Raw genomic sequence first — 83,090 nt, 5'->3', positions numbered from 1 at the left:
CCCCCCCCCCCCCCCCCCCCCCCCCCCCCCCCCCCCCCCCCCCACTGGGGGCTGCACACGATCTCGTGTGCAGCAGCGAATCAGTTCGACTACCGCAAGCTGGCGACTACGCGCAGGCGGGCGACGTCAGCTGCGCGAGCTGAACGAATCCACACGCGTTGGCCTTGGACAGCTTCCAGACACCGTTCTCGGCGACGAAGACGAAGCTACCCGGATTGGCCTGACCGTTGATGGTCAATGTGGCGCCTGCGTTGAGGGTGCCGTCGCCGAGGTCGTCGACGCTGGTGATCTCGATTGTTGCACCGTTCTGGACGGCTGCGGCCGCGACCTGGTTGATGAGCTCCGGATCGGCCTCGGCGCCCTGGATCAGCTGCGCCTTCTCCTCGACCGGAACAGCCGGATCCAAACCGCGCGCCAGTTCGGCATTGAGCTCTTCGGGAGTGGGCACGGGCGGGTAGTCGCCTGCCGGCTCGGGGGCGGTGGACGCCGAGGAGGCGGCGGATGCCGACGTGGTCGTCGGCGTCTCTTCGTCTCCTCCGGAGCTGCACGCCGTCATCGTCAGCGCGGCAGCGATCGCGACGCCGGCAACTACGGCCTTTCGGGTGTTACGAAGCTTCAAGTGCTCTGTCCCTTCGGTCTTACTTCTCGCGGTCTTTACTTCTCGGTCACTTGCTGTTGCTGTTCTGAGCAACGTCGGCCTGAGTTCGTCCCGGCTGCTCCACTATGCCATCCGTCTACTTGGGCCGAAAGGAGCAAGGCTACTCACCGGTAGGAATCACTGTCATTCCAAGCTGTCGAGAGCATCCGCCACAACGAGCATGGCGTCGTCCTCTGCGAACGTTCGTGCTCGCCCCGGGCCGGTGGACCGGGTCTCGAAGCGAACTGTCACCACGGAATGTCCCGCCCCCTGAATCCATCCGTGCCCGTATTCAGGATGCCTTACATCCACGCCGGGATGCCACTTCGGCCCGTACTCGCGCGCTGTCGGCACCGGTTCGATCGCCGTCCCGGCGGCCGCGAGCAGGTCGTCCGAGTGGTAATCGAGCTCGGGAAACAACGAACCCTGTTGGACCGCGGACAGACCGGTGAACGAGACACCGACCAAGCGGATCGGCCCCAGTTCCACCGGATCGAGCACCTGCCGTTGTGCAGTGGCCACGAGGGTCTGCTTGTCCGCGGTCGCGTAGGGCAGCGTCACCGAACGTGTGACGATGCTCATGTCCGATTTACGAAGCTTGAGCACCACGGTGCGCGCACCGCGGCCGTCCTCGAGCAGACGCCGATGGGCCGCATCCGCACTTGCTTCCACTGCCGCTCGCAACTGCGCGAGAGTCACCAAGTCGTGCGCGAACGTCGTCTCCGCGCTGACTTGCTTGGCTTCTGCTCGTTCTGCCACGACGCGGTCGTCTATTCCCCGCGCCAGCTTGTGCAGACTGGGTCCGATCGTCGCGCCGAGGATGGACGCGACCTCGGATTCATCGGTCGCGACGAACTTCCCGATGGTGTCGATGCCGAGCCGACGAAGCCTTTCATCGGCGACAGGTCCGATCCCCCACAGCTTGCGGACCGGCAAGGCGGCCATCAACGCCGTCTGCTCGGCAGGCGTGACCACCTTGACTCCATCCGGCTTGGCCAGTCCGGAAGCGATCTTGGCGATCTGTTTTCCCGAGCCGGCTCCGAGCGAGGCAACGAGTCCGGTCTCGGCGAGGACCAGACCGCGCAGCATCTCGCAGAACTCGACCACCTCGGCGGCGGTCGCGCCCGCGAGTTCGGCGGGTTCACCGAATGCCTCGTCCATCGACAACTGTTCCAGCACCGGCATTCTCGCGCGCAATCCGTCGAACACGCGTTTGCTCAACGCCTGGTAGAGCGCACCACGAGGTGGCAGAACCACTGCTGAAGCACCCACGAGTCGACGCGCTTGATGCATCGGCATCGCCGATCGAGCTCCGAACGTGCGCGCCTCGTAGCTGCATCCGGCCACCACCCCGCGGCCTCCCGCACCGCCGACAAGCACTGGCCTGCCCCGCAACGTGGGCCTGGTGAGCTGCTCGACCGAGGCGAAGAACGCATCCATGTCGAGATGCAGCACCCAGCGCCGACTGCGAGAGTCGATCACGACCGAAAGATACCCGTACGCACTTTTCGCATCACATGCCTTCGAGCTCGAAGTCCAGAGCGGCAGCCGCACGACGCGGGGACGGCTCGGTCCAGCGCTCGGCATAGACGTCATTCGCTGCCAACGACCGAGTGATCGCCTTGTCGATGTACACGACGCCGTCGAGATGGTCGGTCTCGTGGGCGATGATCCTGGCGGGCCAGCCGTGGAACACCTCGTCCGTTTCGCTACCGTCGACGCCGGAGCACCGCAGCCGCACGGATTCAGCACGCGCTACCACCGCCTGATAGCCCGGCACACTCAGACAACCCTCGTAGAAAGCCACGCGCTTCTCGCCGACCGCTTGGTAGCTCGGATTCACCACCGCCCGAAACGGCAACGCTGATCGCCGACGGGTGCGGACGAGCTCCTCGCCGATGTCGTACATGTCCTCGATCACCGCGACACGCAACGGAATACCGATCTGCGGTGCAGCGAGACCGACACCCGGGGCGTCGTGCATGGTCGCGCGCATCACCTCGATCAACGCATCGAGGGTACGACGCTCGAGTTGGCCGGTCAGCGGCGCCGCGGGTGCCCGGAGAACCGGCTCACCGACAGTCACGATGGGTACGACGCCGTCGCGAGCTACCGACAGAAGCTCGCGAACGGCGTCCTCCACAGATGCCGGGGTGGTCATCGCGCGCGGCGGATCAAGGCACGCACGCCCTCCCCGAGCTCGACGGCGTCGGCGCCTGGGTCTCCGTCGACCAAGGACAGCGCCAGAACCTCTCCTGCGATCAGATCGCGGTGAGTATCGAGCCACTCCTGCCGTTCGTCCGGGACTCGGACGACGATGTCGATGCGATCCGACACGTTCAACCCCAGGTTGCGACGCGCTTCCTGGAACTCACGGATCCGGTCCTTCGCCCACCCCTCCGCCTCCAGCTCGGCAGTGACCTTGGAATCGAGGACCACCAGACCAGAGTTTCCAGGCAGGGCAGCCGTCGAATCAGGTTCGGCTGCAACCAATTTGCGGGTGAACTCGGCAGGCAGCAATTCGATACCGGCAGCGCTGACGACACCGGATTCGTCCTCGCTCCACTCCCCTGCCTTGACGGCCTTGATGACCTTCTGGACATCCTTACCGATGCGGGGGCCGGCTGCTCGCGCATTCACGACCAGCTCGAACTTGCCGTGCACTGCCACGTCGTCGGTCAGATCGACCTTCTTCACGTTGACCTCGTCGGCGATGATGTCGGCGTACGGGCGCAGCCGCTCGGCTCCCTCGGCTGCGACGGTGACCTCCGGCAGCGGCAACCGCACTCGCAAGTTCTGTGCTTTCCGCAGACCCAACACCGTCGAACACACACTACGCACTTCGTCCATCGCGCTGACCAACTCGGGATCCGACGGCAGATCCGAACGCGCTGGCCAATCCGTCAGGTGAACCGAGCGTCCACCGGTCAGACCGCGCCAGACGACCTCGCTGATGAGCGGAAGCAACGGCGCGGCGATCCGGGTCAACACCTCGAGCACCGTGTGCAGCGTGTCGATCGCGTCGGTGTCTTCGCTCCAGAAACGTGAACGTGACCGTCGGACATACCAGTTCGTCAGTGCGTCGCAGAAGGTTCTCAGCTCGTCGCACGTACCGGCGATGTCGTTGCCTTCGAGCGCATCGGTGATCGCATCCCGAGTCGCAGACAGCTTCGCCAGTACGTACCGGTCCAACACGTTCGGCGAATCGGTGCGCCATCGACCGGGCTTGCCTGCGTACAACTGCAGGAAGCTCCACGCGTTCCAGATCGGAAGCAGCGCCTGACGTACTCCCTCGCGGATGCCTTGTTCGGTGACGATCAGGTTGCCCCCGCGCAGGATCGGCGAGGACATGAGGAACCAGCGCATGGCATCGCTGCCGTCACGATCGAAGACTTCCTTGACGTCGGGATAGTTGCCCTTGGACTTGCTCATCTTCAGACCGTCGTCGCCGAGAACGATGCCGTGCGCAGCAACGGTCTTGAATGCCGGTCGGTCGAACAGAGCAGTCGCCAGCACGTGCAACGTATAGAACCAGCCGCGGGTCTGTCCGTTGTACTCGACGATGAAATCACCCGGATTGTGCCCAGCTGTCGTAGCTGTCCCGTTGAACCATTCTTCGTTCTCGAACGGAAAATGCACCTGTGCGTACGGCATCGACCCGGATTCGAACCAGCAGTCGAGTACCTCGGGCACCCGACGCATCATCGACCTGCCGGTCGGGTCGTCCGGGTTCGGACGCGTCAGATCATCGATGTACGGACGATGAAGATCGTCCGGTCGCACACCGAAGTCGCGTTCGAGCTCGTCGAGGCTGCCATAGACGTCGAGCCTCGGGTACTCCGGATCGTCCGACGTCCACACCGGGATCGGGCTGCCCCAGTAACGATTGCGGCTGATGTTCCAATCTCGCGCACCCTCGAGCCACTTACCGAACTGCCCGTCCTTGATGTGCTCCGGGACCCAGGTGATCTCCTGGTTGAGCTCCACCATCCGGTCACGGAACTTCGTCACCGCGACGAACCACGACGGAACTGCCATGTAGATCAATGGCTGACCGCTCCGCCAGCTGTGCGGGTAGGAGTGCTCGATCGTCTCGTGGCGCAGCAGACGCCCCGATGCCTTGAGGTCCTTGATGATGACCGGATTCGCGTCGAACACCATCAAGCCCTCGTACGGCGGAACGAGGGAGGTGAACTTTCCACCCGGATCGAGCGGTTGCACCACCTCGATGCCGTTCGCTGTCGCGACATCCATGTCCTCTTCACCGAAAGCCGGTGCAAGGTGCACGATTCCGGTTCCCGAGTCGGTGGTGACGTAGTCGGCCTGCAGTACCCGGTGCGCGTTCTCGTGACCGAGGAAGAAGTCGAACGGCGGCGCATAGGTGAGGCCGACGAGATCGGCCCCGGTGTGCTCGGACAGCAGTTCCGGTTCTTCGCCGAGTTCGCGCGAATAGTGCGCCAGACGTGCGGAGGCCAGTACGTACCGTTCACCGTCGGCGCCACGCACCTGCACGTAGTGAACCTCTGGGTTGACTGCGATCGCCAGATTCGACGGCAACGTCCACGGGGTCGTGGTCCAGATCAGCGCGTTCGCACCGTCCAGGGGTGAGCCGGGTGCCGCCAGCGGCATCGTGACGGTGACGGCAGGATCCTGACGCATCTTGTACGCGTCGTCGAGGCGCGTTTCCTGGTTGGACAGCGGGGTCTGCTCGTACCAGGAGTACGGCAGAACTCGATATCCCTGGTAGATGAGCCCCTTGTCGTACAAGGTCTTGAACGCCCACATGACCGACTCCATGAAGTCGAGGTCCAGCGTCTTGTAGTCGTTGTCGAAGTCGACCCACCGCGCCTGCCGGGTGACGTAGTCTCGCCACTCGCCGGTGTACTGCAGGACCGATTGCTTGCAGTACGCGTTGAACTTGGCCAGACCCATCTCGTCGATCTCGGACTTGTCCTTGATCCCGAGTTGCTTTTCGGCTTCCAGCTCAGCAGGCAGTCCGTGGCAGTCCCAGCCGAAGCGACGCTCGACCTTCTTGCCGCGCATGGTCTGGAACCGCGGGACGAGGTCCTTGACGTACCCGGTCAGCAAGTGACCGTAGTGCGGGAGACCGTTCGCAAAGGGTGGTCCGTCGTAGAAGACGAATTCCTCGGCGCCTTCGCGGTTCTCCACGCTGGCGCGGAAGGTTCCGTCGGCTTCCCACACGTCGAGAACCTTCTTCTCGAGTTCAGGGAAGGAGACGCTACCCGCCCCAGTTCCCGCGATGTCGACGAGTGGATACGCGTCGCGGGGGGCGGATGTGTTCGTGGAATCGGTACTCATGTGCGGCGCTCCTACCGTGCCGACCGCCTCGATGTGGATGAGACGGTGCTGGACAGACTCGGCACGGGGACGACAACCGGCATGTGGGACGCCGGCACCGCGGTACCACCCCGCTTGCGCCGACTCCTCTTTCGAGAAGCCGACGCCGCTCACACAGCTGTGACGGGCTTACCCGTTCGGTTCTACTGAGTGTCGGCGCGTCCGGTCGGACACGCGTGCACCGTTCTTCCGAAGGCTCCCCGGTGATATCCGGATCGGCACCTGTACTCGTATTCTCAGCCCATACTAACGAACGCGTCGACCTGCACTACTGCTCGGGCGGTGTCTTCCGCCCCATCAGAGCACCTGCCAGTAGCAGTACGGCCCCGACAACGCACACTGCGATGCATCCCCACGCCCACAGAACCGACCCGGTCATCAATGCGATGACCAGTAATGCGAACCCAACTGCTGCCGCACCCAACGTCAGGACAAGCACGCCACTCCTCGTTCCGGATACGCCTCGCGGCGATCGTCAGACCCAGGGTGCGCCGTCACGCGTTGCGCGCGGGGCAGATGAGTGTCAGTTGTTTCCCTTGGCATACGACTGGCTGTATCCGGAGGATTGGTCGTTCTGACCGAACTTGTCGGAACCATTGTCGACCGGCAGAGCGGACGACCGATTCTCGAGTTCTTCGAGCTGGGATTCCAGGTACGACTTGAGCCGCACGCGGTACTCGCGCTCGAACGTCTTGAGCTGCTCGATACGGCCCTCGAGCACCGAACGCTGCTCGTTGATGGTCGCCATGATCTCGGTGTGCTTGCGCTCGGCATCTGCCTGGAGTGCGTCGGCCTTCTCCTTGGCCTGACGCAGCTGGGTCTCGGATCGCGTCTGCGCGTCCGACAACAGCGACTCGGACTTCTGGCGGGCGTCGGACACCATTGCCTCGGACCGCGTACGTGCATCCGTCACCAAACGCTCGGCGTTGGTGCGGGCGTTTCCGAGTAGCTGCTCCGACTCGGTCTTCGCGTCGTTGGTGAGCCGGTCCGCCATTTCCTGGGCGAGACCGAGAATCTTCGCCGCCTGCATGTTGGAGTCGCCACTCTGCGATGGCGCTGCAGCGGCGACCGGGGCGGGCGCGACGACCGGCGCAGGCTTCGGTGGCTCGACAGGGCGCTGAGGCTCTGGAGCCTTCTGCTGTATCGGAGCTGCCTGCTGCGAGCCACCCTGGCGGGCGGAGCTCTTGGCATCGGCAAGTTCCTGGTCGAGCTCCCCGACCCGCTGACGCAGGTCGGCGTTCTCCTCGATCAGTCGCGACAGCTCTTGCTCGACGAGATCGAGGAATGCATCCACCTCGTCTTCGTTGTAGCCGCGCTTACCGATAGGCGGCTTGCTGAACGCGACATTGTGCACATCAGCTGGAGTCAGCGGCATGGAAGGATCCCTTCACGCATCTTAGGGCGGTAGAGCAAGCATTCAGTTATATCCCATTCCGCACGAGCCGGAACAATCAAACTGTAACTGGCGTCCATTCTGTCACATCGGTCGCGCTGGTCGCGCACGTCCGACGAGGTCTTTCGGCAAAGTCGCTATGTTCACGATCCCAAACCCCGCACCACCGTCATCAGGATGAATACCCCGAACAGCAGAACCATGATCGACAGATCGAGTCGAACCCCGCCGAGATTCACCGGCGGTATCAGCCGTCTCAGCAGCTTGACTGGCGGATCGGTCACCGTGAATATCGCTTCGAGCAATATCACTACAATTCCCGACGGTCGCCAATCTCGCGCGAACGTTCTGATGAATTCGACGATGATGCGGCCGATGAGCAGGAGCCAGAAAATGAACAGTATGAAGTAGATCACCGCGAACAAGGCCACAGGTCATACTCTGCCCGAAAAGATCGGCTCGATCAAAGCGACCAGGTCAGAGGCCTGCTCAGTTCGATCGAGCCGATGTGGGTCGACGCTTCGATCAATCGTCATTGCTGACTGTAGAAACCGGTCTCGGCGATCCGACGACGCTCCTGGGGAGACACATCGATATCGGCCGGAGAGAGAAGGAACACCTTCGTCGCAACCTTGTCGAACGATCCACGGAGTGCGAACGCCAATCCGGCGGCGAAATCGACGAGCCGCTTGGCATCGGCGTTGCTCATCTCGACCAGATCCATGATGACGGGTGTTCCGTCACGGAACCGCTCGCCGATGGTACGAGCTTCGCTGTAGTCACGCGGCCGCAGCGTCGTGATCTTCGACAACGGACCACCATCGTCGACCACAGGGCTCCTCCGAGTTTCCGCGCGTGCCAGTGAGTCGCTCCGCAGGCTCCGCTCCGGCCCATCCATTCGAGTATCGACGGCCAGGTTGCCCCGGGTCGACCCGCCACGGCTTGCCATCGACGGTGTGCGCGAGGCACGGCCGCCGATCGGCGCAAGCGTCGGTGCCGACCGCGGCGCCTCGTACTCGTCGTAGTCGTCGTCCATCTCGTCGAGTTCCGAGCGGGCAGGCCTACGGGACGAGAACGACGGCTTGGCGAACTCGCGATCACTGCGATCGTCGATGTCGCCGTACGGGTCACGCCCGCGTGAAGACCTGTGCGAGTCTGGCTCGTCGAGGTAATCGTCTTCGTAGTCCGCGAGCGGAACCATGCCGAAGTACGCCTTGAACTTGTGCAGGGTGCTCATCGATCTACCTTCCGTCAAAAGCTGGGTCGTTCCGTGTTCTGCGCTGCCGCTGTCCAGGTTCGCAATGTGTCAGTTGTGACTGATGTGATCCGTGGACTGTACTGGCGAGGTTATCGGCCGCGAACCGAGTATTGCGGTACCGACACGCACACACGTCGATCCATGTCGCACCGCGGCCTCCAGATCACCCGTCATGCCCGCCGAGAGCTCCGTCGCATCGGGATGTTGCCGCAGCAGACCCTGATGAATGTCCGCGAGATCGGCGAATGCGGCATCCGGGTCCACCCCGAGCGGTGGTACCGACATCAACCCTGCGAGCCTCAATCCATCCGAGTCGGCGACCCGCTCCGCCAGCGCCTCGAGATCCTCACGCTCGACTCCGCCTCGATGTACGTCTCCGTCGAGACTGACCTGGATGAGCACCTCGAGTTCGCTGGACCGCTCACCCACCTCGAATGCGTGCCCGACAGCCTTCTGGAGGGCCGAGACCAGACGCTCACTGTCCACCGAATGAATCGACGATGCCCAGCGTGCGACCGACTTCGCCTTGTTTCGCTGAAGATGGCCGATCATGTGCCACCGAACCGGCTCGGTTCCGAACGTCGCGCCGAGTTCGTCGACCTTTCTGGACGCCTCTTGTTCTCTCGATTCGCCGAAATCACGGCACCCGAGCTCGAACAGAATCTCGACATCTCCGGCCGGGAAGAACTTGGTGACCGGCAGCAACGCTACGTCGTCGGGATCGCGTCCGGCCGCGGCACACGCAGCGCTCAGGCGCTCACGGACCGATGCGAGCGCCGTTGCGATCTGCGCGGCTCTGTCAGGGGATGTCATGGCACTAGTCAAGCAGGCTCGGTGTCCATCCAGATCACGCTGGCCAACCTGCCGGTCGGCGCACCGCGTCGATGGCTGAACAGAGTCCGATCCTCGATGGTGCAACGCGGATCCGTCGCCACAGCCGACACACCGGCGTCGACCAGCTGCCTCCTGATTCCGGCACGAATGTCGAGACCCGGCGTCTTCCGGACCGTTGTGCTCGCACTGCCGGGCAGATGCCGTTCCACATCCGCCTGCATGTGCGCGGGAACCTCGTACTGTCGCCCGCTCGCAGCAGGCCCGAGGAATGCCCCGATCCGGCTCAGCACTGCACCCTGGGCCACCATCGCATCGAGCACACGCGGCACGATCCCGATGCGGGCACCGACACGGCCCGCATGCACGGCCGCTATGACACCGGCTTCGGAGTCGGACAGCAGAACGGGTACACAGTCGGCGGACAGAACTACGAGCGCCAGATCGCGCACCGTCGTCACCACCGCGTCGGTGACGGCAATCGGCTCGCGCACCGGGCCGTCGACGACGGTCACCGTGCGGCCGTGGACTTGCTCCATCCATACCAACCGGTCGACTCCGACACCGATCTCTCGACCGAGCCGTTCGCGATTCGCCGCGACCGCCGCCGGGTCGTCTCCGACATGATCACCGAGATTGAAAGTGTCGAACGGAGGCGCCGAGACGCCACCCGCCCTCGTCGTGGTAACTCGGCGAACCCTGAAGTTCGACGTTGTGTCGATCGAACGCATCAGTAATCAGCGGCGCATGAAAGATGGCACGTCGACGTCGTCGTCGCCATCGTCTTCGGTGACCGGGACCCGACGACCAGCGCTGCCTTGACTGCTCGACCCTCCATTCGATCCCGAGGACTGCAAGGGTGGAAGGCTGCTGCCACTTCCGGCGCCGACCGGATCACGGAATACTGCACCGGACTCGGACTTGTCGGACGACCGCGACGAAGATACTTCGCCGGACCGCGCAGAACCGATGGAAGCACGTGACGCACCCGGAGTGGCCTCGACCGGGCGACGCGTCGGAGTTCCGCCGTCGAAGCCCGCCGCGATCACCGTCACGCGCACCTCGTCACCGAGTGAGTCGTCGATCACGGTTCCGAAGATGATGTTCGCGTCGATATGCGCGGCTTCCTGCACGAGCGAGGCCGCCTCGTTGATTTCGAACAGTCCGAGATCGGAGCCACCTGCGATGGACAGCAGAACGCCGCGGGCGCCCTCCATGGAGGCTTCGAGAAGTGGCGAGTTGATCGCGGATTCGGCCGCTTTGATCGCTCGACCTTCGCCCCTCGACGACCCGATGCCCATGAGGGCGCTGCCTGCGCCGGACATGACGCCCTTGACGTCGGCGAAGTCGACGTTGATCAGCCCGGGGGTGGTGATCAGGTCGGTGATTCCCTGCACGCCGTTGAGGAGGACCTCGTCGGCGCTACGGAAAGCGTCCATGAGGCTGACTGCAGCGTCACCGAGTTGCAGCAAACGATCGTTGGGGATCACGATGAGCGTGTCGCAGGACTCGCGAAGCTGCTGGATGCCCGTATCGGCCTGTCCGCCGCGGCGCTTGCCCTCGAACGAGAACGGGCGCGTCACGACGCCGACCGTCAACGCTCCGAGCTTGCGCGCGATGTTGGCGACCACCGGAGCGCCACCGGTGCCGGTGCCACCGCCTTCGCCTGCGGTGACGAACACCATATCGGCGCCCTTGAGCACCTCTTCGATCTCGTCCTTGTGATCGTCGGCAGCTCTCCTGCCCACTTCCGGGTCGGCTCCTGCTCCGAGGCCACGGGTGAGCTCGCGACCGACGTCGAGCTTGACGTCGGCGTCACTCATCAGCAGTGCCTGGGCGTCGGTATTGACCGCGATGAACTCGACCCCTTTGAGTCCCTGTTCGATCATGCGGTTGACCGCGTTAACGCCGCCGCCGCCGATGCCGACGACCTTGATTACGGCGAGGTAGTTGTGCGGGGGCGTCATTGGCTCTCGCCTTCCGTGGTTGTGTTCTGGTCTGTCTGACTAGAGTTCGGCAAAACCCTCAACCTAAACCACAGGCTTAGAGTTATGTCAAGTACTCGATGCCGGGAACGCTATGCACCGGTGCGCCGATGCGCCATTAGGCGCGCCGACGACGCAAGAAACATTTTGCGACCGGGTCGGTGTTACTTGGTGGTGGGAAGTTCAGGACTCGACACATCCAGAATCTGTCCTGGCTGCGACAACAGCGCAAGCGCCACAGCCGATTTGCGCTCCGAATTGTCTCGGTCACCCCAGACGAGAATACGCCCGTCGAGAAGCGACAGCGACACGTCCGACGCCGAGCTCGCTCGTATCTCACCGACCTGGCCTCGCAGTGACGCCGGCATCGAATCGAGTACAGCGAGAGCACTTTCGGTGGCTGGATCGCCTGGCACCGACTTGTCCGCCACCAGTCGTACGACCCCTGGAGGCGGAGCTGCGACCGCGAAATCGACTGCGTCCGCGTCCAGGAGGTGAGTGCCATCGGGTTCGTCGACGAAGACGACGGGAACGCGCTCGGTGACAGTGACTCTGACCGTCGAGGGGTACATCCGCTGGACCCGAACGGACGCAAGCGCTGGAATGGCAGCAACACGCTGCGCTGCCGAGCCTGCATCGACGCGAACGAGCTTCTCCCCCAGTGGTACCCCGAGTTCGGCGACGATCTGCTCCTCGGACACCGACACGGCCCCGTTGACATCGATCTTGCGCACCGACAGCAGCGGAGTGAGGTACACGATCGCGAAGCTTGCGACTATCACCGCGACGACTGCTGCGGCAATCGCTGCAGCACGCCGACGCGAGCGGGACACGCGACGCCGCTCGTCCTCTCTGGCCTGACGCCTGACCTCACGCTCGGAGTGTCCTGCGTCACCGGAGGGATCGTCCACGGCCGAGCTTTTCGACCGACTCGGACGTGATGTCACGTCGATGCCCGGCGTTGCCCGATCCGAAAGTCCGTCTTGGAACGGAGAGCGTCGAGAATCGGGCCGGCAAGCATCGTCACGTCGCCCGCACCCATGGTGATCACCACGTCACCCGGACTGACGAGACTGGCGACCTGCTTCGCAACGAGCGACAGGTCCGGTTGGTAGATGACGGGTTTGGTGACCGACGACGCGACGAGCGCACCCGTCACGCCGGGTAGAGGCTCTTCTCTGGCGCCGTAGACATCGAGGACTACCACCTCGTCGGCGATACTGAGGGCCTCACCGAACTCTGCCGCGAACGTCTCCGTCCTCGAATACAGGTGAGGTTGGAACACCACGACGACGCGACCTCGTTCCTCGTCGCCTGCTGCACCTGCGACCAACTGCTGTGCTGCGCTGAGCACGGCCCTGACTTCGGTCGGATGGTGGGCGTAGTCGTCGAACACTCGAATGCCGTGCTCACGGCCGCGAATCTGGAATCTCCGGTGCACACCGCCGAAACCGGCAAGACCTTCGAGCAGGTCCGTCACGCCGGCACCGGCCTGCAACCCCGCAGTGAATGCCGCGAGTGCGTTCAGCGCGGTGTGTCGCCCCGGTACACCGAGACGCAACGTGCGGGGTGTTTCTTCGCCGTCGACGAGCAACTGCGCGACGCCGCCGACGTCCTCGGGTTCCCACTGCAGCAACCTCACCGCCATCTCGACGTCACCGGTCTCGGTGTCCGCGGAGCCATAACCGAGGACTCGAACCCCCGGAAGATCACGCGCTCGAATTCGCTGGGCAAGCGCTGCCGATCCGGGATCGTCCATGCATGCAACCAGCACACCGCCCGGCCCGAGCAACGCCGCGAAGTCGTCGAACACCTGGACGTATGCCGCTTCGGTACCGAAGTGGTCGAGGTGATCGGCCTCGATGTTGGTGACGACCACGACGTTCGGTAGGTACTGGAGCAGCGAGCCGTCGCTCTCGTCGGCTTCGGCGACGAACACGTCCCCACTTCCGTGGTGAGCATTGGTCCCAGCCTCGTTGAGCTCACCGCCGACCGCGAACGAAGGATCGAAGCCGCAGTGTTGCAGAGCAACGATCAACATCGACGTCGTCGACGTCTTGCCGTGCGTACCGGACACGAGCAGCGTGCGATAGCCCTGCATCAACGACGAGAGCACCGTCGGCCGAAGCACGATCGGAATACCGCGTCGTCGAGCCTCGACCAGTTCCGGATTGGTCTTGGGGATGGCTGCGTGAGTGGTGACGACAGCTGTCGGCCCGCCAGGAATGAGGTCGAGCGCGGAGGCATCGTGGCCGACCCGCACCTGCGCGCCGCGCGCTCGCAAAGCGAGAACACCCCGGCTGTCCTTGGCGTCGGATCCGGAGACCTGGCCACCGCGCGCGAGCAGAATGCGGGCGATGCCGGACATTCCAGCGCCGCCGATGCCCACCATGTGCACCCTCGCGAGCTCTGAGGGAAGCTCGGCCATGTCCGTCCTTTCACGCGTCACGTCGGTGAAGTCTCGTTTCACGTCGGTGCCTGTTCGTTCTGTTTCCTCGACGCGACGTCGAGGACGATCCGGGCCACGGCGGTAGCCGCGTCTCGATGACCTGCACCCGCGGCACCCGCGGACATCTGCTTCAGCCGGTCGACGTCGGTGATCAAGTCCACGACGTCTGTGCCGACATAGCGGGAAGTCAGGTTCGCATCCGCCACGAGTATGCCTCCCCCAGCGTCGACGACGGGTCTTGCGTTCAATTCTTGCTCTCCGTTGCCGTGCGGCAGCGGTACGTATACCGCGGGCAAGCCCGTAGCCGACACTTCGGCCACTGTCATCGCACCGGACCGGCAGATGGCCAGATCGGCTGCGGCGTAGGCCAGGTCCATCCGATTCAGGTACGGCACCGCGACATAGGGCGCATTCGGCTCGTCCGTGGACACATCGACGGAATTCTTCGGGCCGTGGGCGTGCAGCACCGACACGCCGGCTGCCGCGAGCGTGGCCGCTGCGCCGGACACTGCCTCGTTCAGCGATCGTGCACCCTGGGATCCGCCGAACACGAGCAGCACCGGCCCCTCGTCCGGAAGTCCGAAGTGCCGCCGTGCTTCGGCGCGCGAAGCGGCCCGGTCGAGACCGGTGATCGTCGGGCGAACCGGGATGCCGACGATCTCGGCGTCCTCGTGTCCGCGAGCTCTCACTCCGGAGCCGGACACCGCCGCCAGCACACGCGTCGCCAGCCTCGCACCCACCTTGTTCGCAATTCCCGCACTCGCGTTTGCTTCGTGCACCACGACGGGGATCGCGCGGGAGCGACCGAACACTCGCCGAGCGGCCAAATACGCCGGAAGTGCCACGTATCCCCCGAAACCGACGAGTACGTCGGCCTCGACGTCTGCGAACACAGCACGCGTCTCGCGCACCGACTTCAACACTTTCGCCGGCAGACGCACCAGGTCAAGCGTCGGCTTGCGCGGTAGCGGGACCGGGGGTATCAGAGCGAGGCGGTAGCCGCGGGCCGGCACCAACGTGGTCTCAAGCCCGCGCGCCGTTCCGAGTGCGGTGATTCGGACGGTGCCGTCGAGTTCACGCAGGGCGTCGGCCACCGCAAGCGCAGGCTCGATGTGACCGGCCGTGCCCCCGCCTGCGACGACGACGGACAGGGGTCTTGTTCGTGCATTCACCGTCGATATCCTCGCCCATCCGGATGGCGAGAGGTACTACTGGGTTGCCCGCGAGTGCGACGAGGAGGCTCGGCCGGTCGCTGAGCACCGCCCGAGCGGCGATCACGGTTGGATCTGGCGCCGACGTCCGCGTAATCACGGTCCGGACGTCGCCGCGCGGCCGCGTCGCGGGTTTCCAGACGACGTCTATCCTCACGATCGAGCGCGGGCCTGGTGGACTTGGACCTGGCAGCAGCAGCGCGGAGCGGTGAGAAGGACGCAGGCATCGGAAGCCGAAGAACCCGATCGATTCGGGAGTCCTGCCCCGCGTGCAGCGCCGCGATGGCCTCGGGTTCGTGACGAGCCGCGTTGGCGATGATGCCGAACATCAGCAGCGTGATCGCGGTCGACGAACCGCCATAGGACACGAGTGGCAGCTGGAGCCCGGTGACCGGAAGCAGACCGACTACGTACCCGATGTTGATCATGGCCTGCGCGAAGATCCACGTCGTGGATCCTGCAGCGAGGAGTCGAAGGAACGGATCGACCGAACGCATCGCGATGCGCAGGCCGGCGTAGACGAACAACGCGAACAGCCCGAGTACTGCGAGACACCCGATGAATCCGAGTTCTTCGCCGATGATGGCGAAAATGAAGTCGTTGTGCGCGTTGGGAAGATAGCTCCATTTGGCGCGGCTCTGGCCCAGCCCGACACCGAAGGGACCGCCGTCGGCGAGTGAGAACTTCGCCTGATTGGACTGGTATCCGAGGCCCTGGGGGTCGTCGCCGGGATTCAGCCAGGCCTTGATTCGGTTCGAGCGGTATCCGGCGGTGAACGCCAACACCGTCGCTGCCGCGACACCGCCGCCCACCAGAATCGCGAACAGACGAGCGTCGAGGCCAGCGAACCAGAGCAGGGCCACCAGAATGATGCCGATGGCGATGGCCGTGCTGAGGTTGGGCTGCAGGACGACCAATCCCGCCATCAACAGCGCAGCGGGAACCAGCGGAATCAACAAAGACTTCAGGCTAGCGTGCTCACTTCGTCTCGATGCCAGAAGATGAGCGCCCCACAGAACGAGGGTGACCTTGGCCAGTTCGGAGGGCTGGAACGACACCCCCGCGACGTTGAACCAGCGTCGCGCACCGTCCGCGCCTTCGGAGCCGACGCCCGGGATCAGGACCATCATGAGCATGATTACGGACAGCACGAACAGCGGAAACGACAGCTTCCGAAGTACCCGCACCGGCGTCCGCAACGCGACGTAGAACGCGATGATACCGAGCCCGACACCGATCAATTGCTGGGTGAAGAGCGAGTAGGCGGACCCGTCTGTCGCGTACGCTTCGGCGGCCGAGGACGACAACACCATCACGAGACCGAGGATCGTCAGCAGCGCGGCGACGGTCACGATGAGGTGGAACGACGCCAATGGCCGAGCAAGCCACATACCGATGCGAGTACGTGGAGACGATGGCGCGCCGTCGGTCTTGCTCATCAGGACTGCTCGTCCGGGTAGCCGATCTCGGCTTCGGTGAGTGACCGAACAGCGGCGGCGAAGCTGCGACCACGATGGCCGTAGTCGACGAACATGTCGAGGGAGGCGGCGGCAGGTGCGAGAAGCACGGCGTCACCAGGTTCGGCGCGTCGTGCAGCGTCTCGAACCGCTGCACGCATCACGACTTCAGCATCTTCCGCCACATGAGTCACACCAGTATCGTCTCCCGGCGGATACGTCACGACGGGAACATCCGGGGCGTGTCGCGACAAAGCCTGAGCGATCTGCGTCCCATCACGCCCGATCACGACCGCAGCAACGAGTCGTGGCGCAATTTCCGCCACCAGTCCGTCTACCGACGCACCTTTGAGCAGTCCGCCGGCGATCCATACGACCCGTTCGTACGCAAGCAGCGAGGATCGGGCAGCGTGCGGATTGGTCGCCTTCGAGTCGTCCACGAACGTCACCCCGTCGATCACCCGGACCACTGCCGCTCGATGTGGACCCACCTGATACGTCCGCAAGCCATCCGCCACCGCCTCAGCGGACACTCCGATCGATCGAGCGAGCGCAGCCGCCGCCAACGCGTCCATGCGCCCCGCGGGGCCGGACGGCACCACCTCGTCCGCACACACCAGGCGTTCGGCGTCGCCGAACGCGTGGTCGACCAGGTAGCCCTGCACGATTCCGAGTTCGCCCGTCGCGGGCTCGCCGAGGCGGAACCCCACAACGCGATCTGCGCCCGCGGTGGGTGCGAGGGCCGCCGCCCGCGCATCGTCCAGACCGACCACCGCGACTCCCCCGGTCAGCGCACGCGCCTTGGACTGCGTGTAACCGTCCATGCCGCCGTGCCAGTCGAGATGGTCCTCGGCGATGTTGAGTACGACGCCCGCCGCTGGCCGAACCGAAGGCGCCCAGAAGAGTTGGAACGACGACAGCTCGACCGCGAGCACCGCTGGGTGCGGATTCGACCGCAGTGCGTCGAGGATGGGCAGGCCGATGTTCCCGCACGCCGCGCCGACAAGACCGGCCGAATCGAGGATCGACGCCAACATCGACGTCGTGGTCGTCTTACCGTTGGTCCCGGTGACCACGAGCCACTGGGTGGGTGGACCGTACACGCCCGCGCAATCGACTCGCCACGACAACTCGACGTCACCCCAGATGGGCACGCCTCGGCTGGTTGCAGCAGCGAGAACCGGTGCATCCGGCCTCAATCCGGGGCTGGTGACTACCAGTGCGATGTCGTCGAATGCGACGTCGTCTGCCAACAGGTCGTCCTGCAGTATTCCTCCGACGCCCAGCGCCCGAGCCTTCTCTACGGCTCCGGCGTCGGAATCGGTGACCAGGACCTCGGCGCCGAGGTCGCGAAGCGGGCCGACCGTCGCGAGACCCGACACTCTGCCGCCGGCGACGAGGACAGTTCTGCCACTCAAGGATCGAAGGTCGTCGAACACGGTTGCCTACCCACCGACTGCGGCGAGGTACTCGCTGTAGAACAACGCCAGTCCCACCGCCGATGCGATCGCGGCGAGCAACCAGAACCGGATGATTACCGTGGTCTCTGCCCAACCTGCGAGTTCGAAGTGATGGTGGAAGGGTGCCATGCGGAACACCCGTCGTCGACTCGACCGGAACACCGCAACCTGGATGACCACCGATGCCGCTTCGGCGACGAACAGTGCTGCGATGACGACCATGATCAGCTCGGTACGCGTGACGATGGACAGTCCGGCGATCAATCCGCCGAGAGCAAGCGAACCCGTATCGCCCATGAATATCTTCGCCGGCGCGGCGTTCCACCACAGAAATCCGATGCAGGCTCCCGCTGCGGACGCGCAGATCAGGGCGAGATCGAGAGGATCTCGCACGTCGTAGCAACCGGGGCCAGGGTTCGTGGAGCAGGCCTGCCGATACTGCCAGAAGGTGATCACCGTGTACGCGCCCAGAACCAACGTCATCGAACCTGCTGCGAGACCGTCCAGTCCGTCGGTCAGGTTCACTGCGTTCGACCACGCCGTGACCAGGAAGTAGCACCACACGATGAACACGATGGGTCCGAGACTCACGGTCGCGATATCGCGAACGTAGGACAACTGCTGACTGGCGGGCGTCAACCCGTTCGGACCCTTGAACTGCAGCGCGAGGATTCCGAAGAGGACTGCGGCTACCAACTGACCGACCAACTTGGCAGTCTTGTTCAGACCGAGATTGCGCTGCTTGCGGATCTTGATGAAGTCGTCGAGAAATCCGACGAGACCGAGCACGGTCGTCAGACCCAGCACCAGCAGGGCGGATGCGGACGGTCCGTCCGCGTCGTATCCGATACCGATCAGATGCGAGCCCCAGTAGCCAGCCCACAGTCCCGCGAGAATGGCGACTCCACCCATCGTGGGTGTCCCTCGCTTGGACTGATGGCTCGCCGGTCCCTCGACCCTGATTTCCTGGCCGAACCCCTGCTTGGAAAACGTCTTGATCAACACAGGTGTCAACAGAATCGCCACTGCGAGCGCGATACCTCCCGCGAAGAGGATCTGTCTCACTGCGATTCCTCCGGTGTCATGATGTCCCTCTCCCCGTCCGTACCGTCCGACTGCTGTCCTTCGTCGGATCGCGACGACGCACCCTCGTCGAGAAGTGCATCGGCTACCGACCACAACGCCACCGACTGCGATGCCTTCACCAGGACGATGTCGCCCGACTCCACTTCGGCACGCAGCACTGCCACTGCTGCCTCGTGGTCGGGAACGAGCATCGATTCTTCGCCCCAGGAGCCTTCCATGACAGCACCCTGGTGAAGTGCTCTGGTCGGCCGACCGGAGTCGACGATGATCAATCGACTGACATCCAGCCGCACTGCAAGCCTTCCGATCGCGTCGTGTTCGACTACGGATTCCGGCCCAAGCTCCGCCATCTCCCCGAGCACCGCCCAGGTGCGGCGTGGAGGGCCGGTTCCCGACCTCGACATCGATACCAACGCTTTCAGGGCAGCACGCATGGAGTCGGGATTCGCGTTGTAGGAATCGTTGACGACCGTAACCCCGTCGGTCCTGGTGCGCACGTCCATCCTTCGCACCGACGCCGCGGCCGAACCGGCGAGCGCGACCGCGATCTGGTCCAGAGTGGCACCACATTCGAGTGCGACGGCGGCAGCGGCGAGCGAATTCCCAATCTGGTGCTCGCCGTGCACTGCCAACGCGATGTCGACTCGCCCGATCGGCGTCACCATCGTGAATCGGGCACGAGCATCGGCGTCGAGAGACACGTTCTCCGCACGGATATCCGCTTCCGGCGACATCCCGACGGTCACCACCCGCGCCGAAGTCCGCGACCGCATCTCCGTCACGAGTCGATCGTCGGCGTTCAGCACCGCAACTCCACCGTCCGCCGCGCTCGGCAGCGCTTCGACGAGTTCGCCCTTGGCCAGCGCGATTCGCTCGCGCGACCCGAATTCACCGAGGTGTGCGGTGCCCACGTTGAGGACGACGCCGATCCGAGGCGGCGCAGCCTGCGCCAGCGCAGCAACATGGCCCACGCCGCGCGCAGACAGTTCGAGGACCAGAAAATCGGACGATTCGTCAGCGCGCAGCACAGTCCACGGATGACCGAGTTCGTTGTTGAACGAACCGGGCGGTGCGATCACGGAACCGAGTGGCCGAAGCACCGACGCCAACAGATCCTTCGTCGAGGTCTTCCCCGAGGACCCGGTGACACCGACGACCGTCAGTCCGGTGTTCGCGGTGAGTTCCAGAGCCGACGCTCGCGCCAATGCACTGAGCGCAGCCAATACTGCCGCACCCGACCCGTCCGTATCGTGCTCGAGTGCCATCGCACGCCCGTCGTGCGGGGCCGGTTCGACCACTATGGCCGGTACGCCGACCGGTCGGGCCGCAAGCACCACAGCTGCCCCGGCATCGATTGCGGCACGCGCGTGTTCGTGCCCGTCGACGCGCGCACCGGGGAGGGCGAGAAACAGCCCGCCGGCACCGACCTTGCGTGAATCGAACTCGACCGAGCCGTCGACCAAGAGTGCTGGGTTGTCGACGTCGTGCAGTTCACCACCGACGATGTCGGCGATCTGCTGGATGGTCAGTGCTTTCACGAGCCGGCCCTTGCTTCTTCTGCGATCCTGCGATCGATGGCGTCGGCCAGTACGACCCTGTCGTCGAAGGGGTACTTCACTCCGCCGATGTCCTGTCCTGTCTCGTGGCCTTTGCCCGCCACGAGAACGACGTCTCCTTCGCGTGCCCACCGGACCGCCTCGGCAATTGCGGAACCTCGACCGGCAACGTTTCTGACCTCGGCTCGAATGTCCTCGGCGACCTCGAGAGCTCCAGCCTGCACTGCCTCACGGATGACGTCCGGGTCCTCGGAACGCGGATTGTCGTCGGTGATGACCAGCAGATCTGCTCCTCTGGCACCTGCTGCACCCATCAGCGGCCGCTTGGCCTTGTCACGATCACCGCCGGCTCCGAGGACAACCGCAATTCTTCCGTCGGCCTGTTCGCGGAGCGTTTCGATCACTGCCTCCACTGCGGCGGGCTTGTGCGCGTAGTCGACGACCGCCAAGAAATCTTGGCCTCGTGAAATTCGCTGAACGCGCCCAGGAACGTCCACTTCCGCCATCCCGTCGATCGCTCGCTGCACGTCGACTCCTGCGGCCGCGCAGATCGCCGCGGCCAAGACCGCGTTGGCGACGTTGTAGCGTCCGGGCAGACGAATCGATGCTGCATGACGACTACCCGATGGTTCGACGAGTGTGAAGGACTGATTGCCGGTCGGATCCTTCGACCAGTCCTTCACTGTCCAATCCGAGTTCGCGTTCACCGACACGGTGAGCACGGCCGATCCGGCAGAGTCGGCGATCTCCGCCATCCGCCTGCCCCAGACGTCGTCGACACACACCACAGCCGATCGCGTCCGTACCCGTGAACCGGCTGCGAACAGTCTGCTCTTGGCGAGGAAGTACTCCTCGAGCGTGTCGTGGAAGTCCAGGTGATCCTGCGACAGGTTGGTGAAGGCACCGACCGAGAACACAGTGCCGTCCACCCGGCCGAGCGAGAGCGCGTGACTGGAGACTTCCATCACGACGGTGTCGAGGCCGCGTTCGACCATCAATGCGAACAAGGCATGAAGATGCGGCGCTTCCGGGGTGGTGAGCGCACTCGGTACCCGCATGCCCGCGATCCTGGTTTCGATGGTGCCGATCAGCCCGGTGCGCCGGCCGGCGGCACTCAGGGCGGCTTCCAACAGGTACGCCGTCGTTGTCTTGCCCGACGTACCGGTGATTCCGATGACCGTCATCTTCTCCGACGGGTTGCCGTAGACAAGCGCGGAAACTCGACCGAGCACGGTTCGCGGATGCTCGTGTACCAGGACGGGCACCGGCAGCCGGTCGAACTGTTCTCGGACGATGCCGAGGCCGGCCCTGTCTGTGAAGATCGCGACGGCACCCCGCTCGATCGCGTCGGACGCAAACGATGCGCCATGCGCCGACGATCCGGGCAGCGCAGCGAACAGGTCCCCGGCAAGGATTCCCTGAGCACGAAGTTCGACGCCCGTGACGAGTCCTTGCACTCCGTCCGCTGCCGGTACGAATTCGGCCGCCGCGGCGGCGGCGATGTTCTCGACCGGGGTCTGTGGTGGCCTCGAGGGGCGAGACGACGACGGAGCAGGCTGCGGCTCTGCTGGCACGGACACTGTGCTCCTTTCTGCTCGACTACGAAAGTAGGCTGCGGCTCGCGCGCGGACGAGCCGAGCACGCCTTCACGCAACGGTTCGGCGCGCAAGGCCGACGTGTCAGGTTACCGGCGAGTGTTCGACGGTCGAACCCCCGACCCACGGCTGAGGGTGCCGGTGGGGTCAGTCAGCCTGCAGGACGAGTTTCGGACTCTCTGCTGACAATGGAACACTGTCGCGCTGAAGCATCCAGCTGGCGATGTTGTGGAACAGAGGCGCTGCCGACTGGCCACCGGACCCGTCGGCGCTCCGTGTGGGTGCGTCGAGCATGATTCCGATCACGTAGCGCGGATCGTCCGCCGGTGCGATACCGGCAAAGGTGATCCAGTAGTTCGAGTTGGAGTAGCACTTACATGCCGGGTCCACCTGCTGTGCGGTGCCGGTCTTGCCGCTGATCTGATAGCCGGGGATTCCTGCAGCGACGCCGGTACCGCGCTGATTTCCGTTGTCGTCCTGCGTGACCGCACGAAACATGTCGCGAACCGTCGATGCCGTTTGTGGGCTCACGACGTACACGCCCTCCGGCTGCTCCGTCTCGGTCCTGTTGCCCCCGGGATCCACGGTCGACTTGACGATTCGAGGAGGGATGCGCATCCCGTCGTTCGCGATCGCCTGATACATCGCGGTCATCTGCAGCAACGTCATCGACAGGCCCTGTCCGATGGGCAGGTTGGCGAACGTGCCACCGGACCATTGGTCGCGGCTGGGCACACTTCCGGCACTTTCACCGGGCAGTCCGACATCGCTTCGCTGACCCAGCCCGAATCGGGCAAGCATATCGGCGTACCGGTCCTCGCCTACTCGCTGAGCGAGCATCAGGGTGCCGACGTTCGAAGACTTCCCGAACACTCCGGTCGATGTGTACGGGGCTACGCCGTGGTCCCATGCGTCCTTGACCGAGACACCTGACATGAAGATGCTGCCGGGCACCTGGAGGACTTCGTCGGGAGTCGTCAGCCCGTACTCGATCGCGGCAGCAGCTGTGACGATCTTGTTGACCGAGCCAGGTTCGAACGGCGTGGAAACGGCGAGGTTGCCCATCTCCTTGTTCGCGTCGTTGTTGCCGACCCCGATGCCAGGATTGAACGTGTTGTCGTTGGACATGGCCAACACTTCGCCGGTGTGCGCGTCCTGCACGAATGCCGATGCATTCTTCGCACCGGACAGATCCTTGGCGAGTTGAACCTGCTGCTGGACGTAGTACTGCAGGTCTGCATCGATGGTCAATTCGACGCCGGATCCGTTGACTGCCGTTTGCTTGTCCCGCCAGCTGCCCGGGATGACAGCCCCGTCGGATCCCCGATCGTAGGTCTGCGAACCATCGGTTCCGGCCAGCGTCGAGTCGAGTGAATCTTCCAGCCCGAGCAGACCGTGCCCGTCCCACCCGGTGGCGCCGACGATGTTGGCGGCGAGCGATCCACCGGGGTATTCACGGATGTCCTGGCGTTCGAGGCCGACTTCGCCGAACTTCTCACTGATGTCGGTGGCGATCGTCGAGTCGACCCCGCGCACGAGGTACGTGAACGTGTCGTCGCTCTTCAACTTCGCGAGAATGTCCTTCTCGTTGGCGATGTCGCCCAATTCGTCGTGGATTCCCGCGGCGATTTCGGCAAGCCTGTCGTCGGTTGCAGGCTTGGTCGGATCCTTCGCGCGCGCCTCGTCCAGTTCTTTGCGCACTCGAACAGGTTGAAAAGTAAGCGCTTTCGCTTCCATCGTGAATGCGATCGGCTTGCCGTTTCGGTCCGTGATGGAACCGCGAGTGGCTGGGTCGACGAGTGTCGTCGTGCGCTGGGACGCCGCCTGGGCCGACAGACGGTGTCCGTCGACGCCCATGATCCACAGCAGCTGAAGAGCAACGACAGCGAGAACTCCGAACATGACGATTCGGCCGAAGCCATTTCGGAAGACAAAGGACGATGCATCGAATCGACTGCGCGGACGCGGACGAACGGGATGACTTCCCTGCCTGCGGGACGCCGCAGGGCGACGGCCCTGGGCCGTTGCGTTGCCACGCACCGAATTTCGCGGCAACGGCGTACGGCGAGGCGCCCCGGTGGTCGGCCTGGTCACTGCCGACTATCCGAAGGACTTGCCGACGGGATGCTCATGGGAACCAATTGTTCACCGAGGGCTGCGCTTGGCGCGTTATTCGATGCGTTCGGCGTGGCGGAAGTGACTGGTGGGATTACGGTCCCCGAGGAACCACTCGCAGACCGGGTCCCACCCGGTGCCGACGCGGATCGCGCCGGACTCGATGCCTGGTTTCTCGGCTGCAACGAATTTCGCGCCTCGGAGTTCGACGATTGCGAAGTCCCCTGCGACTCGACCGGATCCAACGGGGCAACAGGGTTGCCCTGCGCGGGCGCCGGAGTACCGACCACCTGGATCGCTCCGTCTTCGCCCACGACGATCCGTGCCGCGTTCAACGCCGGAATCATGCCCAGTTCAGCAGCTTTGCGCGCCAACTCGGGAGCGGAGTCGGCCAGTTCGACATCACGCTGCAGAGAAGCGCGTTCCTGCACGAGACGCTCGTTCTGCAATTTGGCTTCGGAGAGATCGTACGAGTCCCCCGCCGACCTCGTCGTGAGCAGAAGGGTCAACCCGAGACCGAGTGACAACAACCCGATGATCAACGCCACGAACGGAATACGCGCAGTGATTGCTGTGGTCGACAGTCCGGTGCGCGCGGTCGCATGACTACCGGAAACCGATTCCCCGCCGAGCGATACGGCACGCTGCTGCCGACGCTCGTACGCACGTGAGGCTGCCCCCGAGCGACCCGATCCTGGCGCGGATCCGGTAGACCGAGGCCGACGCTTCGTACGTGGCGAACTGGAGGTAATTGTCATGCCGATCTCCTCGCAATTCGCTCGGCCGCGCGCAAGCGCACAGGTGCCGAACGCGGATTTTCTTCTATCTCTTGGTCGGACGCGCGTTCGGCGCCCTTGGTCAGGAGGCGGAACTCCGGGCCCATTCCCGGGAGCTCGACGGGAAGGCCCTCGGGGCTACGGGATTTGATCCGCGGTGCCAGTTCTTTCTTCACAACCCGGTCTTCGAGCGACTGATAGGACATGAACACCACCCGTCCACCCACGGTCAATGCGTCGAGACCCGCAGGGACCGCGGCCTCCAACGAGTCGAGTTCGCTGTTCACTTCGATCCGCAATGCCTGGAAGGTGCGCTTCGCCGGGTGCCCACCTGTGCGCCGTGTGGCTGCTGGAATCGACGAGTAGAGCAACTCCACCAGAGCTGCACTGGTAGTGAACGGCTCCGACTCACGCCGCCGGAGAATTGCCGAGGCGATACGACCCGCGAACCGTTCCTCGCCGTATGTGCTGAGTACTCGTGCGATTTCTCCGTGCGAGTACGTGTTGAGCACGTCCGCTGCCGTGAGGCCGACAGTCGGGTCCATGCGCATGTCCAACGGAGCATCGACGGAGTACGCGAAACCTCGGTCTGCCTCGTCGAGCTGCATCGAGGAGACACCCAGGTCGAACAAGATGGCATGCACCGAATCGATCGGCTCGAGCCCGGCGCTTTCCAGCGCGTCGGCGATTCCGTCGTATGTCGTGTGCACGAAAGTCGTTCTGTCCGAGAACTCGGACAGTCGCGCTTGTGCCCGTTCCAGTGCGTCGGGATCGCGATCGAGTCCTATGAGCCGCACAGTGGGGTACGTCCGAAGGAAGTGCTCCGAGTGCCCACCGAGACCGAGGGTGGCGTCGATCATTATCGGCGACTCGCCACGATGAGCGGCGGCGGTCAGAGCCGGGCCGAGCAATTGGTCTGCGCGCTCGAGGCGCACCGGAATGTGTTTGGGCTTCGAGCTTCCGGCTGCTCCGGGCTTCCGACGAGCGCTGTCCGGGACGGGCGATGTCGATTCGCCTTCCACAATGATTCCTCCCGGTCGTGCTTCTGCGCGCCCTCCGGCTCAGCGCGCAGTAGGTAAAGATGATGGTGTCGAATGCGTCGAGGTCCCTGTCCGATAGGAACCTGGCGTTGGGGAAGAACGTCAGGGTCCTGATCTGCGAAACCTGGCGTTGGGGAAGAACGTCAGGGTTCTGATCGGGCAGAGGCCTCGCGGCACTCGACTGTTGACCGAAGGCGGTTTACAAAATCCCTTCCAAGGACTCGTCCATTGCGTCCGAGAAGCTCTGCTCACTCTCGGCCGAGTAGCGAGCCCAAGCCTCGTCGTTCCAGATTTCGATGAACTCGATCGAACCGTTGACGACGACATTGCGTTCCAGATCCGCGTACCGCCGATGATCAGGGCTGAGGGTGATGCGTCCCTGTCCATCGAGCTTCTGCTCGTCCGTACCTGCACCCAATTGCCGTATGTACGAGCGGGCAACCGGATTGGAGCGTGACGCTTCGGTCAGCTTCCTGACCTTTTCGGCGAAGGCCTCTCGGGTGTAGATCGCGAGGCTGTGATCTTGCCCTTTGCTCACCATCACCCCGTCCTCCAACGCCTCACGGAACTTCGCCGGCAAGGTGAGCCGACCTTTCTCGTCGAGCTTGGGCGTGTAGGTACCGAGAAACACTCGACACCTCCCACTCTCTCCGCTGTCACCACTTTACCCCACTTTCCCCCACTATCAATCCCAGCAGGAAGAAATTCTTGGGATTTGAACCAAGATCTGCAGGTCAGCTTAGTGGTTCATTGTGGAGAAACTTTTCCCGGGAGTAGGACAGCGACCCGATGCAACACATCGCGCCATCCGGCCGTACCGCAAAACTCCAGCTCATGAACGCATGCGAGGCATGGCGACCGAGAAATGGCGTAGCGGTGGGTGAAAGTGGGGATCAAGGGTTCCGCGCAGCCGTCGGGTGGGGAGAGGTGGGCGAAGAGACCTGAATCAGAGGCGCCCGTGCTCCGAAACAGCTATGCCGACACCAAAAACCACAAGAGCGGTGCCTACCCTTAGGTAGGCACCGCTCTCGTGGCTTGGCTCTCGTGCTACTGAGCGCCCGATATGTACTTCATGCTTCTCGAACGTTGCTTATGGACAGTTGGAACCAGCCGGGCTGGGCCGACTACTCCTGTTCGAATCGCCGTCGGAAACGATCCTCCATCCGCGACGTGAAACCGCCACCCTTGCGCCCGGTTTTCGGCTTGGGCTTCTGCCCTGAGTTCCTCGAGTCGGCTGCGCCGCTCGACGAAGCGTCTTCCTGTGGCGCCGATCCGCCCTTCCCAGGCCCACCGAGTAGAAACAGAACCCCGGCCCCGAACATGAAGGCGAAGCCGACAAGACTGACGACCGGGAATCCACCGGGCTTGAACGGCAACGCCAGCCCGGCAACAAGTAGAACAAGCCCCAAGACGAACAAAGCCGCCGCTTGAAAGCGACGCTTGCTCGAAGCCGTACGCATACGGCCGCTTCTCACGTGAGACGCGAATTTGGGATCCTCGGCGTAGAGAGCGCTCTCGATCTGGTCGAGCATGCGCTGCTCGTGCTCGGAGAGTGGCACGGTACCTCCCCCTGCACAGATATTGAAAGTCATTTCGGGTGCGAAACGACGGGAAGCTGACCTTGGCGGCTACCTGTTGTCAATAATACGAGCAGAATCGACTGCTTACCACCTACTCGGTCGATGTGTTCCTGAGAATGTCCAAAGTTTCCCTGTACAGCGATCAAGTCCTGCCCAAGAACCGGATGCTTCCGACGAACCTTCGGACGCAGATTCGGCATCAGCACGTACAGAACACACCGTATCGGGACGTTTCAGGCGGACATCGATCGTGGATAGGAGGCAACGCGGTCGAGCCGAGACTCGGCACCGATGAAGTCCTCGACCACGTGAAGGAATCGCCCGACCTCGCGGTAGAACTCGTCCGTCGCGCTCGCATCGATCGACCGCGACACACCCGCTTGCAGCGCAGCCCTCGTGGCGGAGAACCCGGAGAAGTACTCGGCCCAGGATTCGAGTGCAGGAGCCGCCTTGGCCAGAAGGACCCACGCGCTACGCGATCGAGCGCGCGAGGTGGAGATCGGCGCCGCTTCCAGAATCGCGGCGGCGCCCCGCAAGGCAGCCATGTAGCAGTCGAGGAACTGATCGGACACCGTGTCCGCGCCGACAGAACCGGACAGCAACGCATCCGCTCGACCGAGTAGAACTCGCGCACGCGGCGACACCGGCGGACGCATTTCGGCAAGAACTTTCGTGGCCATACTCGAACACCTCCCGTTGGAGTCGTCGTTCGGTACTGCAGATCCGACACGTCCGGACGTCGACGACGATCTATGGTCGGTGGTCCAGCGAGCCCCGCTTCCCTCGGAGTCATCGCCGGATCACCGACATCGAACATCCGTTCGACATATTCAATATAGCTGTGCACACCGACAAGTAGTCAAGGAAAGGTTGAGAACAGTCGCTACCGATGCGGAAACGACCCCGTACCTGGTCGACCTGTCCGCCCAGGAGATCCGCCGACGACTCCCCGAGGCGCTGGCGATCTACGTCGACGCGATGGGATACCCACAGGGCACCGAATACCACCGCGCGCCGATGTGGTCCGAGCATGTGCTGCGACCCGGATGGCGAGGCGTCGGCGCCATCCTCCCCACTGAGGAGTCCCCGCTGGTGGCCGTCGCATACGGGTATCGAGGAGCGCGCCATCAGTGGTGGCATCAGCAGGTCCGAGACGGTTTGCTGAGGTCAGGTGTGAGTGCCGAGCACGCCGACTTCATCCTTGCCGACTACTTCGAACTGACCGAGTTACACGTGTCCCCACGTGCGCAGGGACACGGACTCGGCGACGCGTTGACCCGCCGTCTGCTCTCCGGTCGGCCCGAACGTAGCGTGCTGCTCTCCACACCTGAAGTCGAGGGCGAGAACAATCGGGCCTGGCGTCTGTATCGCAGACTCGGTTTCGAGGACGTTCTACGGAATTTCACGTTCGCCGGAGATCGGCGGCCTTTCGCCGTCCTCGCTCGCTCTCTACCGTTCGAATGAGCCTCCACCTCGGTGTTCGACACTGACCTATAGCCTGGAGCGGTGATCGACGTTGTGGTTGTTGGCTCCGGCCACAACGCCCTGACCTCTGCCTGCTATCTCGCCGCCGCCGGTTTGTCCGTCGAGGTCCTGGAGAAGGATTCGATCGCGGGCGGCGGAGTGTCCTCCGTCGAACGTTTCCCCGGCCATCGCGTCGACAGGGGTTCGTCGGCGCACATCATGGTTCGTCATACCGGGGTCATCGAAGAACTGGCATTGTCCGACCACGGGCTGCGGTACATCGAATGCGACCCGTGGGCATGTGCACCGGGTGCACCGGGAACGGATGAGCCTGCCATCGTCTTTCACCGAGACCTTGACGCCACGTGCGAGTCCGTGGCGCGGGCGTGCGGCGGCGCCGATGCTCGCGCCTACCGTCGATTCGTCGACAAATGGGGACCTCGGAGCGCGCGGACGATGCGAGCATTCTCAGCGCCACCGTCAGGCGGCAATCTGCTTCGCTCGTTCTGGGGACTCGACGCCCCAGCCGGCGGCAGCGCTCTGTCTCGCGAATTCCTGACCACCGGCGACGCCCTGCTCGACGAGCTGTTCTCGTCCGAACGACTCAAGGCGGCGCTGGCGTGGTTCGGCGCTCAATCAGGTCCGCCGATGTCCGAGCCGGGAACGGCGCCGATGGTCGGTTTCGCTGCGCTGATGCACACTGTTCCGCCGGCTCGGGCGGTCGGTGGCAGCGGCGCGCTGGTCGAGGCACTGATATCGAAACTGCAGACGGACGGCGGCCAGGTCACGCTCGGTGACGCCGTCGAATCGTTGACGCCCTCTCTCGACCACTGGACTACGCGAACCCGATCGGGACGGATGGTTCGCAGCAAGATGGTCGTCGCGGGATGCCACATCCTGACCACGTTGGACCTCTTGGCGGCCGGTGGTCACGATCCTCGGCAGATCGAATCTTGGCGTCGAGGAATCCGCGTCGGTCCGGGACTCGGGATGGCCGTCCGCCTCGCGACGTCAGCACTCCCCCGGTACCCGGGTGCCGAGTCCGCGACCTCGGGCCTGCAACTGCTCGTCCGTGACCGCGCCCAGTTGCGTCTCGCTCACGGCAGCGCTCTCGCCGGCGAGTTGCCCCCACAGCCAGCGGTTCTCGGAATGTCTTTCACCGCAATCGAACCCAGTGTGGCACCGGAGGGCGAGCATCAAATTTCGCTATGGTCGCAATGGCACCCGCATACTTTGTCGGGGGGAAGGCAGTGGCGCAACTCCGAGAACGACGTGCATCCGGGCGACCTCGCCGAAACCGAGGCCGACCGAATCGTCGATCAGCTGGAGTCGTACGCTCCCGGCTTTCGCGAATCGGTACTGCACCGGCATGTTCAGTCGCCCACGGATATCGAACGCGAACTGGGGATGATCGGAGGAAATATCATGCACGTGGAGATGTCGTTGGACCAGATGATGATGTGGCGCCCGATTCCACAGCTTGCCCAGCACCGGGTCCCGGGCGCTCGCGGGCTCTATCTCACCGGCGCATCGACTCACCCGGGCGGCGGCGTCTCGGCCGCGAGTGGACGAAGCGCAGCAAGAATCGCTATCGCGGACAGCCGTGCCGGCCGTGTCCGTCGCTGGCTCGGCGAACGCGTCCGATGAACAAGGTTGTCGTTGCCCTTGCCGGATGTGCGATCGGTGCGCAGATCGTCTACCCACTCGTGTCAGGGTCGGCCCGTGACTTGGTCACTGTCGCCGTCGTCGGTTTCCTGGCTGCGGCCGCAATCACGCACGCCGTGGTTGCGCGCGGCCCGAAGTGGGCTGCCATCATGTTCGTCGTCACTGCCGGCATCGGTCTGGCAGCGGAGATGGTCGGCACGGCAACCGGGTTTCCGTTCGGGAGCTACTACTACGCCACCGACCGCCTCGGGCCAGGAATCGTCGGCGTACCTGCGGTGGTTCCGCTGGCATGGACTGCCGGTTTCTACCCGGTCTGGTGTGCGGTGACCTACGTGTTGAAGAGAACTGGCGCATCCCCGACGAAGACTGCGATCCACCGGGTGATCTTCACGGCCATCGGCATGGTGGGTTGGGACCTGTACCTCGACACCCAGATGGTGACCGACGGGCAGTGGACGTGGACGTCACCGATCACCGGACTGCCAGGCCTACCGTCGATTCCGATCAGTAACTACTTCGGATGGTTCCTGGTTGCGCTGCTGATGGCCGCGATCCTGGAGGCCGTCACGGAACGCGACACTGCAGCTCCGCTCCGTCCGACGCGCCGGATGCAGCCCACGGAGTCCGACACCGTACCCATCGTTCTCTTCGTGTGGACCTGGCTTGGATCCGCGCTCGCGCACGCCGTTCTGCTTACCGGACCCGAGCTGCGGTTCTCTGCCGTATACGGGTTCGTCGTCATGGGAGTCGTCGGCGTCCCGCTGCTGTGGGCGTGGATCCTCGAACGGAGATCGAGCCCGGCCACGCCTGTGCTCTGAGCACCTCCGTGACGTCGAAGCCGTCGCTCGTCTGGCACGATGTCGCTGTGCAGTCGACATCCTGTGAAGGTAGATCCCGTAACCGTCGCCGACTACTGTCCGCGTTCGCGCTGGCACTGTTCATTGCGCCGCTACTGACCGGTTGCCTCCGGGCGCAGGTGTCGATGGGCGTCTCGGCCGACGATCGGGTCTCGGGTCAGATTGTCGCGGCGACAATACCGACTTCGGATTCCGACACCGGACCTCAGTTGACTGCGCCGTCGTCGCTGGCGAACAAGATTCGTGTCAGCGAGTACCGGCAGGATGGGTACGTCGGCAGCGAGGCGCGATTCAGCGACCTGTCCTTCGGTGACGTGCAAACCCTCGGCTCGATGTCCGAGCAGGCGATCGGAAGCTACCAGTTGGTGCTGCAACGGTCCGGCGACACGGTGACTCTCGACGGCAAGGCGGACCTGCAGTCCGTTCCGGTCCAAGGCACCGACGTGCAGTTCACCATCGCCTTTCCCGCTCGGATAGGGACGACGAACGGCACTCGCGACGGCGACAACATCATCACCTGGAAGCTCCCCGCGGGTGAAGTGACATCGATGCGTGCCGAGGTCAACTACCCGGATCCGAACACCCGCAGCTTCGCGGGGTGGGCCGGAATCGTGGGCGGCGTCACCATCGGCGTTGCCGCGATCGTCGGCGCTATGGCCTGGGTGACGCGCAATCCTCCCGTCCGACGCCGGGATTCGGCGACCTCGGAGACAGTTCCGAGTCGCGACACTTCTGCGTGATCGATGTCGCGGTGCTCACGCGCCGGGCAGTCGTGGCCGGTGCCGTCCTGTCCGGCTTGTCCGCGGCGACGACCATCGTCAATGCACGCACGCTACGCGCACTTCAACGTCCCGACAGAGACGCCGATGCCTCCATCGTCGTGTGCATACCGGCCAGGAACGAAGCCCCGAGACTACCGAACCTGCTCCGCGACCTGCGCGACCAAACCCAGTGCCGCCGACTGCGCGTCATCGTTCTCGACGACGGGTCGACCGACGGCACGTTCGATGCCGCCGCCTCCGTGATCGGATCGGACCCACGATTCCGTCTCGTTCGTTCCGAATCCGACCCCCCTGCCGGGTGGACCGGCAAGGCAGCCGCATGTCGCACGCTCGGCGAACTCGCGTTCGCCGAGCCCATCGACTGCATAGCGTTCGTGGACGCCGATGTCCGACTCGAAACGAGCGCAGTCGCAGCCGCGGTAGCGGAGTTGCGTTCCAGCCGAGCAGCTCTTGTCAGCCCGTGGCCGAGACAGGAGACCGGCACCCTCGCCGAAGCACTCGTGCAGCCGTTGCTGAGCTTTTCCTGGATGTCGACTCTTCCCATTCGCGCAGCCAACGCGTCATCCATGCCGTCGACGGTGGTGGCCTGCGGACAATTCTTGATGTTCGACGCGGCGGCCTATCGCTCGATCGGCGGGCACGACTGCGTCGCGAACAGTCCGACCGAGGACCTCGATATCGCGCGCGCCCTGCGCCGATCAGGGGAACGCACCGTGCTGGTGTCCGGCGGCGGGTTCGTTCGCTGCCGCATGTACGACGGCTGGTCGGCTGTCCGCGACGGATATACACGCTGGTTGTGGAGTGCCTACGGAGGGCCGGTAGGATCTACCGCAGTTCTCGGCACGATCTCGCTGGCCTATCTCGCCCCGCCCCTAGCTGCCGTATTCGGAGCGGGGGCGACAAGAGCATGGGGAATCGGCGGCTATCTCGCCGCCGTCGCGGCGCGAGTGGTGTCCGCACGCGCAGAATCAAGGGCCGAAACCTCGCTGCTCCGGACCACGATCGTCTCGACAGCGCATCCGCTCTCGGTCGCGATCTACGGCGCGCTCACCGTGAATTCGATGCGACGACACCGAAACGGATCGACCAGATGGAAGGGAAGGCCACTACTTTAGGCCCCACCACCGGCCCAGTCGATTGCGAGGGGCGCTCAGACCCTCGCTGCGCAGAGACCGAGATTGGCCAGAACCTCACGAGTAGCCCGCGCGAAGTTCAACGTGATGAAGTGCAGCGCCGGAGCACCCTCGGCGATGAGGCGCTCACCCATCTCTGTCGCCAAGGCGATGCCGACTTCACGCACCGCTGCCCGGTCTTCCTCAGGCCCGGTCCCTGCTGCCGCAGTGAAACGGTCGTCGAGCGACTTGGGAAGTGCGGAACCGGACAGTGCAAGCGCGCGACGGACGGTACGCAGCGACGTGATCGGCATGATCTCAGGAATGATGGGCTTCGCACCCTGCTCCGGATCGCACGCCACCACTCGATCGCGCAGGCGCAAGTAGTCGTCGACATCGAAGAACATCTGCGTGATCGAGTACTCGGCGCCCGCACGAAGCTTGTCCACCAGAACTCGCGTGTCCTGGTCGAGATCGACCGCGCGATAGTGCCCCTCGGGGAACGACGCGACACCGACATGGAAGTCGCCCAGCTCTCGGACGAGACTGACCAACTCCTCCGCGTACTCCACACCCTCCGGGTGCTTCTCCCAATGCCCGAGGGGATCACCCGGTGGGTCGCCGCGGAGCACGAGGATGTTCGAGATTCCGCGGTCTGCGTAAGCGCCGACCATCGACCGGAGCTCGTCGACACTGTGCGACACCGCGGTGAGGTGGGCGACCGGCAGCAAAGTCGTTTCTTCTGCGATCTGTCCGGTGACACGCACCGTCCGATCGCGCGTCGACCCACCGGCGCCGTAGGTCATGGACACGAATGCGGGCCGCATCTGCTCGAACTCGCGCACCGCACGCCACAGTCTGGCCTCCGCGGCCTCGTCCCGAGGAGGTGAGAACTCCACCGAGAAAGGAATCGGCGCCGACGCATCAGTGCGCAGACGGTCGACTATGGAGGGAGTTCGAGTCTCCCACCCGTCGCTCGACCGCCCCCTGACGGCATCGAATGTCACTGCCTCATCATAGGTTCCTCTGCAGACACCGGCGACGACGACCCAGCACCGACGGTGCACGCCACGTCGGCAGCTAAAGTTGAAGAGCATCCACGCACTTTCGGATCGACTGGAGGATCTCCTGTCCGGGAAACTGACCATGGCTCAATCCACCGACCCACACGGTCGACTCGTCACCGCTGTCGCGGGTGGCACGTCGACACCACGTGAACTCGTCGAGTCGGCACTGATCGAGTTCTTCGAATCCAGGAGCGAACATGTTGCCGTCGTGGGTGGTGGCTACGTAGCGGCGGTCGAGGAGCTGACCGAATTCGTCCTCCGTGGCGGCAAGCGCATTCGTCCTGCCTTCGCCTGGACCGCGTGGCTCGGCGCGGGAGGCGACCCTGCAAGCGGCCAGGCGGTTTCGGTGATCCGTGCGTGCTCGGCACTCGAACTGGTTCAGGCGTGCGCGTTGATCCACGACGACATCATCGACGCCTCGATCACCCGGCGTGGGTTTCCCACAGTCCATATCGGCTTCGCCGACCGCCACCGTGATGCAGGGTGGTCCGGCTCCTCCGCCCGCTTCGGCGAATCGGCAGCGATTCTGCTAGGCGATCTCGCGTTGTGCTGGGCCGACGACATGCTCCGGGAATCCGGAATCGACGCCGATGCGGCCACTCGGGTCTCGCCTGTCTGGTCGGCGATGCGAACCGAGGTACTCGGTGGTCAGCTCCTCGACATCGAGGCCGAGGCCGGTCTGGACGAGTCGGTGGAGGCTGCCATGAGGGTGAACCGCTACAAAACTGCCGCATACACCGTGGAGCGCCCGCTTCATCTCGGCGCCGTACTCGCCGACGCATCCCCCGACCTGATTTCCACGTACCGCTCGTTCGGCACGGACATCGGTATTGCATTCCAGCTTCGGGACGATCTGCTCGGAGTGTTCGGCGACCCTGCGGTCACCGGAAAGCCATCCGGCGACGACATCCGCGAGGGCAAGCGGACCGTGCTGATGGCGACGGGTATGTCCCGTGCTGACGAGGCCGATCCTCGATCCGCGGCTCTGTTGCGGACGAGCCTCGGCGACGCGCACCTCGACGAGGACGGAATCGGCCGAGTGCGAGCGGCCCTGACCGACGTGGGAGCCGTCGCCGACGTGGAGCGACGTATCTCGGACCTGACCGAGCGGGCGATGGCAACACTGGACGCGGGTGCCGTGGAAACACAGGCAGCGAGTCGACTACGACACATGGCGATCGCCGCAACGCAGCGAACGTACTGACATTGATCGGCTGGAAACGACGAAAGGCTGACGTGCGTTCCATCAGCGGACAGACTGACTCCATCGTAGTGGTAGGGGCGGGCCTCGCCGGACTCTCGGCAGCCCTACACCTCATCGGCGCGGGCCGAAACGTCACGGTCCTGGAGCGAGAGGACACGGTCGGCGGCCGAGTCGGGGTGTACCCCGTGCCCGGCGACGACGGTTCGATTCTCTACGAGATCGACAACGGTGCAAGCGTTCTCACGATGCCCGATCTCATCGAATCTGCTCTCGCCGCCGTCGGAGAATCCTTCGACACGGTCTCACCGAAGATCTCGCTGAGTGCACTGTCGCCGAGCTACCACACGCGCTACGCCGACGGCACCTCCATCGACGTCTATTCCGACCCCGAGGCGATGGCAGAGGAAGTCGCAAAGAAGTGCGGCGCTGCTGAAGCGGAAGGGTATCGGGCGCTTCGGCAGTGGCTGGCGTCGATCTTCGACGCGGAGTTCGACCGCTACATCGATTCCAACTTCGACTCTCCCCTCGATCTCGTCTCCTCGTCTGCTGCGCTGCGCGACACTCTCACCCTCACCCGACTCGGCGGTTTCGGCCGACTCGGCCCTCGGGTGGAGACATTCTTGAAGGACGAGCGGTTGCGCCGCGTGTTCACGTTTCAAGCGCTCTACGCGGGTATGGCTCCGGCCAAAGCCCTTGCCGTGTACGGAGCGATCGCCCACATGGATACCTCGCTAGGGGTGTACTTCCCGGCAGGCGGGATGGCCTCCATTGCCGCCGGGATGGCCGACGCGGTGACCCGAAACGGTGGGACTGTGGTCACCGGCGCCGCCGTGTCCGACATTCAGGTCGAGGGAGGACGAGCAACTGCAGTACGCACGAACGACGGCATCGACTACGTGTGCGACGCAGTTGTCCTGACTCCGGATCTACCGGTCGTCGACGCCCTGCTCGACCGTGCGGGTGTGTCGTCTCGCGGTCGACGACGTGGATACGGGACCGTGTCACCGTCGGCTGTCGTGTTTCACGGAACGGTCCCCACTCGCATCACCGACACGTGGCCATCGAAGTCGCATCACACGATCGACTTCGGTGCGGAATGGGCGTCTACGTTCGCGCGGATCACAGCTCGCCGGGGGCGGGGCGCGCTCATGGAAGACCCTTCACTGCTCATCACTCGGCCTGCAGTGACCGACGCGTCGCTTCTCGTCGAACGTGGCGGCGAGCCCTGCGAGCCGGTGTCTGTGCTGGCACCGTGCCCGAACCTCGGCAGTGCACCATTCGATTGGCCTCGACTGCAGGATCCTTACGTCCGCGAAATCCAGCAGGAGTTGGAACGGCGCGGGTACCCAGACGTAACGACCATGACCGTGGATCGCGTGGATACGCCGCAAACGTGGGCCGACCGCGGAATGCTCCTCGGTAGCCCGTTCTCCTCGGCTCACGTCTTCCGCCAGACAGGCCCGTTCCGCAGACAGAACGTCGTTCGAGGACTCGACAACGTGGTCCTGGCCGGATCGGCCACGACACCAGGCGTCGGCGTGCCGACCGTGCTCGTGTCGGGCAAACTGGCCGCGGAGCGCATCTACGGCACACCGTGACATACCGGCGGGGACCGGGATGGTTCGGATCCACTAGGTCTACCCACTAAACTGACTGCGGCCATCGACTGTGAACCCCCCGTTCACCCGTCGTCCGCCATCACCGCGCGACACCGAGAGGAGGATGAATACCGCGATGTCCTCGGTCCAGGGTCCTGCAGCATCCGGCACAGCCGGGTCCGACCCGAGTCACGACACCGCGTCACCCTCCGCAGAGCCGAGCAGGTCCTCTGTTCGACATCTGTCCCTGTTCCTGCGCAGCCCAGAAGGGCACGCCGCGGTTCTGGGTATGGTCGGCGCCGCGCTCATCACCTTCGGTGGCTTCGGCGCAGGCAGTGTGAGGCGTCAGGACCCGCTGCTCGAAGCCATGCATCTGTCATGGCTTCGTTTCGGTCATGGTCTCATCCTCTCCAGCATCATCGTATGGCTCGGCGTCGTTCTGATGATCGTCGCCTGGGTCCGACTCGGGCGAGCGACCCTCGGCGGTAGAACCACCGTTCGAGAGATCGGATGGGTCGTACCCGCGTGGACAGCACCGCTGCTGCTGGCGGTACCGATGTTCAGTCGCGACGCGTACTCCTACCTCGCGCAGGGTGCACTGCTCCGTGACGGATTCGACCCGTACGCCGTGGGCCCAGTTGCCAACCCCGGAATTCTTCTCGACAACGTCAGCAATGTCTGGACGACGACGACCGCACCGTACGGCCCCCTCTTTCTTCTTCTCGGTCGGGCGATCACGAGCATCACCGGTGACAACGTGATTGCAGGCACGATGCTGCTGCGCCTCACCATGCTTCCCGGGCTCGCACTGATGGTGTGGGCTGTTCCAAGGCTGGCGTCTCACATGGGCGGCAAGCCGGCGATCGCACTGTGGCTGGCAGTTCTCAATCCGCTCGTCCTCATTCACCTCATCGGTGGAGTACACAACGAACTGCTGATGGTCGGCCTCATGACCGCCGGGATCGTGCTGGTTCTCGAGCGACGGCACGTCGGCGGAATCGCGCTCGTGGCCGTCGCGGTCGCGATCAAGGCGACCGCCGGCTTGGCACTTCCGTTCATGGTGTGGATCTGGATGATTCACGAACGCGACAAAGCCATCGCCGAGAACAGAAAGCCGATGTCTCCCATCCGGTCGTTTGCCAAGACAGCCGGCACCGGCGCCGGCGTGTTCGCCGCCGTCTTCGTGATGTCGTCCGTGATCGCGGGCGTCGGGATCGGCTGGCTCACAGCATTGTCCGGGTCGACCAAGATCATCAATTGGCTGTCGCTACCGACGATCCTCGCGCACCTGGTCACCGTCAGCACCTCGTGGTTCCTCGACTTGCGCCTCGGCCCTGTCCTCGAGGTGACGCGGATGCTGTGTGCGGTCGCACTGGCCATCATCATCGTCACAACCTGGTGGCTCTACCGCAGAACCGAACGCGACGCGGTCAAGGGGATCGTCATCGCCCTGGTAGCGATCGTTGTCCTGTCGCCGGCTGCGCTGCCGTGGTACTACTCGTGGCCGCTGGCGCTGGCAGCGGGCTTTGCCCTCTCGACGAGAACACTGATGATCCTCGTCGGTCTGTCCGCGTGGCTGATGCTCGTCTTCCGGCCCGATGGTTCCATAGGGCTCTATACGGTTGCCCACGTCGCGCTCGCGACGTTCGCCGCGGTGGTGGCCGCCTTGTCGTTGACGCGGGTGGACCCGCTGCGGCTGCGCGGGAAACCGTCGACATCGGCCGAACATGACGAGCAACGCGCCGATCCGCAGAGGAGTACGTCCGACCGTGGGTGAACTCGACGCCATCGACCCGTCGCTGCATGCTGCTTACCAGCTATGCCGTGACCTGAACGCCCGTCACGGAAAGACCTATTTCCTGGCCACACGGCTTCTGCCGGTGGACAGGCGGGCCGGGGTGCACGCCCTGTACGGATTCGCGCGCATGGTGGACGACATCATCGACGTCGATGTCGACGGCTCGCTCACGGAGGCGCCCTCAGCCGACGTCCACCTCGCCCCGGCCGACGAGCGCGCAGGCGCGGAGGTCGATGTGCTCGAGCAGCGTGTCCGGGCGGCACTGAACGGTGAGACGCTCGGAAGCAGTCCCTCGGACCAGGTACTGCGAGCATTCGTCGACACTGTCGAGCGCTACCGCATCCCGCACGAGTACTTCTATGCGTTCTTTCACTCGATGCGGATGGACATCCCGGGCACAGACGTCTTTCGGTCTCGATACCGCACCATGTCGGAGCTGTCCGAGTACATGTATGGATCTGCAGCGGTCATCGGTCTGGAGATGCTTCCGATCCTGGGCGCTACGAGCGCGGACGCCCAAGCGCCCGCAGCCGCACTGGGCGAGGCATTCCAGTTGACCAACTTCATCAGGGACATGGGCGAAGATCTCGACCGCGATCGCATCTACTTGCCGACGGAGGAACTAGCCGCGTTCGGCGTCGACGAGGAGCTCCTTCGATCCTGCCGTCTTCGGGCCCGGACGGACCAGCGAGTGGACCGCGCTCTGGCTCATCTGATCGCACACACTCGGGCGATCTACCGCATCGCCGAGCCCGGTATCGAGCTTCTGGATCCGCGAGTCCGCCCCGGCATGCGCACCGCCCTCCTGCTGTACGGCGGCATTCTCCGCGAGGTCGAGGACGGCGGCTACCGTGTGTTGTTCGAACGGGCACGGGTGTCGCGCGTGCGACGTCTGTCGGTAGCCGGTCCTGCTCTCGTGGCCACCGGGTGGAACGCGCTCAGAACGCCATCGCCTGCGCGCGCCTGATCACCTCGCGCATGAGATCTCCGTGCATCGCGTCGATGGGCCGCCCGGGGAGACTGTCGTCCGATTCGAACAGCCACTTCAGGATCTCTTCGTCGTCGAACCCTCCGTCGTGCAGCACGGCAAGGAGACCCGGAAGACCTTTGACGATCTGTCGGCCCGAGGCGTTCAAGAACACCTCGGGAACACCGGGTACGCGATTGCGCTTGACGGCGAGCAGTTGGCGTTCGCGCAGCATCTGCTCGACCCTGGACTTGGGTACGTCGAGGATCTTGCTCACGTCGATCAGCTGCAGCAGCGAGACGGATGGGTCCAAGACGTCGTCGGAGTAAGGGATAGTGCTCACTGCAGTAACGTTAACGGGTTGGCTCTCGGATACGAAAAGCACTGCCCCGACGCGCAGCGTCCGAGACGAAGGCGATATCTATCCTGGCTACCATCACGTAGGTAGCGCCTCGAATTCCCTGCTCCAGCGTTACCTCAGGAGGTTGACGAAGTGATATCCGGAGGATCCGTGTCTGCGGGTTCGTTGCTGGATCGGCGCTACCGCATCGACGCCCCCATCGCGCGCGGCGGCATGTCCACGGTCTATCGGGCACTCGACACCCGACTCGATCGGCCGGTCGCCGTCAAGATCATGGACCCCAAGTTCGCCGCGGATCCCCAGTTCGTGGCTCGATTCGAATTCGAAGCCAGGGCGGTGGCCAGGCTCAACAATCCCGGACTCGTAGCTGTCTACGACCATGGACGCGACGGCGAATACGCCTTCCTCGTCATGGAGTTGGTCGAAGGCGGGACGCTGCGTGAGCTACTGCGCGAACGCGGGCCCATGCCCCCACATGCGGCCGCAGCCGTCATCCGTCCAGTATTGGACGCGCTCGGGACAGCCCACCGAGCAGGCCTGGTCCACCGCGATGTCAAACCCGAGAACATCCTCATCTCCGACTACGGGGACGTCAAGATCGCCGACTTCGGACTAGTCCGTGCGGTTGCCGCGTCGAACGCCACCTCCAGTTCCGTGATTCTCGGCACAGCGGCGTACTTATCCCCCGAACAGGTCACGACCGGATCCGCCAACGCGGGCAGCGATGTATACGGCGTCGGCGTCGTCCTGTTCGAGTTGCTCACAGGTCGAACCCCGTTCAGCGGAGACACCTCCTTGTCCATCGCGTATCAACGGATCGACAACGACGTCGCTCGTCCCAGCAGCCTCATCTCGGGCGTGCCGCACGAGTTCGACGAATTGGTCTCCCGGGCGACGAATCGCGATCCAGCGAGCAGATTCCAGAATGCCGACGAGATGGCCCGTGCACTCCGCGCCGTGTGCGCGCGCCTCGAACTACCCGCGTACCGCGTACCGGCACCGCGGCGATCCGCCGAGCATCGAAGCGCCGCTGTCCTCGGAGCGCCGACGACGTTCGCAGGAGATCGCAACGCCGAACCTCCGGCGCCGCGGACACAGGCGGTAGCAGCACCGGTGTCCTCGGACGCCGGGCTCCACCACACCCGCGTACAGACCGCCCCGACCGCACGCGACAGTGCGCCTGCGCCGGACGTGGTTCCACCGCACACCGTCGGCCGCCGCCACTACGAGTTTCCGGATTTCGACGCGGACCGACAGCGCTCGCGACGAGCGATCGTCATCTGGTTGACCGTCGTGGCCGTGCTTGCCGCGCTCGTCGGAGTCGGCGGCTGGTGGATGGGTTCCGGTCGCTACACGACGGTTCCCGAGGTAGGGGGTCTCGATCTTCTCGGCGCCGAAAGCGCGCTGGAGGCAGCAGACCTGGCCAGCGCGACACGTGGAACCTACTCCGACACAGCGCCGTTGGATTCGCTCGTCGGAACCGACCCGACTACCGGCTCGCGCGTCCCGAGAGGCGATACGGTCTATCTGCTGGTCTCCCTCGGAGCACCCAGCGTCCCGGACATCGCGCCCGGCATCTCCGTCGGCGACATGCAGGAGCTGTTGCGCGAGCGCACCTTCGACCCTGTCGACGGCGGCGAGGCCTTCAGCACCACGGCCCCGATCGGCGGAGTAGCGGCGCTCGACCCGCCGCCGGGCACCGAACTCTCGGTCGGCGACACCGTGAAGATTCTGCGTTCCAAAGGTGCTCCCCCGGTCGATGTCCCGGACATCGCCGGCATGTCGACCGACGAGGCCACCGCCGCCTTGGCTTCCGTCGGGATTTCGGTGGAAGGGACCGACGTCGCATTCGATGAGGACACCGACGGTGGCAAGGTCACCGGCACGTCGCCGGAGATCGGCACGAGCGTGACCGCAGGAAGCAGCATTCGACTTCAGGTATCCAACGCGATCTCGGTGCCTTCGTTGCTCGGCCGATCGGTCGCCTCGGCACGCGAGACCTTGGAGCGTCTCGAACTCGGCGTGCAAGTACGGCAGGTGTTCGACACCGACGGCTCCCTCGTCGTCTCGCAGAACCCAGGGCCGGGAAGCCGAGTGGCCCCGGGGTCCACTGTCACTGTCGTGTCGCTACCGTGACCGGGCGACGATCAGCCCCGGAGCATCTCGGCTACCAGGAACGCCAGTTCGAGTGACTGCTGAGTGTTGAGCCGCGGATCACACGCCGTCTCGTAGCGTCCCGCGAGATCGAGATCGGAGATTTCCTGCGCCCCACCGAGGCATTCGGTGACGTTGTCACCGGTCAGTTCCACGTGCATTCCACCGGGATGGGTGCCGAGGCTGCGATGGATCTCGAAGAAACCCTGAACCTCGTCGACGATCCGGTCGAAATGCCGAGTCTTGTATCCAGTGGAGGCCTCGTGCGTGTTTCCGTGCATGGGGTCGCATTGCCAGATCACCTGGTGGCCGGTCGCCTGCACCTTCTCGATGATGGGTGGGAGCAGCTCACGGATCTTGCCGTTGCCCATCCGCGAAATCAGCGTCAACCGCCCCGGCTTGTTGGTCGGATCGAGCCGCTCGACGTACTCGACAGCCATATCGGGTGTGGTCGACGGACCGATCTTGAGACCGATCGGGTTGTGAATGAGTTCCGCGAGCGCGATGTGTGCGCCGTCGAGCTGCCTCGTTCGATCGCCGATCCACAGAAAGTGAGCCGACAGGTCGTACAGCTTGGGGTGATCCGCGTCGGCGTTGTCGAGACGAAGCATCGCACGCTCGTAGTCGAGAACGAGTGCTTCGTGGCTGGCGAAGATCTGCGCAGTGTGCAGATTCGGGTCGTTGACACCGCACGCGTCCATGAACCGCAGCCCGCGATCGATCTCCCCCGCCAACGCCTCGTACCGAGCACCGGCAGGCGAGCTCTGAACGAACTCGCGATTCCAGTCGTGCACCTTGTGCAGGTCGGCCATTCCCGCGCCGGTCAGCGCGCGAACGAGGTTCATTGCAGCGCTCGCGTTTGCGTACGCACGCACGAGTCGCGACGGATCATGGTGGCGCACAGCCTCGTCGGCCACCAGCGAGTTGACCATGTCGCCTCGGTACGACTTGAGACCCAGCGCGTCCACATCGGACGACCGCGGCTTGGCGTACTGCCCGGCGATCCGGCCGACCTTCACCACAGGCATGCTGGCGCCGTACGTGAGCACGACTGCCATCTGCAGAAGCGTCCGGATATTGCCCTTGATGTGCGGTTCGGTGTTGTCGACGAACGTCTCGGCGCAATCGCCGCCCTGGAGCAGAAATGCCTCTCCCCGCGCGACGGCCGCGAGCTGATCCGACAGCGACTCCACTTCGCCGGCGACAGTGATGGGGGGCACACTCTCGAGCACCTTGCGCATGTCCGCTGCCTGCGCCGGATCCCAGGAAGGCTGCTGCGCCGCCGGCTTCGCCAGCGCGTCGTCGAGCTGCTGACGCAACACCCCCGGCAGCGGCGGAAGGTCGGGCAAGCGCTCGATGGGTACGTCGACAGTCCAGTTCACCGGTACAGGATATTCGTTGTCGATCCGGTGACAGCGCGCGGCACCCTCGTCCTGCGGTCGGTCAGCTCGCCGCGGACTCGACGGCTTGGAACTTGGCAAGGTTGTGACGCGCATCGGCGAGCGCATCATGGGCGTCGTCAGGTGCGGGCGGCAAGTACGGACTGCCACAGTCCTCCCAGTATTGACGCAGCTCACGGGTGAACCTCGGCAACGATCGCGGCAAGTCGGTCATCGAACCCCACAGTTGGCACAATGCAACATGGTCGTATGCGGCCATCCAGGCCCACAGTTCGACGTCGGCGCCTGGAAACGGGACGAGAAAGTCGAGCAACTCGTCGCGGATTCGCGCTCTGCTCTTCCAGAGCGGTGACGAGTACGGTGGCAGCTTGGGAAGAACGTTGCGTCGAACCCATTTTCCTGCGCGCTCGGGGTCGAACTCGGAGGACACAGCATAGAACTCACGACCATCCTCGGAGACCACAGCGATCGAGACCAGCTCGATTGTGCGACCATCCTCGATGAACTCGGTGTCATAGAAGTAACGCACGCAGGACACACTATCCCGGCGCGACGACTCGACCAGCACGAGTGTCGACCGACCCGGGGGCCGAGACACAAGAAGAAGGAACGACGTTGACGACACCCGAGACGACTGCGCATCCGCAGGCGCCCAGGCGCACCCTCCCGCCTGCGGTACTCGTGATCGCCTGCGTAGTGATCGCGCTGGCATCGCTCGCAGGCATCGCATACAACATTTTCGGCCTGCCGCCGCTTCGGGAACTGACGTCCCTGGGTAACTACTACCGTATCGATCTCGACGTTTACCGACTCGGCGGCGGAGTGTTCGCCTCCGGTTCGCCGCTGTACGGAGAAATGCCGCCGACTCAGTTGGGCAATACGCTGCCGTTCACGTACCCGCCCATCGCGGCCGTGCTGTTCAGTTCGCTCTCGGCCGTATCGCTGTACTCGGCGGGCATCCTGGTCACCACGTTGTCCCTGACGCTACTGTTCGCGACGATCGTTCTCACCCTCCGGTCCCTCGGGTACGCGCCTCGAACTCTGCTGTTGTGGGCAGCAGGCGGCATCTTCGCCATCTCACTCGTTCTGGAACCGGTGTTCTCCACTCTCGACTACGGTCAGATCAACATCATGCTGATGGCATTCGTCGTCGCTGACTGTCTGCCGCGCAAGACGCCCTGGCCCCGCGGCGTACTCATCGGATTCGTCGCCGCGGTCAAACTGACGCCCGCCGTTTTCGTTTTGTTCTTCCTGCTACGCAAAGACTTTCGTTCCGCTGTGATCTCGGGACTGAGTTTCGCCGCGTTCACGGCCCTCGGATTCCTGGCGACATTTTCCGATTCCGTCACGTACTGGACCGACACCCTCATCGATTCGGACCGGATCGGCCGACCCGCCTACGCGGCGAACCAGAGCATCACCGGCGTACTCGCTCGGTTCGGACTCGACGACTCGCTGCGGTCCGTTCTGTGGATCCTGCTGTCGTGCTGCCTACTTGCCATCGCTGCCGTAGCCATGCGCTCCGCGTTCTCAGCCGGCCAGACTGCGCTTGCTCTCGGTGTCAACGCGATGTTCGGCCTTCTCGTCTCACCTGTGTCGTGGTCACATCACTGGGTATGGGCGGTGCCGTTCATCGTTGCGCTCGGCACGCTCGCATTCCGCCGACGTAGCTATGCCGTACTGGCATTCGTCGGGGTCGGCGTCGTGCTACTTCATTTCGCGCCGCATTGGCGGCTGGCCGGCGGCCGCTCCTCGGGCCTCGGTTGGCCTGTGTGGGACCAGCTGGCGGCATCGTCCTACGTGTGGTGGGGCGTCGCGGCACTCTTCGTGGTGGCGTTCACGCCGTTGCGGAGTGTCTCTTCCGTTTCGAAGTCGTAGAACGTCTCAGCTGGCCCGGGTGTGAGGAATCCGCTCGGGGCCGTCCGACGTAGCCGTCGGTGCCGGGGCGGTCTTCTTGAGTGAGGCGGCATAGACGTCGACGTACTCCTGACCGGACAGCAGCATCAAGTCATACATCACCTCGTCCGTGACAGCGCGTTCGACGAATCGATTACCCGCCATGCCCTCGAAGCGCGAGAAGTCGATCGGCTTGCCGATTTTGATCGTGATCTTTGCCGGGCGCCATACCTTCGAGCCGATTGGGTTCATCTTGTCGGTGCCGATCATCGCAACGGGTATCACCTGCACACCGGTCTTCAATGCCAACCGGGCCATTCCGGTCTTGCCCTTGTACAGACGTCCGTCGGGTGAGCGGGTTCCTTCAGGGTAGATGCCGAGCAGCTTGCCTTTTTCGATCACGCGCGCACCGGCATTGAGCGCGTCCTGCGCTGCATCTGCACCGGTTCGGTCGATCGGAACCTGGCCCACCGCGGTGAAGAACCACTTCTGGAATGCACCCTTGAGGCCAGGCCCGGTGAAGTACTCGCTCTTCGCCAGAAAAGTGATGCGGCGCTGCACCTTCAACGGCAGATAGAACGAATCGAGGACGGCCTGGTGATTGCTCGCCAGAATCACCGGCCCCCGAGCCGGAATGTTCTCGAGCCCCTCGACAGTAGGTCTACCCAGAGCAATCAGAATGGGACCGATGAGGACGTACTTGAACAGCCAGTACCACATGGCGTCCTTCCTGATCAGAGAAAGTGTTTCGGCGAGCGTTGGCCAAGGGAAACTGTACCTACCGTTTATGACCCCAGCCACATCAATCGCGGTACGGCGACAGAGTTCACATTTCGCGTCAGCGTGACGACGCCGAAAACGCAGACCTCGCCAGATCTGCGGCGCCGATCATGCCCGCAGCTTCACCGAGCTGAGTCGCTCGAATCCGGGCGAGCGGACGATGCCCTGCGCCCGTCACCAGGCGCGCGCAGTGCTCGGTGGCTTCGTTCAAGAACTGACTCGACGAGGTGGCGACGCCACCTGCGATCACAATTAGATCAGGGTCGTAGATATCGCTCACCATCGCGAGCCCGACGCCGAGCCATCGGGTGAAGTCCTGCATCGTCCGAAGGCCGATCTCGTCACCGTCCTGCGCCGCCGAGGCTATACGCCGACCGGTCAACGAACCCGGGTCGAGGAACACGTCGCGGGCGAGGATCGTGGACGACCCCTGATCGGCGGCCAACATTTCCACCGCGGTGTCCACGAGAGCTGTTCCACTGCAGTACCGTTCCCAACAACCGCGCTTTCCACAAGGACACGCGCGTCCGTCTGGAACCACCTGGATGTGCCCGAGTTCCGGTGCGACGCCGTAACTTCCGCGATAGATTCGACCGTCGATCAAGAGCGCTGCACCGATGCCCGTCCCGATTGCAACCATGACGACATTGCGACCATCGGCTGCGGCACCGAACCGATATTCCGCCCAGGCGGCCGAGTTGGCGTCGTGTTCCAACAACACGGGAAGTCCGATTCGATCGCTCATCCGACGCGCAACCGGGCTGTTGACCCACGGCAGGTGTGGGGCGAATCTCACCGACTTCTGGTCCGAGTCGACGAATCCCGCCACAGCCAGACCAACCGCCGAGACGGGGTGCCGATCCGCAAGCTCGCGGACTACGCGCTCCAGCCCTTTCTCGAGCGCCGAAGCCGTATGCGGAGTTGGCGACTGAGTCGAATCGATGACCTGACCCGAAGGATCGACGACCGAGGCCCGCAAGCTCGTGCCACCGACGTCGATACCGATCGTCAGAGATCCTTGCCGCCGTTTCATTGTCCGACCTTTCTCGGCCGTCCCCCACGGCATACCGATCATTGCTCTCCGACCAGGATTCGAACAGGACCTGTTCGTCAGTGCCCTGTTTTCGGCGTGGTCGGATCTTTCACGGTAACCGTAATCGGTACGAACTTTGCTCGTCGAACTATCGGGTCATCCGTGTCGTGCGCAATATCCGGGTCGGAACTGTGGAACGCATCACTAGTCGGGGCGTCATCGCCCTCGGGATCGGGGTTGTTCGATCCCGCCGCATCAGCGGCCGAAGACGGACTACCTGTCGACTCGGCATGATCGCTCATCAGTTGACGCAGCAGCGCGACAACCGAGGCGCCCTCCGTTGCCACCACAGTGAGCAGGTCGTGCTGCTCCCCCCGCATCAGAGCCGCCAGCGCGCATACCGGGCACCAACTGCACCCTTGCTGTGGACGTTGCTGTTGGTCTTCTACTGCCTGGCGCAGCACAGGCTCGAGTCGTGTGAGCACCGTTTCGGCGAGTGCCCAGAGCTCAGCAGCAACGTCGGAATGCCGGTCAACCATCTATTCGCCCGCCCCTCACGCCGGCCACACCGACGGATCCGGGGCGAAGCGGACAACCAGCGTCGCGTCCTCGAACTCTGCGCCGACCACAATGCACCTACGCAGAACCGACGCCAGACGTACCCGACGACGGATCCCGTCCGCCCCGACTATCACATCGTCCTCGACACGACCGAGGGTCAACGTCGTCGGATCGACCAGAGGAAGAACCATGGTCATCGTGTAGATCGACTCCAACCCCGTACCCGACTCGTGCGCGACGGCCGGCTCGTTCACACCGGCGCGTTCGTGCACCTGTGTGGCGCCCACCCGCGCCGCGAGACTACCCAGACCCGGCAACCCTACCGGCTCGTGAGCGGACTGCTCCACGACGACCAGCGACATCCCGGCTGCCATGATCTCGACTTCTCGCAGAACTTCTTGCTGCGCCGACCTCCACCCCTCGAACCAGAATACTGCGGGATGGACTCCGACGAGGCCTACCGATGCCGAATTCAGCATGGGCAGAACCTTGTTGACCATGACGGTGTCGACAGGAAGGCCGGTCAGGGCGGCGGCCGACATGGTTCGACGCGCTTCGGCGATGCCCACCCGCTCCGGCGTGAGGACGATCGTCGCCGACGTTCTGGCGCGGTCGAACACTAGCTCGCGAACACTGTCGGCCGAAGCGACGACGCTCTCGACCATGGCCACTACTACTGTCAACCGCGGGTCGGTTCCGGTGCCGGCAACGATGCGGTCATGCCGCGGCCACAGCCGTTCGAGATACCCACACACAAGATCGGGCAGCTGCAACGTGCGCACCGAGTCCGCCGTCGGAGGAAGGTCGACGAATACGGTGTCCCAACGATTTTCGTCGACGAGCTCGACGATGCGATGGAGACCGAGAAGTTCCTGAACGCCCGGCGCACCCACGATTTCCGCGGGGTCGATGGCGCCGAACCTGACCCCGTGTTCATGACCTGTCCCCGACAACGCCAGAACGTGCGCGAGCGCGGTGTACCTCGCTACTACAAGGGCAAGAGTATCGAGCTCGAGTACGTCCAAACCCTGCTCGATCGACACCACCTCGGCTGTGTCGGCGCGGTGGGCGTGCATTCCGAGGACGTCCGCCACCGAGTGCGCCTGATCGAAGGACACGACAAGCGCACGCCGTCCGGACCGCGCGTGGTCGAGCGCTGCTTTGACGGCAAGTGTCGTCTTGCCCGCACCGCCCTTGCCGACGAACAGTCGGACCGCAGTGTGGGCCTCGGCGCGGGCCTCGGTCAGCCTTCGACTCGCTTCTTCAGTTCCTTGAGCGCCGTATCGGTGATGACCTTCTCGGCCTTGCGCTTGAACAGCCCGATCATCGGGATGTTCAAGTCGACGGCCAGCTCGTAGGTGACCTCGGTTCCGCCGTCGGCGTTCTCTTTCAGCGAGTAGGAACCTGTCTGGGACTTCTGCATCTCGCCAGACACCAATTGCCAGGAGACGGAGTTGCCGTCCGGTGCCCACTGATAGCTGAGCTCGTAGGTGTCTTTCACCATTCCTGCGTCGAGCACGAACTTGACCCGCTCCGCACGCCCATCGGCGCCGGTCGCCAACACCTCCACCGACTTTGCGGCCGAAACCCAGGTCGGATACGCGTCGAAGTCTGCGATCACGTCCATCACACGCGTGGATGGAGCGTCGACCGTGATCGACCTCTGAGTTCTCTCGGCCATCCTGTTACTCGGTGTCCCTTCTGTTCTCGCGGTCTCCGGCCCGGGAACATACCCGACGAGCCGATCTCTAGTCATTCATCTCACACGATGGCCGATGGACGCACAACGGGCGCCGCACCACCGATCAGGGGCGGGCGTGTTGCGGCCGCTCGCCTGCAGCGCGCCCCGCCTCCAGCCCTCGTTTGAGCTCGAACGCCATGACCTTCCCCGCGGCCCGGCGCTGCCGGTTCTCGGCTGCGAGATCAACCGTTCTCGCGCCCGCAGGCTCGGCGTGGAGGAAGTAGTGCAGGATGACGCCGTCGAGCACCGAGACGGGTTCGAGCCACACCTCCATCGTTCCCGTCAATGCTCCATCGACCGCCCACCTGATGCCCTTGTCGGCACGATCGTCGGTCACCACGAGGCGTAGGTCCGGCCACCAGACACGCCAGCGAGCCGGATGCGACAACGCCTCGGCGACCACCGAACCAGGTACAGCGACGAAAGTCTGATCCGCAACTTGGATACTGCTCATCGGATGAGCTTCACACATCGACCGGTCCGCGCGTACACGAGGCGGTCGAACGTCCCACCGGCTCGGGTCTACAGTGAGACGAATCCGAGCTACTCGTGAGTAGAGCTAACCTTTTCTTTTCCTGGAGGTCACCGTGCGTGAGTTCACATCGCCCGCCGTATTCGTCGTCGAAAACAGCGAGTCGGCCGTCGACACCGTGTTCACACGCGCATCGAACGCCCCGAACTCGGTTGCGTTTCGCCGACTCGTGAACGGCTCCTGGTCCGACGTCACCGCAGCGTCGTTCGCAGCCGAAGTAGTCAAGGTCGCCAAAGGACTGATCGCCGCAGGAGTGCGTCAGGGTGATCGCGTCGCCCTGATGTCGTCGACCCGCTACGAGTGGTCGATCATCGATTACGCGATCTGGGCATCCGGCGGCGTCACCGTGCCCGTCTACGAAACCTCCTCGGCAGGCCAGGTGGAGTGGATCCTCTCCGACGCCGACCCCGTCCTCCTCGTACTGGAGACCGACAGACATGTCGCCGACACCGCCGACGTCGTAGCCGCCCACTTCCAGCGCTCCACCGGCTCTGCACACACCTTCCGCATCGACGGCGACACCCTCGATTCCGGCGCTATCGCCGAGCTGACTGCATTGGGAGCGGACACATCCGACGATGAAGTACACGCGCGGGTTGCTGCGCTTCGCTCGTCGGATCCGGCAACCCTGATCTACACATCCGGGACGACCGGCCGACCCAAGGGCGTGCAGCTGACCCACGCCAATCTGCTCGCGGAATCCCGCGGCATCCGCGAGACATCGTTGAACGCTCTGCTTCGTCCTGGCAGCCGAACCTTGATGTTCCTTCCGTTGGCCCACGTGCTGGCCCGCGCCGTCACCATCGCTGCCTTCGATGCCGGCACCGCCGTCGGTCATACCAACGACATCCCGAACCTCGTCGCGACTTTCGGCACTTTCGCACCGGACTTCATTCTGTCGGTTCCGCGTGTATTCGAGAAGGTGTACAACACCGCCAAGCAGAAGGCGCACTCCGACGGCAAAGGCAAGATCTTCGATGCTGCAGCGGATACCGCCGTGGCCTGGAGCGAGGCCCAGGACGGCCGCGTCGGAGCGGTGTTGCGCATCAAGCACGCCGTGTTCGACAAGCTCGTCTACGCGAAGCTACGTGCCGCTCTCGGAGGCCAGTGTCAGCTCGCCATTTCGGGCGGCGCCCCGCTCGGTGCACGTCTCGGGCACTTCTACCGAGGCATCGGTGTGCCCATCTACGAGGGCTACGGCCTGACCGAGACCAGCGCTGCGTTCGCGGTGAACACGATCGGGAATCAGCGCGTCGGCAGCGTCGGGCGCCCCTTGCCCGGCAACACCGTTCGGATCGCCCAGGACGACGAGATTCAACTCCGCGGACCCGTGGTGTTCTCGGGATATTGGCGCAACGAAGAAGCAACGGCAGAGTCCCTCGACGACGGGTGGTTCCGCACCGGTGATCTCGGATCCGTCGACGAAGACGGCTACATCACCATCACCGGCCGCAAGAAGGAACTCATCGTCACGGCAGGCGGAAAGAACGTATCGCCTGCCGGGCTGGAGGACCAGTTGCGGGCGCACGCTTTGATCAGCCAGGCCATTGTCGTCGGCGATCAGAAGCCGTTCATCGGCGCGCTGGTGACACTCGACGAGGACGCCTTGTCGGGTTGGAAAGCCGCGCACGGTAAACCGGCCGACGCCACCGCTGCCGATCTCGCGAAGGACGTCGATCTCATCGCCGAGATCGACGCGGCAGTGGCCGAGACCAACAAGTCCGTCTCGCATGCGGAAGCCATCAAGAAGTACCGCATTCTTCCCGGCGATTTCACCGAAGAGTCCGGCGAAATGACACCGACGATGAAGCTCAAGCGAAACGTGATCGTCAAGTCGTACGCAGACGAGATCGAGGCAATCTACGCCCGGTGATGCCGCCCCACTAGAGCAGTGCGCGCAGCTTTCCGGCCAGAACATCCCAACGCCAACTCGTCTCGACCCAACGGCGGCCGGCGTGACCCATCGACGCCGCCAGTGCATGGTCGGACAGAATTCTCACGATGGCATCGGTGATCTGCTCGACCGATCGACCGTCGACCACAAGTCCGGTCTTGTTCTGCTGGACTGTTTCCGGTGCACCCCCGGATAGCCCGGCGACAACCGGGATTCCACACGCAGACGCTTCGAGGTAGACGATGCCGAGCCCTTCGACGTCCAAACCGGCTCCGCGCGTTCTGCTCGGCATGGCAAACACGTCGGCAATGGTGTGATGAGCAGCCAGTTCCGCGGAAGGTACCGTGCCGGTGAAGATCACGTGATCCTCGACACCTTCTTTTCGGACCAAGGCGCGAAGCGTTCCCTCGTAGGGCCCACCCCCCACGATGACAAGCACAGCGCCATCGATACTTGCGCGTATCCCCCGGATCGAACGGATCAGATAGTCCTGGCCCTTACGCGGCACCAACCGCGACAGGCACAGCACCGTCGGACGATCTCCCAGGCCATAACGCGCCCGCAACTCTTCACGTGCCGAGCTGTCGGGCTTGAACCTGTCGGTGTCCACCCCGGGCGGAACGTGTTCCAGAGCGGCTCGCGGGCCGAACGCCGACGCGAACCGCCCGCGGGTGTACTTGCTCACATACGTCACTGCATCGACGGAATTGCCGATGGCGCGCAAGGTCGCCCGGCCGCCGGGCACCATCGACCAGCCCACTTCATGGCCGTGCGTACTGGCGATCACGACATCGGCCCCGGCTCGGCGCACGACCGGCGCCATCACCGCCAGCGGTGCTGCCGCCCCGAACCACACCGACTCGCAGTCCAGCGACTTGACCAACGCGCATGCCCGTCTCGCGACAAATGGCGTCGGAAGCATCAAAGTCGTCGGATGGCGGACGACCTCGAACGGCTGTCGTGCGTCGAACTTGACATGGCTGTCGCCGCGCCACCGCGGTGCGTAGACCACCAACTCGTCGGCCGGAAATCGCGTGGCGAAGCTGTGGAGATACGACTGGATGCCACCGGGACGCGGTGGGAAATCGTTCGTCACCAGCAGGGTCCGATGCATGGGTCCACCGTAGTCAGGACGACTGTCGAAGTACCCACGACCCCCAGGCCTGCAGAAACTCTCCGGTGCTCAGTCCGGTAGCAGACTTCAGTCCGCTGTCGACCTCGGATGCGGTCTTCGGACCCGTGGCAAGCTGCTCGTAGAGACTTCGTAGCGCCGGTTCCCCGAACTGCGCGGCCGCGAAGGCGAACACGGACCACGCGGACTCGTACGCAAGCGTGGATCGGACGCCTCCTGCACCGAAGTCGGAGTCTTCCGGGAAGACCGTAGGAGGTCCGCCCTCGGCGACAACGCGGCTCAAAGTCGGTGCGACACGATCGAAATCGGCCCCTGAGCCACGGTAACCGGAGTAGTCGGCAAAGCCTTCGAGGACCCAGGTGGGCGAGCCGTCGACCGTGGCGGAGCGTGCCGCCACATGCGTCAGCTCGTGCCGCAGGACCGATCTGGTCGTCGTGTCGGTCAACCGGTCCAGCGCAGCTGCACTGAATACCACGCGTTGCCCTGTGACGGTCTGCCCCGGGACGACAGAGTCGGACACGGAGACCGCTGCGACGTCTGTTCCCGCTGTGGCGGGACCCGCCGACACTGCGAATTCCTCGACGGATCCGGAGGTGAAGATCAGCGCGGTCTGCGGCCAGTCGTGCCCGTAGAAGTCCGACACGGCATCGACTGCCGACGGCAATTCGCTCGCCACACGGTCGATCAACAGCGACTGATCGGGGTGTCCGAGAACCACTGATGTTCCCCCAGAAGTCGACACCGATCTCGCGATCACCGGCCCGAAGTCCCACGGACCACGCCATGTCGTTCGGTCGACGCCCGCAATGTCTGTGTCCGAGACGATCCGCCACTCGTCGTCACGTTGCGCGAGCAGCAGCGCCACCGGTCGCCGAGTGGGCGTCGTATCGGGCCCGGTCACCGCGTATCGCAGAACCACCGATGGCGCCCAGACGTCGGCAGCGTTCAGCGGAGTCGCGACCGCGGAGGGAACCGGCACTTCGGGTTCGTCGACGAGGTCGTAGCCCCAATCTGCGAGCGGGACGGACGCGAGATTGGCAGCTCGGCGGATCTCGGACCGCAGGAACTCGGGAGAGGCGGCTGGATCGATCGTCTTCTCGAGGGCCGCCACGTCGTTCGAACGGACGGCATCGGCCCACCGATGCAGTAAGTCCTCGACACCCTGGCGACGCTGTGCCTCGTACGGATTGACCGCGGTTGCCGTGGTGGGCTCCGTGTCCGTCACCGGATCGGTACTGCACGCCGACAGTCCGAGCAGAACGCTCAGTACAACGACGGCCAGGCGCGCCCAACGAGGCTTCTCAGCAGAGCGCTCACCGCGGATCGACAGCACCGAGTGTCAGTAGCGACGCGCGCCGTAGTACGGGAACGACGCCATGGACTGCACCTTCACCGGCACCCCGAAGGTCGATGCGTGGAGTACGTTGCCGTTGCCCGCGTACAACCCGACGTGGGACGCATCCGGGTAGAACAACACGACATCGCCCGGCTGGAGATCCTTCTGATCGATCGGTGTTCCGCCGGATGCCTGCGCCTGGCTCGATCTCGGAAGTGTCTTACCGACTTGCTTGTACGCCCACACGACGAGGCCGGAACAATCGAATCCATCGGGACCTGTCGCACCCCATACATAGGGCTTCCCGACCTGGGTCAGACCAGCCTGCAACGCTCCGGATCCCGAACCGGGAATGAGGTTCGACAAGATCTTGGACAGGTCGAAGCCCGGGGGCAACGGCGATCCCGCGAGGTCGGCCTGCTCGGAGCTGGACAGCGCGTTGAAACTCGCAATGACCTCCGCCATCTGCCCCTGCAGTTCGCTCTGCTTCGCCTGGAGGCCGTCGCTGACGACCTTGGCTTGTTCGGCAGCAATCCGGGCGGTCTCCGCTGCGGTGCGTGCTGCGTCCTCGGCGGCAGCGGCATCAGCTGTGGCCTGCTTGAACTGCTGCACCTGGCGAGCGGTTTCCGCCGAGATGATGTCGAGAGCCGACATCTGGTCGAGCAACTGCTGAGGTGAATCGCTGACCATGACGGCAAACAGTCGATTGGTGCGCCCACCCTGATAGTTGACGTTGGCGACTTTGTCGACAGCAGGCTTCAGTTCCGCGAGTGCAGCCTGCGCGCGCGTAAGGGCGTCCTGGTGCGAACCGACGGCGGCTTCGGCGTCCCGTTGCGCTGCTGTCTTCGCGTCCAGATCGATCTGGGCGTTGTGCATTGCCTCGGTGGTCTGCTCCGACTCACGGGACAGATCGGCCAGACGCGTCTGAGCATCGGACGAATTGTCGACGCCCGGCTGCGCGTTGGCCGGGATAGTCGGACCGACCACGAGACACGCCGCTAGCACTGCGGCTGCGAGAACGCTCCGCTTGGAGCGGGTGACGCGCTTGACTGTCGGTGTCGCCACGAGAAAGTGTGTCTCCGTTCTTGCTGTTGAACCGGCCAAGTGATCAGCGCAACCGGATGGACACGATCGAACTGCACCGGTGGAACGAACTTCGTCGCCCAGCCACCCGGCTGGGCGACGATAACGTCTGGAAAACAAACCCTACCCATGAGTAGGGCCTGTCGGGGAGAAATCGAGTCGTAGAACTCGGACATTTCTCGACGATCCGGCGGCTTTGCTGGACCGACGGACTCGGCTAGGTTACGGAACGGTATCGCGAGAGTCCATTCGAGTGAGTGACGACCGACCATCTCGGCCCAAAACGACCAACAGCATCAGGCGCGCCGAAGACGGCTGCAACCTGATGCTGTCGGAAGGGGTCGATCATGGAGATCAGTAGCGACGCGCTCCATCGGAGGGCATCGAAGACACGGGAGCGACCTTCACAGGAACGCCCGATGTCGATGCATGGATGACGTTGCCGTTGCCTGCATAGATTCCGGAGTGCGAACCGCCGTAGAAGGACACGACGTCGCCCGGCTGCAGGTCCGACATGGACACTGGAGTACCGGCGGCGGCCTGGTCGTAGCTGGTACGAGGAAGGCTGATTCCGGCCTGCTTGTAGGCCCACTGGACGAGACCCGAGCAATCGAACGAACTCGGACCCGCTGCGCCGTAGACGTACGGCGCACCGATCTTCGACTCAGCGGCCTGTACGGCCTTGGCTGCCGGCGTCACCTGAGGTGCCACGGGGGCAGGCGCGCCTGGCATGCCCGGGATCTCGGCAGGCAGCGGAGGAAGACCTGGGATTTCCGGAACCTCGAAAGTGCCGATTCCGGGGATGGTGATGGGAGCCGCCATTGCGGGGGCAGCGGGTAGAACGACCGCACCCGCGGCGATCGCACCTGCTACGAGAATTCGACGCATCTGACGGGTTGAAGTATGTGACGCCACGAGAAGGGGTTGCTCCGTTTCTTCCGTTCATCCGCCGACCGAGTTAGCTGACGGGTTCGGGCTGGGAAGATCAGCCCTACCCGCGTCGTCGCTTTCGCGATTCGGCGGGATTCACCCCAATAAAAATCGGGTTCCCGGTACGGGTGCTCTTGCGTGCATCCCGATTAGGCGGTGCCCTGCGACGCCACTCCGGTTTGGACTGGCGAGACTCCGCAAGGTCTCAGGAAGGTTACGAAATGGCATACCCCCGTGTCGACCCCAACGCGCCGACGAGTCGGGTCAAGTGCGATTCCGTGCTAGATCGCGCGGCGATCGCCCGCGGGGTCACGATGCGATAACGACCCATCGCCGGAGGGCTCCTCACCGTCCGTCACGAGACGCAGACGCGGTACGAGACCACCCTCTGCAAGGATGCCCATCGCACCCAATTCCTCCTGGTCGAGGGCAATTCGAGGCGGCCCCGAACTGACGGGCACACCATCCCTCGTGGGCAATCCCGGAGCCCCGAGGAGGACCGTCACAACACAGTCGGCGCACGAGATGTCGCGCACCCTGCAATCACCGCAATCGACGATCATGTGATCCTCGTCTCTTTCGTAGGTCAGCTCGCGTTTTCGGTCGCTCGTCCCGAACCTAACGGCACACTCCGACACATTTCCCTCAGCGGTCCACCGACGCTCATCACGCCGGCTTCCTGTCGGTATGCGGCGCTACCGTCCTGGGTTGTGAGCCTGCCGATCCAACTGAGCTTCGACGAACTCGACACTCCGTTGCACGAAACGACGTTCGTCGTGGTCGACCTCGAGACCACGGGGGGCAGCGCCGATACCGAGGCGATCACCGAGATCGGCGCAGTCAAGGTCAGAGGCGGTCAAGTCATCGGCGAGTTCGCGACACTGATCGATCCGGGCCGATCGATCCCCCCGTACATCGTGGAGTTGACCGGTATCACCAGCGCGATGGTCATCGGCGCTCCGCGGATCGAACGCGTACTGCCAGGCTTCCTGGAATTCGCCCGCGGTTCGGTTCTCGTTGCCCACAACGCACGGTTCGACACCGGGTTTCTCCGGGCAGCGGCCTCTCGACTGGACATCGCCTGGCCCAAGTTTCAGGTGCTGTGCACCGTCAAACTTGCCCGACGCGTGCTCACTCGCGACGAAGCACCGTCCGTCAAATTGTCCGCCCTCTCGTCCCTCTTCCAGGTGAGCACCCAACCGACGCACCGGGCACTCGACGACGCCAGAGCCACCGTCGATGTGCTGCACGCTCTCATCGAGCGTGTGGGCAACCAGGGCGTACACAGCTACGCAGAGCTCGTCGACTACCTGCCGACCGTGTCCGCCGGACAGCGCGCCAAACGTTCGCTCGCGGCCCAGCTACCCCGTACCCCTGGCGTGTACCTCTTCAAAGGTCCCGGAAACGAGGTTCTGTACGTCGGCACCTCCAACAACCTTCAGCGGCGAGTTCGCAACTACTTCACCGGGTCGGAGACCCGCGGCCGCATGAAGGAGATGGTGGGCCTTGCGGTCGCTGTCGATCACGTCGAATGTGCACACGCTCTCGAAGCCGGCGTCCGAGAACTCAGGCTCCTCTGTGCCCACATTCCGCCGTACAACCGACGATCGAAGTTCCCCAAAAAAGGATGGTGGATCACGACGACATCCGAGGCGTTTCCGCGCCTGTCGGTGGTACGAACACCAGCACCGGACTCGATCGGCCCGTTTGCTGTTCGCGCCGATGCTGCCGACGCAGCCGCCCTCATTGCCGAGTTCTATGCCATCCGCACATGTACGCGTCGGATTCCGAGATCTGCGGTGCACGATTGCGAGCCGACAGCGGTCGGCGGGTGTGCGGCTGCCAGCGCCGAGGCGATCTCACTAGAGCAGTACGCGCCGGTGCCCGCGCGTTTCCATGCCCTCGCCCGCGGGAACGACGCCAGTGCCCTCGACGCAATCAGAGACAGAGTCACCGCGCTCGCCGATGCCCACCTCTTCGAATCGGCAGCACGGCTACGCGATCGGCTCGCCGTTCTGGCCGATGTGTTGCGGCGGCTGCACCGTCTCCACGCTATCGCTGCCATTGCCGAACTCGTCGTCGCACGGAGAGCCGCTGACGGCGGGTGGGAACTCGCGGTCGTGCGATACGGCAGGCTCGCTGCGGCGGCGACCACATCACGCCGTGTCCACCCTATGCCGGTCGTGGAGGCCATCGTCGCCGCTGCGGAGACCGTCGTTCCCGACACCACACCTTTGCGCGGCGCATCGCCGGAGGAGGTTGGACTCGTCGCGCGGTGGCTGGACTCGGACGGGGTCAGAATCGTGCGCACGACCGACGGGTACGCCGAACCCGTTCACGGCGCGGGCGGATGGAAGCAATGGTGCGCGACCGCCCGCACTGTTGCGCGGCTCGAACGCGGCACGCACGACGAACCGATCGGACGGGCGCACTAAACTCGGTCTCCATCACATGGTCGAGCTAGGTACCACCGAGGTAGTGAAGGAGCTCCATGATCAACGCCATCGTCATGATCGACGCCGAGGCTCACGCGATCCCGGAGACCGCCCAGGCGGTAGCAGACGTCGACGGTGTCAGCGAGGTGTATTCGTGCGCCGGCGACGTGGACCTGATCGCCATCGTCAAGGTGCGGGATCACCAACAGATCGCCGAGGTCGTCACGCAACGGATCAACAAGGTGCCGGGGGTCGTCAACACAGCAACCCACATTGCTTTTCAGTCCTACTCGAGTGCAGACGTAGAAGCCGGCTTCTCGATCGGCGAATAACGGCGTCAGTCGAGCTGGTTCGACCTCGCGACCCAACGTTCCAGCAACTCGGCAGTGGCGCCTGAGTCGAGAGCAGCTGCGCCGCGCTCCAATCCCTGCTTCATCCGCGACGTCAGATCAGCGGCGTCGATCCCCCCGGATATGCCGTCGAGGGCAGTGAGCGCGGCCGCAGCGTTGAGAAGCACAGCGTCGCGGACCGCACCGTGTTCGCCCCTGAACACCGACCGGGCAATGTCGGCGTTGAAGGCAGCGTCTCCGCCCTTCAACGATTCGATGGGGACGTAGTCGAGACCGAAATCTCTCGGATCGATCTTCGTGACGGTCACCGAACCGTTCGACACGACATGAACCGTGGTGGTCGTCGACATCGTGATTTCGTCGAGCCCATCGTCGCCGCGCACGATCAGCGCGCTCGATCCCCGATCGGCGAAGACCTGGGCGACGACGGACACCAACGATTCGAAGGCGCACCCGATCAGACCTGCCCGAGGTTGTCCGGGGTTCGTCAGCGGGCCGAGGACGTTGAACACGGTTGGAATACCGATTTCCTTGCGCGGTGGACCCGCGAATCGGAGCGCCGGATGGTAGATGGGGGCGAAACAGAATCCAATTCCTACCTCGCGAACTGTGGTCGCCACTCCCGCCGGTCCCAACCCGAACTTCACTCCCAACGCTTCGAGCACGTCGGTCGTCCCGCTCTGCGAGGACGCCGCCCTGTTGCCGTGTTTGACGACGCGGCCACCCGCCGCCGCCACGACCACAGCGGCCATCGTGGAGATGTTGACCGTGTCGGCGCCGTCGCCTCCGGTCCCCACCACGTCGACGGCGTTCGGTTCGCTGTCGACCAACGTCGCATGCGCGAGCATCGAATCGGCAAGTCCGCGCACTTCTTCCGGGGTCGGCCCTTTCATCTTCAGAGCGACACCGAATGCGGCGATCTGCGCTGCCGTGGCGTTGTCGGACATGATCTCGTCCATCGCCCAACTCGTGTCGGCACTGGAGAGGTCGGCATTCGACGTCAGCGCCCCGAGTACCTTCTTCCAGGTCCTGCTCGGCTCACCGATCTTCGATTCGATCATCTTCTCCCCGCACCTTCCTCGACATCGGACAAGCCGACCCACACGAGGAGGTCGGCCGCGACACGCGCCCGCAAAGCCTAATCAGCGATGTCCCTTCGGGCCGTACCAGGTGGCGAGGCGGCGTCAGGTTGCAGAGCATCCCACCCCACCACGATGCCGCCACGACGCTGAGCCAGTCCGGCCATCCGGGACCGCTCCTGAGAAATGTGCAGGGCATCGATGACCTGCACCCGCTGCAGTGTCACCTCGACTCCGTCGACGACGTCCATGCGATAGCCGGCATCGGGCACGTTCGGTTCCGGGAAAGGTCCATCTGAACGCTCGTATCCGTCCTGGGACGCGATGTTCGCAGCATCTTCGACGGTGTCGGCGGGCAATACGAGGTGGTGTCGAAACACGGTTTCTGCATCCGCGTTCCATCCGCCCACGCTCGTGGCCCGATCCAGCGCCGACGACGCAGATTCGGCGTCGTCGAACGACCATGCGACTGCGACCAAGTCCGACCGCATGGGGCTCAGTGGGACCGTCTTCGATCGCGCAAAAAGTCGCCGGAACCAGGACGGGCCACCGTTCGTTGACATGAGGCAAGCCTTCCACGGCACGATGCACCAGGCTCGATCAGGGGTCCTGACCTGGACATATCTCGTGCCGCTCATGGACGGCGCTTCGGGCGACGCGCCAACAACAGACCCGGGTATGCCTTCGGTACTACGAGCAGTCATACTTCTTTCTGTGACGAGCGCTGTAGGGACTCAAGGATCGGCAATCACCCAACGCGTGCACTCGCTGAACCGCCCGAATATGGTCAGCGTCGGCACGATCGTGTGGCTGTCTAGCGAACTCATGTTCTTCGCCGGACTCTTTGCGATGTATTTCGTCGCGAGGGCCCAGGCCAACGGCAACTGGCCACCGGAACCGACCGAGCTCAACCTTGCGCTCGCCGTTCCGGTCACCGCCGTGCTTATCGCGTCCTCCTTCACCTGCCAGCTCGGGGTCTTCGCCGCCGAGCGAGGTGATGTTTTCGGACTGCGCCGCTGGTACATCATCACTCTGGTCATGGGCGCCTTCTTCGTCGCCGGCCAGGGCTACGAGTACTACCACATGGTCCACGAGGGCACGACGCTGTCGTCGAGTGTGTACGGATCGGTCTTCTACATCACGACCGGCTTCCACGGACTCCACGTCATCGGCGGTTTGATCGCTTTCGTCTTCCTGATCACGCGAACCCTGGTCAGCAAGTTCACCCCCGCACAGGCCACGGCCGCCATCGTCGTGTCGTACTACTGGCACTTCGTCGACATCGTGTGGATCGCACTGTTCGCCACCATCTACTTCATTCGCTAGTGCACGTAAGAAGATCAAGTGATTTCAGCTCTACACCAGCAGCGGACGTTCGGTATCAGCCCCCGACGTTCAGTCCGTCCCGACACGACAAGGGATAGAAGATGAGTTCATCTCCCCCAGCAGCACCCGGTGACAGCACCAGCGGATCCGTGTCTGCCGCCACGAGTCGGCGGAAGCGCAAGACGCGTCGCCGAGTAACCGGCGCACTAGTACTGATGATGGGTCTTCTCAGCGCGGGTTTCCTCGCCTCGGCCCTCACCCCGACACCGCAGGTTGCAACCGCCGACCAGGATTCGGCTGCGCTGATCCGTGAAGGCAAGCAGTTGTACGACACCTCGTGTGTCACCTGCCACGGCGTGAATCTGCAGGGCGTGCAGGACCGCGGACCAAGCCTGATCGGCGTCGGCGAGGCCGCCGTCTACTTCCAGGTGTCGACGGGTCGTATGCCTGCAGTTCGCAACGAGGCTCAGATCATGCGGAAGCCGCCGAAGTTCGATGACAAGCAGATCGATGCTCTCGGTGCCTACATCCAGGCCAACGGCGGCGGGCCCACCGTACTCCGTGACAGCAACGGCGAAGTCGCCCAGTCCTCGCTGTCCGACGGCGATATCGCCCGCGGTAGTGAGCTGTTCCGTCTCAACTGCGCGTCCTGCCACAACTTCACCGGTGAAGGCGGCGCACTGTCCTCGGGCAAGTTCGCCCCCGCGCTGGGACCTGCCACCGAGCAGGACATCTACACGGCAATGATCACCGGACCGCAGAACATGCCGAAGTTCTCGGATCGCCAGCTGACGCAGGAAGAGAAAATCGACATCATCTCCTACGTCAAGTCGGCTCAGGACACCAAGGCGCCGGGAGGCTGGGGTCTCGGAGGCTTCGGTCCCGCAACCGAAGCTATTGCCATCTGGGTCATCGGAATCAGTGCCGTTGTCGGCGCAACACTGTGGATCGGAGCAAGGTCATGAGCGACGCTGATTCCGGGCGTGCCGACAGCGGCCACGGCGACGGCGACAACGTCGACAAGGTGGATGTGAACAAGAAATACACGGACGAAGAACTTGCGGGCATGACGCGCGAGCAGCTCGTCGAGCTAGGAACCAACCTCGACCACGTCGATGTTGCCTACCGCCGCAACCGTTGGGCAGTGGAGGGCACTCGCGCCGAAAGGCGTGCCGAGCGCAGCGTGGCGTTCTGGTTCGCCCTGTCCGGTGTCTCCGCAATTGCCTTCATCGCGATCTACCTCTTCTGGCCTTGGCAGTACGCCGGGATGGGCGAAGAGAACTACGACGCGTACTCGCTCTACACCCCGCTGATCGGCCTGACCATGGGCCTGGCGATTCTCGGTGTCGGTGTCGGCGCAGTCCAGTACACCAAGAAGTTCATTCCCGAGGAAGTGTCGATCCAGGACCGTCACGACGGCCAATCTTCCGAGGTCGACCGCAAGACGCTCGTCGCGGAACTCGGTGACTCCTTCGATACCTCGACCATTGCTCGCCGCAAGGTGATCAAGCGGTCGCTCTACTTCGGCGGCGGCGCACTGGGAATCATGGCGATTCTGCCTCTCGGTGGTCTCATCAAGAACCCATGGGCCGAAGGCGACAAGTCGCCGCTCTGGGTTTCAGGTTGGACACCGCGCTACCCTGGAGAAACGATCTACCTTCGGCGCGACACAGGACGTCCCCACGACGTCGTTCTGGTTCGTCCCGAGGATATGGATGCTGGAGCCATGGAGACGGTGTTCCCGTTCCGCGAAGCTGATCGCGACGACGATCACGCACTTCTCGCATCGCTGCGAGGAATTCGCAACTCCGTCATGCTCATACGCTTGCGCACCGAGGACACCGCCAAGGTGACCAAGCGGAAGGGTCAAGAGAGCTTCAACTACGGCGACTACTTCGCGTATTCCAAGATCTGCACGCACCTTGGTTGCCCGACGTCACTGTACGAGCAGCAGACCAACCGCATCCTCTGCCCGTGCCACCAGTCGCAGTTCGATGCGCTGGAGTACGGCAAGCCCATCTTCGGACCGGCAGCACGCGCGCTGCCACAACTTCCGATCACCGTCGACGAGGATGGATTCCTTGTCGCCGACGGTGACTTCATCGAAGCCCTGGGACCTGCCTTCTGGGAGCGCCCCACCGGTAGGGAGAGCTGATCATGAGTCCCTCACTCCAGACCCTGGCTGCCAAGCAGGCTAACGACGTCGACAGCCGTTACCACCTGGCACCGGGACTACGTCGCCAGATCAACAAGGTCTTTCCGACGCACTGGTCCTTCCTCCTCGGAGAGATCGCGCTCTACAGCTTCGTCATCCTGCTCATCTCGGGTGTGTTCCTGACGCTGTTCTTCGACCCCTCGCTCAGCGAGGTCGAGTACAACGGCATCTACGAACCACTCCGCGGCGTCGCGATGTCACGTGCGTACGAGACGACCTTGAATATCTCGTTCGAGGTGCGCGGCGGCCTGTTCATGCGTCAGATTCACCACTGGGCAGCGTTGATGTTCGCGTGCTCGATCATCGTGCACATGCTGCGCATCTTCTTCACCGGTGCGTTCCGTCGTCCGCGTGAGGCCAACTGGGTCATCGGCTGCTTGCTACTGATCCTGGCGATGTTCGAGGGCTTCTTCGGTTACACACTCCCCGACGACCTCCTTTCCGGCACCGGTCTTCGCGCTGCATTCTCGGGCATCACGATGAGTATCCCGATCATCGGAACGTGGATGCACTGGTTGATCTTCGACGGTGACTTCCCCGGCACGATCATCATTCCGCGCCTGTATGTAGCGCACGTTCTGCTTCTGCCCGCAATCATCCTTGCGCTGATCGCGGCTCACCTCGCGCTCGTCTGGTACCAGAAGCACACACAGTTCCCCGGACCGGGCCGCACCGAGCAGAACGTCGTCGGTGTCCGAATCCTCCCGGTGTTCGCGGTCAAGTCCGGCGCATTCTTCGCCGTGACGTTCGGCATCCTGGCTCTGATGGGTGGTCTGTTGCAGATCAACCCGGTCTGGAACTTGGGTCCGTACAACCCGGCACAGGTGTCCGCGGGCTCGCAGCCGGACTTCTACATGATGTGGACCGACGGTCTTGCCCGACTCTGGCCGGCCTGGGACATCTACATAGGTACCCGATACACGATCCCCTCTGTGTTCGCCGTCGCCCTGATCATGGGGTTGGTCTTCACCGTGATGATCGCGTATCCGTGGATCGAGAAGCGGCTTACCGGCGATACCGCTCACCACAACCTGCTGCAGCGCCCGCGCGACGTTCCGGTTCGTACCGCAATCGGAGCAATGGTTCTGGCGTTCTACATCGTGCTGACGCTGTCGTGCGTCAACGACATCATCGCGTACAAGCTCGATATCTCACTGAACGCGATGACGTGGATCGGCCGAATCGGAATGCTCTTGCTGCCACCGATCGCGTACTTCGTGGCCTACCGCTTCTGCATCGGCTTGCAGCGCAGCGACCGCGCAGTCCTCGATCACGGAATCGAGACCGGCATCATCAAGCGTCTACCGCACGGTCAGTACGTGGAGGTCCACCAGCCACTCGGACCCGTCGATGACCACGGACACCCGATACCGCTCGACTACCAGGGCGCTGTCGTCCCGAAGAAGATGAGCAAGCTCGGTTCGGCCGGCAAGCCTGGTTCAGGATCGCTGTTCCGCCCGGACCCGGTAGCGGAAAGCAAGGCACTGGAAGAAGCAGAGCACCATGGTGAGATGGAACAGCTGGCCATGCTGAAGAACTACCAAGCCTCGATCTACGGCAACGGTTCGAACGGCTCGGGCAATGGCCGCGCGAACGGCAACGGTTCCAACGGCCATGCGAATGGCACCGGCTCCGACAGCTCTCCCGCTCGTCAGGACAGCGACAGCGAGCACTGAGAACGATTCACATACGAGTAAGGGCGGCACCTCCACAGGTGCCGCCCTTTTTCGTGTGTCCACCCTTCGCGTACGTCGGACTGCCGTCTATCGAGAATGCACCTGAGCACATGCCGTCGTTTGGACGACGACGGTCGGCCCGGCCCCACTCCCCCACCGACGACAGTCGTCGAACCGTCACGCGGCGCCCAGGATCAACAGGACGCCTCGATGAGGTCGCTCAGAACCTTCGGATGTCGTTCTCACGCGCTCGGCCCGAGTACTCATGTCTGTTCCGGTATTACTATTGGCCTCATGGTGCGAATCCCCCTCGGCCCTGAAGAGTTGTCCCGAGGCCTGCGGCTAGGCGAACTACTCAGATCGACACGCGGACCTCGGACAATGAGCGAGGTGGCAACCGAGGCAGGAATTTCCGTCGAGACCTTGCGAAAGATCGAGACCGGCAGGATCCCCACTCCGGCGTTCTTCACCGTCGCTGCGCTGTGTAGGACGTTGAAGCTGTCGTTGGACGACGTCGCGGCTGTGACGGCGCGTAAGGCCGATCGAGCCGACGCTTCCTGATCTCTGGGCGGACGCCTACCGACAAACGACGAGAGCGCCGATCCCCCTGAGGGGATCGGCGCTCTCTCGTTGAGCAGCTGGTGAGCTACTGCGTCAGTGCTTCTCGGGTCCGAGGTGGTACTCGAATACCAGGCCGGCGGCGGCCGCAAGGATCAGTACAACACCCAACGCAATGAGCCACCACAGGAAGAACGCGAACCCGATGGCTGCCACCGATGCTGCACCGGCAAGCACGATGGGCCAGAAGCTTCCCGGGCTGAAGAAGCCCAGATCGCCTGCCCCGTCGCTGATCTCTGCATCGTCGAAGTCTTCCGGACGCGTATCGAGGCGACGTGCCACGAACCGGAAGTACGTACCGATGATGAGGGTCAGGCCGACCGACAGAGCGATCGCTGTGACGCCTGCCCATTCCACACCGGTGCGCGAGAATCCGGTGAACAGGGCGTAGACGATCCCGACAAGAAGAAAGAAGACAGTCAGGACCTCGAAGATCTTGGCTTCGATTTTCATTTCAGCATTCTTCCTGGGTCAGTTGCCGTCGGCGACGGATTCGGACTTCTGCGTGCGATCCGTAGTGAACGGGTGGGTGCTGGTGGCAACAGGAGACTGGCCGATCGCTTCCAACGCCTGAGCGTTGGTCAGACCGTCGCCGCCATCGGACTCGGGCTTACGAAGCTCGATGTACTCCTGGAAGTCCTCCGGAGACACCGCACGAACTTCGAAGTTCATCATCGCGTGGTACGTGCCACACATTTCGGTGCAGCGACCGACGAATGCGCCTTCCCGTTCGATCTCGGAGATCTGGAAGACGTTGTCCGAGTGGTTTTCCTTCGGGTTGGGCAGAACATCGCGCTTGAACAAGAATTCCGGAACCCAGAACCCGTGAATGACGTCCGACGATGCGAGCACGAATTCGATGCGCTTGCCGGTCGGAAGCACCAGCACCGGAATCTCGTCGCTGGTTCCGATTGTCTCGATCTTGTTGTAGTGCAGGTAGGACAGGTCCTGCGGGCTGACACCGTGGATCGCTCCGGGGACGAACTCGCCGTCCTCGCTGCCCTCCGCCTCACCCTCGGGCGGAGTGGCTGCAGCTTCCGCAGCGGCCTGAGCCTCGAGGTCGGTGCCCTCGTACTTTCCCTCGCCGTCCTTCAGATCGACCGTCTGGTACCCGAACTTCCAGTTCCACTGGTATGCCGTCACATCGACGGTGACGTCAGGGTTCGGCTCCTTCTCGTCGACGTAGTTCTGAACGACGACCGTGAAGTAGAAGAGCACAGCAATGATGACAAAGGGAACGGCCGTGTAGAACAGTTCCAAAGGAACGTTGTACGCCGTCTGCCGTGGAAACTCCGGCGAGTCCTTCTTCTTCCGGTGGAAGATGACCACCCAGAAGATCAGTGCCCACACGATGATGCCCATGATCAGGGCGGCCACCACGGACCACGTCCACAATTCGCGAATCGACCTACCCTGGGGAGTAATGCCCGACGGGAAGCCGAAGCGAAGGACATCATTGTCGATGGAACAGCCGGAGAGCAGCAACGCGGCTAAGCCGAGAAATGCTGCAAGCCCAGCTCGCCGAAGGATCCGACTCTGCGCCACGTTCACGCCTTCCTGATCGCTCACCACTGAAGAATGAGGGCCTCCACATGCGGATGCCCTAGTACTACGCAGCGTAGACCAAAGCCGCCACAACACCACTGTCGGGTCGCCTGCGTTTCGTCGACCGTGTCTGCGGCATACTCGATACTTTCCGTGCCGCCACGGGCGTGACCAACGCGTGCGCCATGCAACACGGCGGCACCATCTCCCAATCGCGAAACGAGGTAGTAGACGCTGTGTGTGGACTACTGGGTGTTCTGACGTCGACCGGTACCGACGCTGCGGGAGTCGACCTCGTCTCTTCCGCCATGCACTGCATGCGACACCGCGGGCCGGACGAACCGGGCACCTGGCACGACGACGACGTGATCTACGGGTTCAATCGCCTGTCCATCATCGATATCGAGCACTCTCATCAGCCACTGCGCTGGGGTCCGCCGGAGAACCCGACCCGATATGCACTGACGTTCAACGGCGAAATCTACAACTATCTCGAACTTCGCGAGGAGTTGAGCCGCGAGCACGGGGCCGAATTCCTCACGGAAGGCGATGGTGAGCCGATCGTCGCAGCGTTCCACTACTGGGGTACCGAAGCTGTGCGTCGACTCCGTGGAATGTTCGCCTTCGCGATCTGGGACACCGATACACGTGAGCTGTTCCTTGCCCGCGACCCGTTCGGGATCAAGCCACTGTTCATCGCCACCGGAGCGGGAGGCACCGCATTCGGCAGCGAGAAGAAGAGCCTGCTCGAACTGACAGGCCTCGTCGGCATCGGAACTGATCTCGATCCACGGGCCATCGAGCACTACACGGTGCTGCAGTACGTTCCCGAACCCGAGACGCTCCATCGCGACATCAGGAGAGTCGAGTCGGGGTGCTACGCGACGCTCTCCCCCGGCACGGCGCCGAAGATCACGCGCTACTTCACACCGAAGTTCGCTGTCGAGCCGTTCGCACCTCGCTCGGAGGCTTCCCGCTACCAGGAGATCGCCGAAGCTCTCGAGGACTCGGTCGCCAAGCACATGCGCGCCGACGTGACGGTCGGGTCGTTTCTGTCCGGCGGGATCGACTCGACTGCCATCGCGGCACTGGCGATGCGGCACAACCCGAACCTGATCACGTTCACGACCGGATTCGAGCGAGCGGGCTACTCGGAGGTCGACGTCGCCGCCGAATCCGCCGCAGCCATCGGCGCACGACATGTCGTCAAGGTCGTCGGCCCCGAAGAGTTCGCCGCATCGATCCCCGAGATCGTCTGGTACCTGGACGATCCCGTCGCCGACCCTGCTCTGGTTCCGCTGTATTTCGTTGCCAAGGAGGCCCGCAAGCACGTCAAGGTCGTATTGTCCGGCGAAGGCGCCGACGAGCTGTTCGGTGGATATACGATTTACCGGGAACCGTTGTCGCTCAAGCCGTTCGAGTACCTCCCGAAGAGTCTGCGACGGGCCGCGGGTGCTCTCAGTGAGAAGATCCCCGACGGGACCCGAGGCAAGAGCTTGCTCCACCGAGGCTCGATGACCCTCGAAGAGCGTTACTACGGCAACGCCCGCAGCTTCGGGGACGCCCAACTGAGAGCAGTCCTGCGTGACTTCAGGCCCGAATGGACACACACGGACGTGACGGCACCCATCTACGCGCAGTCCGAGGGCTGGGATCCCGTCGCTCGGATGCAACACCTCGATCTGTTCACCTGGCTACGCGGCGACATTCTCGTCAAGGCGGACAAGATCACGATGGCCAACTCGCTGGAGCTGCGTGTTCCGTTCCTCGACTCCGAGGTGTTCGCCGTTGCGGAGAAGTTGCCACTGGAACAGAAAATCACCAAGGACACCACGAAGTACGCATTGCGAAAATCGCTGGAGGGAATTGTTCCGGGCCACGTGCTGCACCGCGCGAAGCTCGGCTTCCCGGTACCCCTGCGACACTGGCTACGCGGCACGGAACTGTTCGACTGGGCGCACCTGCAGATTGCCGAGTCGGAGACCGATCACATCCTGAACAAGGCCGCGATCACTGCGATGCTCAACGAGCACCGCGACGGCAAGTCGGACCACAGCCGACGGTTATGGACGGTGCTCATCTTCATGGTGTGGCACGGCATCTTCGTCGAGAAGCGCATCGTGCCGCAGATAGCCGAGCCGGCCTACCCGGTCGATCTCTAGGGCGCCTGCTGCGAATGAAGGAACGTGCCGCGGCCGTTCCTTCATTCCGCAGTCAGATCACGCAGGTAGCAGCACGCCGATCTCTTCGGCTGCCGTCGAACCGTACGCTGCTCCGAGACGCTTCAACGCATCGTCGCGGTTGAACGTCCATTCCTGGGTTCCAGTCGTCTCGAGTATCAGCACCGCCACGAGCGAGCCGAGTTGCGCTGCGCGCTCGACCGACGCTCCGGCGAGGTGTGCGACGAGGAAACCTGCGCGGAAGCCGTCGCCCACACCCGTCGGATCGACTTTGCTGGTTTCCGGTACGACGGCGGTATGCGTGCGTGCGCCGTCGGGGGTAACGATATCGACGCCCGACTTCCCGAGGGTAGTGACGCGAACGCCGACCTTCGCCGCGATCTCGGCCTCGGACAAGCCCGTCTTCTGCCGGAGCAGACCCCATTCGTACTCGTTCGTGAAAAGGTAGGCCGCACCTTCGATGAGTTCCGTCGCCTGCTCACCGCTCAGACGAGCCAACTGCTGTGACGGGTCGGCCGCGAACGGGATTCCAGCGGCACGACACTGTTCGGTGTGGGCGAGCATGGCGTCGGGATCGTTCGCACCGACCAGAACCAGTTCCAGAGGATCGCTCGACGTCAGTTCCCCGATCGATATCTCCCGGGCCTCGCTCATCGCGCCCGGGTAGAACGATGCGATCTGCGCCATGTCCTCGTCGGTTGTGCACACGAATCGTGCAGTATGCGCTGTGCTCGACACGCGGACACCGCTGCAATCGACGCCGTTGGCCTCCAACCACGATCGGTACTCGGAAAAGTCGGGTCCGACGGCTCCGACCAGCAGCGGCGATCCACCGAGCACGCCGAGGGCGTATGCGATGTTTCCGCCGACTCCGCCCTTGCGAATCACCAGATCGTCGACGAGAAAGCTCAACGAGATGTTCGACAGCTGATCGGAGACCAGCTGGTCGGCGAACTTGCCCGGAAATCGCATGAGGTGATCGGTGGCGATCGAACCCGATACCGCGAGAGTCACGTACTTGAGCCTTTCGGTTTTTTGTCGGCTGTACAGCAGTCGGTGCGCGCAATGTCTAGCAAAGCAATCATCCTACTGCGCAGTACCCCGCCCGCGGCGCCGCCAAGCAAATCGAGGTACACACAACTCTGACCGGTATCCGCAAGCGCGGATACCGGTCAGAGGGTGCTGTCGCTACGACCTCAGTTGAACGAATCACCGCAGGCACACGAGCCTGTGGCGTTCGGGTTGTCGATCGTGAATCCCTGCTTCTCGATGGTGTCCACGAAATCTATGGATGCACCTTCGACGTACGGAGCGCTCATGCGGTCGACTGCGAGCGTGACTCCGTTGAAGTCCACTGCGAGGTCGCCGTCGAGGCTACGGTCGTCGAAGAAGAGCTGGTAACGCAAGCCTGCACAGCCACCAGGCTGAACAGCGATGCGCAGCGCGAGGTCATCGCGGCCTTCTTGATCCAGCAGCGCCTTGGCCTTCGACGACGCAGCTTCTGTCATCGTGACCTTGTGCGTGATGGTCTCGTTCGAGACGGTCATGGGCTCTCCCTGTCAGTCGTACCAACCCGTGAACGTCTCAACCGTACTCCGCATGTGGATATTCCTCACTGTCCTACCTGCCGGACTGTCCACCTGCCGGCCATCGACGTCGGATTGCGGTGTATTCCTCGGCTGCATGCTTCGCAAGTAGTTCCACTTGATGTTCGGCGTCGGACATCGACTTCTCCACCGACCCGGCGAATTCGGTGACCGAATACGCCCGCACGATTCCGGTGGACTCCAGCTGCGCGTGGTCCAGTTTCACCTGACCAGCAATGACTATCGTCTCGACACCCGAACCGGCTCCAGCCGCAGCAAGACGGGTGACCAGTTTGCCTCGCAGCGACTGACTGTCGAATTTCCCCTCACCGGTGACGACTAGATCCACCGACGACAGCACAGCACGCTGGTCGGTGACCTCCGCCACCACAGATGCGCCGGACTCGCTACGTCCGCCCAGGGCGAAGAGGGCAGCGCCGATCCCACCCGCTGCACCGGCACCGGGCAACTCTGCGACGTTCGTGCCGCACTGAAGCTCCAGGACGGTTGCCCAGTCCCGGTTGAGATCCTCCAGCATCTCGACCAGGTCCGAATCGGCGCCCTTCTGCGGACCGAACACGTGCGCCGCACCACCCTCGCCCAGGAGGGGGTTCTCGACGTCCGTCGCAGCCACCAGGTCGATGTGCTGGACACTCTGCGCAGCCATGGTCAGACCGCCCAGCGCTCGGATCATGCCGCGGCCGCCGTCGGTACAGCTACTTCCACCGAGTCCGACGTAGATTCTGTCGACTCCATCCGCCGCCAGCGCTGCTGCGATCAATTGGCCGACGCCGTAGCTCGACGACTTCAGCGCGGTCTGCGTCGTCGGTGGCCCGCCCAGCAGACTCAAACCGCACGCTGCTGAAGCTTCGATGTACGCGGTGGAGCCGTCGAGAAGCCAGCGAGCTCGGACTGCGTCACCCAGTGGTCCGTCGACGTCCAGAACCTGCATCGTGCCCAGACGTGTGGCTAGGACATCCACGAATCCTGGGCCACCGTCGGATTGGGGCGCGATGACGAGCTCGTCCGACGGGCGAGCTTGTCGCCAACCTCGACCGATCGCGTCGGCAGCCTCGGTGGCCGTCAGAGTATCGCCGAACGAATCGGGCGCAACCATCACTCGCATCGTCGAAAGTGTAGGGCGCACGCCCCCGGTCGGCATGTCCACACGATCGGCGGACCTGCTCCGACGTGGCCGGTGTTCGAGTTCGGGCTGCCATCCCATAACCTGGTCGGGTGAAGTTGCTACGCCGCGGAAACTCAGACGATTCGGACGGAGACGATTCGAAGTCGGTCGAGTCGTCCACCACGAACCAGGCCTCGTCCACCGAGGCCGTCGGCAAGGGTCGGCCCACACCCAAGCGCCGCGAATCCGAGGCCCGACGGCGTGGTCCGGTTGCACCGCCGCCGATGACGGGTAAGGAAGCGCGCGAGCGACGAAAGGCCAACAAGGGGTCCAAGACGGACCGAAAGCAGGCCTCCGCCGAACGTCGTGCTGCGTCGGCCGACCGCCGCGCGCGCATGCTCGCAGGCGAAGACAAGTATCTACTCCCCCGCGACAAGGGGCCGGTCCGCGCGTTCGCACGTGATCTCGTCGATGCTCGACGCAACCTCGTCGGCTTGTTCATGCCGCTGGCACTGCTGTTGATCTTCGCTCTTTTCCTCAGTCCGGCAGTTCAGGCATTCGTCACTCTCGCGATGTTCGTCATGATGCTGTTCATGGTCATCGAGGGCGTCTTCATCGGCCGGCAGATCAACAATCGGGTCCGCGAGCGGTTCCCGGACACAGCCGACGGTGGCTTCAAGCTCGGTTGGTACGCGTTCGTGCGTGCTTCGCAGTTGCGCAAGATGCGCGCCCCGAAGCCCCGCGTCGACCGCGGTGCTGCGGTCTGACATCGTTCGCACCGTGACACTGCCGCTGCGCACACTCGTTCTCGGCGGCACACGGTCGGGTAAGTCGGCGTTCGCCGAGTCGCTCGTCGATGGCCGGCATCCGGTCCGATACCTCGCAACTGGCAGACACGACCCGACCGATGCCGATTGGGTCGCACGCATCGACGCCCACCGACGACGCAGGCCGTCGCAGTGGACGACTGTCGAGAGTTCCACGAACCTGGCACAGGTTCTGTCGACTTCGGTCGACGGCGCCACTCTCGTCGACGACGTCGGGACATGGCTCACCGGCGCACTCGATGATCAGCAGGCTTGGGACCTCCCCCGCGGCACGATCACACCCGCCGCCGATGCACTGGTGCAGGCGGTTCAGCACTGCACGACCCCGGTGGTACTGGTCAGCCCAGAGGTCGGGTGGGGTGTGGTTCCGGCTACCCGGTCGGGCCGGTTGTTCCAAGACGAGATGGGCAGCCTCAACCGGAAATTGGCGACAGTGTGCGACTCGGTCGTCCTCGTGGTTGCCGGTCTGCCGCTGACATTGAAGACGGCGACGATGCACGCACCAGGCACAGTGCCCGACACCGATGGTCCATCATGATGAAAGGTCCTCAGTGACAGCCACTTCGGAACCGTCCGAGACTTCGACGCCCCTTCGTCCGGTGCCTCCGCCGTCCGCCGACGCGCGCACGCAGGCGGCCGCCCGTCAACTGTTGCTGACGAAGCCTGCCGGAAGCCTCGGCCGCCTCGAAGCGCTCGGTGAGTGGGTCGCCGCGTGCCAGGACCGGTGCCCACCCGCGCCGCTGTCCCGACCACGAGTTGTCGTGTTCGCGGGCGACCATGGCGTCTCGGCGCATGGTGTGTCGGCGTACCCAGCAGAGGTCACCGCGCAGATGGTTGCCAACTTCATTGCGGGCGGCGCCGCCGTCAACGCATTGGCCCAGGCGTCGGGGGCGTCGGTTCGCGTCGTCGACATATCCGTTCGGGTGGACACCGATCCATCGGTGAGCAGCCACAAGATCAGACAGTCGAGCGGCTCGATCGACCGTGAAGACGCGCTCACCCAGGCCGAGGTACTTGCCGCAATCGACGCCGGTCGGGCCATTGCCGACGAGGAAGTGGACAGCGGCGCCGATCTGTTGATCGCAGGCGACATGGGCATCGGCAACACCACACCCGCGACGGCCCTGATTGCCGCACTCACCGATACCGAGCCTGTCGCGGCGGTAGGTCGCGGCACCGGTGTCGACGATGCCGGGTGGATTCGCAAGACCGCGGCGATTCGCGACGCGATGCGACGCGCGCGTCCGGTCGTCAAGGATCCCATCGCGCTCCTCCGAGTCGCCGGAGGTGCCGACATCGCCGCGATGGCAGGCTTTCTCGCGCAGTCGGCACACCGTCGCACACCGGTCGTCCTGGACGGCCTCGTCGTCACTGCTGCAGCGCTCGTTGCCGAGGAATCAGCGCGGGGAGCGCGCGAGTGGTGGGTGGCCGGCCACCGATCGACCGAGCCCGCTCACTCGATCGCCTTGCGTCACTTGCGGATCGAGCCGCTTGTCGAGCTGGACATGCGTCTGGGCGAAGGATCGGGCGCAGTGGTTGCGCTGAACCTCGTACACGCTGCGATCGCTACGCTGACCGGGATGTCGACCTTCACCGACGCCGGGGTCAGCACCGAGACCACAGCGACGTCGGCGGACTGACCGTGCGCGCGGCGCTGGTCGGTCCACGGCTGGCCCTGTCGTGGCTCACCGTGCTGCCCGTGCGCGGTCCGCAATCGATAGGCAGGAACGAGGGTCGAAAAGCAATATCCTGGACTCCGGCAGTCGGTGCGTTGCTGGGTGCGATATCGGCAATCCTGCTGTGGTTGTTCGACTTCGCGTCGTTGCCGAGCCTCGTCGCCGGTCTGGTGACAGTCGCTTCGCTCGCTCTCCTGACCCGCGGGATGCATGTCGATGGGCTCGCCGACACCGCTGACGGGCTCGGTTGCTACGGTCCTCCGGAACGCGCTCGTGAGGTGATGCAGTCCGGCAGCGCAGGCCCCTTCGGCGTCGCGACGGTCGCGCTTGTGCTTGCAATCCAAGCGGCCGGCCTCGGCCAACTGGCCCATGAGAACGCATGGGTGTCAGTGCTTCTCGCCATCATGGTCGGACGTGTCGCCGTCGTCTTCGCGTGCCGTCGCGGCATTGCCCCGGCCACGACGTCAGGCTTCGGGGCGCTGGTTGCCGATTCCCAATCACGGGTCGTCGTCGCGGCCTGGGCAGTGGTGACTCTGGCCGTGTCGCTCGTCGCGGTACAGGAACGATGGTGGCAGGGCCCGGTAGTGACAGTCGTGGCTTTGAGCGTTGCAGCGCTCGGTGTCCGGCATTGCGTCCGACGCTTCGGCGGGATCAGCGGTGACGTGCTCGGCGCAACGCTAGAAGTGACCACGACCATCACCGTCGTCGGACTTCTGCTCGGCGGGTAGATCGGTCAGCCGAGCTTGGTCATCCAACCGTGAGTGTCGGCGAACGTGCCGCGCTGAATGCCGGTGAGGGTGTCCCGGAGGGCCAGGGTGATCTCGCCGGGTTCTCCGTCGGCAATGGCGAACTCGCCCTCTGCGGATTTCACGCGTCCGACGGGGGTGATCACCGCAGCGGTCCCGCAGGCGAACACCTCGGTGATCTCGCCCGACTCTGCGCCCTTCTGCCACTCCTCCGTCGAGATTCGACGCTCCTCGACGGGGATGCCGGCATCCGTAGCCAGTGCCAGCAGCGAATCTCGGGTGATTCCGGGGAGCAACGACCCGGACAACGACGGGGTGACGAGACGAGCATCCGATCCTGAGCCGAAGACGAAGAACAGGTTCATTCCACCCATCTCCTCGACGTACCGACGTTCGATGGCGTCGAGCCAGACAACCTGATCGCACCCCTCGTCGCTGGCTTGTGCCTGTGCGAGAAGGGACGCGGCGTAATTACCGGCGAACTTCGCCGCGCCGGTACCGCCGGGGGCAGCACGCACGTACTCGGTCGAGAGCCAGACACTGACAGGCTTGACACCTCGCGGGAAGTACGCGCCAGCAGGCGATGCGATGAGCATGTAGCGGTAGTCGTCGGCCGGGCGGACTCCGAGGCCTGCCTCGGTGGAGAACATGAACGGCCGCAGGTACAACGCATCCTCGCCGCCCGCCTCGGGAACCCATTGGTGATCGACTGCGAGCAACTGCTCGATCGAAGCAACGAAGAGTTCCTGCGGGAGCTCCGGCATCGCAAGACGCCGTGCCGACGTCTGGAACCGCTCGGCGTTGGAACGAACCCGGAACGACGCGAACTCACCACCCGGCTGCCGATAGACCTTGAGACCCTCGAAGATGGCTTGGCCGTAGTGCAGAACCATTGCCGCAGGATCGAGCTGGATCGGACCGTACGGTGCGATCGTCGGGTCGTACCACCCCTTGTCCGAGGTGTAGTCGATGATCACCATGTGGTCGGTGAAGTACTTCCCGAACCCGGGCGCAGCCAGTACGGCGTCCCTGGCCTCCGATGGAGCCGGAGACGGATGCTGCACGCGGGTGAATTCGGGAAGGCCAGTCATGGGGCAAATCTTATCCAACCCGGTCAGGCTCGCTCACTTGGTGTTCACCGACACGAACGGTGGCGCGACTATCTCGCACTTCAATGCCCGCCCGCGCACGTTCACCTCGACGGTGTCTCCCGGTGAAACACCCGCACCCGAATCGACGAGTGCGAGGGCTATTCCGATTCCCAGCGAAGGCGAGAACGTGCCCGATGTGGTGATACCGATTTCGACTCCGTCGCGCTCGACAGTTTGTCCCTGACGGAGAACTCCGCGGTCCACGGCCTTGACGCCCCGAAGAACCCGAGTGGGCCCCGCTTCTTTCTCTGCAGAAAGAGCGTCCTTGCCCCAGAACCGATCCTTCTTCCACCCCACCGCCCAGCCACATCGAGCCTGGAGCGGGGAAATGTCGAGTGACAGTTCGTGACCATGCAGGGGGTATCCCATTTCGGTGCGCAATGTGTCACGTGCACCGAGGCCGGCGACCTGCCCGTCGGCTGCGCGCACTGCGTCGACGAGCGCACGGAAGAGGGCCTCGGCGTCGGACCAGGCGGGGATCAACTCGTACCCATGCTCTCCGGTGTAGCCGGTGCGACACACGCGGACAGGGATGTCGCCCCAACGCGCGTCCTCGAACGCCATGTACTCCATGTCGACAGGCAGTCCGAGTTGCTCCACGATCGCCCGCGAACCCGGCCCCTGCACCGCCAGCACACCGAAATCTCGATGCTGGTCCACCACTGTGATGCCCTCCGGCGCCTCGGCCGCCAACGCGGCAACCACCGCCGCGGTGTTCGCCGCATTGGGCACGAGGAACACTTCGTCCGGGCTGACGAAGTACGCGATCAGATCGTCGACGACTCCTCCGGATTCGGTGCAGCACAACGTGTACTGCGCCTTGCCGGGCCCGACCCGGCCGAGATCGTTAGTGAGGGTGGAGTTGACGAAATCTGCTGCACCCGGTCCGCTGACCAGAGCCTTACCGAGATGGCTGACGTCGAAGACACCGACGGACTGTCGTACGGCCTTGTGTTCTGCGACCACCCCGGCGTACGACACGGGCATCTCCCAGCCTCCGAACGGAGCAAACGTGGCCCCTAGTTCGACGTGGACGGCGTGTACAGGACCGCGGAGAAGTTCGGCTTCGCTCATGGACGCCAACGCTAGCGGACCACGGGCGTCGAGCACCGGTCACTACGATCGAACCCGACCCACACGTTTCGATTCCAATCCTCTAGGAGCAACCCTCGTGCCCTCGACTTCATCGCGCACCCTCGGACCCGAATTGGTGCTGGCCGGCCGCATCGGCAAGGACGTCGACGTTCTCGTCGTTGCGCTCAGCACCAGCGAGGACGGACTCGAACTCGTCGTCACCGACGACATCAACGACGCCGACGCCTCCGCCCTGCTCGACTCGTTCGAGGCCGTCGGAGCGACTGGAAAGGCCGACGAACTCACCCGAATCCCGGCTCCGGCATCCCTCGGCGTCGCAAGCATCCTCGCCGTCGGCTTGGGTAAATCGGCCGCGATCGACACCGAGCGAATCCGTCGTTCCGCGGGCACCGCAGCCCGGTCCCTCGCCGGAACAGCGACCGCCGCGACGACGCTCGGTTCCCTCGATCTCGGTGCGGCCGCTGAAGGCTTCTTCCTCGGCGCGTACACGTTCACCGAGTTCAAGTCCGCTCTGTCAGCACCGGGTCCCGACGCCGGACCACTCGGCCGCGTCGAGCTCTTGGTCCCCAGCCCCCGGGCCCGCGAACCGAAAGCGGAACTCGCTCGATCGATCGCCGTTGCGGAATCCGTTGCCATTGCGCGCGACTTCGTCAACACGCCACCGAGCCACCTGTATCCCGAGGAGTTCGCCGCTCGCGCGAAGCAGCTGGGCACCGACGCCGGTCTCAGCGTGCAGATTCTCGACGACAAGGCGCTGGAGAAGGGCGGATACGGCGGAATCCACGGCGTCGGGAAAGGCTCGTCCAGGCTCCCTCGACTGGTGCGCTTGACCCATTCCGGTGGTAAGCGGAAGTCCAAGAAGGTTGCGCTGGTCGGTAAGGGAATCACCTTCGACACCGGCGGCATCTCCATCAAGCCCGCAGCGGGAATGGAGAACATGACCTCCGACATGGCGGGCGCAGCGGCCGTCATCGCGACGGTGATCCTGGCGGCCAAGGTCGGGCTGGAACTCGACGTCGTCGCCACCGTTCCGATGGCCGAGAACATGCCGTCCGGAACTGCGCAGCGCCCCGGTGACGTGCTGACCCAGTACGGCGGAATCACCGTCGAGGTCATCAACACCGACGCCGAGGGCCGCCTCGTACTCGCCGACGCGATCGTCCGCGCATGCGAGGACGACCCGGACTACCTGATCGACACGGCAACCCTGACCGGCGCGCAGGTGGTGGCGCTGGGGAATCGAACCCCCGGCATCATGGGCACCGATGAATTCCGCGATCGTGTTGCCGGGCTCTCCCAGGCCGTCGGCGAAGGCGGCTGGGCGATGCCGCTGCCGAGCGAGATCCGCGCCGAGCTCGATTCGAAGGTCGCCGATCTTGCGAATGTCACCAACGGCCGCGCGGGCGGAATGTTGGCGGCCGCATTGTTCCTGAAGGAGTTCGTCGCCGAGGGCGTCGAATGGGCACACATCGACGTTGCGGGACCGGCCTACAACACCGCAGGCCCGTTCGGCTACATCGGCAAGGGCGGCACGGGTGTGCCGGTGCGGACGATGTTCGCGGTGCTCGAAGACATCGTGGAGAACGGCTAGACGCTCCGCGCCAGTGACACCGAACGCTCCGCGTCAGTGGCACCGAACGCTCCGCGTCAGTGGCACCGAACGCTCCGCGTCAGTGGCACGGTTGAGTGCACAGGAGTGCACTCAACCGTGCCACTGCGGCGGAGCCGCTATTCGGCGGCTCGGCGCTTGAGGATCTTCTGCCGAGCGTCGTAGTCGCGCATCCGTTGCGGATACCGCGTCTTTCGGACGTCGTAGACGGGAATCTTCAGGTCAGGACCGAGTTTTCTCAGATCCCGCTCGTCGACGGCGCGGCGAGTCCACTCGCCGTCGTTCGCAACGAGGACCACTGTGACAGGCGTCACTGTGGTCTTCGGTTCGACATATGCCTCGACCCCGATCCGCGCCACTGTCCAATCGGCGAGGTACTGCGCCGTCGAACCCTCTTTGGCGCGTCTACCTTTGCCGCCGCGTCGTGCGAAGCGATCGAACAACCCCACTGCGCTCACTCCTGTCATCGATGCGTCTCACTGACGTCGCTGTTCGCGCACCCCGTGTTACTCACCAGTTTGCCAGCGGCGTCAGCGCCCTCGGGGAACACGCCGGGCCGCGGGATGGAAGGATGACGGTAGAGGGTTCAACTCTCTCGTTGTCGAGAACGATTGCCGACCATGAAGGAAGGGCGCCGACGTGCCAGCTGGATTCAGCCGACCACCGTCGAGCGCTCGTATTTCCGAACGCGATTCGGACGCCCTACCCCGGACGTCCACACCGCTGATGATCGCAATTAACGCAAGTATCGTCCGCGAATCCAGCAACGCCAGCACAATGGTCTACGACCACAAGTCGTAAGAACTGAATTTACCCGCATACAACTGTCGAGGAGTCAACAGACATGGCCTTCTCCGTCCAGATGCCAGCTCTTGGTGAGAGTGTCACCGAGGGAACTGTCACGAGGTGGCTCAAGCAGGAGGGCGACACCGTCGAGGTCGACGAACCGTTGCTCGAAGTATCGACGGACAAGGTCGATACCGAAATCCCTTCCCCCGCTGCTGGCGTTCTGACGAAGATCGTGGCTCAGGAAGACGACACCGTCGAAATCGGTGGGGAACTCGGCCAGATCGGTGAAGCAGGCGAAGCATCTGCACCCGCAGCCGAGGAAGAGGTTGCCGCCGAGGAAGAACCGACCACCGAGGAAGAGCCGATCCCGGCTGCCGAGCCTGAGCCGCAGGCCGAAGACGAGACACCGACACAGGATGCGCCGGCTGCGAAGTCGGATTCCAGCGGTTCCGGAACACCGGTCACGATGCCCGAACTGGGCGAGTCGGTGACCGAGGGAACTGTCACCCGCTGGCTCAAGGCAGTCGGCGACGAGGTCGCAGTCGACGAGCCTCTGCTCGAGGTCTCCACCGACAAGGTCGACACCGAAATTCCGTCGCCAGTGGCAGGCACGCTCCTCGAGATCACTGCCGAGGAAGACGACACCGTCGAGATCGGCGGCCAGTTGGCCGTGATCGGGTCCGGCGCTCCCGCCGCGAAGGCACCCGAGCCCGAAAAGGCACCGGAGCCCGAAAAGCCGGCTCCCGCACCCGAACCCGAGGAAGCGCCGAAGGCCGAAAAGCCCAAGGAAACTCCGAAGCAGGAAGCACCCAAAGCCGAAGCACCGAAGGCAGCTCCCAAGCAGGAAGCTGCCCAGGCTCCGTCGGGCGATGCAACCCCGTACGTCACCCCCCTCGTCCGCAAGCTCGCCGCAGACAACGACGTCGACCTGTCGACGGTCAAGGGAACCGGCGTCGGTGGACGCGTTCGCAAGCAGGACGTGCTCGCTGCCGCGGAGGCCAAGAAGGCACCGGCCGAAGCTCCTGCCGCTGCAGCCGCTCCCGCAGCCGCTGCTCCCGCCGCTTCTGCGTCTGCCGGTGTACGGCCGGAACTCGCGCACCTGCGTGGTACGACCCAGAAGATCAACCGCATTCGTCAGATCACCGCGAAGAAGACCCGTGAGTCGCTGCAGACGTCCGCACAGCTCACGCAGACCTTCGAGGTCGACGTCACCACGATCGCGGCACTGCGCACCAAGGCCAAGTCGACGTTCGCGAAGAACGAAGGCGTCAACCTGACGTACCTGCCGTTCTTCGCCAAGGCAGTGGTCGAGGCACTCAAGGCGCACCCGAACGTCAACGCGAGCATCGACGAGGACAAGAAGGAGATCACCTACCACTCCGACGTCCACCTCGGTATCGCCGTGGACACGGAGCAAGGCCTGCTCTCCCCCGTCATTCACAACGCGGGCGATCTGTCCCTCGGCGGACTGGCTCGCGCGATCGCCGACATCGCGTCGCGGGCGCGCACCGGAGGCCTCAAGCCCGACGAACTGTCCGGTGGCACCTTCACCATCACCAACATCGGCAGCCAGGGCGCTCTGTTCGACACCCCGATCCTGGTTCCGCCGCAGGCGGCAATGCTTGGAACGGGTGCGATCGTCAAGCGCCCGGTCGTGGTCAAGGATTCCGCAGGCAACGAGTCGATCGGTGTTCGATCGATGGTCTACCTGCCGCTGACCTACGACCACCGTCTCGTCGACGGTGCGGACGCAGGCCGCTTCCTCACCACGATCAAGCAGCGGCTCGAAGAGGCGTCGTTCGAAGCGGATCTGGGTATCTGAAAAGGGACGCAGTCGGCGTCGTCTGTATCGTGAAGTCAGAGCCGAAAGCTTGATCGGTCCTCGAAGATACGGGGAGTAACACACAGTCGGGGCACCACTCGCATT

76 protein-coding genes and 1 riboswitch are annotated in these 83,090 nt (G+C 63.9%); of the genes, 26 read left to right on the top strand and 50 right to left on the bottom strand.

Annotated elements, in window-relative coordinates; all coding sequences use genetic code 11:
* Positions 1 to 106: 106 nt before the first annotated feature.
* From ACODSO_RS20415 to ACODSO_RS20295, 25 genes are all read right to left on the bottom strand, one after another.
* On the bottom strand, positions 107 to 619 hold the full coding sequence (locus ACODSO_RS20415; protein WP_489038542.1) for a WKL family lipoprotein: 513 nt from the start codon (positions 617 to 619) through the stop codon (positions 107 to 109).
* Positions 620 to 781: 162 nt separating this feature from the next.
* Entirely contained in the window at positions 782 to 2,077 is a 1,296-nt protein-coding gene (locus tag ACODSO_RS20410) for a DNA polymerase IV (protein ID WP_489038547.1), read from the bottom strand.
* A 73-nt stretch (positions 2,078 to 2,150) separates the two neighbouring features.
* Complete coding sequence (locus tag ACODSO_RS20405) at positions 2,151 to 2,798, bottom strand: peptide deformylase (protein WP_489038541.1); 648 nt, start codon at positions 2,796 to 2,798, stop codon at positions 2,151 to 2,153.
* On the bottom strand, positions 2,795 to 5,956 hold the full coding sequence (ileS, locus tag ACODSO_RS20400; RefSeq protein WP_489038540.1) for an isoleucine--tRNA ligase: 3,162 nt from the start codon (positions 5,954 to 5,956) through the stop codon (positions 2,795 to 2,797). Before ileS ends, ACODSO_RS20405 begins: the two co-directional genes overlap by 4 nt.
* 307 nt (positions 5,957 to 6,263) lie before the next feature.
* Positions 6,264 to 6,434 (bottom strand): hypothetical protein, encoded by a 171-nt coding sequence (locus ACODSO_RS20395; RefSeq protein ID WP_489038539.1) that lies wholly within the window; start codon positions 6,432 to 6,434, stop codon positions 6,264 to 6,266.
* Positions 6,435 to 6,518: 84 nt separating this feature from the next.
* The gene (wag31, locus tag ACODSO_RS20390) at positions 6,519 to 7,370 is read right to left on the bottom strand and encodes a DivIVA-like cell division protein Wag31 (RefSeq protein ID WP_489038538.1); all 852 of its coding nucleotides are present in this window, start codon (positions 7,368 to 7,370) and stop codon (positions 6,519 to 6,521) included.
* A gap of 161 nt (positions 7,371 to 7,531) precedes the next feature.
* Positions 7,532 to 7,819 (bottom strand): YggT family protein, encoded by a 288-nt coding sequence (locus ACODSO_RS20385; protein ID WP_068381366.1) that lies wholly within the window; start codon positions 7,817 to 7,819, stop codon positions 7,532 to 7,534.
* Between the two features lie 101 nt (positions 7,820 to 7,920).
* Positions 7,921 to 8,625, bottom strand: a complete 705-nt coding sequence (locus ACODSO_RS20380; protein ID WP_068381369.1) for a cell division protein SepF — start codon at positions 8,623 to 8,625, stop codon at positions 7,921 to 7,923.
* A gap of 69 nt (positions 8,626 to 8,694) precedes the next feature.
* Positions 8,695 to 9,459, bottom strand: a complete 765-nt coding sequence (locus tag ACODSO_RS20375; protein ID WP_489038537.1) for a YggS family pyridoxal phosphate-dependent enzyme — start codon at positions 9,457 to 9,459, stop codon at positions 8,695 to 8,697.
* Positions 9,460 to 9,467: 8 nt separating this feature from the next.
* The gene (gene pgeF, locus ACODSO_RS20370; RefSeq protein WP_489038536.1) at positions 9,468 to 10,208 is read right to left on the bottom strand and encodes a peptidoglycan editing factor PgeF; all 741 of its coding nucleotides are present in this window, start codon (positions 10,206 to 10,208) and stop codon (positions 9,468 to 9,470) included.
* Between the two features lie 6 nt (positions 10,209 to 10,214).
* A complete protein-coding gene (gene ftsZ, locus ACODSO_RS20365) occupies positions 10,215 to 11,444 on the bottom strand; it encodes a cell division protein FtsZ (protein ID WP_489038535.1) in 1,230 nt (409 codons plus the stop codon).
* Between the two features lie 182 nt (positions 11,445 to 11,626).
* A complete protein-coding gene (locus tag ACODSO_RS20360; RefSeq protein WP_489038534.1) occupies positions 11,627 to 12,373 on the bottom strand; it encodes a cell division protein FtsQ/DivIB in 747 nt (248 codons plus the stop codon).
* 32 nt (positions 12,374 to 12,405) lie between these two features.
* Positions 12,406 to 13,890: a UDP-N-acetylmuramate--L-alanine ligase gene (gene murC / locus ACODSO_RS20355; protein ID WP_489038533.1), complete on the bottom strand. Its 1,485-nt coding sequence runs from the start codon at positions 13,888 to 13,890 to the stop codon at positions 12,406 to 12,408.
* Positions 13,891 to 13,928: 38 nt separating this feature from the next.
* Positions 13,929 to 15,083 (bottom strand): undecaprenyldiphospho-muramoylpentapeptide beta-N-acetylglucosaminyltransferase, encoded by a 1,155-nt coding sequence (murG, locus tag ACODSO_RS20350; protein ID WP_489038532.1) that lies wholly within the window; start codon positions 15,081 to 15,083, stop codon positions 13,929 to 13,931.
* Positions 15,080 to 16,561 (bottom strand): putative lipid II flippase FtsW, encoded by a 1,482-nt coding sequence (ftsW, locus tag ACODSO_RS20345; RefSeq protein ID WP_489038531.1) that lies wholly within the window; start codon positions 16,559 to 16,561, stop codon positions 15,080 to 15,082. Before ftsW ends, murG begins: the two co-directional genes overlap by 4 nt.
* Positions 16,561 to 17,997: a UDP-N-acetylmuramoyl-L-alanine--D-glutamate ligase gene (gene murD, locus ACODSO_RS20340; RefSeq protein ID WP_489038530.1), complete on the bottom strand. Its 1,437-nt coding sequence runs from the start codon at positions 17,995 to 17,997 to the stop codon at positions 16,561 to 16,563. The genes ftsW and murD overlap by 1 nt, the downstream gene beginning before the upstream one ends.
* Before the next feature lie 27 nt (positions 17,998 to 18,024).
* The gene (gene mraY, locus ACODSO_RS20335; protein WP_068381387.1) at positions 18,025 to 19,104 is read right to left on the bottom strand and encodes a phospho-N-acetylmuramoyl-pentapeptide-transferase; all 1,080 of its coding nucleotides are present in this window, start codon (positions 19,102 to 19,104) and stop codon (positions 18,025 to 18,027) included.
* Positions 19,101 to 20,663 carry a UDP-N-acetylmuramoyl-tripeptide--D-alanyl-D-alanine ligase gene (locus tag ACODSO_RS20330; RefSeq protein WP_489038529.1) on the bottom strand — a complete coding sequence of 521 codons (1,563 nt, stop codon included), beginning with the start codon at positions 20,661 to 20,663 and terminating at the stop codon, positions 19,101 to 19,103. The genes mraY and ACODSO_RS20330 overlap by 4 nt, the downstream gene beginning before the upstream one ends.
* On the bottom strand, positions 20,660 to 22,261 hold the full coding sequence (locus ACODSO_RS20325; RefSeq protein WP_489038528.1) for a UDP-N-acetylmuramoyl-L-alanyl-D-glutamate--2,6-diaminopimelate ligase: 1,602 nt from the start codon (positions 22,259 to 22,261) through the stop codon (positions 20,660 to 20,662). The genes ACODSO_RS20330 and ACODSO_RS20325 overlap by 4 nt, the downstream gene beginning before the upstream one ends.
* A 162-nt stretch (positions 22,262 to 22,423) precedes the next feature.
* The gene (locus ACODSO_RS20320) at positions 22,424 to 24,370 is read right to left on the bottom strand and encodes a peptidoglycan D,D-transpeptidase FtsI family protein (RefSeq protein ID WP_489038527.1); all 1,947 of its coding nucleotides are present in this window, start codon (positions 24,368 to 24,370) and stop codon (positions 22,424 to 22,426) included.
* The gene (ftsL, locus tag ACODSO_RS20315; protein WP_489038526.1) at positions 24,367 to 25,149 is read right to left on the bottom strand and encodes a cell division protein FtsL; all 783 of its coding nucleotides are present in this window, start codon (positions 25,147 to 25,149) and stop codon (positions 24,367 to 24,369) included. The genes ACODSO_RS20320 and ftsL overlap by 4 nt, the downstream gene beginning before the upstream one ends.
* Positions 25,146 to 26,108 carry a 16S rRNA (cytosine(1402)-N(4))-methyltransferase RsmH gene (gene rsmH / locus ACODSO_RS20310; RefSeq protein WP_489038546.1) on the bottom strand — a complete coding sequence of 321 codons (963 nt, stop codon included), beginning with the start codon at positions 26,106 to 26,108 and terminating at the stop codon, positions 25,146 to 25,148. The genes ftsL and rsmH overlap by 4 nt, the downstream gene beginning before the upstream one ends.
* A 298-nt stretch (positions 26,109 to 26,406) precedes the next feature.
* Complete coding sequence (gene mraZ, locus ACODSO_RS20305) at positions 26,407 to 26,838, bottom strand: division/cell wall cluster transcriptional repressor MraZ (protein ID WP_068381401.1); 432 nt, start codon at positions 26,836 to 26,838, stop codon at positions 26,407 to 26,409.
* Positions 26,839 to 27,331: 493 nt separating this feature from the next.
* Complete coding sequence (locus ACODSO_RS20300; protein WP_489038525.1) at positions 27,332 to 27,766, bottom strand: DUF3040 domain-containing protein; 435 nt, start codon at positions 27,764 to 27,766, stop codon at positions 27,332 to 27,334.
* 254 nt (positions 27,767 to 28,020) lie between these two features.
* The gene (locus ACODSO_RS20295; RefSeq protein ID WP_489038524.1) at positions 28,021 to 28,467 is read right to left on the bottom strand and encodes an SAV_6107 family HEPN domain-containing protein; all 447 of its coding nucleotides are present in this window, start codon (positions 28,465 to 28,467) and stop codon (positions 28,021 to 28,023) included.
* Between the two features lie 190 nt (positions 28,468 to 28,657).
* Here ACODSO_RS20295 and ACODSO_RS20290 point away from each other — a divergent pair, with 190 nt between their 5' ends.
* Genes ACODSO_RS20290 through ACODSO_RS20270 form a run of 5 tightly spaced genes read left to right on the top strand, consistent with a single transcriptional unit; the run spans position 28,658 to position 33,670 of the window.
* Positions 28,658 to 29,251: a GNAT family N-acetyltransferase gene (locus ACODSO_RS20290; RefSeq protein ID WP_068381441.1), complete on the top strand. Its 594-nt coding sequence runs from the start codon at positions 28,658 to 28,660 to the stop codon at positions 29,249 to 29,251.
* A gap of 42 nt (positions 29,252 to 29,293) precedes the next feature.
* On the top strand, positions 29,294 to 30,898 hold the full coding sequence (locus tag ACODSO_RS20285) for a phytoene desaturase family protein (protein ID WP_489038523.1): 1,605 nt from the start codon (positions 29,294 to 29,296) through the stop codon (positions 30,896 to 30,898).
* The gene (locus ACODSO_RS20280; RefSeq protein WP_489038522.1) at positions 30,895 to 31,734 is read left to right on the top strand and encodes a carotenoid biosynthesis protein; all 840 of its coding nucleotides are present in this window, start codon (positions 30,895 to 30,897) and stop codon (positions 31,732 to 31,734) included. Before ACODSO_RS20285 ends, ACODSO_RS20280 begins: the two co-directional genes overlap by 4 nt.
* A gap of 47 nt (positions 31,735 to 31,781) precedes the next feature.
* Positions 31,782 to 32,513, top strand: coding sequence for an LppM family (lipo)protein (locus tag ACODSO_RS20275; RefSeq protein WP_489038521.1), 732 nt, complete (start codon positions 31,782 to 31,784; stop codon positions 32,511 to 32,513).
* Positions 32,510 to 33,670, top strand: a complete 1,161-nt coding sequence (locus ACODSO_RS20270) for a glycosyltransferase family 2 protein (RefSeq protein ID WP_489038520.1) — start codon at positions 32,510 to 32,512, stop codon at positions 33,668 to 33,670. The genes ACODSO_RS20275 and ACODSO_RS20270 overlap by 4 nt, the downstream gene beginning before the upstream one ends.
* Before the next feature lie 35 nt (positions 33,671 to 33,705).
* Here ACODSO_RS20270 and ACODSO_RS20265 read toward each other — a convergent pair whose 3' ends face one another.
* Positions 33,706 to 34,674: a methylenetetrahydrofolate reductase gene (locus ACODSO_RS20265; RefSeq protein ID WP_489038519.1), complete on the bottom strand. Its 969-nt coding sequence runs from the start codon at positions 34,672 to 34,674 to the stop codon at positions 33,706 to 33,708.
* A 139-nt stretch (positions 34,675 to 34,813) separates the two neighbouring features.
* On the opposite strand from ACODSO_RS20265, the gene ACODSO_RS20260 reads away from it, so the two are divergent.
* The 4 genes from ACODSO_RS20260 to ACODSO_RS20245 all read left to right on the top strand — a co-directional run bounded on the left by ACODSO_RS20260 (position 34,814) and on the right by ACODSO_RS20245 (position 40,301).
* Positions 34,814 to 35,938 carry a polyprenyl synthetase family protein gene (locus ACODSO_RS20260; protein WP_489038518.1) on the top strand — a complete coding sequence of 375 codons (1,125 nt, stop codon included), beginning with the start codon at positions 34,814 to 34,816 and terminating at the stop codon, positions 35,936 to 35,938.
* A gap of 32 nt (positions 35,939 to 35,970) precedes the next feature.
* A complete protein-coding gene (gene crtI / locus ACODSO_RS20255) occupies positions 35,971 to 37,536 on the top strand; it encodes a phytoene desaturase family protein (protein ID WP_489038517.1) in 1,566 nt (521 codons plus the stop codon).
* A gap of 136 nt (positions 37,537 to 37,672) precedes the next feature.
* Positions 37,673 to 39,313: an alpha-(1->6)-mannopyranosyltransferase A gene (locus ACODSO_RS20250; RefSeq protein ID WP_068381422.1), complete on the top strand. Its 1,641-nt coding sequence runs from the start codon at positions 37,673 to 37,675 to the stop codon at positions 39,311 to 39,313.
* On the top strand, positions 39,306 to 40,301 hold the full coding sequence (locus ACODSO_RS20245; protein WP_489038516.1) for a phytoene/squalene synthase family protein: 996 nt from the start codon (positions 39,306 to 39,308) through the stop codon (positions 40,299 to 40,301). Before ACODSO_RS20250 ends, ACODSO_RS20245 begins: the two co-directional genes overlap by 8 nt.
* Here ACODSO_RS20245 and ACODSO_RS20240 read toward each other — a convergent pair.
* Positions 40,273 to 40,644 (bottom strand): Rv2175c family DNA-binding protein, encoded by a 372-nt coding sequence (locus tag ACODSO_RS20240; RefSeq protein ID WP_068381427.1) that lies wholly within the window; start codon positions 40,642 to 40,644, stop codon positions 40,273 to 40,275. The genes ACODSO_RS20245 and ACODSO_RS20240 overlap by 29 nt on opposite strands.
* A 150-nt stretch (positions 40,645 to 40,794) precedes the next feature.
* Between ACODSO_RS20240 and pknB the strand changes: the two genes are divergently transcribed.
* Positions 40,795 to 42,798, top strand: a complete 2,004-nt coding sequence (pknB, locus tag ACODSO_RS20235; protein ID WP_489038515.1) for a Stk1 family PASTA domain-containing Ser/Thr kinase — start codon at positions 40,795 to 40,797, stop codon at positions 42,796 to 42,798.
* 11 nt (positions 42,799 to 42,809) lie between these two features.
* On the opposite strand, the gene ACODSO_RS20230 is transcribed toward pknB, so the two are convergent.
* Both ACODSO_RS20230 and ACODSO_RS20225 read right to left on the bottom strand, forming a co-directional pair.
* Positions 42,810 to 44,198 carry a class II 3-deoxy-7-phosphoheptulonate synthase gene (locus ACODSO_RS20230; protein WP_068381455.1) on the bottom strand — a complete coding sequence of 463 codons (1,389 nt, stop codon included), beginning with the start codon at positions 44,196 to 44,198 and terminating at the stop codon, positions 42,810 to 42,812.
* A 61-nt stretch (positions 44,199 to 44,259) separates the two neighbouring features.
* Entirely contained in the window at positions 44,260 to 44,745 is a 486-nt protein-coding gene (locus ACODSO_RS20225) for a polyadenylate-specific 3'-exoribonuclease AS (protein WP_068381467.1), read from the bottom strand.
* An 86-nt stretch (positions 44,746 to 44,831) separates the two neighbouring features.
* Here ACODSO_RS20225 and ACODSO_RS20220 point away from each other — a divergent pair, with 86 nt between their 5' ends.
* On the top strand, positions 44,832 to 46,094 hold the full coding sequence (locus ACODSO_RS20220) for a glycosyltransferase 87 family protein (RefSeq protein ID WP_489038514.1): 1,263 nt from the start codon (positions 44,832 to 44,834) through the stop codon (positions 46,092 to 46,094).
* 6 nt (positions 46,095 to 46,100) lie between these two features.
* Here the strand turns inward: ACODSO_RS20220 and ACODSO_RS20215 are convergent, their stop codons facing one another.
* From ACODSO_RS20215 to ACODSO_RS20190, 6 genes are all read right to left on the bottom strand, one after another.
* A complete protein-coding gene (locus tag ACODSO_RS20215; protein ID WP_068381458.1) occupies positions 46,101 to 46,832 on the bottom strand; it encodes a lysophospholipid acyltransferase family protein in 732 nt (243 codons plus the stop codon).
* A gap of 118 nt (positions 46,833 to 46,950) precedes the next feature.
* Positions 46,951 to 47,925 (bottom strand): ROK family protein, encoded by a 975-nt coding sequence (locus ACODSO_RS20210; protein ID WP_489038512.1) that lies wholly within the window; start codon positions 47,923 to 47,925, stop codon positions 46,951 to 46,953.
* A gap of 77 nt (positions 47,926 to 48,002) precedes the next feature.
* Positions 48,003 to 48,464 carry a hypothetical protein gene (locus tag ACODSO_RS20205; RefSeq protein WP_489038511.1) on the bottom strand — a complete coding sequence of 154 codons (462 nt, stop codon included), beginning with the start codon at positions 48,462 to 48,464 and terminating at the stop codon, positions 48,003 to 48,005.
* Positions 48,465 to 48,479: 15 nt separating this feature from the next.
* Positions 48,480 to 49,694, bottom strand: a complete 1,215-nt coding sequence (locus ACODSO_RS20200; RefSeq protein WP_489038545.1) for an ArsA family ATPase — start codon at positions 49,692 to 49,694, stop codon at positions 48,480 to 48,482.
* A 35-nt stretch (positions 49,695 to 49,729) separates the two neighbouring features.
* Positions 49,730 to 50,167: an SRPBCC family protein gene (locus ACODSO_RS20195; protein ID WP_068381462.1), complete on the bottom strand. Its 438-nt coding sequence runs from the start codon at positions 50,165 to 50,167 to the stop codon at positions 49,730 to 49,732.
* A 124-nt stretch (positions 50,168 to 50,291) separates the two neighbouring features.
* A complete protein-coding gene (locus ACODSO_RS20190) occupies positions 50,292 to 50,681 on the bottom strand; it encodes a polyketide cyclase / dehydrase and lipid transport (protein ID WP_489038510.1) in 390 nt (129 codons plus the stop codon).
* Positions 50,682 to 50,814: 133 nt separating this feature from the next.
* Between ACODSO_RS20190 and ACODSO_RS20185 the strand changes: the two genes are divergently transcribed.
* Positions 50,815 to 52,632 carry an AMP-dependent synthetase/ligase gene (locus tag ACODSO_RS20185; protein ID WP_489038509.1) on the top strand — a complete coding sequence of 606 codons (1,818 nt, stop codon included), beginning with the start codon at positions 50,815 to 50,817 and terminating at the stop codon, positions 52,630 to 52,632.
* Positions 52,633 to 52,642: 10 nt separating this feature from the next.
* Here the strand turns inward: ACODSO_RS20185 and ACODSO_RS20180 are convergent, their stop codons facing one another.
* From ACODSO_RS20180 to ACODSO_RS20160, 5 genes are all read right to left on the bottom strand, one after another.
* Positions 52,643 to 53,767 (bottom strand): glycosyltransferase family 4 protein, encoded by a 1,125-nt coding sequence (locus ACODSO_RS20180; protein WP_489038508.1) that lies wholly within the window; start codon positions 53,765 to 53,767, stop codon positions 52,643 to 52,645.
* A gap of 13 nt (positions 53,768 to 53,780) precedes the next feature.
* The gene (locus ACODSO_RS20175) at positions 53,781 to 55,118 is read right to left on the bottom strand and encodes a hypothetical protein (protein ID WP_489038507.1); all 1,338 of its coding nucleotides are present in this window, start codon (positions 55,116 to 55,118) and stop codon (positions 53,781 to 53,783) included.
* A 6-nt stretch (positions 55,119 to 55,124) separates the two neighbouring features.
* Positions 55,125 to 56,186: a C40 family peptidase gene (locus ACODSO_RS20170; RefSeq protein WP_489038506.1), complete on the bottom strand. Its 1,062-nt coding sequence runs from the start codon at positions 56,184 to 56,186 to the stop codon at positions 55,125 to 55,127.
* Positions 56,187 to 56,558: 372 nt separating this feature from the next.
* Positions 56,559 to 57,092: a C40 family peptidase gene (locus tag ACODSO_RS20165; protein WP_068381483.1), complete on the bottom strand. Its 534-nt coding sequence runs from the start codon at positions 57,090 to 57,092 to the stop codon at positions 56,559 to 56,561.
* 43 nt (positions 57,093 to 57,135) lie between these two features.
* Positions 57,136 to 57,300: riboswitch (cyclic di-AMP (ydaO/yuaA leader) on the bottom strand.
* A gap of 115 nt (positions 57,301 to 57,415) precedes the next feature.
* A complete protein-coding gene (locus tag ACODSO_RS20160; RefSeq protein WP_489038505.1) occupies positions 57,416 to 57,595 on the bottom strand; it encodes a hypothetical protein in 180 nt (59 codons plus the stop codon).
* Positions 57,596 to 57,844: 249 nt separating this feature from the next.
* Between ACODSO_RS20160 and ACODSO_RS20155 the strand changes: the two genes are divergently transcribed.
* Both ACODSO_RS20155 and ACODSO_RS20150 read left to right on the top strand, forming a co-directional pair.
* Positions 57,845 to 59,569: a DEDD exonuclease domain-containing protein gene (locus tag ACODSO_RS20155; protein ID WP_489038504.1), complete on the top strand. Its 1,725-nt coding sequence runs from the start codon at positions 57,845 to 57,847 to the stop codon at positions 59,567 to 59,569.
* Positions 59,570 to 59,625: 56 nt separating this feature from the next.
* Positions 59,626 to 59,901 carry an Lrp/AsnC family transcriptional regulator gene (locus tag ACODSO_RS20150; RefSeq protein ID WP_068380980.1) on the top strand — a complete coding sequence of 92 codons (276 nt, stop codon included), beginning with the start codon at positions 59,626 to 59,628 and terminating at the stop codon, positions 59,899 to 59,901.
* Positions 59,902 to 59,906: 5 nt separating this feature from the next.
* Here the strand turns inward: ACODSO_RS20150 and trpD are convergent, their stop codons facing one another.
* Positions 59,907 to 60,980, bottom strand: a complete 1,074-nt coding sequence (gene trpD / locus ACODSO_RS20145) for an anthranilate phosphoribosyltransferase (protein WP_489038503.1) — start codon at positions 60,978 to 60,980, stop codon at positions 59,907 to 59,909.
* Between the two features lie 77 nt (positions 60,981 to 61,057).
* On the bottom strand, positions 61,058 to 61,489 hold the full coding sequence (locus tag ACODSO_RS20140; RefSeq protein ID WP_489038502.1) for a hypothetical protein: 432 nt from the start codon (positions 61,487 to 61,489) through the stop codon (positions 61,058 to 61,060).
* A 223-nt stretch (positions 61,490 to 61,712) separates the two neighbouring features.
* Here ACODSO_RS20140 and ctaE point away from each other — a divergent pair, with 223 nt between their 5' ends.
* The 5 genes from ctaE to ACODSO_RS20115 all read left to right on the top strand — a co-directional run bounded on the left by ctaE (position 61,713) and on the right by ACODSO_RS20115 (position 66,776).
* Complete coding sequence (gene ctaE / locus ACODSO_RS20135) at positions 61,713 to 62,324, top strand: aa3-type cytochrome oxidase subunit III (RefSeq protein ID WP_068380990.1); 612 nt, start codon at positions 61,713 to 61,715, stop codon at positions 62,322 to 62,324.
* Between the two features lie 101 nt (positions 62,325 to 62,425).
* Positions 62,426 to 63,289: a cytochrome bc1 complex diheme cytochrome c subunit gene (qcrC, locus tag ACODSO_RS20130; protein WP_068380994.1), complete on the top strand. Its 864-nt coding sequence runs from the start codon at positions 62,426 to 62,428 to the stop codon at positions 63,287 to 63,289.
* Entirely contained in the window at positions 63,286 to 64,479 is a 1,194-nt protein-coding gene (gene qcrA / locus ACODSO_RS20125) for a cytochrome bc1 complex Rieske iron-sulfur subunit (RefSeq protein ID WP_489038501.1), read from the top strand. The genes qcrC and qcrA overlap by 4 nt, the downstream gene beginning before the upstream one ends.
* Before the next feature lie 2 nt (positions 64,480 to 64,481).
* Positions 64,482 to 66,215: a cytochrome bc1 complex cytochrome b subunit gene (gene qcrB, locus ACODSO_RS20120; RefSeq protein ID WP_489038500.1), complete on the top strand. Its 1,734-nt coding sequence runs from the start codon at positions 64,482 to 64,484 to the stop codon at positions 66,213 to 66,215.
* A 294-nt stretch (positions 66,216 to 66,509) separates the two neighbouring features.
* Positions 66,510 to 66,776, top strand: coding sequence for a helix-turn-helix domain-containing protein (locus tag ACODSO_RS20115; RefSeq protein WP_068381003.1), 267 nt, complete (start codon positions 66,510 to 66,512; stop codon positions 66,774 to 66,776).
* A 93-nt stretch (positions 66,777 to 66,869) separates the two neighbouring features.
* Here ACODSO_RS20115 and ACODSO_RS20110 read toward each other — a convergent pair whose 3' ends face one another.
* Both ACODSO_RS20110 and ctaC read right to left on the bottom strand, forming a co-directional pair.
* The gene (locus ACODSO_RS20110; protein WP_068381005.1) at positions 66,870 to 67,286 is read right to left on the bottom strand and encodes a cytochrome c oxidase subunit 4; all 417 of its coding nucleotides are present in this window, start codon (positions 67,284 to 67,286) and stop codon (positions 66,870 to 66,872) included.
* 18 nt (positions 67,287 to 67,304) lie between these two features.
* Complete coding sequence (ctaC, locus tag ACODSO_RS20105; RefSeq protein ID WP_489038544.1) at positions 67,305 to 68,384, bottom strand: aa3-type cytochrome oxidase subunit II; 1,080 nt, start codon at positions 68,382 to 68,384, stop codon at positions 67,305 to 67,307.
* A gap of 230 nt (positions 68,385 to 68,614) precedes the next feature.
* Between ctaC and asnB the strand changes: the two genes are divergently transcribed.
* Entirely contained in the window at positions 68,615 to 70,540 is a 1,926-nt protein-coding gene (gene asnB, locus ACODSO_RS20100; RefSeq protein ID WP_489038543.1) for an asparagine synthase (glutamine-hydrolyzing), read from the top strand.
* 57 nt (positions 70,541 to 70,597) lie between these two features.
* On the opposite strand, the gene ACODSO_RS20095 is transcribed toward asnB, so the two are convergent.
* The 3 genes from ACODSO_RS20095 to ACODSO_RS20085 all read right to left on the bottom strand — a co-directional run bounded on the left by ACODSO_RS20095 (position 70,598) and on the right by ACODSO_RS20085 (position 73,270).
* Entirely contained in the window at positions 70,598 to 71,572 is a 975-nt protein-coding gene (locus tag ACODSO_RS20095; RefSeq protein WP_489038499.1) for a carbohydrate kinase family protein, read from the bottom strand.
* Between the two features lie 182 nt (positions 71,573 to 71,754).
* Entirely contained in the window at positions 71,755 to 72,105 is a 351-nt protein-coding gene (locus tag ACODSO_RS20090) for a HesB/IscA family protein (protein WP_019665976.1), read from the bottom strand.
* Between the two features lie 73 nt (positions 72,106 to 72,178).
* Positions 72,179 to 73,270 carry a glycerate kinase family protein gene (locus ACODSO_RS20085; protein ID WP_489038498.1) on the bottom strand — a complete coding sequence of 364 codons (1,092 nt, stop codon included), beginning with the start codon at positions 73,268 to 73,270 and terminating at the stop codon, positions 72,179 to 72,181.
* A 110-nt stretch (positions 73,271 to 73,380) separates the two neighbouring features.
* Between ACODSO_RS20085 and ACODSO_RS20080 the strand changes: the two genes are divergently transcribed.
* The 4 genes from ACODSO_RS20080 to ACODSO_RS20065 are packed head-to-tail and all read left to right on the top strand — an operon-like array spanning position 73,381 to position 76,501.
* Complete coding sequence (locus ACODSO_RS20080) at positions 73,381 to 74,037, top strand: DUF3043 domain-containing protein (RefSeq protein WP_068381020.1); 657 nt, start codon at positions 73,381 to 73,383, stop codon at positions 74,035 to 74,037.
* Positions 74,038 to 74,050: 13 nt separating this feature from the next.
* Positions 74,051 to 74,635: a bifunctional adenosylcobinamide kinase/adenosylcobinamide-phosphate guanylyltransferase gene (cobU, locus tag ACODSO_RS20075; protein ID WP_489038497.1), complete on the top strand. Its 585-nt coding sequence runs from the start codon at positions 74,051 to 74,053 to the stop codon at positions 74,633 to 74,635.
* 13 nt (positions 74,636 to 74,648) lie between these two features.
* Positions 74,649 to 75,737 (top strand): nicotinate-nucleotide--dimethylbenzimidazole phosphoribosyltransferase, encoded by a 1,089-nt coding sequence (cobT, locus tag ACODSO_RS20070; RefSeq protein ID WP_489038496.1) that lies wholly within the window; start codon positions 74,649 to 74,651, stop codon positions 75,735 to 75,737.
* A 2-nt stretch (positions 75,738 to 75,739) separates the two neighbouring features.
* A complete protein-coding gene (locus tag ACODSO_RS20065; protein WP_489038495.1) occupies positions 75,740 to 76,501 on the top strand; it encodes an adenosylcobinamide-GDP ribazoletransferase in 762 nt (253 codons plus the stop codon).
* A 5-nt stretch (positions 76,502 to 76,506) separates the two neighbouring features.
* On the opposite strand, the gene ACODSO_RS20060 is transcribed toward ACODSO_RS20065, so the two are convergent.
* Complete coding sequence (locus ACODSO_RS20060; protein WP_489038494.1) at positions 76,507 to 77,610, bottom strand: branched-chain amino acid aminotransferase; 1,104 nt, start codon at positions 77,608 to 77,610, stop codon at positions 76,507 to 76,509.
* 33 nt (positions 77,611 to 77,643) lie between these two features.
* Entirely contained in the window at positions 77,644 to 78,744 is a 1,101-nt protein-coding gene (gcvT, locus tag ACODSO_RS20055; RefSeq protein ID WP_489038493.1) for a glycine cleavage system aminomethyltransferase GcvT, read from the bottom strand.
* A gap of 97 nt (positions 78,745 to 78,841) precedes the next feature.
* Here gcvT and ACODSO_RS20050 point away from each other — a divergent pair, with 97 nt between their 5' ends.
* On the top strand, positions 78,842 to 80,356 hold the full coding sequence (locus tag ACODSO_RS20050; RefSeq protein ID WP_489038492.1) for a leucyl aminopeptidase: 1,515 nt from the start codon (positions 78,842 to 78,844) through the stop codon (positions 80,354 to 80,356).
* A gap of 137 nt (positions 80,357 to 80,493) precedes the next feature.
* On the opposite strand, the gene ACODSO_RS20045 is transcribed toward ACODSO_RS20050, so the two are convergent.
* Positions 80,494 to 80,823: an oxidoreductase gene (locus tag ACODSO_RS20045; RefSeq protein WP_068381032.1), complete on the bottom strand. Its 330-nt coding sequence runs from the start codon at positions 80,821 to 80,823 to the stop codon at positions 80,494 to 80,496.
* Between the two features lie 395 nt (positions 80,824 to 81,218).
* On the opposite strand from ACODSO_RS20045, the gene sucB reads away from it, so the two are divergent.
* Entirely contained in the window at positions 81,219 to 82,985 is a 1,767-nt protein-coding gene (gene sucB, locus ACODSO_RS20040; RefSeq protein WP_489038491.1) for a 2-oxoglutarate dehydrogenase, E2 component, dihydrolipoamide succinyltransferase, read from the top strand.
* Positions 82,986 to 83,090: the final 105 nt, after the last annotated feature.

The sequence above is a fragment of the Rhodococcus sp. FG69 genome (assembly GCF_057808915.1).
Note: the sequence above shows the minus strand (reverse complement) of the source record. Positions and strands in the feature narration are given on the sequence as shown.

Bases quoted from the DNA above. Each gene is read 5' to 3' on its own strand.
- ACODSO_RS20410 (WP_489038547.1), bottom strand. From the start codon at position 2,077: ATGGATGCGTTCTTCGCCTCGGTCGAGCAGCTCACCAGGCCCACGTTG.
- ACODSO_RS20405 (WP_489038541.1), bottom strand. From the start codon at position 2,798: ATGACCACCCCGGCATCTGTGGAGGACGCCGTTCGCGAGCTTCTGTCG.
- ileS (WP_489038540.1), bottom strand. From the start codon at position 5,956: ATGAGTACCGATTCCACGAACACATCCGCCCCCCGCGACGCGTATCCA.
- wag31 (WP_489038538.1), bottom strand. From the start codon at position 7,370: ATGCCGCTGACTCCAGCTGATGTGCACAATGTCGCGTTCAGCAAGCCG.
- ACODSO_RS20380 (WP_068381369.1), bottom strand. From the start codon at position 8,625: ATGAGCACCCTGCACAAGTTCAAGGCGTACTTCGGCATGGTTCCGCTC.
- ACODSO_RS20375 (WP_489038537.1), bottom strand. From the start codon at position 9,459: ATGACATCCCCTGACAGAGCCGCGCAGATCGCAACGGCGCTCGCATCG.
- pgeF (WP_489038536.1), bottom strand. From the start codon at position 10,208: ATGCGTTCGATCGACACAACGTCGAACTTCAGGGTTCGCCGAGTTACC.
- ftsZ (WP_489038535.1), bottom strand. From the start codon at position 11,444: ATGACGCCCCCGCACAACTACCTCGCCGTAATCAAGGTCGTCGGCATC.
- murC (WP_489038533.1), bottom strand. From the start codon at position 13,890: ATGGCCGAGCTTCCCTCAGAGCTCGCGAGGGTGCACATGGTGGGCATC.
- ftsW (WP_489038531.1), bottom strand. From the start codon at position 16,561: ATGAGCAAGACCGACGGCGCGCCATCGTCTCCACGTACTCGCATCGGT.
- ftsL (WP_489038526.1), bottom strand. From the start codon at position 25,149: ATGACAATTACCTCCAGTTCGCCACGTACGAAGCGTCGGCCTCGGTCT.
- ACODSO_RS20295 (WP_489038524.1), bottom strand. From the start codon at position 28,467: ATGGCCACGAAAGTTCTTGCCGAAATGCGTCCGCCGGTGTCGCCGCGT.
- ACODSO_RS20280 (WP_489038522.1), top strand. From the start codon at position 30,895: ATGAACAAGGTTGTCGTTGCCCTTGCCGGATGTGCGATCGGTGCGCAG.
- ACODSO_RS20260 (WP_489038518.1), top strand. From the start codon at position 34,814: ATGGCTCAATCCACCGACCCACACGGTCGACTCGTCACCGCTGTCGCG.
- ACODSO_RS20250 (WP_068381422.1), top strand. From the start codon at position 37,673: ATGTCCTCGGTCCAGGGTCCTGCAGCATCCGGCACAGCCGGGTCCGAC.
- ACODSO_RS20215 (WP_068381458.1), bottom strand. From the start codon at position 46,832: ATGTGGTACTGGCTGTTCAAGTACGTCCTCATCGGTCCCATTCTGATT.
- ACODSO_RS20210 (WP_489038512.1), bottom strand. From the start codon at position 47,925: ATGAAACGGCGGCAAGGATCTCTGACGATCGGTATCGACGTCGGTGGC.
- ACODSO_RS20205 (WP_489038511.1), bottom strand. From the start codon at position 48,464: ATGGTTGACCGGCATTCCGACGTTGCTGCTGAGCTCTGGGCACTCGCC.
- ACODSO_RS20195 (WP_068381462.1), bottom strand. From the start codon at position 50,167: ATGGCCGAGAGAACTCAGAGGTCGATCACGGTCGACGCTCCATCCACG.
- ACODSO_RS20190 (WP_489038510.1), bottom strand. From the start codon at position 50,681: ATGAGCAGTATCCAAGTTGCGGATCAGACTTTCGTCGCTGTACCTGGT.
- ACODSO_RS20180 (WP_489038508.1), bottom strand. From the start codon at position 53,767: ATGCATCGGACCCTGCTGGTGACGAACGATTTCCCACCGCGTCCCGGT.
- ACODSO_RS20165 (WP_068381483.1), bottom strand. From the start codon at position 57,092: ATGCGTCGAATTCTCGTAGCAGGTGCGATCGCCGCGGGTGCGGTCGTT.
- ACODSO_RS20150 (WP_068380980.1), top strand. From the start codon at position 59,626: ATGATCAACGCCATCGTCATGATCGACGCCGAGGCTCACGCGATCCCG.
- trpD (WP_489038503.1), bottom strand. From the start codon at position 60,980: ATGATCGAATCGAAGATCGGTGAGCCGAGCAGGACCTGGAAGAAGGTA.
- ACODSO_RS20140 (WP_489038502.1), bottom strand. From the start codon at position 61,489: ATGCGGTCGGACTTGGTCGCAGTCGCATGGTCGTTCGACGACGCCGAA.
- qcrC (WP_068380994.1), top strand. From the start codon at position 62,426: ATGAGTTCATCTCCCCCAGCAGCACCCGGTGACAGCACCAGCGGATCC.
- qcrA (WP_489038501.1), top strand. From the start codon at position 63,286: ATGAGCGACGCTGATTCCGGGCGTGCCGACAGCGGCCACGGCGACGGC.
- qcrB (WP_489038500.1), top strand. From the start codon at position 64,482: ATGAGTCCCTCACTCCAGACCCTGGCTGCCAAGCAGGCTAACGACGTC.
- ACODSO_RS20115 (WP_068381003.1), top strand. From the start codon at position 66,510: ATGGTGCGAATCCCCCTCGGCCCTGAAGAGTTGTCCCGAGGCCTGCGG.
- ACODSO_RS20110 (WP_068381005.1), bottom strand. From the start codon at position 67,286: ATGAAAATCGAAGCCAAGATCTTCGAGGTCCTGACTGTCTTCTTTCTT.
- ACODSO_RS20090 (WP_019665976.1), bottom strand. From the start codon at position 72,105: ATGACCGTCTCGAACGAGACCATCACGCACAAGGTCACGATGACAGAA.
- ACODSO_RS20085 (WP_489038498.1), bottom strand. From the start codon at position 73,270: ATGCGAGTGATGGTTGCGCCCGATTCGTTCGGCGATACTCTGACGGCC.
- ACODSO_RS20060 (WP_489038494.1), bottom strand. From the start codon at position 77,610: ATGACTGGCCTTCCCGAATTCACCCGCGTGCAGCATCCGTCTCCGGCT.
- gcvT (WP_489038493.1), bottom strand. From the start codon at position 78,744: ATGAGCGAAGCCGAACTTCTCCGCGGTCCTGTACACGCCGTCCACGTC.
- sucB (WP_489038491.1), top strand. From the start codon at position 81,219: ATGGCCTTCTCCGTCCAGATGCCAGCTCTTGGTGAGAGTGTCACCGAG.